This window comes from Butyrivibrio proteoclasticus P6B7 (assembly GCF_000622085.1).
GTDB classification, from domain to species: Bacteria; Bacillota; Clostridia; order Lachnospirales; family Lachnospiraceae; genus Butyrivibrio; species Butyrivibrio proteoclasticus_A.
On sequence record NZ_JHWL01000019.1, the window covers coordinates 1 to 84,874 of the forward strand.

Below are 84,874 nucleotides of genomic sequence, written 5' to 3' on the forward strand. Positions count from 1 at the left end.
ATGTCCACAGGCAACCGTTCCGTGAGGTATGACGAAGAGTTCAAACGTACTCTTGTTAACCTCTATCAAAATGGTGGAAAGACTCAAGCTGCTCTCTGTAAGGAATACGGAGTCTCTCCTACCAGCCTTACCCGCTGGATTAAGCAATACTCTACCGTTGAAACTGACGATGGCGAAATTCTTACTGCCAAGCAGGTCAAAGACCTGCAAAAACGCAATGCTCAGCTTGAGGAGGAACTCCTCATACTAAAAAAAGCGATTGCCATATTCACGCCACACTCAAACAACGACTAGAGGTAGTTCATAAACTAAGATTTCAGCATGACATCAAGGTTCTTTGCAAGGTCCTCGGCGTTAACAGAAGCACTTACTACAAGCATTATTCTTCTGAACCCGCCGACAGAACAAAGGAGAATCAAGAGATTGCCAAGCTTATTCTCCATATCTATTCTGATTACCATAAACGCCTTGGTGCTTACAAAATTACTTATGTCCTTAAGCGTGATTATGGCATAAACATCAGTGTCGGACGGGTGTACCGCCTGATGAGAACCCTTCAGCTTCCCAGAATGTCTACTGACAAGCCGTTCCATAACTATCGTCACAAGGACATTGGATCTTGCACCAACCATCTTCATCAGGAGTTCAATCAAAAAGCCCCTAACATCGTATGGGTCAGTGATTTCACCTACATAAAGGTAGCCGGAAAATGGTATTACCTTTGCATTGTCATGGATCTATTTTCTCGCAAGATCATCGCCTGGAACATATCCGGCAAGCCGGACGTTGATCTGGTAATGGATGCGTTCAAAAAGGCTTACAATAAGCGTGAACAGCCTCAGGGGCTTATGTTTCACTCTGATCGTGGAACCCAATATACTGCATTCTCTTTCAGAAAGCTATTGGATTCTTTAAATGTTGTGCAGTCATTCTCTAAAAAGGGTTATCCCTTCGATAATGCCTGCTGCGAATGTTTCTTCAAATATCTCAAGAAAGAAGAAACAAACAGAAAAACCTATCACTCTTTAGAAGAGCTTAGGTTATCTATATTCGATTATATTGAAGGCTATTACAACTCCAGAAGGCCACATGGCTCTCTGGCGATGTTGACACCCAATCAAAAAGAGGAACTCTTCTGGAATCAGGTCTAACACCTGGTTCTGGAAGTTATTTTTCATAAATCGTGTCTACTTACTTGACTATAGTGCAGTTTTATTTCTATCCCTAGTTACTATTTCTTGTTCCCTCGAGTTATTGGAATATAGATAATACTGTCCGTTATACTTTGCTATCATCATTTATACGAGTTTATTTACATCCTGTCTTTTATTGATTTACTATTAGATTTCTGGTGTATCAGGAAAATCTTTGACCTCGATTCCGAAAAGATCGCATACTTTGTTTTCGTTAGGGATAAGTGCATAATACTGTTGGTCATTATCTAAATCAAAAGTAATGACTTTCATATCACCATCCTCTTTCCAATAATTCTTCATATGCTCTCTAAAATCCCCAAAGTCTTCTTTCCAATCTAATTGCAAAATATAACCTTTATCAACCAATTCAAAAACAATAAGCATTCCAAGAATATCATTTTGTTTCTTCTCAACTATATAATCTTCTAGTTCAAACCACACCTGATCAAGCTCGTACTTAGTCCAGAAATCCTTGTCGCTCAATTTTGTATAATCACTTGCAATCTCATTTACATATTTATAAAAGCAAGGTGGTATTATGCTCTTTGCATCAATAATTAACTCTTCTTGTGCTTCATATGACACATCTTTCTTTTTTATGAAAAGACGCTCTTGCTCACATACTTTTATTGTTGTAGGTTTAAAGTGCGCTAGATCATATGGATAGTGAGGTGATTCTCTTAATTTGCTATCGTCTATATCAAAAAGTTTTGCAACGGCTGCTGCTTCATAAGCCCATATACCTCTATAACCTTTTTGAGAAATATTCTTGGGCCACCCTAAATCCGAATGGCCTCTTAGCCACTTATTATTAATATAGCTACTTAATAGAGTACTGGTATCTTCTTTCTTATCATAAGCAGAGTCAATTATCTCCACCATATATTTGTATGGATTTTCTTTAGCATATCCATCTGATTGAAATGATCTTTTCACTCCATATAAATTCAAAAGTGCATCAAGAAGAATATCATTAATCTCCTCATCATCCATCTTTTTTGCAAGTTTAATTAATGAGTCCCTTTCTTTCTGAAGCAGCACTCCATAAGAAATCAAATAAAGCAAATTGATATATCCAATTTCCTCGACATTAGTATCCAAAATATAATTCATCATTTCATCATAGAGTCCATCAAATTCTTCCATATTCATCCCATATGAATACTGAGCATGCATAAGTTCCCTAATGTCTTTAACTATACTTAGTTTTGTAGAATAAATTATATCTGAATTTTGCCTTGGATAACGTTGAATTCCGTTATCTTCATCATTGATCAAATCCCTGATTTTTGCTTTACTTTCCTCGATAAACTCAGGATTATATTTTAAAATGATTTCTAGTCTTTTTTTATCGCATCTATCGTCTCTCATAAAACCACTAATTACATCCACAAGCTTTTTTACAATATCATTAAATCAAAAGAAGGTATGGCACCTCTGTCCACCTCAATTCAGGCATTTCATCTGATGGTAAAATAAAAAAACTTAGCGTCGATTCAGTTCAAAAACATCACAGTCTTTATCCGTCAAATAATCCTCAAAAGCATCACTACCATTCTTTTTCAAATACTCAGCTTCATCTTGCGTAATGAAAAAAGCAAGCATAAAGCGACATTCCCCATTTTGGGCGAATTCATCCGGAAAGCAAAATGGATAGGTAAAATATATCGCTGTTTTCCCATATTTTTCTGAAAACTGCCTATCAATATTAGCCACGCCTTCTATAAAACTACCCTCTGATATCTGTATATTATTCTGGATTGCGTAGAATAATGCATTAGCTAATACCTTTGTCGAAGTCTCGTACTCCGCATCAACAGCCATTACTACCTCACACTGTTTGCTCAAATACTTAGACAGTCCAAAAGATGCAACAGTCTTGCACCCAGCAAAGACTTTGTCATAAATCAGCATTTGCAGGGTGTGATTCTCATCTCCAAATACTTTTACATCTTTATAATCTCTAAAAAATTGTTCATAGTGGCTTAGTATTTTTTCTGCATTATTTTCCATTTGCATAATCTCCTGCTATTCCTTCATATTGACGTCCTTCATTGCATGGTGGACACTGTACTCTAACATCTTCATTATAAATATCCAATACTTCTTTTCTAGAATATACATAACCAGATGCTTTCATTTTTTGCTTTCGTTCTTCCCAAGTTGTAGGATAGTGATCCAAATCATACCCTACCCTTGTTCTTGGTCCGTTCTTTGTTTGAACAGTTATTGTATCAGGTATTATTTCACCACATGTAGGGCAAATCATGTTTCCATCAGCATCTCGAGGAGCATTTGCTACTGCATTTTCTCTAGTAGCTTTTCTAAATGACCCTCTCTTGTATAATGCATCATCATCATAACCATTTGTACTATTAACGCTCTGAGAATTATTATCTACGTTATTTGTTTCATGTATATTTTGAGGTCTATCATTAGGCGCATCCTGCATATCCTGCAAATACTGTTCATACTCAGGGCATGTATCATACTGATCCGCGAACATGTTATCATAAAGATCTTCGTGATAATCAATATCTTGATTTCGGTTATTTTCCTTTGGTGGTTGCTGTTCATTGACGCTATCTTTTGGAGTATTATTTCCTCCACCACCACCATTACCCTTAAGACAAATATTACTCAACTTATCAGAAGCCCATTTCATTCCAACAAATGAGAAATATGCCGTAGCAGCGCCTTTGATGGTATCTTTTACAACCTGAAGCGGATCTATCTTTCCAGTCGTAGTGTACTGATTATAGCACGAATATGCAGCTCCACTAAAGCCTCCAGTAAGCGTAGCAATAGCCTTTGTACCACTTGCTTTAGTCACCATGCCAAGCGCATTCCTAATTCCTTCAGCTCCTGTTCCCGCCTTGGCAAGATTAGCTCCAGACTTAAGAACTCCTGCACCAGCCGAAATAAATCCAGTAACACCACCAATAGCCGTATCAAAGGCCAGGGACTTCCAGTCAAAGCCCTGCTCACGCTTTTGCTTATCAGTCAGTGCTGTTAATCCCTGAGTAACAACATTACCTGCTGCCGCAGAAATAGCACCAGCCGCAGTTGCAGTTATCAAAGCGCCTCCTACAGCTCCTACGCCCATAGCACCAAGTACCACTGGCGCAGCCGCAGTAACAGCCGCAGCAACAGCAACAGTTGCAGCAGTAGCTGCCACTCCTACAATGATCTTCGTAGCAACAGGATGCTCTTCACCAAACTTAAGGGCAGCATCACTTACAGCCGTAGCCGCATTACTAACTGTGTCCTTTACTGCAGAAGCAGCTCCGGATATGGCATTTCCAATATCACTAAGACTTGGCCATGCACCATTAAGATCCACGAACCTTGCAGGATCGTTAAAGCAGTACTGATAATGGTTTAAGGATCCTGGGAACTCAATAATTCCCTTTACCTTATCCTCAGAAGTAAACCTGCCATTTGCAGGATCGTAACGTCTTGCCTGAGCATAGTACTGGTCTCCATCATCCAGATATCCTGTAAATGCAAAAGGCGTAATTATGTTGCCATCCTTAGTACAACCATTTCTAGCGGCATTTCTTCCCTGCTTATCAAATGGTCTTCCAGTAAATGGATCAATCTTTTTACCAAATGGATCAAAGGCTGATGGACTAAAGGCGGCGCCATCAGTTCCAGTCATAGCCATTACACTACCAAGCTCATCCATCTGATAGTAGTAGTTCTCAGCGCCATTATTCATGGACACTACATTTCCATCATAGACAAAAGAGCTGGCTCTTCCATTTATGGTCTGTCTAAGAATGTTGTAATGATCTCTTGTTATATCAGTTAAATACTCAATCTGCTCAAGCCCAGAGTTCTGCCCAATACGCTGTCCAGCAAAGTTGTAGCTGTAGTCAGTTCTTTGCTGCGCACCATCTGATACGTCAGTAATACTCTTTAGATAATTCCTTGAATCATAATCATACTTTCTGACATTAGATAGCTCTTTTTCAAAGATCAGATTACCTCTGTTGTCGTATTCATAGCCTACCTGAGCATTAGAATCACGTTTCTCCACAAGTCTGTCGAGAATATCGTACTTGTATGCTGTCTCTGTCTTTTCAAGTGGACTAAACTCCCTGATCCTGTTTCCAAAGCTGTCATACTGGTACTCATTTATCTTTTGACCATTTCTTGATACATCGCAAAGTCTTCCAAGAGCATCATAGTTATAGTCGTAGATACCGCTGACATTATCAAGGCCGCGTCTATCCCTTGTGATCTGGGTTCTGTTACCTTTAGCATTGTAGCTATATACATACTTATCAAGAATTCCGTCCTTATCAGCACTAATGAGGCTCTTAAGAAGTCCATTCTGATGATAGTCGTAGGCGGTACTTGTTCCATTAGGGAAGTCCTTCTTAATAAGGCGTCCCTGGGCATCAAAGTCATAGCTGATAGTCTCTGAATGTCCATCAGCTGCCACATTTGTAAGGCTTCTAAGATTACCAAGCTCATCCCTTGTATAAAGAGCTTTTGCCCCATCCGGATAGATAAGTGCAGCCCTCTGTGACATGGAGTCATACTCATAGCCCACAGTATCGCCCTTTGGATCTGTAACACCGATTATCCTTCCGAGGATATCGCTCTTAATCTGAGTAAGGCCAATGCTATCCTGAACTTCGCTAAGAACATTAAGGGCATCATACTTCATGCGGACTGTATTGCCGTCTGCATAGTCGATTCCTGTTATATTTCCATTGCCGTCTCTACGGTAGATTGTCTTATTGCCATCTCTGTCAGTATGAGCACAGATATTTCCATGAACATCATACTGATACTCATCCGCATTTCCCAGAGCATCAATTACGTTTATAAGCTGTCCGGAAAGATCATACTTATAGAGCGTAAGACGCTCTGCTTCCTGATCTGAATCAGTTTCTTTTACCCCTATCTTCTTAACAGATTCAAGGAGATCAAGATTATTGTATGTATATTCTGTTCTGCCACCAAGAGCATCAACGACCGCGCTAAGCTGGCCAGTCCTTGTGTACTCATAGGTTGTGGTGCTTCCGCAATCAGACTCCGAGGTGATTCGTCCGCAGCTATCAAAGCTATAAGTAATAACACGGCCACTATCAGATGTAACCTTTGTTATCTGACCCTTAGCATCTCTTTCATAGCTGTAGTACTCACCATCTTCTCTCTTTTCTCTGCAAACTCTACCAAGCTTGTCATGTTCATAGGCCCTAAGAGTAATAACCTGTCCATCTGAAGACTCTTTTGTCACACCCTTAAGCTGCCCATTTACATAGTTGTTCCTTGTAATTGCACCAGCAGGATCCTTCACTGCCACAAGGTTTCCAAGCTTATCATATTCATAGGCTGTTATATTACCAGCCTCATCGATAGCCCTTGATATACGTGAAAGGGCATCATATTCCTGAGTATAAACACCACCGTTTGGAGCTATTCTCTTTATAAGATTGCCATTTTTGTCGTATTCAAAGCAGGTTGTATTGCCATTACCATCAGTCTCTGAAAGAACTCTGCCGTGGGCATCGTAGGTGTACTTCCTTGTTACAGTGCCTTCTTCCGCTTCAGGATTATTTCCATCTGACAATTCACTAAAGATATCTGTTCTAAGAATATTTCCATTATTGTCGTAGGTGTATCTTGTCCTTCTGCCTACAGGATCTGTAATAAGAGTCTTTCTTCCAAGCTTATCGTAGTCGTATTTTATCTCTCCCTTGTTAGGAAGTACGATTTTTTCCTCTTCCCATGAGGTATTGTAATAAACTAAAGTCTCTCTTTCTTCCTCATCGATAACCTTCTCTGGCTTTCCAATGACATTATATATCCAGCTCTTTTTACTTCCATCAGGATTAACAAGGTCAGTAAGATTACCTGCCTTGTCATAGATATACTTTGTAAGATTGCCAAGAGGGTCTGTAACAGACTTGATATTGTCTGAGGCATCGTAGGTATAAGCAGTTCTATTACCATCTGCGTCTATAGTTGCAACGCATCTTCCAAGGTCATCATACTCATACTTAATCTCAACTCCCGCCATATTGGTGACAGTCTTGATGTTACCCTTGGCATCATGAGTAAAGGTAAGCCTTGTGCCATCTGCGTTTCTGATAGCAATAAGCTGACCATCTTCATAATCGTATTTAGTCCTGTTGCCAAGAGGGTCAGTTACGCAGTACAGATTACCGTCAATGCCATATCTGTACTTGTAAGAATTACCTTCAGAATCCTTTCTGGAAGTTATTCTGCCCTCAGAATCATAGGTATAGGTCTCTCTAAGGCCGTTTGAACCGATAATGCCTGTAAGTCGGCCAAAGTTGTCATAGGTAAATCTGGTAGTATTACCGTTTTTATCCGTTACTGAGGTCTTTAAGTTTCTCTCGTTGTAGGTGTACTTCTCCTCGATACCCTCTTCAACGTAGTAAGTTCTTATATGTCTTCCCAGTTCATCTGTATAGTAACGGACTTTGCAGCCGTTCTGCTGAGTAACCTCAGTATAGTGCTCATCCTCATTGTAGCTATAAAGGATCTCACCTCCATCGGGGAATTCCTGATGTGTCACTCTGTCTTTTTCATCGTATTCATTAACAAGCGTCCTTACACCGCCTGGTGCTATCACACTACCAATAACGCCAGCCTCAGTATAGTCATAGCAGCGAGATGAACCATCTGGAGAAGTAACCTTGATCAGATGACTCTCTTTTTCTGCAAGTTCAGTTCCATCCTCTGAAGGCTCTTCTTTTCTCACCACATCTGTAGTTTCATACTCGAATGTCACTTCTCTTCCGGCATGATCGACGATGCTTCTAAGATTTCCATCCTCGTTATAAAAGAAAGACAGAGAATCTCCATTCTCAGCTTTGGCAAATCTTGGAACTGCCACTTCTTTAGACAGCTCTTTCACCTGGATGACATCATAAATAACTTCATACTTAATGCCGTTGTTGTCGCCCACTGCCACAAGGAGGCCGCTTTCATCAAAGCGTCTGAACCTGCCATCTTCTGTGACTATTTCATACTTGTTGTTCTTGTGCTTTAGAACTCCAGGCTCTCCGTGGATTTCAAGATATACTTCCTCATAATCTGCATCATCACTAGCCTGGTTCTCATCCATTCCATCAAATGTCAGAGAATGATTGAGTTCGTTTTGCTCCTTTCCAGCGATATCTTTGGTCGTCTGACTATTTCTTTTTACATAGATAGCTTCTCTTCCATCTGGGAAAAGAGCTTTGATACGATCGTCAGATATGAAAAGGCGCTCATCAAAGTTAGAGGTCCAGCCTCTTCCAAGGCATGTTGTTCTGCTTGAAAGCGCATTATAAAAACGCTTAAAGGAAAGATCACTCTTTCCAGAAAGCACTAAGTCTTTGTGTTCTTCAACGTAGTTACCGTTATTGGCTATAACAGGGTCCGCTATAGCTAAAAGACATGTAGGCAAGAATCCAAGGAAATAAGTAGCCAGAGAAACAAGTAGTTCCTGATATTCTGTAAGGGCATCACCAGTCAGAACATCCTTAACATTGGTCCATTTAATGTTGTTCTTGGTCTCATCGTATCTGGTGATATCAAAGTCGCCGTTTCCGATACCATTAACAATCTGGTTGAGATTGGAAACAATCGTATCAAGGGTAGCCTGAAATGCGCTGCCTTCAATGTCATTGTCGTGGTTTTCCAGGAAGGTATTGAAGTTTTCAAGGAATTTAGGCACAAAACCCTCTGTCTTATCTTCAGAGGTGAAATCGTCAAAATTGGTCTTAAGAGTCTCAGGATCTGGATCGGTATAGGTCTTTTTCTTAATGACGTCGCAGCCTTCTGCTATGCTGGTAACTTCGTCATGAATAGATGTTACAGCGTCTGCCACGGTTCTGAAATCAGTATTGTACTGAGCAAAATCAGTTATAACTGTATTAAGCTTAGCAGTCTTAATGATGGCAGTATCGTCCTCAGAAAGAGATTCGATAAAGTCGTCAAGAAGGCTGACCTCACTCTCACAACCTCCGCCCTGCATCATGGCCTGAAGCCTTGTAATGCAGCTTACGGTATCGTAAACGAGCTGAATCTGCCACTCTTCTGTAAAACTCTTAGAACTATCTGCCTCATCACCGGTATGATTGTCATCGTTGACAAACGCCAGCAGGGCATCAATTAAATCCTGTGATTTTTCCTGAAATGGATTATAGATATTTTCAAAGCACTCATTGAAATATTCTCTGGTCTTGGGCTGGTTCCATTCAGCCCCTTCACTAGTATTCCCCATATTCCCAACATCCTTTTTTATTATGTCTTTCCTGATAGCTGTTCTTTAACCTGTACTATCTGGTTATAACCTGGTGGTGCTAACTGACTATATAGTCATCACTTTGTGCCATAAACCGTGGCCCCATCCTCGGTTTTGGCCTCATCCACCTCTATATAATCATCCCTTACTTTTCTCATGGTCTTGATAACAAGATCAGTCTCTTTTTGAAAGAGTCTTAGCATATCCTCTACGTCATGATCAGCCTGCTGATAATCCGGAACCACTTCGTTGTTAAGGCAAAGTGCATCAGGCTCTACATATCCTGACTCTGTTGAAATAATGCCTTCCTTCTGAGTCTCGATATTGTCTACTACCTGGTTGTAGTAATCAACATCCATTTTGATGTCGCCATAGGCACTGCCACTTGAACTACTGCTGTTTGAATTGTTACCATTGCTTCTTCCTGGTGAGCCGCCTCCATCAGCCTGCATAGTTGTTACATAATATTTTTTACTATAAAAAACCATAGGTACTCCTCCTGGTGTTTGTACTATTAGCTTACGGCCTGTGCATTAACTGACAGAGATCCGCCACCGCCTCCTCCACCGCTTCCGCTGGATTCGGGCTCTTCCTCTGGCGCATTCTCCAGATCAATATAGAGCTGCTCAAGCTCCTCATTTAATTTGGAAATCTTCTCTTCCACATCCTTGATAGCTTCGCTAATCTCAGAAGAAAGAGTATCTATTTCCCCATCATAGGTTCCAAGATTAGATGAAATAGTACTTCTCTTATCCTCTGCCTCGTTGTAATTAAGGCCTGCCCAATCATCGCCTGCTTCTCCTCCAAGAGGGTATGGCTCGGAAATTGGATCATATACACTTTCATGGAGAGTATTCTTGTTATCAGAAAGATTGGATTGTAGGGTTTCAAGCTGTTCCTTGATTCCCTCATACTTTTCGATATCTGCTAATACCGCGTCAATTTTAGCCTGTACTTCCTTTTTAGTCATGATGCACCTTCTGAAATTTTAGATTTTTGGATAATTTAACCCACCCTAAAGAAAATATTAAAAAGATTGTAACACACGTAGCAGAATAATCAATACAAAAAGCGGAGATTTTCCGCATATTTATCGAAAAATCTCCACTTCAATTCTGGTTGTTTTTGGTTTGGTCAATTCTATTATTTAGAGAAAAGCAATATATTCATTTTGGCCATTTTGAAATTGAGTTTGATATCAAAGTACAGCCAATAAATCTGCAACCACTTCCTCCATGGAATGGTTCTTTTCATCAATCACGATGTCGGCGTACTTCTCGTAGAGGACGCTTCTCTCATTGTAGAGAGACACAAGAGTCTGGCCTTCTCTCATAACAACGCCTCTTTGCTTAACGTTCTTGAGACGCTTTGTAAGAACATCCATGCTGACCTTGAGGTACACGACACGGCCGATGTTCTTGTAGTGCTCCATGGCTTCTCTTCCATAGACTACGCTTCCGCCAGTGGCAATGACGGTTTTCTGAGCTTCGATTCCAGTGTTTATCCTGTTCTCGATATCGATAAAACCATCAACACCCTCGGTTTCAATAATCTCTGATAGTTTTCTATTCTCTTTTTCCTGAATGACTATGTCAGCGTCAAGGAAGTTGTAGCCAAGGATCTTGGCCAGGATAACTCCTATTGTGCTCTTTCCGGATGTAGGCATCCCTACTAGTATAATGTTATCTTTTTTCATAAAAAGCTGTCTCCGTCTTAAATGTCGTATTCGATAAAGGTGCTCATCTCAGCTGAATTGCCGCCTACAAGTGAGTAGTAGTAAACCTCTTCACTTGCATCATATTCGCTGTAGCCATAGAAAAAGATATTGGTACTACCCATATCTGTTCTGTTGCCTTCAGAGTCGTAGAACACAGCGCTTGTGAAGTTCACTACAACATAGTGCTGGAACTGGTCATTGGACTTCTTGTTAGCTTCAACCACCTTCTTCTGCTCTTCCATAGTAAGGCCATACTCAGGAAGCTCATTAACTACATAGCTCATGGCGTCTTCATCATAAAGAAGATCGTAATCCACAAGGTAGTAGCCACCGTCAGATAAAACAAGCATAGCTGTTCCGTCTGGATCGAAATACCAGTATGAATCGTAATTCACGTCGGTGCTGCTGTTCATTGTATACCAGACTGAGTAGTCAAGACGTACATAGGTATACTCACCTTCAGTAACATATTCTTCAATGTCGCGCTTGCCGGCGTTACTTGAGTTTTTGTCTTTATCTTTATCCTTGTCTTTGTCGTCTTCTTCGTCTTTGTCCTTATCGTCCTTGTCCTTATCTTTGTCTTTATCTTTGTCCTTGCTGTCCTTATCCTTGTCGTCCTTGTCGTCTTTATCTTTGTCTTCGTCGTCCTTGTCTTCTTTGTCCTTATCGTCCTTGTCCTTATCGTCGTCCTTATCTTTGTCCTTGCTGTCTTTATCCTTGTCGTCAGCTACCTTGACGTCATCCTTGGTGGAATCTCCCTTTGGCCAGAATGCAAAGATACCAACTACTGCAAGTACAACGGCAAGGCCTATAGCCACAAGTGCGATGATAAGTCCATTTCCAGACTTCTTTTGCTGTGGGTAGCCCTGTGGATACATACCAGGGTTCATGCCGTTACCGTAGTTATTCATCTGTGGGCCATTCATCTGTGGACCGCGGAACTGATTCTGTGGGCCGTTCATTGGGCGCCCCTGGAACTGGTTGTTTGGCCGGTTGTTCATTGGGCGGTTGTTGAATTGGTTATTTGGCTGGCCCTGGAACTGGCCATTCATCTGGTTGCTGCCGAATTGGTTGTTTGGACGACCGTTGAATTGGTTGTTCATGTTATTGCTGCCAAACTGGTTGTTCATTGGCTGTCCATTTATATGATTTCCATTAAACTGATTGTTTGGCTGGTTATTCATCTGATTTCCGCCGAACTGGTTGTTTGATGACTGGTTGTCACCGTGATTAGCGCTGGGACTTCTGAACTGATTTTCATTTCCAAACATGTTGTTATCCATTTTATCTCTCCTCTATTTTAAATTAGATGTATTTCCTTCTTTATGTCCAATAACTTGATTATGGCTAAATCTTCTGTACTGGATGCTAGTTTTTCATATGCTTCTTGAATTAGCTCTTTTAACAATTACTTCTGAATAAACACTACTACAACTTCATCAGGATAATCAGGGTCGTAGAGGTAGTAGATTACAGCATCCTCCTTGTCATCGTACACGCTATATCCAAAGAAGAAATAATCATGAGAGCTTGTATCAAGTTCCTCTTTTCTGCCATCTGAATAGTTGATAACAATATCAAGGCAATCAATAACGACGTAATGAAGAAATCCATCTTCTTCCTCTTTTGCTTTCTTTTCCAGGGATCTTTGCTTATGCTTGGATAGACCTGAATTAGAGCAATACTCCTCAACATAATTCATGGCATCAGTATCATAAAGCATTTTGTATTCTAAAGTCGAAATGTCATCGCCCTCTTTAAGCTTTGCTGTGCCGTCATCCTCGAAAGAAAAGCTGCACTTTTTATCTATTTCGCCCTCGTAATAGTAGTACCATTTCTCATCTATATAGACATAGGTATAGTCGCCGTCTTTTTCAAATCTCTCGCCATACTCACCATACTCGTCATCTGCATCTTCTGAGTCTTCGTCTGAATCTTCGTCGCTGTCCTTGTCCTTATCTGAGTCTTTATCGCTATCTTTATTCTCAGAATCATTGTCGTCTCTGTTATCTTCAGAAGCCACCTTGCTGTCTGAATCGGTGGATGAAGAAGATCCAAAGATAAAGTACGAGAACACTCCGATAAGAGCAAGTACAAGCACTACTGCAACTGATATTCCAGCGATTAGTAAGCCTTTGCCTGACTTCTGTGGACCGCCTTGCTGGCCTGGCATACCTGGATAGCCTGGCTGTCCTGGATATCCGGGCTGACCTGACTGCTGAAAGCGTGGTTGTCCTTGCTGCCCCAGATAGCTTGGCTGGCCTGGTTGCTGATAGCCATGCTGGTTGTATGGCTGATTTCTTTGCTGATTATATTGTTGGTTGAATTGGTTGTTTTGATCGTTGTATGACTGAGAATAGGGCTGATGCATACCAGAATTAAATTGGTTGCCGTACTGCTGGCCATTTGGCCTGCCCATTCCTGAATTAAATTGATTGTTGTATTGATGATTGTTCTGAGGTGATCCCTGCCCCCACATATTATTGTTATCCATATATCTTGCATAATCCAATCACAAGTTAGTCTGATTGGATTTCCCCTTCCCACTAGTGCATTCTTAGTAGTTTAGCCTTGGAAAATCACTGATAAATCCAAGCCCCACTATCTCAAAATTATATTGCACTTGGGCGCTTTATTCAACTAAATTCATATTGTCTGGGCATGCTATGAGAAAGAAGAAATCGTCTTGTTTCCAATGCAATTTACCGTAAAATACAGAAATATAGGACTAGGCATGAATTTTTCTGTACACGCTCAAATTCCATATCGCTGAAAACACAGAAATAGCGAGCTAACTATAGATTTTCTGTACACCTTCAAATTCCTAACCAGCGGAAATACAGAAAATAAGCTAGCATCCTTCAATTTTCTGTACACGTTACCCACTGACCATTTCTACAAATTAGCAAAAACACAGAAAACAAGTCGTTACACAAGCTTTTTCTGTGTTTTGGCCCGTTTCAAAAATAAGCTCATACAGAAAAAAAGAAGATACCTGCTCTATTTCTGTATTTCTAGCTCACTTCAAATAAGCACTGTACAGAAAAACAAGAGCACCCTACCTATTTTCTGTATTTCCCCCACTTCTTTATCAGACAACGCTCAGTACTATACAGAAAATTAACAGTATCATCTCCTTTTTCTGTATTTCCAGCATATTTCAATGAAACATCACACCATTCCGTCTCTCCCCAATACATCTCTAACTATTCAGTCTCAACACTCCATCTCCCCAATTCTTATCTCACCCCCAAGCTAACTTTCAGCACCAGATTCCTCTTGCCTCCAGCCCTCTCCCTGCCATACAATGGAAGCAACATTAAAGGCAGCAACACCCCACACAAACCAAGGAGAGATGACTATGAACGAGAACATTCTTAAGCGCAACGACTTACTGGCACAGAAAGTTATAAAAGGGCTTGAATCCCGCAACATGACCGGCTACTACGCAGAGAGCAAGGAGGAAGCCCTTAAGATAGCACTTGAGCTTATCCCAGAGGGAAGCTCAGTATCCATGGGCGGCGCCATGAGTGCTCATGAGATTGGACTTGTAGATGCTGTAAAGAAGGGCAACTACAACTTCATAGACCGCGACGTAGCAGAAGATAAGCGAGCTGCAATGCTTGCAGGCTATGATGCTGATGTATTCCTTTCAAGTGCCAATGCCATGACTGATGATGGCGTACTTGTTAACATAGACGGTAACTCTAACAGAGTATCTGCAATTGCTCAGGGTCCTAAAAAGGTAGTCTTCATCGTAGGCATGAACAAGGTATGTTCAGACGTAGACCACGCATTAAAAAGAGCAAGAAATGTGGCTGCCCCAATAAACGCACAGCGTTTTGGGCTCAACACTCCCTGCTCCAAGACTGGTTCCTGCATGAACTGCAAGTCACCAGATACTATTTGCTGTCAGTTCCTGATCACACGCTTCTCACGCCACAAGGACAGAATTCATGTAATCCTTGTAAATGACAACCTGGGCTTCTAATTACAAGTATCCATGGCCGCCAGCGCATTTCATGCGCTGGTGGCCATTTTCATTTCTTTAACAAACGCACCCACATGCTTAGGCGCATCCTTACCATACTTCTCAATCACTCTAACTATGGCAGATCCAACGATTGCTCCATCAGAAACACTTGCCATCTTTGCAGCCTGCTCAGGCGTTGAGATTCCAAAGCCCACAGCACAAGGTACATCAGTGTTTTCTCTGATCTTAGCCACCATGCTTCCTATATCTCCGCTGATTGTATCTCTTGTTCCAGTAACTCCAAGGCTTGATACGATGTAGATAAAGCCCTTTGCCTTCTTGGCAATCATGGCAATTCTTCCCTCAGAAGTAGGTGCAATCATGGAAATGAAGTCAACGCCTCGCTCAAGGGCTGATCCTTCAAACTCATCCTTTTCTTCGAAAGGCACATCAGGAAGGATAACTCCATCAATTCCCACTTCCTTGCATCTGTCAAAGAACTTATCCATTCCGTAGGAGAACACTACGTTTGCATAGGTCATAAACACCATAGGAACCTTAACAGTCTCGCGCAGCTCCTTAACCATCTCAAAGATGTCATCAGTAGTAATACCATTTGAAAGAGCTCTGATATTAGCTCCCTGAATCACTGGTCCCTCAGCTGTAGGGTCTGAGAATGGAATTCCAAGCTCGATAAGATCTGCACCATTGTCCTCCAGCTCATGAACTATCTTCTTGGTGGTCTCAAGGTCTGGATCCCCACAAGTTATAAATGGAATAAACGCCTTCTTATTCTTAAAAGCCTCTGCTATCTTACTCATGGATATCCTCCCCTCTGTAACGCGCAATTGCTGCGCAGTCCTTATCTCCTCTTCCTGAAATAGTGATTACAATGATATCGTCCTTACTCATTGTAGGTGCCAGCTTTCTTGCATAAGCAACAGCGTGAGCACTCTCGATTGCAGGAATGATACCCTCTGTTCTTGAAAGATATTCGAAAGCCTCAACAGCCTCAACGTCTGTAACAGGCACGTACTCTGCTCTTCCAATATCATGAAGATGAGCATGCTCAGGTCCGATTCCAGGATAATCCAGGCCTGCAGATATTGAGTAAACAGGCGCGATCTGACCGTACTTATCCTGACAGAAATAAGACTTCATTCCGTGGAAGATACCAAGCTTTCCAGTATTTACTGTAGCTGCAGTCTCAAAGGTATCAATTCCTCTGCCTGCTGCCTCGCATCCAATCAGTCTTACATCCTTATCCTCAATGAAGTTATAGAAACTTCCCATTGCGTTACTTCCACCGCCAACGCAAGCAATAACTGCACTTGGAAGTCTTCCCTCCTTCTCAAGTATCTGACTCTTAATTTCCTTACTAATAACAGACTGGAAATCTCTTACAATTGTTGGGAATGGATGTGGTCCCATAACAGAACCAAGGCAGTAGTGAGTATCGTCAATTCTCTTAGTCCACTCTCTCATGCACTCAGAAACAGCATCCTTAAGAGTTGCAGTTCCAGTAGTAACAGGCACAACCTCAGCTCCAAGAAGTCTCATTCTATACACGTTAAGAGCCTGTCTCTTAGTGTCCTCTTCTCCCATGAACACAACACATTCCATTCCAAGAAGGGCAGCTGCTGTAGCTGTAGCAACGCCGTGCTGACCTGCACCTGTCTCAGCAATGAGCCTTGTCTTACCCATCTTCTTAGCAAGAAGCGCCTGTCCAAGCACGTTGTTGATCTTGTGGGAGCCTGTGTGATTAAGATCCTCTCTCTTAAGATAGATCTTGGCGCCGCCCAGGTCCTTACTCATCTTCTCCGCATAGTAGAGCATGCTAGGTCTTCCAGCATAATCGTTAAAAAGATCTGTCAGCTCACTGTTAAACTCTGGATCATTCTTGTAATGATTGTATGCCTTCTCAAGCTCAAGCACTGCATTCATCAAAGTCTCAGGAATGTACTGTCCTCCATGGATGCCAAATCTTCCATTTCCGCAGTCACCAGGGTTCATAATAGCTTCTACATTTCTTCCACAATCCCCTGATTTTACAGCATCCTCTGAACTCTCTACTTTATTTGCACACTTGCCATCCGGCTCCACCACTGCCTTAGGCATCTTTATCTTCACTTCTCTTGCATTCTCAACAAATAATTCCATCTTCTTCACATCCTTCTTACTATCCGTCTCAATTCCGCTACTTACGTCAACTCCAAAGGGTTTCACAGCTTCTATGGCGCATCCAACATTGTCGGGGTCAAGGCCTCCTGCCAGGAAGAACGGCTTATTAAAGCCCTTTATCAGGTTCCAGTCAAAAGAAATCCCACTGCCCTTTCCAGTATCAAACATGATCATGTCTGCCTTGCTGCCCTTAGCAGCTTCAACACTATTCTGATCCGTCACCTTAAAAGCCTTGATAACTGGAATCCTGTCAGCCTGTAGCCTTCCAATATAGTCATTGTCCTCATGTCCATGTAGCTGAGCCACATCGATGACTCCTTCATTGAACAGCTCTCTGACCTTAGCCTCATCCTCATCCACAAAGACGCCTACAGACTTGATGTCCTTATTTAGTAGTCCCTTCAAATGCCTTGCCTGCTCCCTTGTGACGTTTCTAATGCTCTTATCATAAAAGACAAATCCTATATAATCCGGCTTTAATTCATTAGCCTTCTTGATGTCCTCATCTCTGGACAGTCCGCACAACTTGATAACTGCCATATTTCCTCCTGTCACATCCCCTTAAGTTCCATAAGCTTAGCCCTCTTATCCTCTGCCCTCATAAGGGTTTCTCCGATAAGAACCGCATTAACTCCGGCACTTCTAAGCTTATCTATGTCCTCTGCACTGCTGATGCCGCTTTCAGAAACAAAGGTGATATTCTCCGGCACCAGATCTCTGAGGGATGCACTGTTTCCTGTATCTACGCTAAAATCCTTAAGATTCCTGTTGTTAACCCCGATGAGTCTTGCGCCTGCCTTAATAGCCATCAGCACCTCATCCCTGTCGTGGGCCTCCACCAGCGCGCTGATTCCAAGCTCATCGCAGATGCCGATATATCTTTTTACATGTTCTGCTGAAAGAATGCTGCAGATTAGAAGCACCGCCTTAGCCCCCAGGACCTTGGCCTCGTAGATCATATACTCATCCACTGTGAAATCCTTGCGGATACAGGGAATGCTCACCGCCTCCGCAATCTCCCTAAGGTAATCGCTGCTTCCCAGGAACCACTTAGGCTCTGTAAGAACTGAGATGCAGTCAGCACCTGCCTTCTCATAGTCCCTTGCAATCCCCAGATAATCAAACTCTTCAGCAATCACGCCCTTTGAAGGGGAGGCCTTTTTGCATTCGCAGATAAAAGAAATTTCTTTTTTCCGAAGGGCCTTCTCAAACTCGAAGTCACCCTTTGGAAGGGCCAGGGCCTTGGCCTTCATCTCCTCAAGAGAAACCTGCATCTTGGCCTCTGCCACCCTTTCTCTTGCATGATCTGCTAAAAGAGCTAAGATATTATCCTTAGACATCATGCCACCTCTACAGCGCCTTCGTTGCTGACTTTGATGATCTCTTCAAGTGTTTCATAAGCTCTGCCTGAAGCAATAGCCTCCTTGGCAACTTCGATTCCCTCTGCAATGCTGGAAGCCTTGCCTCCGATGTAGAGGGAAGCGCCTGCATTTAAAAGAACTGCATCTGTCTTAGGTCCCTGTGCGCCCTTAAGGATCTGTCTTGTGATCTCTGCGTTCTCTTCTGGAGCACCGCCCTTAAGGTCGTCCTTGGTGCAGGTCTTAAAGCCGAAATCCTCAGGCTTGATCATATATGTTTTGTACCATCCGTCCTTGATCTCGCAGATCTTGGTTGGTGCGCTCATTGAGATTTCATCAAGCTTGTCCATTCCGTAGACAACCATGCCTCTCTTAACGCCAAGATTTATAAGAACCTGAGCCAGAGGCTCAACAAGATATTCATCGTAAACTCCAAGAAGCTGCATGCTTGGTGATGCTGGGTTTGTAAGAGGTCCAAGAATGTTGAACACTGTTCTGAAGCCAAGCTCACGTCTGATAGCGCCCACATACTTCATTGATGTGTGATACTTCTGAGCAAAGAAGAAGCACATTCCAGCCTTCTCAAGAAGCTCTACGCACTTCTCAGGATCCTGCTCGATGTTAACGCCAAGAGCTTCGAGGCAGTCAGCTGTTCCGCAAAGTGATGAAGCAGCTCTGTTACCGTGCTTAGCAACCTTCATGCCACAGGAAGCAGCCACAATTGCTGATGTTGTAGAAATGTTAAAGCTGCCTGCGTTGTCTCCGCCTGTTCCAACAATTTCAAAAACGTCCATATTTGTTTCTACCTTAGTTGCGTGATCTCTCATAGCTGCTGCGCAACCAGCGATCTCATCTGTAGTCTCAGCCTTTGCACTCTTTGTAGAAAGAGCTGACAAAAATGCGGCGTTCTGTGTTGGTGTGCTCTCACCGCTCATAATCTCATTCATTACTGCATAGGCCTCATCATATGTAAGGTCTCCCTTGTTAACGATTTTTACGATTGCTTCTTTGATCATTGTTTTGCCTCCTTTTGATGCTCTATCAAAGCTCTTTTACCTAACAAAAAAGTCCTTGATAGAAAACTTTATAGTTTCTATCAAGGACGAATATTTATAATCCGCGGTGCCACCTTGAATTCATAGACTGAATCTATGCGCTTTATGGATACCATCATATCCACGGCAACTAACGTATGCCCTACGTCGTAGAATACTCTGCTGCTTAGCATTTGACTACGCCCTCTGTGGTCCATTTGACAACTTGTTTCTCACCCATTCTCAGCTACCTGGGCTCTCTGTAAAGGCATCATTGCCGTTATCTCCACTTCATCGGTTTAAAGTGATTAAGTATTTAATTGTTTATTACTTTACTCTCTTGTTCCGGATACGTCAAGAGATTTTTTTATTATTATTCCGATACCTGCCGACAACAAATATGATCAACGTGATTTGATTCAGTTTATTATCAGCGAGTCTTGATCTTGAAGACTACTGGAAGGTCGCTTCTGAAGTCAGTAGTGATGTGAAGACCATCATCCTTACGTTCAAAGCTTGCCGGAACGTTGCCATCAAGAACTGTAACTTCATCGATGATTCCTGAGAATCCGCTGGAGTTAGCTGCGTCCTTCTCAAAGCCAAGGCTCTTGATCACATACTTGCCATCATCTGCTGCCTTTAAGGCAATTGCGTAGATGTTACCATGAGCAACTGTGAATCTGAAGTCCTCTGGTGTGTATGGAATCTTCTCTCTATCTGTGAACTGACCGCCCTTGGTGATGGTTGGTCCCTCCTGAGAGAACTTGTAAACCTTGCTTTCGTAGATAGCTTCGCCGTTTGCTGCGAGCCAGTCACCTACACCAAGAAGAGTCTTCTTATCCTCCTCAGAGATTGTTCCATCTGGCTTAGGGCCTACGTTTAACAGAAGGTTACCATTCTTGGATACGCAGTCAACAAGGTTGCAGATGATCTCCTCAGCGTCCTTGTAGTCGTTGTCTTCGATATAGCACCAGCTTCTTCTTCCGATGGCTGTATCTGTCTGCCAGATATATGGCTGTGCTGTTGCAAGAGCTCCTCTTTCTACATCAGGAACTGCGCAGCCAAAGGCAAAGGCATCGTGCTTGTAGTTGATAACGCCTACCTTGCCGATCTTTTCCATCTCGTTGTAGTAATATGCAGCCAGCTTCTGAAGGTATGGCTTCATGCAGGCTTCCTGGATCCACCAGTCAAAGTACAGGATCTCAGGGTGGTAGTTATCAATGATCTCTTTACATCTTGCAAACCAGTCGTCCATGAACTCCTTGGTTGGAGCAGGCTCTGCAAAAAGATCATAGTGATTCTCAGGCTCCTTCATAGCAGGCCAGTAAAGGCTGTTCTCATCGATAGAGTCATTGATATCGCTCTCAAACTCTCTTCCCTTGCTCATAAAGAACCAGTGCTCAATTCTGTGGGATGAGGCGCCAATACGCATGCCTCTTTCCTCAACGCTCTTCTTAAGAAGGCCAAGATAGTCCATCTTAGGACCCATGTCATAGGCATTCCACTTGGAGATGCTGCTCTTATACATAGCAAAGCCGTCGTGGTGCTCTGCCACAGGTACTACATACCTTGCTCCAGCTCTTTTGAAAAGATCTGCCCACTCATCGGCATTGAATTTCTCTGCCTTGAACATAGGAATGAAATCCTTGTATCCAAAGTCCTTGTGAGGACCATAGGTCTTAATGTGATGCTCGTATTCTCTGCTATCCTTAACGTACATGTTGCGAGAATACCACTCACTTCCAAAGGATGGCACGCTATATACTCCAAAGTGGATGAAGATGCCGAATCTTGCATCGCTATACCACTGTGGCACTCTGTAATTTGATAATGATTCCCAATCTGCTGTGTAGGTCATGTTTCCCTCCGTATTATCTCTCTAAATACAAGTAGTATAACAATTGGAAAAAGAAAAAACACTGTGATTCTTGTCCTGATTCCCCTAAAAAGTGCTACTTTTTGTTTTATCTTCTTTGTCGGGATAAAGAGCTTTACTTTTTTCAGTTTTTCAAATATACTCTAGATGAAAAGAAACGAGTTTGTTACCGTACAGCTATTGCTCAAGCGGGGTGCTTGTTTCTTTTTTTGTATTAACCATGTCATACAAATATAGCTTTCCATCTGATGCATGTCTTATTAGCATCTCTATTCTATAGACATTATATCCAATCAATTCGTTTTTCTCGTCATAAAGAGGTAACGCAAACCTCGTCGTAAATCTATACCAACCATACTTAGCATCATATCCATGCTTAGATTTATAATTATCTTGCCACCTTTTGTTCGTAGCATTCTCTATTAAGAATGGTATAACAGTAGTCGCATTAGCCTTGGCTTTTGCATTACCACCTCTTGTTCTTTTTGTATCTTCAGAACCTTTTAGTTCTTCAGGAAAGTCCGATCCAATATAAATAACATCAGATGTTTCGAGTACTTCATAGCTTTGCCCTATGTATTTTTTTAAATATCCCTGGACATTTTGCCAATCAATTCCTCTTCTCCCTTTAAATATAATGTCATTAACAATGACAATACTTTGCCCTTCGGGGTCTTTAATAATACTTACTTCCTGCATACAATATGCCTCCTTCAAATTATTTCTGTCCATTCATTGAAATTGGCATCTGCAAGAACTGCTCTGCCTTTCCAGATTGGATTAGAACTGCAAAAGATTTTTCGCAGCTTAGCTATGGTAACATACCCATCCATAAAAAACAAGAAGTGAGAAGCTTATTACGCTTCTCACTTCTAACGCTTACTTCTAAATTTCCAGCTTACTCTCAATTCCGTAGAAGTCCACGGTTCTTTCTTCACCGTTCTTAAGCCTAATGGTTACTGGGCCGTAGCCGCCGCACTTCTCGGGGTCGGTGTAGATTACTTCCTTTATTGGGAAGAGCTCATCCTCTGTGAAGTCGGACAGGTCCTCCTTGGTTATAACCTGAGAAATCAGGAAGTATGGCTCGTAGCCATATTGCTTCATTCTGGTGGTCTTACCATAGACAACAATTGAATTCTTGCTATCAGGGTTGGTGTCAGTGCTCTTTACAAGTTTTATCTCATCCCAGCCATCCATGATGGTCAGGGCAAGCTGCTTTTCTTTGCCAGTGTGGTCGTGGCCCTTGAGGATTATAGCCTTGTAGCTGTCCTTCTCCTTGGTGATGACCTCTGTTCCGTTATCAGGGAATCCAAAGGCTCCAAGTGTAAGCTCCACTGGGCGTCTAAAGAGTCTGATCTTGTCTGCACGAATCATTCCGTAGGAAACAGGAAAGTCAGCCAGATCTATTGCGGTTCTCCAGTGGGTCTCTGTCTGGGTCTCGTACTCAAAGAACTGTCTCCTATAGAGAACGCCATTCTTTTCTCCATGCCAGAGAGTCACGTTAGGAGTAAGGGCTAGCTCTTTTACCAGGGTCTTATTAGCTGAATCTGTTGATCCCTTGTCATCTTCTGCGCTTCCTTCTCTCATATACGTCAGCACATACTGCTGTGACTCAACCACATCCTGGGCACAGTTATCCACATCAGATGCAGAATTGGGCCTTGATTCCCACGGGAACTTGGTGTTATACACAAGCTTTCCATAGTTCCAGATGCCGTGAAGGTCTGTCTTATCCTTGACCATCTTGCCGCTACGAAGCTCGGTTATGCCGTTTGCCTCGTGATTAGCAAAGCAGAGCGCTGGTCCATCAAGGGTTGTAACCTTAGTCTCGCCCTTTGCAAGCTTCTCCCAGGTTCCGTTGTTTTCCTTAGCGGTCCAGAATGGGTGATCCGCTGGCAGATGCAGGCATAAAAGAGCTTTCGCAAGCCACATAGGTGACTCTGCGCAGGAATATCCCTGAACCAGAGGCACGAAGGGGCCGTAGAAGCCAAGGGTAGGCACGCCGTTCCAGAGGAAGTCATCTCTTTTAAGGAACTGCAAAAGGGAGCCTGAGCAGATGCGCCTTGCTCTGCCTGGGTCAGCCATAGAATTCCTCATCATGAGATTTCCGTCAAAAGAGCTGGTGGCTGCATTTCTATAGATTCCAGATCTGCCCCACATGTTGGTGAAGCCGTCGCGGTCGAACATGTCAGGGTAGGTCTCCATGAGCTTATTGGAGTTTTCCTCAAATTTGCCCGCAATGTAGGGCTCGTTGTCATAGCCATACCAGTTGTTCCAGATGGCGGTGTACATGTTAAAAGCCCAGCAGGAGTAGTAATCAAAGCTCTGACCATCTCTGTACCAGCCATCTCCAACGTAGTAGTGGAGGATGTTCTGGGCGTGGTCACGCATGATGTCTTTATCTATCTCATAGCCGTTCATATGAAGAAAGGCCATATCAAGCATGTTGAAAAGGCGCCAGTTCTGTGGAACCGTGTTGGAATGGGCAAAGTCAGATAAAAAAGCTGCTATCCTGTCCTTTTCTTCCTTGGTATAGGTGTCCCAGATCTGCTCCTTGCAAAGGTACAGGCAGATAACAAGGGCCGCAGTCTCAACAGTCTGCTGGTAGCAGGCGCAAGGGTTGTCGGATTTATCCAGAGCCCTCATGTCAGAATAATTAAGGACATAGTTAGGCGCATCCGGAGTAACTGCCTCAAGAACCTGTCTCTTGTAATAGTCGCGAACGTTAATGCCGTTTAGCACAAGGTCTGGCTTAATGGCAAGAAGTGGCGCAGATATGAAAAAAGATCTGCAAAGGCCCTCAAAGACCTCGGCTTTCTTACGCCATTCTGGTGCATCCTTAGATGGGTAAGTTACTTCTGTTTCATATCTTGGCATAACCACAGGGTCTGCTATGTCTTTGATGTTGCCAAATATTCCAGACAGCAGATACTCTGCGGCCTCGATCCAGCTCTCCCTTGTAAGACCTGTGTATGGGCTAAGTTCGTAATCTGTGTGTGTTGGAGAAAATACCATCGCTTTATCCTCGCAAGTATTTTGTATTTGGGGGAGTCATTGGGGACGGTTCTAGTTGACTCCTTTTTCAAAAAAAGGAGTCAACTAGAACCGTCCCCAATGACTCCTCAGAAAATAGTAAGCACTCTTCCATCCAGCTTCATCAGCGCTTCGATGTAGTAGTAGTCGCCGTAGATAATGGCAAACTCATGCTTCTCATCGTGGTAAGCTGCAGTGCACTTCTCAAGGATGTTGTCCTTATCAAGGCTGTAGTCACATCTCTTTTCATCCAGAGTCTTAAGAAGGTTAACTGCCATAGCCATGTACTTATCTGCCTTCTCCTGCTCTTTTCCAATACTCTCAAGAGCCTGGGCCAGTTCGATAAGTCCGCTGGCGATAATGGCTGATGCTGTGGAATCCTCTAATGTCACGTTCTCTGGCTGCCTGAAGTCCACTGGTATAAGGTAAGTGTCCTTGATCTCAGAAAGCACGTAATCAGCCACCTTCATGGAGGTTTCAAGGTATCTCTCATTCCCTGTGTACTTGTAGCTAAGAGCAAAGCCGTAAAGCGCCCAGCTCTGGCCTCTTGTCCAGGATGAACCTTCGCCAAAGCCCTGTCCGCCGTAGTCTCTAAGGTACTCTCCTGTAGCAGGGTCAAATCCAATAATATGCTTAACTGAGCCATCTTCTCTAATGAAGTTCTTCATGGCAGTATCAGCGTGGGCTACAGCAATTGCCTTGAATCTTGGGTCTCCCAGCTCTTTGGATGCCCAGTATAAAAGAGGCAGATTCATCATGCAGTCGATGATAGCCCAGCCTGTGGTATCTCTGTCATCGCCCCAGTCGTTCCAAGCTCTGATGAAATTGCCATTCATGTTGAATCTTCCAGCCAGATTGGCAGCGGCAAGAAGGCCTCTGTTGCGGGACTCCTTGTCACCAGTCAGCTTATAATTGATAACTGCTGTAGGCAGCCATCTAAAGCCTGCGTCATGATCCATTCCGTTATAGTCCATGAACGCAGCATCCATCTTCTCTTCCACGGCAATTGCTTCGCTCTTAAACTTCTCATTTCCTGAAAGTCTGTAGAGCTGCCATAATTCGCCGCCCCAAAATCCGTTGGTCCACCAGCAGATATCTTTTTTACCAGAACGGTCGTCGAATCTGCCGTTCTCATCTGTGGTATAAGGGATCTTACCAAGGTTACGGTCTACAACCTTCTCCATCTTGGCCTGCACTCTGTTAAGGGCCCTTACATACCAGTTCTCATCTCTTCTTTCCAGTTCCATTTCCTATACTCCCCGATTATGATAAATGCTTTTCCACACTATATCTCTTTTTCTGACTTCTTATCCACTGAAAATTCCAGTGAATTGCGCATTTCAGTGGATATCATCCACGAATTCTCTTGATATACATTCTGATTGATGTTGCTATCTCTTCATGTCCGCTCCACTCAGTGCTATCTGTCAGATCGCAGTACTTAAGGGCCTCATCGTAGTTACCTTCATAGCACTCAATCTGTGCGTAATCAAGGAACTTCTCAAGGCAGCCTGACTTAGCACAGTAAGCGCACATGTTGTCGCCTTCCATCTTGGAAACGTAATATCTGGCCTTATCCACATCTCCCATGAAAAGATAACACTCAGACAGTTCAGACAACTCAAGCCTGTTGTTATATCTCTGTCCATCCTCCACTGCTTCCTCAAGGGTAACGTGGTGCTGCCTACAGTAGGCATTGGCTGCAGAACAAAGGTCAAGGGCCTTCTTTGCATACGCGGCTGCTCCTTCATGGTCCCCAGCGTAAAAGCTAAGTCTCGCGAAATCCTTGGCGATGTATCTGGCTTCACAGGTTCCGAGAGCTCTTTTCATAAGCCACTCATCATTGCAGGCATCGTAGATTGCCTTCTGATCAGTGGTTGTAGCATATCCGTAGCTCAAAAGGCTTCTCATAAACTCGCCCAGCTTCTTAACATCTTTTACCCTGTTCTTGGTAATGTAGCTGATCTTATCAAGAGACTGTCTAAGGACAGACTGTGTCTCGTCTTCCGTAAGTATTCCAGGCACGTAGATTGCAAAGCTTAGAATCCACATGATCTTGTCGTGGTCCTTGGTAAGGTTCACTGACTTAACGCCTTCCTTAATGGCTGTTAGCTCCAAGTCTCCGCCCACAAGCTTAAACAAAACCTCTCTTGCAGAATGAATATCTCCAAGCTTAGCGTAGCACTGGATTGCGCAGGCATACAAGGCATCAAGAATATCGCTATAGGCCTTCTTGTCACCGTTCTGCATTTCAAGAAGTTGTCCCTCTCTCGTAAGAAGAACTTCAAGAGCTCTCTCGTACTCTAAGGTTACGTTACAGCACTTCATCATGCAAGGCCAGAAGGCAGGTGGGAACTGCATGTTGCCATTACTAAATGCAAAGTTCTCGCCCTGGAGCGTCATCTCAAAAGCTTCCCTAGCCATGTCATCATTGATTTCCTCAGCTGATGGGCACTTTCTGCAGGTCAGATATGAATAGTACAGGTTGAAAAGAACTCTCACCTTAGCTTCATTAAGCTCAGTGAAAGCCCAGTTCATGTCGTTTCTATCGATCATGTCCTTAAGTTCTGTAAAAAGAGCTATGGCGAATCTGGCATTTCCGTATCTGCAGTTAGCTACGCCTTCGCTGTAAAGAACGTCGTAAAGGCCGTTCTTGTCATCATCAAATTTATCTTTAAATCTGGCACAGTGCTTTTCCATAATCTTGAAAACTTCTATGCCGTTGTAACCATCTTCGTTAACAAGGTCGTAGCACCAGTCAATGATCTGCCTTGTCATGAAGGCATCCATGTACTCTTCATCCACGTTTACGATCAGGTCTGCAGTCCTTACTGCATCAATCATACGGTCCTTCTTGGCGTAGAATTCACTGATGTTTGCAAGGATAAAAGCATAATCTTGAAGAGCAAAAACCTCATCCTTGCGCTCTTCGTAGATTTTGATAGCCTCATTAAATCGTAGGCTACGTCTTGCTGCATCAAGGAAAATATCCCACTCACCCATGTCCATTTCCTTGAGAGAAGATAGCTCTTTTACCACACGGTCAGATACATCTGACAACAGCTTAATGGCATTTCTTGTCTCATAAACAAAGGCCATGAGCCTGTAATAGTAATAGGCATTCTTGTAATCCTTGTGCTTCTCGCAAACAAGACCTCTAAGTTCATAAACTCTGTATTCAAGGCAGAAGTAGCGGATCTGGTGTCTCTCATCAGGAACCTCTTCTCTGTAGAGGTCAAAAAGCTCTTCCTCCTGCTCCTTGTTAAGCTTTCCAGCAAGGAAATCTCTTCTCTTAGCCCAGAAAACAAGCCATGGATGAACCATGCCAGAATTAGCTATGGCACCGTAAGCAGCTTCCGGGTCTTCAATATTGGATTCTGGGTGCATAAGCTCTTTTATGGTGTTAATAAACAGGTCAACCACGCCGTTTTCGTCGTAGGCTGGTGTGCCGATCAGAAGTGTATAATCGAAATCTGTGTACTCGTCAAAGGCCTTGGCTGCAGCAAAGTTCAGGAAGCCATCAGGACAGTACTTGGCAAGCTCGTCCTTGTGCTCTCTAAGGCCAAAGAGCTCGTCTATTACTGCGTAGACTTCGTTTGGCATCATGTAGTGAACGGGGATGTATTTAAAAAAGATCTCTCTTACTTCTTCAAAATTCTCCTCTGTGATCAGTGTTGGATCAGCAAATAATTCCCGCCAGCAATCGGGGTTGATCCTATCTCTGTAAGTCTTGTAAAGCTGGTCTAATTTTGTTGCAAATGTAGCGGTGTTACTCATGTTTCTTGTGTCTTTCCTTCTTGTAATTTATTGTGGCTGTGCGGATAATTCCGAGAGCCGGATGTATGGCTGTGCGGACGACTGTGAAGGTGTCCATCAGCGCTTCACTTGATATCAAGCCTAATATCGTCAGACTTATTCAGTGTCAGCAATATCCTATAAACTGGATGTTTCCAGGCAATGGCGAGGCGTTCATCCTCAATCGGGTATTCTTGGATTTGAGCTTTGGTGACGCCGGTAACAGTGATGGTGCCTAGAGTTCCGACATTTACTACCACTTCAGCAGATTCGTTGCTACTTACTGCGGATTCATTCACCAGATTGGCACTATTATCGCTGACTATCTCTGGCTTCTCATAGGTCATGAGGCTCAAGAATGCGTCTGCGTCGCCGTCGTAGTGATCTCTTACCACAACGCCCTGGCCCTTAATGAGGCTGACTTCTCGGATGTAGCTGAGGATGCGGAAATCATCGTAGGCGCCGGCGATATCCATCTTAAGAGATGAGATTTCTTTTCCGTCATTAGTTGATCCATCCAGTGAATCACTGCCACCAGCACTTTCCACTCCCGTTCCAGTTCCCTCTGTGCTTTGCTTCACTCCGTTCCTACACAGGATGCATGTCACGTCCTTGGCTCCGTACTGGGCTCCGTCCTTCTCCATGATGAGAGCTGCGTTCTGGCCCCTATCGATGAAGGTTGGCAGATTGTGGAACTGGGACTGCATGGTCCAGATGTCATAACGCCTGTCGGAGAAGGTCTTGGCGGTATAAGTTCCTACGCCCAGGTCGATGATGAAGGGCTTTCCGTCTTTATAGATGGTAAAAGAGCCCACATCATTGTGATTGTGACTATCTCCGTTGTTACCTGCCTTGGTGGCCAGCACGAATCTGCTATCCCGGGCCACCATAAGTCCGATGCTATCAAGGAACACGTCCTCTGCGCCGGCTGAAACAGGCTTATATTCTTCAATCTCCTTCATGGCAAAGGCCTGAAGAGCACGATAAAAGAGATTGATCTCATCATCTATTGCGCGCCCCTCAGAGAGGTCTGCCATCACATCCTTGGCTGCCAGTGACATAAGGGCAGAGTCTCCCACATACTTACCAAAGAGAAACTCCCTAGCGGTGCGCCTTCCGGGAAGGGCACTGCAGTCTGCAAAGTTAATATAGTAATCTCCACAGGCGTGAACCTTAGAGATGTAGGTTGCTATGTTTTTGATAAGCTGCTCACTGTATATCTTATCGAATCCCAAAGAACTAGCAAGATCAATTCTACTGTCTAAACAGTTTGCACTATCACTTTCATTTCTAGCGTCACTGAGCTCTGACAGATCATTCACCACACCATCCTCAATAGCCCCACTCATAACTTCCAGGCATCCAAAGAGGCAAAGCCCTGCATGGGAGTAGTACTGCGCACCCTCACTGCAGGCGCCGTCGTCGCCGTAGTCCTTAAGGAAGTAGTCGCAGGAAGCAGCAGCCTTCTGCAAATATTCTAATCTCTTTTCCTCAGAAAAATAGCTCTTTTCTCTGGTAAAGGCGCACAGAAGCACGTTCTGTACGCACCACACGGTCCAGTTGCACATAGGCTCATCGCCATTTCCCATCCACCAGAAATGCTGGGTCTCGTAAGGGGTAAAGATCCTCTCTCGTAGCCTATCGTTGACATAGCCTGAAATGTATGGGCTGATCTCGCTAAACACCGGCCTTAGCAGGTATTCAACAAAGGCCACAAAGGCTCCGCTCTCCGCATCAAAAAGATCTATGATGGGCCTTGTCACATCGGGCATTGGCTCCTGCTCTTTGTCCCTTTCATAGCTTGTGTGGGGAGGCAGGCACCAGGTGGTCTCCTCCAGAATGAGGTACAGGCCATCCAGGATATCCTCCACAAATCTGCCCTTATTCTCCACGCACTCAGCCATCACCAGTTTTCCCAGCTTGCGCCTACGGGGGAAGTACTTGTCCTCAAACTTAACCCGGTTTCCGTTTTTCTTAAATTCTCTAAAGTCAGAAATAAGAAGAGCAGTCCAGGGTTCCTCCTTAGCACGCTCTCCTTGTTCTATCAGTAGCTTCTTATAATCATCTGGAATTGCCTCCCAGGCCTTTCTATCGGAAATGTCTGGGATCCGGGTGTATAGCCCGCTGCCAGATGCTGTCTGCACGTATCTTTTAACAATATCTGCACTCTTATTCATAGATAACAAGCTCCATCACTCTTCAGCTTCTGTTCCGTAGACCTCGATCTGTGTCAGGGCTGGGAATGGACTTGGATCATCAGCCTTGATCAGTTCTCCAAGCTTAAGCCACCTGATTCCGCGCTTCTCGATGTGGAAAACATGGGGCTCTTCCACCTTCTTCTCCATTTCCACTATTTCTTTTGACCCATCAGAAAATGTGAAGGTGCCCTTGATCCACCAGTTATCGTGGGGAAAATCCGCTCTTGTATAAAGAACTATCTGGTCGATATCCACTTCCCTGCCAAAGTCCAGGGTAAACTCAGCATCATCCTGTCTGTTGATGCCCCAGGATTCGTAGGGCCACTCTCCATGGGAAAGGGTGGCTATATTGCCGTCTATTGCGTTTCTTGCAGCAAACACAGCTTCTCCTCTGGTCTCCACGTTGGCTGAGGCATGTGGATAAACGCCGGTACCTTCGTGCTGATCAAAGGGGTTAAGAGCCAGATTCCTGTAGCCCTCCACTTCAAAGGAAAAGGCCTTTCTTATGGACACAACATGTCTGTTTCCAAAGAATGCCAGCGGATTGTAGCTGGTCTTTTTCTCATAAAAAGGAACAGGAAACTCAACCGTATCCTGTTCGATAAGCACAAGGGCCGGATCAATGGCTGCGTCAACCTTGACCACATAGAATTCTCCAGGTGTAATGCCGGAAAACTCTATAACATCGCCCTTTCTATATTCTCCATCCCAGGCAAGAACTACGGAATTCTCTCCCTCGTTCTGAGCCTTAGGCACATGATCCCAATCGTTAAATACTGTTATTTTCATACCTTGTCCCCGAATCGGTGTCGCACTGCTCTAACTCTGCGCTAACGAACACCTGTAATCTCAATTCCCGCAAAGTCTCTTATCTTGTGGATAAAAAGACATTCTCTCTGATAGCCGCTTCATCATCCGGATAAAGATCAAGATAATTGGCCATCATAGATGATGCTGTAGCGAAATCGCCCATGTACTCATAGGCTGTGATCTCATTGAGCATAAGAGCCTGATTAAGCTCCTTATCATCAACGGCAATTCCCAGTTCAAAAGAAGAAATGGCGCCGTTATAGTCTCCCTGCTTGATCTGGCACATACCGAGCTGGTTGTAAACTCTGGCACTGGCCGGATTCTCACTTAAATAGGTCTTGTAAACGCTGACAGCGTAGTTGTAATCGCCCTGCTTCTCGCCTGTCATACCCAGCATCAGAACCACTGGCTCTTTTTCCTGATCTCTCTCATTCCTGGCAGCCTCAAGATAGCTCTGGGCCTCAGCGTTATTCCCCAGGTAAAAAGAAATCTGACCCTTCTCAAAGTTGGTCATATGACTGCTACCCTGATCCATTGCAGTCTGCAGGATCGATGTAGCCTCTTCCTCATAGCCGTACTCAGCCAGAGACTTGTAAATCATGATGATCATGGTGTAATCCCTTGAATTAAGGGCTATTGCTTTAGAAAAATCTGATTTGGCGCTGTCGTGATTGTCTGATGCCAATTCGCAGACGCCTCGTAAATAGAAGGCCTGGCTGTCCTTACCCTTAAGGCTCAGGATGGCATCGTAGACTTCCTTAGCCTTCTCGTACTCGCCCAGGTTGTAGTAGGCCTCTGCCAGGTAATAGTTGGTGTCAAAGTCCATGTCGTCAACTATTCCCTCATCAGCAGCAAGAGAAGCCAGAAGCTCCGTTACAGCCTTCTGACTCTCGCCACTTCTAAGATATGCAATTCCGCGGCCTCTATGAATAAGACATGGGTCCTCGCCGTTCTTCTCAGCCTCATCGAAGCTTGAAAGAGCGTTTGTGTACTCATGACTTTCAATATATGCAAATCCTGAATCTATGTTGTGTCTTCCTGAAAGGCTCCCACACCCCACAAGAAGCGCGGCCATAGCCACGATCAAAGCCGTTTGTCTTAATTTCATACCGTACTGTATCCCCCAACCAGTGATCAGCCAAGGTAAGCAATTACCTCAACTTCGCAAAGAACATTTCTTGGAAGCTGCTTAACAGCTACACAACTCCTTGCTGGCTTTCCTGTAAAATACTTCTCATATACTGCGTTAAATGCAGCAAAGTCGCTCATCTCAGCAAGGAAACATGTTGTCTTAACAACGTGCTCATAGTCTGTTCCTGCTGCCTTAAGGATTTCTCCAATATTTCTGCAAACTCTGTCTGCCTGATCTGTAATAGTTGTAGCGTCAATCTCTCCATCCTCAGGATTGATTGGAATCTGTCCTGATGCATAGAGGAAATCTCCTGCCTTAATTGCCTGTGAATAAGGTCCGATAGCTGCTGGTGCCTTGTCTGTTGAAATGTACTCCATAATGATGCCTCCTTAAATGTGATATATGGCTCAAAAAACTGCCGTTACGTAGAATCCCCTGTCGTTCTCCTCGACCTTCGTAACAACACCTTCTCTTTCTAGCATTCTCTCCCTGAATGGGTAATTACCTGACATTGCAAGGGAAGGATCAATTGTATAGTAGTAATTACTTGGAAGTACACCCTCGGTCACAGTGACCTTGTCTCCCTCGTGAAGAAGTCCCGGGCGCTCCATCTTAAAAACCATCTCTCTAGACATTTTACCACCGCCTCAAGTTAATATGTAGTATTTACTTTACGATCGCATGCTGCAGTAGGAACTGATACCATCTATCATAGGATGCTGCCTTAAGATGAACACCATCAAAGGAAAGATCCGCGAGAAGATTGCCATTCTCGTCATCTACCGCCTCATTCATATCGATGTAGAATATAGTCTTGTTATCAGCCAGCTGAGAAAGCGCCTCATTACGGCTATTAATGTTGGCGTTGTTGAAGTGCTTATCATTCTCACTCTTATTCTCAGTAACATGCATGATTCCCTGAATATAGATGATGGCATCTGGCTGAAGCTCTCTGATTCTGTCAATGACAGCCATGTAATCTTCAGCGTAGCTCTCTGGTGTGCCACCGCCTATCTCGTTAAGTCCAAGCATGATATAAATCTTGGCATACTGCTTCTCAGAAAGGGCCTGCTCAACGCTTATCTTACCTTCATCAGTCTTGATAAAAGGCTCAGTAAGCGATTTGTATAAAGTAAGAGAAACCTTGGCATAGAAGGTTGCCCTTTCATCAAGCTCCTGGCAGTACTCAGAAAGTCCAACGGTTCTGGAATCTCCTATAAACAGTGCATCACAAAAGTAATCAGGATCAACCTCAGTAAACTCATAGGTTCTATCTGCATCATTGCCTGATACATCGTTACCTGAGATATCATTGCCGGATATGTCATTACCTGAAATGTCATTACCTGACACGCTTAGCTCTTCATTTGTTGTACTGTCAAAAGAACTGTCTACTGAAGCCTCAGCAACAGCACCAATTTCCTGCATATCTACAGGAGGGACCTGACTCCAGGGATATAATCCATCTCTGGCTCCCTTAAATACAAGAGAGAAATAAGGCGCAGTTCCAGGATCAAAGCCTTCTCTGGCATCTGCATAAACAGTTGTATCAAGACTATGCGCTAAAACCGATAATATAATTGTTGTAACAGCTGTGCCCACCAGCAGCGGACACGATCTTAACCACTTCATTACTAATACTCTTTCTATAAATCAACCCACATCAAAAACTAAAATACATAAACGGATTTCCTGCTGCGTTGGAAAGGCTGTAAACACTTACCCAAAACAGAATGAACAGGAAAATCTTGGATAAAGGATGCTTTCTATGGGCATCCCAGAACTTATACACAGCAGGGATCATAAGAATAAAACCAACTGCCAGTAAGTACCAATATATGCTTACATTCTTCATGAAGTCTCCCTGATTAACAGAGGTTCCCTCACCAAAGAACGGAAACAGTCTCTTGAAATACGTTATCAAAAGATTGAAATCAGATATAGCAAAAATCACCCAGGTAAGTGGAATGATCACAAGAACATTGATTTTACCGATGACCTTGCCAAGAAACTTAGGAAGCTTAGCAAATACCAGGTATTTCTCAATAACAATCACAAGGAACAAAATCATGCCCCAAAGAATGAAATTGGCTGTGGTTCCATGCCAGATTCCTGTGATGATCCATACTACAAACAAATTAAGGATAGTCCTAAAGGTACCCTTTCTGCTGCCTCCAAGAGGAATGTACACATAATCTCTAAACCATGAGCCTAAGGTTGCATGCCATCTTCTGTAGAATTCAGAAATACTAAAGGATCCGTAAGGATGATCAAAGTTAACAATAAATGGGAACCCGATCATAACGCCTATTCCTGCTGCCATGAGTGAATAGCCCCAGAAATCAAAGAAAAGTTCCATTGTGTAAGCATAGGCTCCAAGCCAAGCAAGCATGGTGGAAATACTCTCATATCCGATGGTTCCTACTTCCTTCCAGAGCATAGCCAGGTGGTCAGCAATAAGGACCTTCATTCCAAGGCCCACTGCAAAGTAGGAAAAACCATCCTCAAGCCTTTCAAGGGTCTTGATAAAAGGAGACTTCTCTTCCTTATCATCTAAGGAAAGCATCTCTACGCCCTCAAGTTCTTCCTGAAGAAGTTCATTCTTTTCATAATCTGAATAACGCATGATAGGGCCAGATACAACCTGAGGGAACATGCAGAAGTATGCCGCTGTGTCCCTGAATGTAGGTTTTTCTTTTATCTGACCATTGTAAAGATCTGCCTGGAAAGCAATCATCTTAAAGGTAAAAAAGCTGATTCCTATAGGCATAAGACTACTGTCAACCACGTGTCCTAAGAACTTAAACTCCGCCAGCATAAGCGCGTCAATGGCCACAATAAAGAAAAGAAGGCCCTTTTTATGCAGCGTCATGGTTCCTGCAAACAGGTAGTTGACTACTACGGCTCCCACGAGAACCGGAAGCATCCTAAGATCACCAACGCCGTAAAAAACCAGACTTCCAATAAGCAAAGTCCAAGTCCTGTACTTCACTGGTGTTACATAGAATGCAATTAGAAAAACAGGTAAAAACCTGAATATAAACACTAAATCCGAAAAATTAATCATTTCAAAAAAACTATTCCTTAATTGCCAGAATTATTGATCTCCGCCAATTTAACCTGAGCAGCCTGTGCGCTCTGTGTATTAGGAAAATCAGTAATTACTGCATCGTAAATCTCTTTTGCCTTGTCAAGATCACCACTACTGTAGTAAGAATTACCCAGATAATACAAGGTGTTAACGTTATTATTATCATACTGATAAGCCTTATTCAGGTTGGTGATAGCAACTTCATAATTCTCAGCCTTATAAGCTTCATAGCCTGTGTTGTAATAGCTTGTAGCCAGCTGAGGTCCTACATTAGACATAAGTGTATTGTAAAGATCTGTAAATTCTGGTGAAACATCATCACTAATTGCTGTAAGGTCAAGATTCTCAAGAGCCTTAGCCATTCCCTCTATATCTGAAGGAGTTGCCATGTAGATGTTAACTGCCTCCATAAGTGAATTCATGGCAGCTGATGTACTATCTACGCCCTCATAATCTGTAACCTGGCTCTGAAGAGCCTCAATCTGAGCCTGAAGACCTGAGATCTTCTGCTCGTAATCGCCGATCTGGGCTGATTTGGAATCAGACTCCTCACTGATCTGAGAAATCTTCTCCTGATTATTGCTGGTAATGCTCTGAATCCTTTGAGGTAAGATAAGGAAACAGGAAGCAGCGATTCCCAGCACGATACCAAGAACAATACCCCAGATAGAGCTTGTCCTTGTAAGAACTGACTTCTTGACTGGCTGAATGATCATCTCATTGCCACTGTTATATCTGATAATATCGTCGCTGTCTGAAGAAGCGATATCAGAAACAAGCTTACCGCTCTCTCCAGGAAGAAGCATGCTGTCTGCCTCCTTGAGATAGCGCTTAGCCATAACATTACCTGTATCAAGTTTAAGGACCTTCTGAGCCTCAATCTTGGCTCTGTCCCAGTTACCATTCTTAAGGTATAAAAGAGCAAGCAAAAGATGCGCTTTAATAAATCCTGAATTTAATGAAAGCACCTTCTTAAGCTGAATCACTGCCAGATCAAGGGAATCCTGCTGGCAATAATTGTATGCAATATTGAACTTCTTGATTGTCTGGTTGATATTCTCCAGCTGAGCAGGACTATTCCTGACCATATCCATATAATCGTCAGCAATATTCTTATCTGCCTGGAGATTCTTACTGATAACCCACTCAGAAAGAGCAGGAACAACATCACCAATCTCGAAATATACAAGACCCAAAAGGTTCCTTGCATCTATATTGTTCTTATTAAGTTTAAGGCTCTGTCTAAGTGAATTAACAGCGCCTGTCAAATCTCTTACTCCAGCCTTCTCAAGCCCCTCATTGTAGAATCTGTTAGAAAGAGCAACTAATTTCTTATAGGTCTTAACTGAAGCCCCACAAGAAGGACAAGTATCAGCTTTGGTAAGATCCGCACCACAGATGTAACACTTCATCTTACTTTGTCCTCTTACTATTATCAGCTTCGTGACCGGCATCCTTAAGGATTCTTACAAGGACATCAGACATATCATCGAGATCCTGTCCGTAAATGATGTCCTCGGCATCCTCTATCTCAAGACTAGGCTTAAACTTCTTAAGTTCTTCCTCAAAGTTAATCATACCCTACCTCGTTATACTATTCCTTTAATCTCCCCCGCCAGGTATAAAGAACCTGCTGCAAATACCAAATCTCCTGATTTCCTGACTGTAATAATATCTGTTATAGCGTCCCTGACATTACTGTAGTACTTAATAGGAAGACCGATTATATTCTCCTCTTCCTTGGCATCCTCAAAGGCTCCCTTAAGATCTGAAACTGTGACAGATCTCTCAGTTCCAAGAACTGCCACAAAGATCTGATCAAACTCTTTGCTCTTAAGGATCATTGATACAATGTCTCTGTACTGCTTGTCTCCGACTATTCCAAATAGCAGGATCTTTTTGCCATCGGCAGAAATGCCATGAACACTGTCAAGAAATGCATCTATTCCATCTACGTTGTGGGCTCCATCCACGTAAATGCCTGGTCTGACTTCTTCCATTCGGCCATCCCATTTAGCACTTATAAGTCCATCCCTGATATCAAGCTCCGTGATCTCTGCGCCGTTATCCCTAAGGATTTCTGCGGCTGTAACAGCGATTGAAGCATTTTCAGTCTGATATTTGGCTTCTGTAGATAATTTCAGACTAACATATTTATCATATAAGGAATTATACGAAAAAGCAATGTATTTGTTCCCCGTATCATCCCTTTCAACGTTGACATCCTCGATATTCTTGGGCTCTACGATGATTGCTCTGGAATCCTTTTCAAGGGCCGTTTTTTTGATGACCTCAGTGCTTTCAGCTCTTTTGTCAAAAAAGATCACTGGAACTCCGCTCTTGATGATGCCTGCCTTTTCAGAGGCTATCTCTTTTACGGTATCTCCCAGATACTGCATGTGGTCAAGACCGATCTCTGTAATAATAGAAACAATAGGTTTCTCCACTGAGTTAGTGGCATCAAGCCTTCCACCAAGGCCTGTCTCCAGAATCAGGTAATCCACAGGATATACATCATAGAGAATCATAGCCATGAAAAAGAGAAACTCAAAATATGTAGGGAAATAGCCGTCCTTGTCATATTCCTGGATTCTTCTTAAGGTCTCCACAAAAACCTCAGAGAAAAGTCCATCTGAAATAAATCTTCCATCTACGCAAAATCTCTCTGAAATCTTTACAAGATGTGGGGATGTAAACATCCCCACGTTGTATCCGGCTTTCATAAGAATTGATGAAAGATAACTACACACTGAGCCTTTTCCATTTGTTCCAGCCACATGAATGATCTTCATGTTCTCGTCAGGATTGCCGAGATATTCAAGGAAATCCTTAGTATCTTGTATTGAGTGCTTATCAGTAAAGCTTGGAATCGCGTTAAGAAGCTCCTCACATTCGCTAAGACTGGCAATATCGCCCTCATCAGCTCGCTTTATGATATCCTCAACTCTATTTAAGTAGTCTATACTCACAGCCAACAAAACCTTCCTTATGTAGATTTCCCCTCATCTAACTGTTTCCGACCAAAGGTTATCAGTGTGAAAGCTGTGCAAGTCTTTCTGTGATCTGGTCGTAGGTCTGCTGATATTTCTGCTGTTTCTCTTTTTCCTCAGCGATCTTCTCAGCTGGAGCCTTAGAAAGGAACTTCTCATTGCTGAGCATGTTCTGTGATCTCTTAAGCTCGCCTTCAAGCTTCTTCTGCTCCTTGGTAAGACGCTCGATCTCAGCAGCGATATCAACAAGATCTGAGAAAGGAATGTAAACTGTAGCATCAGCAAGTACTACAGATACTGCATCATCAGCGATTCCTGTCTTATCCTTCTGGCAGAATGACTCAGAAGCGTAAGCAAGAGACTCGAAGAAGAGCTTACCTGTCTTGAAGATATCAAGAGCCTCGTCCTTGTCGCTTACTACGTAAACTGCAGCCTTTCTTGAAGGAGCAACGTTCATCTGTGTACGAACGTTACGGATTCCACGAACTGCTTCCTTGATAGTCTCGATAGCCTTCTCATCAGAAGCAAAGTTCCACTCCTCCTTGAATACTGGCCACTCGGAGATCATGATTGACTCTTCCTCATCCTGCATTGTGCAGAAGATCTCTTCTGTAATGAATGGCATATAAGGATGAAGGAGCTTAAGTGCGTTAATAAGTACTGTCTGAAGAGTCCAAAGAGCTGCCTCGTGGGAAGCCTTGTCGTCTGAGTTGTAGAGACGAGGCTTAACCATCTCGATGTACCAGTCACAGAACTCATCCCAGATGAAGTCATAAACCTTCTGAACTGCGATACCAAGCTCGTACTTGTCCATATTCTCAGTAACATCTTTAATAGTGTTGTTAAGTTTAGAAAGGATCCACTTATCAACTGGCTCAAGACCGGATGGCTCTTCCTGGTGGATAGCACTCTTAGCATCCTCAGCCATGTTCATCATGATAAATCTTGAAGCGTTCCAAACCTTATTAGCAAAGTTACGGCTGTTCTCTACTCTCTCGTTGTAGAAACGCATATCGTTACCAGGTGCATTACCTGTAATAAGTGTAAGTCTAAGGGCATCAGCGCCGTAGTTCTCGATGATATCAAGAGGATCGATACCATTTCCAAGGGACTTACTCATCTTACGCCCCTGAGAATCTCTTACAAGACCATGGAAAAGAACTGTGTGGAATGGATATGTTCCCATGTTCTCATAGCTTGAGAAGATCATTCTGATTACCCAGAAGAAGATGATGTCATAGCCTGTTACAAGTACATCTGTAGGGAAGAAGTACTTAAGTTCCTTAGTGTCGTGTGGCCAGCCAAGGGTCTCAAATGGCCAAAGAGCTGATGAGAACCATGTATCAAGGGTATCAGGATCCTGTGTAAAGTGAGTCTCACCACACTTAGGGCAAACTGTAGGAGCAGTCTTAGATACAACAACCTCTCCGCACTTGTCGCAGTAGTAAGCTGGGATTCTGTGTCCCCACCAGAGCTGTCTTGAAATACACCAGTCTCTGATGTTATCTGTCCAGTTAAAGTATGTCTTTTCCATACGAGGTGGAATAAGCTTGATCTCGCCTTCCTTAACTGCTTTAACAGCTGGCTTAATGAGCTCATCCATCTTAACGAACCACTGTGCCTTGATCATAGGCTCAACAGTTGTGTGACATCTGTCATGAGTGCCAACGTTGTGAGAATAATCCTCGATTTCAACAAGAAGACCCATCTCGTCAAGCTCTTTTACAATGGCATCTCTTGCAGCGTAGCGGTCCATTCCCTCGAACTTGCCACCATTAGCGTTGATAGTAGCATCGTCGTTAAGGATGTTGATTTCCTCAAGACCATGTCTCTTACCAACCTCGAAGTCGTTAGGGTCGTGGCCAGGAGTGATCTTAACTACACCTGTACCAAATTCCATATCTACGTATGAATCCTCAACGATAGGAAGCTCTCTGTTAACAATAGGTAAAAGAACTTTCTTACCCTTGAAGGACTTGTATCTGTCGTCATCTGGGTTAACAGCAACTGCTGTATCACCAAGCATTGTCTCAGGACGTGTTGTAGCAAACTCGATGAATTCTGTATCAGAAACTGTGCCATCCTCGTTGATGATAGGATACTTGATGTGCCAAAGATGGCCAGCCTGCTCCTCGTACTCAACCTCTGCATCAGAAATAGATGTCTTACATACAGGGCACCAGTTTACGATACGGCTTCCCTTGTAGATGTAGCCTTTCTCGTGCATCTTGCAGAAGACCTCTGTAACAGCCTCGTTACAGCCTTCATCCATTGTGAAACGCTCTCTATCCCAGTCGCAGGAAGAGCCGAGCTTTTTAAGCTGCTGAATGATAGTTCCGCCGTACTCTCTCTTCCACTCCCAGGCTCTCTCAAGGAATTTCTCTCTTCCGAGATCTCTTTTGTCGATTCCTTCTGCCTTGAGGGCATCGATGATCTTAACCTCTGTAGCGATTGAAGCGTGGTCAGTTCCTGGCTGCCAAAGTGCGTTGTAGCCCTGCATTCTCTTGTAACGAATGAGGATATCCTGCATTGTGTTATCAAGGGCATGTCCCATGTGGAGCTTACCAGTGATGTTTGGCGGTGGAATAACGATAGTAAATGGTTTCTTGGTCTCGTCTACTTCTGCGTGGAAGTACTTGTTTTCTTCCCACTTTGAATAAAGACGACCTTCAATACCCTTAGGATCATAGGTCTTTGCAAGTTCTTTCTTCATAATTCTCTCCTTCTTCTGATTTGTGGCTAACAGGACAGTTCCCTGCCTGATCAATAGTTGTAATTGCTAAAAACAAATAAAAAAGTCCTTAGCAATCTTGATAGACTGCTAAGGACGTTATAAACGTGGTACCACCTTAGTTCGTAGGGAAATCACTTTCTCTACCTCAACAAGCATCTTGATCTTGGCTATCGCCTCGATAAATGCTCTATCCGATAACGCAGATAACGCGGGGACACTTATGGGCGAGCCCTTTCTTGGTGTCCGGTTCGAAAGCTACCTTCCATATCATCTGTATCAACACCTCTCAGCGTACGCATTAGAGCGTAGGTGCATTCTCTTTAAACACAGAGAAGATATGTACTCCTCTTTCTCATAACCTTTGAAATATAAAATCTATGACAACAATAATATAAGTAAAGATTCAAATTGTCAACCGATGAGGGTTCCCAGATTTGGAGATTAAACTGGAATTTTATGCGCAGCAGTTTAGATTGATTTTCCCAAAGCAGCCAGTGCAGAATCCGAATTGCTTCCCGTTCTAAGGCTTGTTTCAATTATCAGAACCTTCTTTGCCATATATCCTCCTATTCAACACTGAGTGTGATCGTAACATCACCGTTGCTCAGTAGTTCTTTTAATTCATTTTCAGGCAAGTTAATCCTTCCGAGCCTTGTATACGCCCAGGAATTAGAGCCGTAAAAGACTACCAGCTGATTTCCGGAATATAAAACAATATCTCCAGCTGTTGTAGTTGTCTGTTTATCATCTCTCGTGATATTCTTTCCGACAGGTCCCACCTGCTCAAAGCCGCCGTACATCGACATTGATATTGTCAGTCCTGATGCAGCAAGACCCTTAAGCTCCTCCACGGAAGCATTTTCTTCCCAGGCAACATCTACACTTTTATCTCCAATCTTCATCAGCATGGTTTTCGTGTCATTCACCTCCGTTTCATTTTGATAGCTATAGGCATCAGCTGTACCACACGCCGGTGCTCCCGACATAAGAAATACAAAAACAAACAGTATAAATGCTATTCTTATCTTCATACATATTTCCTTACAAACTCTTCGATATGGTTAAATGGGATCACATCGAGATTATCATACAAATCAGTATGAACAGCATCCGGAATGATCATGAGTTCCTTATTATCCGTATACTTGCTGTCCTTTATCATATTTGCATAGGCATCCTTCGAGAAATAGCAGGAATGCGCCTTCTCTCCATGAATGATGAGCACTGCGCTTCTGATCTCATTTGAATACTTAAGGATAGGCTGATTCATAAACGACTCACATCCGATCACATTCCATCCTTCATTGGAGTTAAGGGATCTTTCATGATATGCCCTGCCCTTATAGTATTCGCTGTAATCTTTCACAAAGAACGGAACATCCTCCGGCACAGGAAGTGGCAGGCATCCTCCTGCACGTTTATAGGAACCGTTCTTTAAATCTTCCAGGCGCTGAAGAGCCATTGTCTTCCTGTTCTCATATCGAGCTTCTTCTGAGTCTTCCGAATCAAAATATCCGTTTGCATTTACTCTGGTCATATCATACATTGTTGAAACCACGGTAACTTTAATGCGTGGGTCTAATGCAGCAGTGTTAAGAGCCATTCCGCCCCAGCCGCAGATTCCAATGATACCGATGTGCTCCGAATCCACTTTTTCATTCAGGCTCAGGAAATCAACCGCCGCCATAAAATCCTCAGTATTAATATCAGGAGATGCCATGTATCTCGGCTCGCCGCCACTCTCTCCGGTATATGAAGGATCAAAGGCAATCGTCAAAAATCCCCTCTCTGCCATAGTCTGTGCATAAAGCCCGGAGCACTGCTCTTTTACTGCTCCAAATGGTCCTGATACCGCAAGTGCAGGAAGTTTTCCTTCCGCATCCTTTGGTTCATACATATCTGCAGCAAGTGTTATGCCATAGCGGTTTATGAAGGTCACTTTACTGTGAAGGACCTTATCGCTCTTCTCAAATGTCTTATCCCACTGGGTTGTCAGGTTTAATTTTTCAGTATTCATCATCTCTTTTTTCTCCCTATTCAAGTTGTTAACTGTTCTTTTCAAGTCTGTGTATCATCAGATCCATGCAGTCCACTTTTCTCTGGCTCTCATGCATTTCATCCATTAGCGTGCACCGGCACTTTCTAAGAAATCCCAGCAGTTCTTCATTCTGACCCACCTTTTTATATTTCCCTGCCTGTATGCACTTTTCATCTTCAATGCCAAGATGCCTGAGGCATTCAACAATATCTTCTGTACCCATCTCTTTATTCCCTGTTTGTGTTGTGTTTTCATCTTACATTCTCACTATAATCCATGTACAATCTCTTTGCTAATGGTTATAATGAATATCATGATATTCATTATGGGCATATCACTTTATTTAAGGGGATTCTTATGGAAATAAGGAATTTAAGATATTTTCTTGCCGTCGCAAGAGAAGAGAACATGTCACGAGCCGCAGAATTACTCCATGTCACACAGCCTACTCTTTCCAAGGCATTAAAGAGTCTTGAGGAAGAACTTGGAAAAAAACTATTCACAAGGCATAGTTTTTCCATCAAACTCACAGATGAAGGAATGCTACTGCGTGACCGTGCTGAGGATCTTGTTTTAATGGCAGATAAGATTGAGCAGGAATTTGTCTCCTTGGATGATATCACAGGTGGAGACATATACTTTGGTCTGGCGGAATCCTATCAGATCTGTCATCTTGCCCGAGAGATTAAAAAGCTAAAAGACAGATATCCTTCCTTCACCTACCACATCACCAGCGGTGATACTGAGCAGGTAACAGAAAAGCTTGATAAGGGGTTACTGGATTTTGGCGTAATCTGCGAAGCACCTAACAAAGATAAATATGACTATGTCACATTCCCTGATACTGACCGCTGGGGTGCTATTATCTTAAAGAGTCATCCCCTGGCAAAGAAAAAGAGCATAAAAGTAGCCGACCTTATAGGACAGCCACTCTTCTGCTCTGAACAAAGCTGGAATATCGAGATCCCGGAATGGGCCGGGGAGAATTTTTCCAAGCTCCACCTGGAAGGTTCCTTCCGTCTTTCTTATAATGCATCAATGTTTGCCAAGGAAGGCCTGGGTATACTTCTGACCTTTGAGCATCTGATAGACTGCTCCGAAGAAAGCGACCTTGTATTCCGTCCACTTTCTCCCAAACAGGAAACAAAGCTATATCTTATCTGGAACAAGTACCAGACCTTCACACCTATTGCAGAAAAATTCCTGGCACAGGTAAGGGAGTCGTTTTAAACTGAAATTTAAAGCCTCTTCTCTGGAAAAAGAGCTGTATACTGCAACACATCATTCAATAATACAAAGCTCCAAATAGTCATCCACATCAATCTCTATGATTTCTTCTGGAACAATTTCTTTGTAGCATACCCACTGAGTTCCCATAGAATGAACGAATTGCTCCTTGTCCAAGACATAGAGGTAGCCTTTTTTGCCGTAATTGGGATGGCACTTCTTAAATACCATCTTGTCACCATATTCAGGCATCATGACTCTTTGTGCGTCATCACTTTCCTCTACGCATCCAAGTGAAAAACATATGGCCATGTTCCTATTACTTGTGGCATAAACGGCGAACTGACACCCTTCTTTAAATCCTGTGTCCACGGCCTGATTAGGAACCAGCCTATCAAGTTTATAGGGACTTCCGTGATATAAGTACTCTTTAGCCATTTCCCCCTGCTCCTACGCATATATTCTACACATTTGACATTTCAACATATATTTAATAACATTTCGTAGTGTGTTTTCAAGCATTTATATTTGGAAGGAAAAGGGTATGAATACAAAAGTAAAGAAGTTAAGACATTTAGCAGAGATGTGGCTTACATTCTGCTTCGGGGGATGGGTTTATGAGTCAATCTGGGTCAGCATGGTTGAACAGGTGAAAGGCTTTGTGAACAGAGGCTTTTTGTTTGGACCATGGATCCCAATTTATGGATTTGGAATGTTTATCATCATTCCTATTATAAAAAAGCTTAAACTTAAGACATGGTTTCCTGTATTCTGCTTAGGCGCTGTGCTTGCCACAAGTGCTGAGCTCATCGGAAGCTATGTATGTGATATTCTCATTGGAAAGCCATTATGGAGCTATGAGACATACTTCGCTAATTTCCAGGGAAGGATCGCTTTTAAGCCAGCCTGCACCTTTGGCCTTCTGACAATCCTTGGTTACTTCGTGGCTATGCCATGGCTTGATAAGATCAATGAGAAATATGAGAACACTGCCCACAATGTGATCACTTTTGGTCTGTTTGCACTCTTTGCAGTTGACGTGATTGCAAGATTTCTCCTCGGCAGCAACATGTAATGGTATGGAATAAAAAGAAAAGATGCTTCAAGCTCGCTTGAAAGCATCTTTTTTATTAGTTATCACACTGACTTATTACAATTTCATATCATCAATCAACGCCGTTAAAACGTATATGTTGCCACGTAGTCCACACCATCTGGAGTATTGATTCCTGGATCTTCTACAGAAAGCTTTGGCGCTCTCATTTCGCTGAGCATCTGACTTTCAAAGTGATAAAGAGCTATTCCAAGATCAATTTTCTGAAGGTCGTAGTCTGGAGTTAAAAATCCTTTATCATGTTTTTCATAGAAATGGGCTTTCTTTCCATCTATTACTATTCTCCAAGGCTGCTTGTTCACAGCTGATGGAGCTATGCGTACTGCCTCAAGGTCGTCGTATAGGCCATTCTCCTTGGCAAACCTCTCAGTAAGCGGCTTAGAAAAGTCTCCTTCAAAGAAAAGCTCTTCAAAGCTCATTCTTGTGTCAGCCTTAACTCCCTTTCGCATAAGTGTCTCTTTTACAGACATTCTCTTTGCAGGGGCTCCAAGAGGGCTAACACATGGCATCACTTCATTCTCTGCAAGACCAGAAGCCTTCTCAAACTTCTCTCTTGGCATTGTTCCGCCGATCCATACATTCCCAAGACCCAGCTCCTGTGCCTTCATAAGGAGCTTCTCAAAGCTATAGCCATAGCCTTCTTCTGCGTGGCTTTCTTTCCCCACAATCGCGCTGACATAGATCTTTTCACCTGTAAGAACAGGGCTGGAAAGCTTATGCTCTTTAGCATCGAGAAACACAAATCTAACCTTCACTCCATAGGGATTAGTTATAGTCTCAGCAAATTCCTTAAGCTGATCCAGAATAGCCTTTTCTGGCATATTGTCATCAAAGCTTCTTACGCTTCTTCTTTGTCTAGCCAATTCCAAAAAACCAGTCATTACCTTTCACCTCACTTATTCATTAGTCTCAAAAAGTTGTTGAAAGGATTATAACATATTTTGTGTTTTTGGCAATTATATTGTATGCAATTTTGTATATGAATTTAAAAGGCCCATATCAATTTCGGTCTGACTCACACGCCAAAGCGGTACTCTTTCTCTTCCTTCTCATTTGGAACCAGGCCAAATTCCTTGATTACAAGATCCGCCACCTCATCTGGCTCAAGATTCGTGTTATCAATCTTTAAATGATTTTCAAACCAGGACTCACCCTCATCTGTGTTAAGTTTGTACCTCTCCACATCCTTTAAGAGGTTAGCCTTGCTCCATTCGACATCTTTCTTTGATGCCTTTCTCTCCATGCGGTGAGGAGTCTCATTTCTTAAAAGTCTTGTTTCAAGAGTGGCACTTAGTTCTACGAAATAGAAGTGTCCGCCATCTTTTTCAAAAAGAGCTCTCAATGACTCCAGATAGTCACGCTCTTCCTGCATATCAAAGGCACAAACATAAGTAAATAGCAGATCCACATTGTGCTTCACTGCCAGCTCAAATGCCTTTTCTCTAAAATAGCTATTGAATTCCCTTTGCGCAGGAGTATCAAAGCCAAAGATCTTATCTGACATCTCAATGCTGTCATGATTCATCATCATATTGTACTTAAGCTTATCTCTAAGACTCTCAGCCACAGTCATTTTACCCACTGCCTGAGGTCCACACACTACAATCAGGTTTGCCATTTAGTCTCCTCCACAAATTATAAGAACAGAACCATGTTTATCTCATCAATATATGTGCCATCCTTGAGCTTGTACGCCCTGAGAATCCTGCCCGTTTCCTGGAAGCCCATCTTCTAATAAAGAGCTATTCCTTTTTTGTTGTCTGCATATACGCCAAGTTCTATCTGCTCAAATCCTAGCTCTTTTGCCTTATCAATTGCCTTAGTCATAAGAATTGTTCCAAGACCACAGCCACAATACGCCTGTTCAAGAGCAATTGCAAAATCGCACCTGTGCTTAAGCTTAATGTGGTTTCTATGTCGTGAAATAGAGCAATTACCTACCGCCTTATCTCCATCGAATACCGTAAACCACGCTGAGGCCTCAGCTTCAAGGCTATCATTGATTATCCTCTTTTCTCTTTCAATATCTGGGCTTATTTCTTCAGGATATCTGACAAGAAAATGTGTCTCCTCCGCCGTTTTCACTATGTAATCCAGCATAGTCTGGGCATCCTTCTCCTCAGCAGATCTAAGGGTAAGCTCTCTCCCATCCTTAAGCGTTATCGTTTCTTCTTTAATTCTCATTATGCCTCTCCTTTGATGTAATTTGGATGCCCCAAGCCACTGGGGGACGGTTCTAATTGGCTCTGGAGTCAATTAGAACCGTCCCCATTGACTTATGCGTGGGTTATTGATTGGAACATGTATGCATCGTTGGCGGTGTCTTCGAAGAATTTACCCCGCACGAAGAAATGTGTGTCCTCTTCAATTAGCTCTTTTACATCGAATCCCTCTGTACTTCTAGGGGTAAAGTTTAAAAGAACTGTCTTAATCTCTTTTCCAAATGATGAGATTATCTGGTCCAGATTCCCATTACCGATGATGGCATGGAGGATAAGGGTGTTATCCTCTATCTCTGCAATGGCGTAGCTATCGCATTCTGGAATGTAGAAGGTATTCTCCTGCATGAACTGTGACAGGTAGAACATGTATAGGCCAGTATTGGAGACCATGTAGACTTTGCTGTTCTGCTCTTTTTCATTAAGAAGCTTTACCATTTTGTCCCAGTCACTTTTATCAGCCATTGGAACCAGTGTAGCAGTCTGGTCCCTTGTAATATCCACAGATTTACTGTACTGATACTCTTTACTCTCTACAAATCCAAACCTTGGGTAAAAGTCCACCACAGAGTCGTTGGCGTATAGGTACATTCCATCAACCTTGCCCTCATAGTCACTGATCACTCTTTCCATCAGTGCTCTGGAATAACCCTTTCCACGGTAATCAGGATCTGTCATTACTGTGCCTATCTGGATCAGGCGTACAATCCTGCCATCGTAGTTCATGTTGCAGGCATTTACTGACACATTGGCTACAACCTCACCATCCTCAATGACTGAATATGGGATGTAGTTATCCTTCCAAAAACCATTCTGGTACCAGTTCTCAAAGTTAAGGCCAAAGGACTTTTCCGCAAGCCTGTTGAAGGATGCTCTAAGGGCCTCGTTATCTCGATAGTTATATTCAATTCTCATATCGTATTCCTCTAGTACTACGTACTAATTATGTCATCAACGATTATCTTTATTAGTTAACAAGTTAAGATAACAATCGTTTTCATTAATTCACCCATACATACTTACTTTACAGCCAGTATATGTCCCTGAAGTTCCAGTTCTTTTCCAGAATCTGTGGTCAATTTCTCTACCTCAAGATCTGTAATCTCATAATCCTTAGCAAACTTATTAAGAAGCTTGTTACTGCCAGCATTACGTACGTCTGCCTCGTAAAAGAACTGTCTAATACCATGGTTCTTTATCGCATAGTCAAGGGTCTGGCTAAGAGCATCAAATGCATAACCCTTGCCCCATTCTGATTTCTTGATCCAAACGCCAACTTCTGGACAGTCAGTCTTTATTGCATGAACTTCAGTACTTCCAAGGAATTCACCATCCTCAGATAGAATGCTAAAAAGAAGCATTTCTCCGCTTTCTACCTCATCCATGAATTCTCCCAGCAGCTCTTTTTCCTCTTCTAAGCTCTCACATGGATCTGGCCACTGGAACTTTGTAATCTCTTCGTTGAATTCTCTATAGTAGTCATCAAGATAGTCCATCTTGAAGGGTTCGATGTGTATTATAGTCAAATATTCTTTTACCTTTCACATATTTTTCAGCCATAAATCACGCATCATAGCTGCAGTTAGTAGTGTTTTTCCAATCAACCGTTATTTATTATATCCACCACTCAGGAGTCAATTCTCCCAGCGTCACAATTCTGCCGTTTTCATAGTCCATCATGATCTCAACATCCTGATATTTTCCTGGCATTAGCTGAGTCATCATCTCTCGGCAGGCGCCGCATGGAGCTCCTGTCTTTCCATCTGGCATAATTGCAAGGACTCTTTTTATTTCATGCTCGCCATTGGTGATCATGTTGAAAATGGCATTTCTCTCAGCGCATACGCCAAGTGTGCAGCTGGTATCTACGCAAACTCCCTTGTAGATATTGCCTGATGCTGATTCTATCGCAGCTGCAACGCCGCCAGCGTAGATCCTATCTGAGATTTCCCTAGGATTCTGCACTGACTTTGCAGCATTAAATAATTCTTCCCATATCTTATCCATTATATCATCTCCTAATTACGCAAACTGTGCCATGTACAGGTCATAGTATGCACCGCGCTTTGCAATGAGCTGATCGTGGCTGCCAGTCTCCTGGATACCGCCGCCGTTAATAACGAAGATGCGGTCTGCATTCTTAATTGTTGATAAGCGGTGCGCAATAACAAAGCTTGTACGGCCCTTTAAAAGCGCCTGGATGCCCTTCTGAACCAGCATCTCTGTGTGAGTATCTATGCTACTTGTGGCCTCATCAAGGATAAGGATCTTGGGCATAGAAATCATGGTACGGGCAAAGGCGATAAGCTGTCTCTGACCGATGGACAGGCCTGCGCCGCGCTCTTTAAGTTCTGTATCGTAGCCCTTTTCAAGCTCCATGATAAAGTCGTGGGCGTTAACTGCCTTAGCTGCAGCGATCATCTCCTCTTCTGTGGCGTCAAGCTTACCATACATGATGTTCTCGCGAACTGTACCCTGGAAGATGAAGTTATCCTGGGTCATGACGCCCATCTGACTTCTAAGGCTATTGATGGTAACGTCTGTAAGGTCGTTGTCATCAACATATATCTTACCCTTCTGGATGTCATAAAATCTGCTGATAAGGTTAACAATTGTGGACTTGCCGGCGCCGGTTGGACCAACAAGGGCAATTGTCTCGCCAGGTCTTGCTTCAAAGCTGACGTTATCAAGAACCTTAGTCTCTGCCTCAGTTCCCTCGTCATAGGTAAAGCCAACATTCTCAAAGCGCACCTTTCCGCGGATAGGAGGTAGCTCTTTTGCCCCGTCCTTATCAACGATGGTGGCCTCGGTGTCCAGAATATCAAAGACACGCTCTGCTGCGGTCATATTGGTAACAAGCTGGTTGTAGTAGTTGGAAAGACCCATGATTGGACTCCAGAACATACCACAGTAGCTTGCAAAGGCTGTAAGAAGGCCCACTGACGCATCTGTGTAGCCAAGGAATCTTACAGCTACAAGATAAAGAGCCATGCTGCTTATTGCCCAGCTCATGTCAATTGAAGGTCCAAAAAGATCTACTGCTCTGCAGGCCTTGATATAGGCATCGCGGTGGGCATTAGCCAGTTCTCTAAAGGTCTTCTTGGTCTCGCTCTCAGCATTAAAGCTCTGTACAACTGAGATTCCAGCGATATCCTCATGGATATAAGCTGTAAGGTTAGAGGACTTCTTACGAACATCCTCCCAGCGCTTGTGGCCTACGCTTCTGATCCAGAAAACGCTGACAAAGAGGATTGGCAGTGATACAAAGGTTCCAAGAGCAAGCTTCCAGTCCTTTACAAGCATGATCACCACAACTCCCGCAACTGTGATGAAGTTAGGGATCAGGTTTGTGATGGTGTTGGCCATTACATCCTTCATGGAGTTAACGTCTCCAATGATGCGGGCCAGGACCTTACCAGTTGGTCTTGAATCAAAAAATGAAAAAGACAATGTCTGGATGTGCTCATAAAGCTCCTGGCGCACATCTAAGAGAACCTTGTTAGCCACCTTGTTCATCAGATACATTCTGATCTTTACGAAAACAATGTAGACAATTCCAAGAACCACGATGATGCCTGCAGCTGACAGCAGTCCGTTGACATTTCTGTTGGCCACATGCTCATCAATTGCATATTCGATGAGGAGTGGGCTCACAAGGCTGATTCCAACTGCGATTCCCAGTGAAATTAAAACTGGAATTATCTCATAAATATGTGGTTTTAAATATCTAATAAGACGGACAAATATCTTTTTCCTGTCCGTGTGCTTTAGTGTCTCATCTTCACGAAATGAGTTAGTTGCCATTACGCACTCACCTCCATTTCTTCCAGAGCTCCGTATTGCGCAATGTATGTATCGTAGTAGAGCCCCTTCTTTCTAAGCAGCTGCTCGTGGGTTCCACGCTCAGCTATACGACCATCCTTAAGATAGATGATCTCATCTGCGTTTCTAACTGCAGAAATTCTGTGAGCAACAATAATTCTGGTTGTGCTCTTGATCTCATCCAGAGTCTTCTGGATCTCTGCCTCTGTCTCCATATCAAGGGCTGAAGTTGAATCGTCAAGAACCAGTATTGGTGCATCCTTTGAGATGGCACGGGCGATACTGATACGCTGCTTCTGTCCTCCTGAAAGGCCTACGCCTCTCTCACCAATAACTGTCTTGTACTGCTCATCAAGCTTTTCGATAAACTCGCTGGCCTTGGCCTTCTTAGCAGCATCAACAATAGTATCCATGGTCATTTCTTCCCTGCGACCCATGCGGATATTCTCCTCAATGGTGTCAGAGAAAAGAAATACATCCTGCATAACTACTGATGTGGCACCTCGTACCTGGTCAAGGTCCATCTCCTTAAGCTCATTGCCATCAAGCCTGATGGTGCCCTCTGTAGGGTCATAGAAACGCTGTAAAAGGTTAACTATGGTTGACTTTCCAGAGCCTGTCTGGCCCATAATTCCAAGGGTCTTGCCCTTTTGAAGGCTAAAGCTTATATCTGACAGTATCTCTTTATCTCCAAGAGTAAGTGACACGTGGTCAAACTCAACCTCTCCCTTAACCTCTTCAACATGCTTTGGTTCTGGGCAGACGGATAATGTAGAATGCTCTTCATAGATCTTTTTAACCTTCTTCATTGATGCGAAGGCGCTGGAGATCTCGTTGGTGATCCATCCAAGCTCCTCCATAGGCCATGTGCAGTTCCTTGCGTAGATTATGTAGGCCGCAAGATCGCCCAGGTCCATGTGTCCGTTAATTACGGAGATTCCGCCAAGAACTGCGCAGGCTACGGGAAGAAGTGTTCCAGCCAGCTGAAATACTGGATAGAAGCGAATCAAAACCTTAGCCTCCTGCATGTTCAGGTCATGGTATTTCTTATTGTGTTCAAAGAACTTCTTAATCTCATAATCTTCCCTGGCAAATGCCTTAACTGTGCGCACTCCAGCCAGATTCTCTTCCGCGATCGTTGTAAGAAGAGCGTTCTCCTCACTTATGTCGTCGTAGACTTTGTCCAGCTTCTTCTCCATGATGATGGCTGTGGCTCCGCAGATTGCCATAAATGTAAGAGGTAAAAGAGTAAGAACCGCATTTATCCTAAACATGAAATACAGGATAAGTACTGCGTTGATCACTACCTCCATGCCCATCATGGCCGCCATTCCAACAAGCTGATAGATCTTGTCGATATCATCCTTAACTCTGGCCATCAGCTCTCCTGTGCTGGCATCGTCAAAATAGTCAAGAGAAAGTCCCTGAATATGGTCAAAGAGATCCTTTCTCATCTCAGTTCCGATGGTTATACAATTCTTGTCGAATGTATATTCACGGAAGTATCCAAAAACACTTCTGCCTACGCCGATTACAATAATGATTCCAAGCAGAAATGGGAACAGATCATAATTCTGGCCGACTAAAACGTCATTTACAATTTTCTTAGTTACTTTAGGGAACATCATGTCAAGGGCAATCGCTATCAACATGAACGTTACTGCCATGGTGTATGATGCCCAGTGCTTTCGCACATAACTTCCTAGTGTCTTCATTTATCCCTCCCTGTGGTGCAAATGCAATTAAGCCATAGAGCCAATTGCACATTTTCGTTTCCTTTATGTCTCATTCCTCGGGTTCTGTGAACTTTGAAAACGGGCCCAGTTTCCAAAACAGCATAAAAAAACCCTAGGCAAATCATCCAGACTTACCTAGGGCATGCGTATCACAATGTCATTCTATTTAGATGCGGCAAATAGCCTTATCCACGCAGAATATCCCGAGGTAAAGTCATAGCATAATTATGTAGTACTCTGATTTTTGCCACATTAATCATTACATTTACCTCGCTTTCATTAAAATTTATCAGCCGTAGCACTGCTGACCTTTTGATAATTGCACATCAAAATTACATTGTCAACACAATTTTTGAAATTTTAATACATTTTTCTAAAAACTCGTGATCATGACGCCTTCATTTCAATCTTCTTATCCGCGCCACTAGTGATATCCGGGTTAACAATGTTCATCTTATCTGCCACCTTCACCAGGAATTTAAACAGCTCTTTGTGCCTTTTAAGGAGCGTAAGGACATTCTTATCCACGCCCTTAAGCCTTAATACCAGAATTGTGAGCCATGGGAAAAGACCTATGAGCTTAACCAGGAAGCTGTGATTGGTTATAAAGTCAACAACGCCCACAACATCGGTGTCTATATTGTTCTGACTAAGGATCTCTTTAAGGGATTCCACCATCTTAGGGTACTTCATCTTGTAGCGAAGGATGAAAGCCAAAAGATCTGAAGCGCTTTCTGAATATCTCTTGTCTGAGAAGGTACTGAATATGGCATCCTGATTATTTCTGATGGCGCCAATTATGATGTTACCTACCATTTTAGCCACATCCTCTTTTTCCTGGGCGGGAATAGAACGGATGAAGCTGTTGAACATCTTATCAAGGTCCGCCATCTTAGGATCCTGGCCCTGAGCCTTCCAAAGGAACGCATCATCGTACTCATCAAAGAAAAGAATAGCATTTGGGCAGTGGTTCTCACCAAAACCAAGTCTTCCATAGTTGGTACCAAGGTAGAACTGCTTAGTGCCCACTTCGTTGAGAAGCAGGTTCACATAATCGCTCTCAGCACAAATTGTGTGGATACGATCCTGGCGACGTCTGATGATATCTGCATACTTGTCGATAAACTCATCTGAAAAGCCCTGTCCGTCAAAAGAGATACAGTTATCCACTGTGTTATCCATGAGAGTTATATAAACAGCCTTGTTACCACCCTTGGAATGTCCGGTAACAGTGATCACATCGCAGTCTGTAAGATCAAGGGACTGATACCAGTTAAGGGCGTTCTGCTGAAAGGCAGTTGGGATCATATAAAGGCCTTCAACGTTATCAACCCATTCCGCGTCGCTTTCAGTACCCCTGAAGGCTACAATGGCTTCGTTCCCCTCGGGATCATATAAAAGCGCACTCTTTCCGCCGCCGGCACTGGTGCTTTCAAAGTGCACCGACTCAATGATTATGTCCCTCAGGTGCTGATTCTTGCCTGCAGCCTTAAGGATCTGCTTACATTCAAAGCCAGTCATGCCAGCAAAATACTCGTTTGAATCGTCAATTTCCGAAGCATTATCAAGAACGCTGTCTATATAGTCGCCAATTGTCTTGGTCTCGTTGACCTCTGAAAGGAAGGTACCCTTTGGACCTCCCAGGTTATCCAGATAGAGAAGATTATTGATAAAAACGATTTCCTCGATAGAAAGACCTGTATTCATGCAGTTATCCTCCCATCTATAGAAACATTCTCTGAATAGAGCCTTCCCCTTATTGGATCAGCGTCAGCTCTTTTCAAAATAACCACGTATACGTCGCCAACGATATCCTTGGCCTTTAAAACATCACAAAGCCTTGTGATACGCTCGCTATAAAGGCTCTTTGCAAGGACTTTGTCGCTTCTGTCGGGAATGATCCTGGTAAGCTGTGAACCATCCAAAAAGACCTTAAAGTCGTTACCAGCAGGAACTACACCAGTCAGCACGTCTGTAACAGTGATGCTGTCTTTGTATTCCATGCCAAGGAACTCTGAGAAGTCCGCACGGACATCGATTACAGGAAAGCCTGCGCTCTTAACCAGCTCAAGAACTGACTCCTGGATCTTGGAACGCACTATCTCTCCGTAGTAGTTGTCTTTGATAACAGTACGGGAAGAGGTAACTACTCCGCTTTCGCTTAAGCTGCTATTCTCTATGGCAATAGCAATATAACTAGGCCCATCCTCCTCAGAAAAATACCACTCGTTGTAGTCACGAAGCGTACCTGTCTTGGGCTCGCATCCGCTAATTATGAAGTTGTGAGTTGGATATTTGTTTTTAAGATAATGTCCCACAGCTCGCATCTCTGTGAGAATAGCGCTATCCTGATCATCCAAAGCGCCTGTTTCGATGGAATCCGAATTAAAAGAAATCCCCTTTAGAACACTTTTTTCGTTGTCTGTTAATGTCATAGTCGCCTCCCCCAATTACGCATCCGCGTTTCTAGCTTTTTATTAACTATGCATTCTTTTATTTCCCCACCATTCAATATTATCATAAAATCATTTGCGCTAGTAACAAAATTGCGGATAAAGGCACTGAATGCAACACCTTTATCAGCAAATCCCATAACCACGCGGTTTGTACCGTTTAACTTGACACACTTGTCATTTATTTCAATAGTTTACATAACATCATTTACCTTATCGGTCAATTGGTCATTTTCGATCACTTTTGTGTATAAAATAGCAATGGTTTTTAAATGCCCTATTTATGCGGTTTTCCGAAAACTCGTTTTTAACATATCCCCAGTTTCCACAGAGTTATCCACATGACACCACTGTCAATTATTCATATCTTTTCCATCAGTTTTCTGTAAAAGTGATAAGTTGTTCGTACAATTGATACAATTACACCTATTATTTAGTTGACATATTTTTGTAATATTTATTTTTATGTAAACCATGTGGTTAGTTTTTTATGATTGTCACCCTAATAGCCACATTAATTCACCTTAACCTTCAGACCAGAACTGGTTTAGATGGTTTTTGACTGAATCGGTCGAAATAGTCTTATATCCCTTCCACTCTCTTGGGAAAAGAGCTCTATAACTACTCTGCATGAATCTATCATCCAAAAGAACAGCCACGCCCTTGTCATCCTCTGTCCTGATAACACGGCCTGCTGCCTGAAGTACCTTGTTCATGCCTGGGAATCTGTAGGCATAATCAAAACCGTCAACGCCCTTGTTTTCGAAGAAATCTCTGATAATCTCCCTTTCATTGCAGACCATAGGAATACCAGGGCCCACCACCACAACGCCAATAAGGCTATCGTATTTAAGGTCAATTCCCTCACTGAAGATTCCACCCATAACGCAGAAGCCAAGGACATTCTTATCCTCTACCACGTCGATATCCATGTGGATAACTTCAGAAAGATCCAGGTCATTTCCAGCTGAGAATCTGTCAAGAAAGGCCTCTCTGGCACTCTCAGTCATGCCCTCGTGCTGAACCAGGATCTCAGTATTCTCGCTTTCAAGGAATTCCTCCTCATAGATCTCAAGTACATCCTCAAGGAACTGATGAGAAGGGAAGAAAATCAGGTAGTTGCCACTTCTAGCAAGGACTGTATCCCTGATATACTGGGCAATCCTGTAATACTGCTCGTAGCCTCTGTTCTGATAACGGGTGGTAACATCCTTTCCAATAAACACTCCCAGCCTTTCAGGATTGAAGACAGACTTGGCATAAATCTCGAAGTCCTCATCTGTTCCCCCAAGGAGCTTTTTGTAATACTGGATAGGCAGTAGTGTTGCGGAAAAGAGAATTGAAGATCTGCCTCTGGCCATGCACTCCGCCAGGTTGGTAGATGGATCAATACACGCAAGTCTAAGCAGGAATGACCCATCATAGGCAAATTCACTGTAGATCACGTAGTGGTCATCCACCTTTTCATAAATAGTTAGGAATCTGGACACATCAAAATAAAACTGCAGAATCTCTTCTCTGCAAGGTCCCTCCTGATGGTCCTCTAAATACTCACTCATAATGGCAGATAGCCTTGTTAACGGATTTATGAACTTATCTATGGTGTTATTTACAGTGCAGCCTTCGCAATCTCTTTTTAGCTCCAAAAGAGCCTTGTTGCACTTATCCAAATGCCCTGCGATCCTTGGATGGAACTCCTTGATCTGGTTCTTAAGCTCAAGAAAGCTCTCTTTTCTAAGAACAGCGCTATACATATCCCTTCCTCTGTCAAGAAGGTTATGGGCCTCATCCACCAGGAAACAGTAGTCATTCCTTATTCCGTCACCAAAAAAGCGCCTAAGATACACAAAGGGATCAAAGACGTAGTTGTAGTCACAGATCACACCATCTGCCCAAAGGCTCATATCCAGCGACATCTCAAAGGGACAGACCTGGTGCTTGGTTGCATATTCTATAATGGTATCTCTTTTAAAAGAATCTTCATGAGTCAGAAGATCATAGATGGCATCGTTGATCCTGTCATAGTGGCCCTTAGCGTAGGGACAGGCCTCAGGATTACATTTCCTCTTATCCTCATCAATAAAGCAGATCTTATCACGGGCTGTGATGGTTACAGTCTTGAACTTGAGCCCCTGACTATCTCTTAAGGTGTCATAGGCCTCCTCTGCCACGGTTCTTGTGATGGTCTTGGCAGTAAGATAAAAGATTCTGGATATCTTGCCCTCGCCAACAGCCTTAACTGCAGGAAATACGGTGCTTATAGTCTTGCCGGTTCCAGTAGGAGCCTCTAAAAAGAGCTTTTTCTGGTGGACTATGGTTCTGTAAACGCCAGCTGCCAGCTCTTTTTGCCCATCTCTATAGGGAAATGGGAACTGGACCTGCTTGATGGAATCAGTCTTAACAATGCTCCAGTCATACTCAAACCTTGCCCACTTCATGTACTTCTCAGTAAGCTCCTGGAACCAGGCGCTGATTTCCTCATAGGAATAGGTGTAATCGAAGTATCTCATCTCCTCGGTATCGATGTTGCAATAACTCATGCGAACGTCAATCTCGGGATAATGGGCTTCCTGAAGATACATAAAGGCGTAGGCCTTAGCCTGAGCCAGGTGGACCGCCACAGGCTCCTTCATCTTGGCCAGGTCGCGATATGTTCCCTTAATCTCGTCAATCATAGGCGCATAGCGCTCAGATGGTAAAAGAGATCCCTGTGAATAGATACCATCCTGGGTTCCGAAGTACTTATCCCTTATGCCATCTGCTCTTCCTTCGATCACGATGTCGAAATCGCCGGCATTATGGGTGTACTTAAGCTGTACCTCGGCGTGGTAGTCAGGCCCCATGCTCTTTTGAATCATCCTGTGGATCCTGCCGCCCTCAAGCATAGCATCTGGAGAAGACTGATGTATTCTATTATCTATATCGCCACCCCTTAGTATGAATTCCACTAAGGATCTGACTGAAATCTTTATCTCCATAACAAAAAACTCCCCATGGCACATTGTATACCATGAGGAGTCTTTGTACTACAAGATTCAACAATTATTTTATTTTAGTGGGTAGAACAAGCTATTTAATGAAAAAATTATACTGCAACTGCGAGTTCGCTTAAGTAATTCTCAAATTCCTGATTGAATCCGTTGTACTCAACTGTAAGAGGCTGAGTAAGGTCAAGTCCAAATACACCAAGGATAGACTTAGCATCAACAACGTATCTGTTATAGTAAATATCTACATCAAAGTCACACTTTGTTGCCTCGCTGACGAAGTCCTTAACTTGAGATGGACTGAGCATGATGTGTTTCTGAATCATGTTACTGATCAACATAATGTCACTTCCTTTCTCGTCAATCGACTTTAAACGATATTACACGTAATTTGTGTTCATTTTGTGAATTATTTGCGAACAATTACACATAAAAATAATTTTAACTAAAACGTTTTCGCTCAATCCCGCTTCTGCTCTGGTTTTCAGCCTATGAAATACTTTTTCACTAAATATCATTTTTTCATCCCGGAGCTTAATTTTAGACAACTTTTTTCTTGCAATATGAAGAAAAAAGTAATTTAATGGAATGTGAATACTTATAAACAGAAAGTGAATACGATTATGGAAAACCTTAAAATTCCCAAGAACTACAAATCCGCCCTGGATCTTCACGACACCCAGGTCGGTATTAAGACAGTTAAGGACTTCTTTCAGGGCATGTTATCCACACGCCTTAATCTCCAGAGAGTAACAGCTCCTTTGTTTGTTACTCCAGAGTCAGGACTTAACGACAATCTTAACGGTGTAGAGCGCCCTGTTTCCTTTGATATTCTCAATGAGAATGAGCGCCCAGCTGAGATTGTGCACTCTCTTGCTAAATGGAAGAGATATGCTCTTAAGAAGTACGGTTTCAACGTATACGAAGGTCTTTACACAGATATGAACGCTGTCAGAAGAGATGAGATCCCTGACAACATCCATTCAATCTTCGTAGACCAGTGGGACTGGGAAAAGGTTATCAATAAAGAAGATAGAAATCTCGACTATCTAAAGGCCACAGTTAAGGACGTTTACAAGGTTCTTCGCAAGACTGAGAAGTTTATGTCTATCCAGTACGATTATATCGAGGAAATCCTTCCGGATGAGATTTTCTTCATCACTACTCAGGAGCTTGAGGACATGTTCCCAGACAATACTCCTAAGGAGCGTGAGTACTACATCGCCAAGGCTAAGGGCGCTGTATGTATCATGCAGATCGGTGATGAGCTTGCATCAGGTGACAAGCACGACGGAAGAGCTCCAGACTATGATGATTGGGCCCTCAATGCCGATATTATCGTGTACTACCCTGTTCTTGATATCGCTCTTGAGCTTTCAAGTATGGGTATCCGTGTAGACGAGGATTCTCTTGCATCTCAGCTTAAGAAGGCTGGCTGCGAAGACAGAGCACAGCTCCCATTCCAGAAGGCGATCCTTGACAAAGAGCTTCCATACACAATTGGAGGCGGTATTGGTCAGTCTCGTATCTGCATGTTCTTCTTAAGAAAGGCTCACATTGGAGAGGTTCAGTGCTCCATCTGGCCAGAAGAAATGGTAGAAGAGGCAACCAAGAACGGAATTTGGTTACTGTAATTTGATTAGATTCGGGAAGCTATTTTTTAGCTTCCCTTTTTCTTTGTAGCAGGTCAGGTACAGTCCCCTTTTCCACATAGGCCAGGTATTCACATCAACACACATCTAAGGGAGGCTTACATGAAAAACACATATTATGAAAATTCACAGGAAGAATACAGCGCAAAGGCTGTTTTAGTAGGTTTAAATACAGATAACGATACAGATGCATTTGAAAGGTCAATGGCGGAGTTAAAAGAGCTTACAAAGGCTCTGGACATTGCTGTGGTAAATACACTTACCCAGGCTCTCCCCTCCCCTGACAGAAGCACCTATATTGGCTCTGGTAAGGTAGAGGAAGTTAAGGCTGCCGTTGAGATGTTTGACGCAGACGTGGTTATCTTTGAGGACACCCTGTCTCCTATGCAGGTCAGGAACCTGGAGAAGGCTCTTGATACTGAGGTTATGGACAGAACAGGCCTCATCTTACAGATCTTTGCTAAAAGAGCTAAGACAAGAGAATCAAGGCTACAGGTTGAGTATGCTCAGCTTCAGTACATGCTTCCAAGACTTGTGGGAATGGGTACATCTCTTTCCCGTCAGGGCGGCGGCAGCGGCAGACTTTCCAACAAGGGTGCCGGTGAAAAGAAGCTGGAACTTGACAGAAGACGCATTGAACACCGCATGGCTGAGCTAAGAAGAGAGCTTGAAGGTGTTGAGAAGGAGCGAAATACCCAAAGGAGCAAAAGGCTTAATTCCAAGCTCCACAGTATCTCCCTTGTGGGTTATACCAACGCAGGTAAATCCACCATCCTCAACAGCCTCATTAAACTTTATGGCTCAGATTCTTTAGAGGAAAAGACGGTTCTTGAGAAGAATATGCTCTTTGCCACACTGGATACCAGTGTCAGGAAGATAGCACCTCCCTCTCATAAGCCATTTCTTTTAACAGATACCGTAGGATTTATCAGCAATCTCCCCCACGGTCTTGTAAAGGCCTTCCGCTCTACTCTTGAGGAGGCCAAGTACGCAGATCTCCTACTTCAGGTCATCGACTTCTCTGATCCTGAATACAGGCATCACATGGAGGTTACCAAGGAGACTCTGGCTGAGATTGGTGCCGGAGACGTGCCTGTAATCTATGTATTTAACAAGTCCGACATGGTTCAGAAGGAACAAGAGGAGAACAACCAGCTTGTAATGGAGGTTCCCCGCAGCATGGATGACCGCATCTATGTATGCGCCAAGGATAAGGACAGTCTTGATGCCCTCATCGAGCTTATGGAAAAGAAATTGTCAGAGAATGATACTCTCTGCAAGATGCTACTTCCCTACAGCGAAGGATCTCTTTTAAATCTGTTAAATGAGAGCTGCAAGATTGAGAACACTGAATATCTTCCTGAGGGAGTTGAGCTTAAGATATATCTTAATGCCAAGTTCTACTCCACGTATCAGGACTATGTAACTGAAGTTATTCATTGACAAATAGTGCTCTATGGAGTTAAATAATTAAAGAATTAAACAATAATGCTAGGGGAGCCCAGCTGAGAGTGTACGCAACTTTGCGTCTAACCCTTATTACCTGATCCGGTTAATGCCGGCGTAGGAAAGCACATTTTCGTTATGTTCTGCGTGGATAGTAGATTCTACCTGTTCACCATAGGCGTAGCGAACACGCGACTAAGACTATCCTCCCCTTGGCATACAAGAGGGAGGCTTTTTTATGGATTTATTTTTAGAAAAAGTGGTATACGACGGGGAAACCACTTATAGCCTGACAACAGCAGGTAATACCGCCATTGTGATCATCATGGTGCTTGCACTTCTCATGGCAAGCTTTTTTACCAACAAGGACAACAAATCAAAGCTCAGTGTTAAGCAGCTTACATATTCAGCGCTCTGCATCGCTCTTGCCTTTATTCTGTCAAATATTAAGCTCTTGAAGGCTCCTATGGGCGGTTCAGTAACTCCACTTAGCATGTTCATCATTACATACATCGGATACCTCTATGGCCCACGAGTAGGCATCAGCTCAGCTCTTGGCTATGGTTTCCTTCAGCTCATTGTGGATCCATACATCATTAGCGTTCCACAGCTTCTTTGCGACTACATTTTAGCCTTTGGTGCTCTCGGAATCGCAGGCTTCTTCTACAACAAGAAACATGGCATGGTAAAGGGCTATCTTGCCGGCATCCTTGGCAGATACTTCTTCTCAGTATTATCCGGCGTCATCTTCTTTGGAAGCTACGCCCCTGAAGGCCAGTCACCCCTTGTATATTCACTGCTCTACAACATTTCCTACATCGGAATCGAAGCAGTCATCACACTGGTCATCGTCCTCGTTCCATCAACAACCACTGTCCTTAAGCAGATAAAAGTTCAGGCCAACGAATCCAGCTCCAAAAAAGCCGTAAACGCAGCCTGACCATCACCCTTTAAGATATATAAGCCAGGCTCCATCCCAGAGCGGACGCCAGCCAATTCTGTTTTGCGATGGTTCGAGCACTGATATTTATGGCATTCCAAAAGCGGTTCTTAATCCTGCGAATTAAAACTCGGTTTGGCTCCTGGATTTTGCGGCAGGGTGTTTTAATACTCGTGAGTGTGAGCAAAAAGTGCCCATTTTCTAATGCTCCAAAGCAGACTTTAAGGCGCATGCGAACGATTGTCTGAAGCAGGGCGTTAATGATTATATTACATGGCAAGCCCGCCCAAGCGGGCATTGTGGCAAAAGAAAAATGAGAATTTTCAAACTCTCTGAGCTTGGAAATTCTCATTTATTTTTTGCCTATGGAGCATAGCTCCAATTGCCATGTAATATAATCCGCCCTGCAAGTTTATCGTGCAGCATGCGTAATAAATAAAAGTCTGCGGAGCATCTGAGAAAATGCGCACCTTTTTGGTAGGCGAACGAGATTAAAATCACCTGCCGTAAAATCCAGGAGACAAACCTCAAACATGTTAATTCGCAAGCAGGATTAAGAACCACTTTTGGAATGCCATAAATTAGCAGCACTCTCTTACATCGCAAAACAGAATTGGCTGGCGTCCGCTCTGGGATGGAGCCTGTTCCTTTAGATTCCGCCGGTGATGGTCTACGGCGCTAGTTTAATCTCTTTTCCAAGGGTAAAGGAGTAGATGTATACTTCCTTTACCTTTTTTTGTGTAGCGGATTCAAGAGCCTTTTTGTAGTAGTCCAGCTGGACTTTGTAGCGGTCTATGAGTTCCTTGTCCTCTTTGACTTTGTCGGTCTTGTAGTCCATGAGGACGATATCATCCCCTTCAAGGAACCAGGCGTCGATGATGCCCTGAACCAGCACCATCTCATCCTCTGGGAACTTCTCGTTAAGATCCCTGGCAGATACTCCCATCATGAAAGGCTTCTCTCTCATGAGATTTCCAGTTAAAAGAGCTTGTCCCATACGCTTTCCAAGGTCTGTGGACAGGAAGGTAATAATATCCTTGGCGTAGATTGAGTCGTAGTATTCCTCTGGAATAACCTTCTCGTCTGCCTTTTCCTTGATCCAGTCGCGGACCTGGGTCACGGTCACATTTGGATTTCCGTAGATCTTTTCATCCAAAAGCTCCATGACTCTGTGGTATGCGGTACCTCTCTCAGGGCCAGAAAGTCTGCCAGATGGCTCGTAGTCTGGCTTTTCCCTATCACCTGCAAAATCCACTATTTCTGCGGTAAAATGCTCTCCCTCTTCCTCAAGGGCCTGTTTTTTAAGCTCCGAAACGGTGGTCTTGGTAAAGAGTCCCTGGAGATTATCATAAGGGTATTTAGCGCTGAACTTTTCCTTGAGCCTTTCCTTAAGCTCTGGATCAACTCTGCCATCTATGTGGTCCGTAAGGTCAGCCCTGCGCAACTGCCCGGCTGTAGCCTTCTTAAGCTCCATAGTCAGGATCTTGTTATCGTCATAAAAGTCAAAATCAAAGGCTGGAACAGTCTCTGCCCTATCCTTGTATTTCTCGTAATCTGTGCCGTCTATAGATAGCTCTTTTACCAGCTTGCCAAAATTTGGGTGGCGCATAAGAGATGGCAGTAAAAGATCTAAATATGAGTGGGCACCTGACCTTATGGAGTAAGGAAGCACGGTATTAGCGGCAATAAGGGCTATCTCCTTAAGGGCCTTGTCAACAGTGGTGGCCACGTCCTTAAAGCAGGCGGTAAGGTAGAGCTTCTCCTTGGCTCTTGTAAGGGCAACGTAGAGGACTCTCAGCTCCTCTCCCAGGCAGTCCATCACCATCTTGTCTGCGATGATCAGGCGCTTCAGGGTGTCATACTTAACGCGAAGCTTACTGTCTATGCACCTTACACCTATTCCAAGGTCCATATCTGTAATAAGGTCGCCCTGGGTGTCCATCTTGTTAAAGCCTTTGGAAAGACCTGCCACGAAAACCACAGGGAACTCAAGTCCTTTACTCTTATGGATACTCATAATGCGGACAACATCGGCGTTTTCATCAATGGTGCCAGCTTCTCCCTGGTCCACCTGAATGAATTTTACATGCTCGATATATCTTACAAAGTGGAAAAGGCCTTTGAAACTGGACTTTTCAAAGGACAGAGCCTTGTTAAGAAGAAGGTCAAGGTTTGCCTTTCTCTGCTCTCCTCCTGGCATAGCGGCAACATAGGCATCAAAGCCTGTCTCCTGTATCACATACTGGATAATGCCGTGAACTGAGGTGTAGGTGGACATCTGTCGCAGGTTATCCACAAAGGCTACGAATTTATCTCTTTTATCCACCAGGTCTTCGTCTAAATCCACCTTCTTAAGGCAGGCGTAGAAGGGCTCAACCTTAAGGATAGATTCATCCTGATTGATGGCGATCCTGATCCTAGCCAGCTCTTCGTCGTCAAAGCCTCCGATGAAGGAGTGCATAATGGCAACCAGAGGAATGTCCTGCATAGGGTTATCAATGATGCTAAGAAGGTTAACTATGAAATCCACCTCAAAAGCCTCATAATAGCCCGATTTGGACTCTATATAGGCAGGAATGCCCTGTTTACCCAGAATCTTCTTAAACACGTCATCCCAGCCTGTATTTGCCCTTAAAAGGATAACTATATCTTTGTACTTAAGGTCTGGGTTCTTATGGCGAAGCTCAGCGATCTTGCCGGCTATAACAAGGGCTTCTTTCTCCTTGGCTGTGTAATCAGATAGTTCCTCACTATCACCCTCAGCCTCCACAAGGAGAAGTTCCGGTGACATGTCAAAGGCAGGCTCCTCATAGGTTGCGCCCGTAACAAGCCTTGCATCCTCATCGTAGGCTACGCTTCCTAAGTCAGTATCCATAATCTTCTCGAAGATGTAGTTGGTGCCCTCAAGGACCTCCTTCCTACTTCTAAAGTTCATATGAAGGTCGATTCGCCTATCCTTGGAATCAGGGTCCTTATTAAAGCTCACCAGCTTATCCATGAAGATCTCCGGGCGGGCCAGACGGAACTTGTAAATACTCTGCTTAACGTCGCCTACCATGAACCTTTCTGAACGCTCCACGTCCTCGCCGGAAATAGCCTTCAAAATAAGCTCCTGCACGTTATTACTGTCCTGATACTCATCTATTAATACTTCTTTAAAGAAATCCCTATATTCAAGGGCCACACTGGATGGAGTGCACTTTTCCATGATTTCCTGGCTAGAAAGCCCCTGACATTCCTCTTCTGAAGGGTGATTTACCAGTATGTTAAGTGCATAGTGCTCCATATCAGAAAAGTCGATGAGTCTCATCTCCTTTTTCTTGTCTTCGAAAGCTCTTTTAAACTTGATAGTAAGATTACAAAGCTCCTTAACAGCCCTGTCGCAAAGGACCATCTGATCAATGATCACATCACTTGGAAGGGCATAGTAGGTCTCAATGAGGTCCTTGATTTCATCCTTAACTGTGGTCCTTAAATTCTTGGCATACTCCCTCTTGGAAGGGTTAACGCTGTCGTCCTTCTTGGTGGGCAGCCTGTCAAAAGAAATACTTCTTATCCTGTCAAAGAGCTGGTCGTAGGAATTAAGGGATAAAAGAGCTTCAATCATATCCTTTTCCTTTTCGATCAGGTCTCCATACATGTATGGTCCATCTGGCTCACAGCAGATTTTCTCTGCGTTCTCCAGCTTATTAAAGCAATCCTTAAGTTTCCTTATGGTGTCACTTACACAGGCCTTCACCCAGTAAAGCTGTTCAAAATCAGCGCCTTCCAGACTATAGTCTCTGGATCTTTCATTAATCCAGTCCTCAGGCCAGGGCATACTCATAGAGAATCTAAAGAGCTGATAGATGTACTCCGCTACCTTCTTGTCGTTGCTGCCTGTGCCAAAGTACTCCATGGTATAAAGGAAATCGTCATTCTCTCCGGTTTTGGCCTTTTCGTACTCTGCTTCCAAAAGCTCGTTCATGACATCTTCCTGAAGGAGTCTGAACTCACCTTCGTCTCCAACCCTAAAGGACGGGTCCAGACCGATTGAATTAAAATTGTTCTTAATAATGTACTGACAGAAGGAATCTATGGTGGTTATCTGGGCATTGTGGACCAGAGTCTCCTGTTTCTGCAGGTGTTTGTTGTCAGGGTCCTCTAAAAGCTTATCCTGTATAGCTAAAGTGATCTTCTCCTTCATCTGTGAAGCCGCGGCCTTAGTGAAGGTCACCACAAGAAGATGGTCAATATCCACATTCTCACTGATCATCTGGATTATTCTCTCTACAAGGACCGCTGTCTTACCGGAGCCAGCAGCTGCAGATACAAGTATATTCTGTTTACGCGAGTCAATTACTGACTGCTGTTCTTTAGTGAATTTAACCGCCATTTCTTATGATCTCCATTGCATCCTGATCTGAAATATCAAGCTTTCTCTTGTTAAAGCCCGGAATCTTCTCATCATATCCACATATTGATCTGTACTGACAATAGGTACATGAGCCGTGAGTTCCCATTTCATAAGGGTTTACAGCTATATCACCATCAAGGATCCTATTGCCAAATTCCTTGATCTTCTTATGTACATAGGCTGAAATCTTGTCGTAGTCTGACCTTGACGCTGTCTGAGATCTGCTACTTAAGGTTCCATCCTTCTTAAGCTCTACCGGAATTACGTCGGACTTAGCTGTTAAGCCCTCATCCAGCATCTGGATAATAGCCTGATCTTCGTTAACCAGACCGGTCATTCGTAGCTCCTGTTTGATCATTTCATTGATCTCTTCTGGATGAAGGTCTCCCTTTCCAGCAACCACAGGGTCATCCACGTGGTAATACAAAATTGCAGCGGGAACCACATTCTTATTTCCGGATAATTTCTTTTCCGTGGCTATGGCAACATCCATATACATAACCAACTGAAGCTGAAGTCCATAATAGAGAGAAGCCACATTAAATCTATGTTTGCCGGACTTAAAGTCTATTACTTTGACGTACACATTATCATCATCTTTGTATAGATCAATTCGGTCAATTCTGCCCCTTAATTTCATACTGCGTGTTATTTTATCCTTTTCATCGGCAGAAAGATCTATGTTGATCTCATCAAGATTTCCAGCTTCAGAAAAGTCCATTTCCAAATATTCCGGGTTAAAGCGTCCCTTGGAAACCTGGTATTTAAGGGTTTCTACGGTCCTTGAAAGGATTCTCCTGATGCGTTCAACCATGAACTGATTGCGGGCACTACTCCTTAAAATGGTATCTCCATACCCATCCACCACGCTTGTTAAAATCTGATTTAACATTTCGTCAGATTGCTGCTGTGGCAAGGTTCTCCAGTCAATCTTCCTCTTTATGATCTCTGAAGTATATCTTTCCAAAACTTCATGGAATACATTTCCAAGATCCGATACGTCAAAGTCATAATCAGATCTTTCCTCCAGGTTAAGTCCGTAGCTTATAAAGTGTGCATAGCAGCAGGAAGCAAACCTCTCAAGACGACTTACAGAGTTTTCAAGGATTACGCCGTACAGAGCCTCCGCAACTCCCTTGGCTATTGGCTTATCGGTATAATGCTTGAAAGCCGCATCAGTCAAAGCATCAAGAAGTTCATCCCCCTTCTCTTCCTGTAAAACCTTATAAAGAGTCATGAAGGATGTGGTGTCTTCTTCCGGAAGGGTTCCTTCTGTGTATTTACGCAGCATTACTGCCAGATTGTCGCAGCTATCAAGAACCCTGACGTTCTGACTTAAGAAATCCCCATCCTCTGGTCTTTCCACCTTAAGGTCCTTGAACATCATTAGAAGTTTAGGAATCAGATAGGCTGGTCTTAAACTCTTTCCCTCCTGATCAAGCTCTGAGCATGACAGGTAAAGCCTGTTGGTAGGCTTTGTCAGGTTCATATAAAGATAGAGTCTCTGAATATACATCTGCTGTCTAGGAGTTGGCGCCAATTCTACTCCTGTATCAAGGTCTAAGAGGAACTGCCTGTCGATGTCCGACAAAATGCCGCCACTACCTGCATTTGAAGGTATTGCTCCGTCATTAACACCGATAAAGAACAGGTTCTTGATCTCCTTAAGCCTTGTTCTCTCAATGTCACCAACGATAATCCTGTCCACATCCTGAGGAATCGTGCCCACTTCGATCTCGCCAAAGCCGGCATTTAGAATATCCCTGAACTCTGTGATATCAATCTTGTCATCTCCAATAAGATCCATCATCTGCTGCAAAAGGCCCATGATCTTGCCGTAGATCTGGCCATATTCTCTACTTCTCTTAAGGTCTCCCCTATCCTCAAAGTACTTCTGATAGGAAAGGAGCTTATTCTCTGAATCGTTGTCCTCTATAACCTTCATAAGGGCTGTAGCAATCTCTTTTACCGTTCCCTCTTTAACATCAAATAAGGGCGCAAGATTAGCGCTTATGACACTTCTCATGTTCTCAAGCTTCGCCATAAGGGCTATCTCGTACTCCGCCAGATTATCAGCATTCTTCCTTGGTTTAAAATGCCTTGGCATGCGCCTTGAGAATCTGTCCTCCCACTGGTTCTTGCCGCTTATTCCAAGGGCTCTGACGTAGTTCTCAAGATAATCCACATCCTCCCTGTCAAAGGAAGTCATGCCGCTTCGCATATAGTGGAACACATCCTCGTACTTGTAGTTAGTAATAACGATATTGATGGCACTTGTGATGAACTCCACAAAGGGATTCAGCACCAGCTTGGTGTTCTGGTCGATGTAGACCGGTATATCGAATTTCTCTGCTTCTTTTTCCACAATATCACTGTAGCTGTCCAATGAACCGCACACTATGGCAATGTCCCTAAAGGCGCATTCTCCAGAGTTTATCAGCTCTGATATCTTGATAAAGGTCTGTCTTACCTCCTCAAGCGGGGTCTGGGATGTGTAGAGGGCGATGTTAAGGTCATCCCCTTCATAGCTCTTTTTGTTATATCTAAAGAGGTTCTCCTCAAGAAAGGCCAGGGACTTATTGCCCTCTAGTCTCTTTACCGGAGTCTCCTTTATGAATATGTCGCTTCTCTCCTTGGCAAAAGAGCTCCTCCATACTTCAAAGTCAGGCAGGGAGCCCACTTTCCCGTATATATCGCTTTCTAAATTGTACTGCAGCTTTTCAAGGTCTCTGACTGTTTTCTTGGTGAGCATGAACAGCTCCTGATCCTCCACTGGGCCCTCTGGGTCCTCCTCTGGAGAAATGGTCAGAGAAACCACCACCTCTTTGCAAAGGGCAAGGAGATTTTCAATTACTCTGTACTGGATAGGGGTAAAGCCAGTGAAACCGTCAAATACAATGATACTGTCCTTGATAAGCCCTGATTTAGGAAGGACTTTACAAAGAACGTCCAGCTTTTCCTCTGTTGTTATGAATTTGCCGTCGATATATTTAAGAAATTCACTGTAGAGAAGTCTAAGATCCTTGATTTTGGAGTTAAGTGCCCCCTTTTCATAGCTCTTTTCCTCAAGGGCAGCCAGCTCCTCATCTCCAATTCCGTACTGCATGAATTCAGAAATTGTGGACTTAACTTCGTCGATATAGCCTGGTTTATGCATATTGGAGCCGATTATAGGAAGTCTGTCTCCGAGGATATCGGAAACACGCCTTAAGACAAGACTTTTGCCCACGTCATCAAGCACAGAAAAAGAGCCAAGGCCTGTTTCGTCAAAGATTCTGTGACAAAGCCTGCCAAAGCTCAATACATCAATGTTCATTATGGCATGAGAAGGGTGCATTCTTACTACATCCTTCTGGGTCTGCATGGTAAACTGGTCTGGAACTATGATATAAAAATCACGTCCAGGCTCTTCTATACTTCTTTTTATAATTTCCTGGTACAAAAGTGTACTCTTTCCTGCACCAGATGCCCCAAAACAAAACCTTAACATTCCAAATCCGCCCCATTATCATGATTTTCCGTAGATAATGTCGTTACTGATCTCGTCGGCATATCTACAAAGGGAAATATACTTCCATCTGTCATTATAATAGAAAGGCAGAATCATGTACATCTGAAGTCGGCCACCGTCCCCAGGAATTCCTGAGTGGAAATAGTCAACCACGTAATCTCTTTTTATCTTGGCAATCCTGTCTCTGACTGTTGGAATACGGTAGAATTCCCTGAATCTCTCCTTATCTTCCGGATGTATATACATGTTGGAGTAGATCTCTACCGCCTTTACGGCATCACTTTCAAGGTCAGCCACCGCCAGCTGATCAGAGTTAAGGAAGATATTTTCAACTGTGCCATCCTCGTCATAGAGATCGACGCGGAAATACTGATTAAACACATGAGCCATGGCAACATTGATGTTATCAGAAGCTCTGGCTTCTCCATGGAGAGTGACATTTCTTGAAACAAGAGCGTAGGCTGCCCTATCTCCCATTCTATCAATAAAGCGAACCTTGGTGTTTATCACACTGCCACTTGTAATAATATCCGTTTCAGCTCTTTTATCATAGGACTTCTCTGCCTTATCCATGACCTCACGAAGCTTGATAACTTCCGGAATCTCGTTGTTGGAATTTCTCTTATTTGCCTCGTCAACGCCTGTGATTCCAAGGGAGCTCATAAAGTTCACGTAAGCATTATTAGCATAGAGGAAAGTCATTGCCTCCGGTGTTGTTTCGATAATAGCTATAGGAAGGTTATTAAGCACCTCCATCTTCTTCTCTCTAAGAGGTACACTTCCAAGGACATTAATCTCACCTATCCGATCGTAATACTGGTTATACTTAAAGTCTTCACATACATCAAATGAGTAATCGCCTTCAAGGGTAAAGTGATCTGTTGGCTTAGGTTTTCCAAACAGATATCCCTGAAGTCTTTCACAGCCGATTCTTCTAAGGAAATCATACTGTTCCTGGGTTTCTACACCCTCTGCCAATGTGTGCATGCCCAGTTCCTTGGCCATATTTACTATGGTTGAGAGAATGACCTTAGCTCTTTTATTGGTCTCGAAGTCCCTCAGGAAGTTCATGTCGATCTTGAGCATATCAAAGTTATAGGTCTTAAGGTTGTTAAAAGAGCTATAGCCTGCCCCGAAATCGTCCATCCAAACCTGGTATCCTGCTTCTCTAAAGCGGGTAATATGGTCACTAATATATTGTTCTCCTGATGCAACGGCACTTTCAGTTATTTCGATATTGAGAAGATTAGCTGGAATCTCATACTTTTCCCTTATCTTATCTATCTCTGATAAGATGTCACAGAGCTCAAAATCAAGTCTTGAAAGATTTACAGAAATAGGCTCCACTGCCATCTTAAAGGACATATCAATTCGGATATCCTGACAAACCTGATCAATGATATAAAGATCAAGCTTGTGAATAAGGTGAACATCTTCCAGCACCTCTACAAAAATAGCAGGTGATATCATTCCATGCTTAGGATCTATCCATCTTGCAAGAGCCTCGTATCCACAGACTTTTCCTGTAAGTGCCCTAACTTCTCTCTGATAATAAACCTTGAAGTATTTCTGTTTAAAGGCTTCTTCAAATTCATCTATAACGTACTGTCTAAGCTCATTCTCTTTGTTAAGCTCTTCGCTGTAGTAGTTAATGTCCTTATCGTAAACATGGATGATCACGTCACAGGCGATCTTGGCTCTGTCCACCATAACAACGGCGTCCTCTTCATTGCCATCAGCCTTGTAGACACCAGCTTTAAGGCGCATTTTAAGACCCTTATCGTATTTGATAAGGCTCCTCTTAAGCTGGTCAAACTTAACCTGTATTTCATCTTCTTTGATAGTGTTGGAAAGAATTATGAACTGATCTCCGCCTGCTCTTGCCGCAAGCTCATCAGAAAAGATTGCTTTTATCTCTAAGGCCAGGCTCTTTAAGAACTCATTACCGCCAGAAAAGCCGAAGTTCTGGTTAAAGAGTTTGAAATTCATGACATTCAAATAAACAACCACAGTGTCCTTGGTTGCTGCAAACCGGCCGTGTCCCTGAAGATGGGATAACAAACCTGTAAGACTTTGTAATCCTGTAAGTTCATCTAGCTGGTCTTTTTCTTCAATTGTAAAAAAAGCGCCATTTTCCGTGAACAATAATATGCACCCACATTAAATTTACAGTTGTACATACATTATAACATGTAATGCCGATAAACCACGTGGATGCATATTGTTTAATAGAAATTTTATTTGTCGTATTTTAATTAGTGATGGAAAAGTCTAAGTCCTGTAAATGCCATTACCATGTCATGGCTGTTAGCTGCCTCAATAACGTTGTCGTCACGAACTGATCCACCTGGCTGAGCCACATACTTAACGCCGCTCTTATAAGCTCTTTCAATATTATCGCCAAATGGGAAGAACGCGTCTGAGCCAAGGGCTACATCTGTGTTCTTATCAAGCCATGCTCTCTTTTCAGCCTCAGTGAACACCGCTGGCTTCTCCTTAAAGATGTGCTCCCACTTGCCATCAGCAAGAACGTCCATGTAATCAGCACCGATGTAAAGGTCAATAGCGTTGTCTCTGTCTGGTCTCTTGATGCTGTCAAGGAATGGAAGGTTAAGAACCTGTGGAGCCTGTCTAAGGAACCAGTTATCAGCCTTAGAACCAGCAAGTCTTGTGCAGTGGATACGAGACTGCTGACCAGCGCCGATACCGATTGCCTGTCCGCCCTTTACATAGCAAACTGAGTTGGACTGTGTGTACTTAAGAGTGATAAGAGCAATGATAAGATCGATCTTAGCTGACTCAGGAAGCTCTTTGTTATCTGTAACAATGTTAGTAAGCATCTTGTCATCAATTTCAATAAAGTTGTGACCCTGCTCGAAGGTTACGCCAAATACCTGCTTCTTTTCAATTGCTTCTGGAACATAATTCTCATCGATCTTGATTACTGCGTAGTTACCGCCCTTCTTAGCCTTAAGGATCTCAAGGGCCTCATCTGTATAGCCAGGAGCAATGATACCATCAGAAACTTCTCTTTTTACAAGTCTTGCTGTGCACTCGTCGCAAACATCAGAAAGAGAAATGAAATCACCAAAGGAAGACATTCTGTCTGCGCCACGAGCTCTTGCATAGGCATTAGCAAGAGGTGTGAGCTCACCAAGATCCTCTACCCAATAGATCTTTTTCTCAATATCTGTAAGTGGTGTTCCTACAGCTGCGCCTGCTGGTGATACGTGTTTAAAGGAAGTAGCAGCTGGAAGTCCTGTTGCCTTCTTAAGCTCTGATACAAGCTGCCATCCGTTAAGGGCATCAAGTAAGTTGATATATCCAGGTCTTCCATTTAATACTTCGATTGGAAGGTCTGCGCCATTTTCCATGTATACTCTGGATGGCTTCTGATTAGGGTTACATCCATATTTAAGTTCTATCTCGTTCATACCTTTTCTCCTTTTAATATCACGTGATATCTTATTATCACCGTCTATAGCTACTATTTCCAACAATTAATTCATACCTGGGTCGTCTTACTGGTTCTTGTTAACAATTCTTGCCTCGTACTTACCAGTCTCAATCTCGATAAATCTTGTGAAAAGAGATACCTTATTATCCTCATTAAGTGCGTTCCATACGTTGTTTGTGAAAGTATCGATATCCCCAGCGATATTCACAAGTGTAGGCTCTCCTTCGTAGCTAGGAAGAGGATTAGCATCCTTCATATATGTGTGGATAAAGTAACCCTCGCCACTCTTTGGATTCTCGTAAGAATAAGTAAATCTCTGGCATGATGATGGATCGCCATTATTACTCTTTAAGATAGACATAGCAAAATCAAATTTGCCATTCTGAACATTCATGATACCTGAAATTCTAGGTGTGTAGTTAGGAGCATCCGGCTCAAACTCTCTTGTTCTAAGAGCCTGCTCAAAGGTCTGCCCCTCTTTCATAAGGTCGTAGATAGTGTCTGTCTGATCGCCGTTTGTAACGATTGTAGAATTACCAAGAACGCGAACTGGAGCGTAGATGATAAGGCTTGGATCCTCAAGTTTAGCTGGATCAAAGGCCTGTGTGCGGATGCCTTCGCCATCCTCTACGAATACTCTGTTTCTTGAGTTCTCGCTTCTGCCCATGATAAAGTAAGCAGTTACTGCATACTTGCCATCTTCTGAAACACCGATAACAATGCCTCGTCCTGGATAAGTGGTCTTAGAGATTTCTTTGGTCAATTCGATCATAAATCCTCCTAGAAAAAAATTTACCGCCTGAGCATTCCACTAAAAGCGGTTGCCCAGGCGGTCGACATTCAATATTATTATCCGTACTCCCATGTGGTTACCCACTTATCCGCCAGTCATACAGACACCTATAACATACACTGTTTTACTTAAATTATCAAGTCCTGATTTTGTAGGAACGATACAGTTTACATTTTGGGGGAATCCAGCTCTGGCTCTTCTTCCTCAAATCAAACCAATAAAAATCCATATCAGAAGAACAGAACTGCAATTCCCACGATCAGTAAAAGAAGCGCTGTTGCTCCAACAATGAGAAATGTTACAGATGCAAGTCTGCAAAACAGGGTCGCATTAGGGTGATTACCTTTCTCTGCAAGCTTATTACCTGCAAAGATAAGTGAAATTCCGCCTCCTACTCCGGCCAATGTGGCAACAATAAGTATTCCTGCAAGCACTGCTAACGCGATTAAAAAAGCAAATAATAAAAACATTAGAATAATTACACTAAGTCCACCCATATCAAAACTCTCCTCTCAAAACTCCAAATAACGTTTCTATCTATTATACAACTGAGCTCCTTATAATGTTGCACTAATATTTTCCCTCTATTTTTGTTATGTCATTTCCACAAGGACAGCTGTTTCTTCATGTAGTTTTCCACATCCAGACCATAAGCCTCCTGAAGCTCTTTATTTCCAAGGCTGCTTGCCCTATCTCCATTGGCAATAATCTGGCCATCCTTCATAACAATAAATTCATCGCAGACACTAAGTGCCATATTTATATCGTGAAATACACCAATAAGCGTATTCTTTACTACTCTTCCATCCTCTAAAGTGGTGCTTTCCTTACTCCATTCCATCAGATACTCCATGAGCTCTGCCTGATACTTAAGATCCAGATGGTTAGTAGGCTCATCCAAAAGAAGTATCGGGGTCTGCTGAGCCATGGTTCTAGCCAGGAACACACGCTGTCTCTGGCCTCCTGACAGCTCATCAATCTGCTTATCTCTTATATCAGTAAGACCATTTCTTACAAGACACTTCTCCACAACCTCTCTGTCTTTGGCATCTGGAATACCAAAGATATTGTCAGTGTAAAGATATCTGCCCAGCATTACAGTCTCTTCCACAGTATAAGAAAAATAGATAGAAGAAAGCTGTGTCATTATAGCCACCATTCTAGACAGCTCTTTTCTCTTATAGGAGGAAACCTCCCTTTCATCAAGAGAAAGACTTCCATCATAGGAAAGCATTCCGCCGATAGCCCTTAACAAAGTAGTCTTACCAGAGCCATTAGCTCCAAGAATAGCCACTTTACTGCCTTCTGCAATATCAAACGATATTCTATTTAATACTGGATTGACACTCGGTTTTTTGCCATATCCACAAACAAGATCTTTACTTTTTAGTATCATGAAAATATACCCATAAAAAGAATGGAGCTCCCACCAGAGCTGTCACAGCACCTACTGGAATCTCTCTAGGTGCAAGGATTGTTCTTGAGATCATATCTGCAAGGGCCATAAATGCGCCCCCAAGGATCATAGACATTGGAAGTACGTATCTGTGCCTTGATCCGAATATGCGCCTTACAATATGAGGAACAGTCAGGTCTACAAAACCAATAATGCCTGAAAAGCACACAGCTGCTCCTGTCAGGAAGGACGCGATTATAAGCAGTCTTATCTTAGACTTCCTTGTATCTACACCAATACTCATGGCCTGCTCATCGCCGAAGGTCATAATATCCAGTTCTCTGTGCAAGAACATCAAAAGAACTATGCCGATCAGCACACATACAGCCACGATAAAGCTGTGTATCCATCTCCTTCCGGAAAAGGATCCCATCTGCCAGAATACAAGCCTTTGAACATGCTCACTGGCAAGGGAAGTGATGATCGTCAGCATAGCATTAACAAACAGAGAAAAGACCATACCAAAGAGGATAATGGTGTGATTCTGCATGTTGTGATCAATCCTTGAGGATACACCGATAACAAAAAGAACTGTCAAAAATCCCGCAGCGAATCCCACTACAGGAAGAGTAAAAATGCCAAGGACTGTGCTGGAAACTCCCATAACGATTACAATAGCAGCTCCTAAAGAAGCACCGGCAGAAACACCCATTGTATATGATGAAGCCAATGGATTCTGCAAAATAGACTGCATTACAACACCGCTTAATGAAAGGGCAGCACCTACAAAAAAAGCCGTAAAAGTCCTTGGCATCCTAATCTCCCATAAGATTGATACCAAGGACTTATCTATTGTTTCTGGAATGACAGTTCCAGTTATTTTGTGAAAGACTATTGAAAGTCCTTCTTTAACTGGAACTGATACACTTCCAAGACTCATGCATAATAGAACAATAACAAATGATATTGCACAACCTATTATGATTTTATAACTCTGAGTACTTTTATTCACGCTGCGTTATCTTCCTCTGCGTCATCTGCTTCAAAAGGATCAACCACGTCACTGTAATAATCAGGATAAATGTCTTTTGCCATCTCTATCATAGCACTAACTACGTGATGGTTAGGACGGTTAATTGCATCTCCATCAAGCTGGAATACTGCGCCATCCTTAATTGCTGCTACGTTCTCCCAGCCGCTCATTGTAAGAAGTACATTTACAACGTCTGGTGTATATGTGTCAGATGTAAGGATAACCTGAGGATCCATAGCAACAGCAGCCTCTTCTGTAAGAGCTGGCCACTGCTCTGTTGAATCACCAGCTACGTTTGTAGCACCGATTGTCTCAATCATCTCGTTGATGTATGTATTAGCACCGCAAGAATAGATTGTAGGATAATCTGCTGTTGGTGTTGAGATCTCATAAAGAACTGTCTTCTTCTCTTCCTCTGGAATAGTAGAAGCAATAGCTACGATCTCATCAATAGTAGCCTTCATCTCGTTAGAAATGGCACTGGCCTCATCCTCTTTACCAACTACAGCACCGATGAACTCGATATCTGCAATGATATCAGCTAAGCTTGCACTACTTGGAATATCGCAGACACAAACACCAGCCTCTTTAACTGAAGCAAACACATCCTCACCATGGCTTGCACTCATACCTGTTGTAAATACAACATCAGCGCCAAGTGCAATGATCTGCTCCTGATCTGGAGCCATCATATCGAACTGTGGGATATCTGCTGTAAGATACTCGCTGTAGCTAGCATATGAATATGTATCGCAAGCTACGATCTTGTCACCAAGTCCGAGATCAACAAGGATCTGGGTTGTTGATGGTGCCATTGAAATAATGTTTTCAACTGTTTCTGGGAGAGTAATAGGATTACCACTGCGATCTGTAGAAAGATCTGTCTCTGCCTCCTGTGATGCCTCTTCAGTAGATGCGTCAGATGTTGCATCAACCTCAGATGAAGCCTCTGTAGCAGGCTCAGTGGTTGTTTCTGTCTGGTTCTGGGTACCACAACCTACAACCAAACTAGAGATCATAGCAACAGCCATGACCATGGATAAAAACTTCTTTTTCATAATGTTCCTCACTTTCTTTGACTCGAAGAAATAATGTGGTTTGTAAATTACCTGGGCAGGTATCTGGCTGGGAAAAGATAGCTCTTTTCCATCACAGTAGCGGCACTGCTGAAGATTCTCACTTCATTCCCTTTTAATTGGCTCCGAAAACATCCCTGTCTCTGGTCACACCCGGGCAAAGCAACTCTACCATTATATATGTTTTCTGTCAAATCCGCGAGTTCGCATAATTGTTAAATAAATTAATTAAATACAGCAAAAAACCACATCAACGCTGAGGGTCTTACTACTTAAACATAAGTTGGCATCTTACGTTCCTTGGCTTCGTAATCTCATTGATATGGTTTAATGCTTTGGCGAAATATATTAATTGTTTTTCACGACTAACTAGAGGAGTATCATCGTGAAATAAGGGGGGCAAATTCATTAACTTAATAACTCATTTGCTGTACTTATTATACACACAATTCAAATAAATTGCAAGTTTCTTAAAATATTTGTAATATTATCTCACATTTTTCGAAATTTCATATAGCAATTGTAAATTTATTCGACAACAAATATCCGAAAGAAATAAGCAAAAATCAGTAAGTGCACGCCTGCGTACTGTGTTAGAATAGGCTCTAGTGACAATAAACCATCACAAAAGGAGATGTATGAAATGAGAGATTTTAAGGGATACATGCATGGTATCAATCTGGGTGGCTGGCTTTCCCAGTGCAATCACACTAAGGAAAGATACGATACTTTTATAGTAGAAAAAGATATTGAAGTAATTAAGAGCTGGGGTGCTGACCACATCAGAGTTCCAGTGGACTACGATCTTGTAGAGACTCAGGAAGGCGAATACAAGGAGGAAGGCTTTGGTTATATCCAGAAGGCCATTGACTGGTCCCGTAAGAACGGCCTTAACATGGTTCTTGACCTTCACAAGACCTTTGGCTACAGTTTTGACAGCGGCGAGAATGAATCAGGCTTTTTTGACAACGAAGCTTATCAGGAGCGCTTCTATAAGCTCTGGGAACAGTTCGCACAGCGCTTTGGTAAATATGAAGACACCGTTGCCTTCGAGCTTCTCAATGAGGTTACCAAGAAGGAATACTGCAAAACCTGGAATGCCATTTCCAAGAAGTGCATTCAGCGTGTAAGAAAGTACGCTCCTACTATCAAGATCTTAGTTGGTGGCTACTACAACAACAGTATCGAGGCCTTAAAAGATCTTGAGGCTCCTTACGATGACAACGTGGTCTACAACTTCCACTGCTACGAACCACTTATCTTCACACATCAGGGCGCTCACTGGATAAAAGAGATGGATACAAGCTTCAGAATGCCATTCGACTGCACCTATGGCGAATACATCAAATACAACGATGAGCAGCTTGATCACACCACAGGCGATATGGCAGGCTTTGATCCTTCCAAGAAGATCGGAATCGAATATTTCGAGCAGTACGTAGAAGAGGCTGTAAGAGTTGCCAACGAGCGTGATGTAGCCCTCTACTGCGGAGAATACGGCGTTATCAACTTAGCTTCTGCAGAAGATTCCCTTAAGTGGTATCAGGCTATCTGCAAATGCTTCGACAAATTCGGTATCGGCAGAGCTGCCTGGAGCTACAAGGAAATGGACTTCGGTCTTTCTGATGACCACATGAAGGCTGTTCTTCCTGAAATTACCAAGATTTTCTAATTTACACCAAGGTTCTCATAATATATAATAAAAGCGTCATCGGAAACGTTTCCGGTGACGCTAAATTTTTAAATTCATGGAGGTTTCCAATGCCTAGCTGGTTAAAAGATGCTGTTTTTTATGAGATATATCCCCAGAGCTTCAAGGATACCAATGAAGACGGAATAGGTGATATCAACGGAATCATTGAAAAACTTGATTATATCAAGGATCTTGGCTGTAATGCCCTCTGGATCAATCCTTGCTACGACTCTCCTTTTAAGGATGCAGGCTACGATGTGAGAGATTACAAAAAGGTTGCACCAAGATACGGTTCCAATCAGGACCTTTACAGACTCTTTGGAGAAGCCCACAACAGAGGAATCAAGGTACTTCTTGATCTGGTTCCTGGTCATACTTCTGAGGAACACAAATGGTTCCAGGAAAGTAAAAAAGCTGAAAAGAATGAGTATTCCAACAGATATGTCTGGACTAACGGCGCATTCCAGGGCATTGGCGGGCACCCTTATATAGGTGGAGAGGCCGACAGAGACGGCTGCTATATGCTTAACTTCTTCAAGTGCCAGCCAGCTCTTAACTACGGTTTTCTTAACAGAACCGAGGATTGGCAGCTTCCACCAGACCATCCTGACTGTATCGCCACAAGAGAAGCCCTTAAGGACATTATGCGCTTCTGGCTTGACCACGGCTGCGATGGCTTTAGAGTAGATATGGCAGATTCTCTGGTAAAAGAGGATGATGAGAACAAATCAGCAACTGGCGCTGTTTGGAAGAACATCAGAGAAATGATGGATAAGGACTATCCGGAAGCAGCCCTGGTTTCTGAATGGAGTAACCCATATCAGTCTCTTAAAAGCGGCTTCCACTGTGACTTTTATCTTGACCATCACGGAAACGGCTACAACACTCTTATAAGAGATAATGAAACTCCAGGTGGTGACCACAGTTTCCTTAAAAAAGACGGTCACGGCGATATCTTCAGATTCCTGGATGACTATCTTCCTAAATATGACAACACCAAGGACGATGGATATATTAGCTTTTTTACCTGCAATCATGACACGCCAAGAGCTCGCAGAACCCTGGGCTACGATGAACTTAAAATAGCATATGCTATGTTTTTAACTCTTCCAGGTGTTCCATTCATTTATTATGGGGATGAAATTGGAATGAGATATCTTGAGATTCCTACCAAAGAAGGTGGCTTTGCAAGAACAGGATCAAGAACTCCAATGCAGTGGGATCACAGCAAGAACATGGGATTTTCAGAGGCTCCAGAGGATATCCTCTATCTTCCTCTTGATCCAGCAGCCGATGCTCCAACTGTAGATGATCAGGCTTCTGACGAGAATTCACTTTATAACGAAGTTAAGCGCCTTATCGCCCTTCGTCACCAGTATACTGACCTTCAGGCCGATGGATCTTTTGAAGTAATATTTGCCGAAAAGGAGGCCTTTCCATTTGTTTATAAGCGCGGCTCTTTAATAGTTGCCATCAACCCTTCAGACCAGGAAGCCCGCGTAAGTCTCCCAGAAAGTGCTTCAGCCCTTTTCCAGATCGGAGATATCTCTCTCAATGGAAAAGAGCTGACAATGAAGCCGCAGAGCTTTGTAGTCTGCAAATAATTCAACCAGCCTTCTTAACCTCTTTAGCACGTACCATTGGGAGGATATCGGCTTTATTAAGTGCTGGACGAATAGCATTATAAAGAACTATAGCGATCACTGAATTGATCACTGCATTTATTACTGTTGCATAGGTTGTAATTGCCACGAGAGAATCGATGGCTTTTGCAGCCTTTTCTGCATCAGGAATAAGAATTGTAAACCATACATATTTAAGAGATGGCTCAAATACACAGTTAAAGGCCAGTGCTCCCACCGTTGCTATAGCAGACCATTTGGCAATCTTAGCCTTATCATGGCTCTGTGAGATCTTACCAATCTTATGAGCAATAAGCCCAACCACAAGGCCCATCACCAGCTTACAGATAAATGTCCTGGGGGCAGATGCTGCAAATCCTGTGAGAATATCTGCAAGTGTAAGTCCAACAGCTCCGGCAAGTCCGCCGTATACACCACCAAGTAATAATGCACCAAGAACAACAAATGCGTTGCCTATATGTACCTTAGTTCCATTTGCGTTAATAGCAGGGAAAATGGCATATCCTACATAGCAAAGGGCCGCCATAAGGCCTGCATAAGAAATATTCAAGATCTGATTCTTTTTCATTGTGAGTCTCCTCCCGTGGGAATTATGTATATTGACTTAAACATTGAAGTTAATATATCATCAAACTGGTGACATTAAAAATATCAGTTTTGGAATATTTTATATGACCAGATTGAAATAAGGGGATAATCAATGGAAAAGACAAAGCGATATCTTTCAATATATGAACAAGTCCGGGAGGACATCATATCAGGCAGATACACCGTAGGTAGTAAGCTCCCTTCAAAGCGTGTCATGGCTGAAAGCATGGGCGTTAGCGTCATTACCGTTGAACACGCCTATGAGCTCCTCATGGAGGAAGGCTATATAACCACCAGGGAAAAGAGTGGGTACTTTGTCATATTCGATGATAAGGATATCTATACGCCTGCTGTAACTATGCCGATTGTGCGTGTTAAAAGTGAAAAGAAAAACAATTCACAGAAGATTGACTTCTCCTATTCTATCTACGCCAAGACAGTCCGCCGTGTCCTTAGTGAATACGATTCCTACATCATGGAAAAATCTGATAAAAAAGGCCTGTTGCAGCTTCGTACTGCCCTTTGTGAATATCTTGGAAGGAGCCGCAGAATATCCGTTACTCCAAAGCAGATCATCGTTGGTGCAGGAGCAGAGTACCTTTACGGACTGATAGTTCAGACCTTTGGTCGTGAAATAACATATGGTATTGAAACGCCCTCCTACCCCAAAATCACCAAGGTTTACGCTTCAGGTGGAGCTAAACTTGAATCTCTTCCACTTACCAACGATGGAATTGACAGTAAAGACCTTTGGGCTGGCCACATGAATGTCCTTCACATTACCCCATACCGAAGCTTTCCATCTGGCGTTACAGCCTCTGCTTCCAAAAAAAGAGAGTATCTTAAATGGAGCAAGAAGACAGACGGTTATATCATTGAAGACGACTTCGAATCAGAATTCACTCCAAGTAGAAAACCCGAAGAAACGCTTTTTTCTATCGATACTGAAGGAAGAGTCATTTATGTTAATACTTTTACCAGGACAATTGGTAGCTTCATTCGATGCGCTTACATGGTACTTCCCACTAATCTTCTCCCACTATTTGAGGAAAAGATTGGTTTTTATGAGTGTCCCGTTCCAACCCTTGATCAGCTCGTCCTTTCCGAGCTCATAAACAGTGGTGACTTTGAACGCCACATTAACAGGGTTAGGCGACATAACCGAAAAGATAAATCATAAAAGAATGATATAGCATAAACTTCTTAAGATTTCCTTAAGATGCTTTACTTCCATCTTTCCTAATGTTAATATATGTCCCATCTGCTCCACTCGGAGCAATCGCTAATACAAGCCTGTAAACGGCCACATTTCATGTACTAGCGATAATTCCAGTTTCCTGCGCAGGATATATATTATTTAGGAAAGGAATAAAATGAATACATCTAAAACAAAAGTCCTTACTGAGGAGGCAATCAAGAACAGTCCTCTTAATGACAACATTAAGCAATTACTATTATCTATAAAACGTGGCGAAAAGCTTATTCCACTTACTAGTGACATCATGTCCAAAAACGTTCTTTCTCCAGATTTACATCCGGAGCGATTTGACTTTCTAGTTCAGCGTGTCATGAAAAATGCTAATCTCATCGCAGATAAATCATGCACCAATGAAATCCCACTTGAAAACTACGAATCCAAAAAATTGATTACCGATATCAGCGCATGGTTGGCAGATTCCGAACTTGCCACCATAGAAATGCAGGCTCTTGCTCAAGAATTCATTTTCAAAAGAGCAGATCTTTTAACTTCCAGAATGCTGATGCTCCAATATTCTGCTAAGAATGGTCAAAAAGGGACCGTTAACTTTGATAATGTACCCGGAGTAGTATTGGTAGTACTGATGAAGGAAAGCCCTAATATCTTCAAAAGCCATGATAGCAGTCGCTACATTCACAGAGTCACTAATGCAAAAAGTGATACAGGAATGACATTTCCATTACTTAGACAGATAGCCTTTGTACAGTTGGATAGTAGAGTAAATAAAGATTCGGAAAAATAAGAAAAGGGAAAGCATCATCTTCATGATAAGATTAGATTTGCGAGAAAATAATCTAAGAGAAGGTGGTGCTTTCCATGTACAACAGTATACTACAGTTTATTCAGAAAGATATTAGAGAGATTGAATTAATTGTAAAAGAGCTCCTTGATGGGGAAAGAGATACAGCAGATCTGTCACAGGAGGTGCACAAACGGGTACTGAACCTTGGATGTAGTCTCGTAAGTGAGATATATGAACAGATAGATGAGGAGATATTTGGGA

At 43.1% G+C, this 84,874-nt stretch carries 66 protein-coding genes, 1 pseudogene, 3 riboswitches and 1 other annotated feature; of the genes and pseudogenes, 12 read left to right on the plus strand and 55 right to left on the minus strand.

Translation table 11 applies throughout. From position 1 onward, the window contains the following. Window positions 1-1,151 (plus strand): IS3 family transposase gene (locus T541_RS21145; protein ID WP_155839511.1). Its coding sequence is split into 2 segments (ribosomal slippage): window positions 1-259 and window positions 259-1,151, totalling 1,152 coding nucleotides; the frame shifts between segments, so codons are not numbered across the junction. A gap of 189 nt (window positions 1,152-1,340) precedes the next feature. Here the strand turns inward: T541_RS21145 and T541_RS0111745 are convergent. The 8 genes from T541_RS0111745 to T541_RS20760 all read right to left on the minus strand — a co-directional run bounded on the left by T541_RS0111745 (window position 1,341) and on the right by T541_RS20760 (window position 13,682). Next, complete coding sequence (locus T541_RS0111745; RefSeq protein ID WP_026652917.1) at window positions 1,341-2,567, minus strand: PoNe immunity protein domain-containing protein; 1,227 nt, start codon at window positions 2,565-2,567, stop codon at window positions 1,341-1,343. A gap of 114 nt (window positions 2,568-2,681) precedes the next feature. Beyond that, window positions 2,682-3,209 (minus strand): suppressor of fused domain protein, encoded by a 528-nt coding sequence (locus T541_RS0111750; protein ID WP_026652918.1) that lies wholly within the window; start codon window positions 3,207-3,209, stop codon window positions 2,682-2,684. Next, on the minus strand, window positions 3,199-9,450 hold the full coding sequence (locus T541_RS0111755; RefSeq protein ID WP_026652919.1) for a DUF6531 domain-containing protein: 6,252 nt from the start codon (window positions 9,448-9,450) through the stop codon (window positions 3,199-3,201). The genes T541_RS0111750 and T541_RS0111755 overlap by 11 nt, the downstream gene beginning before the upstream one ends. Window positions 9,451-9,548: 98 nt before the next feature. Beyond that, window positions 9,549-9,959, minus strand: coding sequence for a hypothetical protein (locus T541_RS0111760; protein WP_026652920.1), 411 nt, complete (start codon window positions 9,957-9,959; stop codon window positions 9,549-9,551). 26 nt (window positions 9,960-9,985) lie between these two features. Beyond that, window positions 9,986-10,441, minus strand: coding sequence for a hypothetical protein (locus T541_RS0111765; protein WP_026652921.1), 456 nt, complete (start codon window positions 10,439-10,441; stop codon window positions 9,986-9,988). Window positions 10,442-10,669: 228 nt separating this feature from the next. Then, window positions 10,670-11,167: a shikimate kinase gene (locus tag T541_RS0111770; RefSeq protein WP_026652922.1), complete on the minus strand. Its 498-nt coding sequence runs from the start codon at window positions 11,165-11,167 to the stop codon at window positions 10,670-10,672. A 17-nt stretch (window positions 11,168-11,184) separates the two neighbouring features. After that, window positions 11,185-12,471, minus strand: coding sequence for a hypothetical protein (locus T541_RS20755; RefSeq protein WP_051538222.1), 1,287 nt, complete (start codon window positions 12,469-12,471; stop codon window positions 11,185-11,187). A gap of 125 nt (window positions 12,472-12,596) precedes the next feature. After that, window positions 12,597-13,682 (minus strand): collagen-like triple helix repeat-containing protein, encoded by a 1,086-nt coding sequence (locus T541_RS20760; RefSeq protein ID WP_155839512.1) that lies wholly within the window; start codon window positions 13,680-13,682, stop codon window positions 12,597-12,599. Between the two features lie 867 nt (window positions 13,683-14,549). Between T541_RS20760 and T541_RS0111790 the strand changes: the two genes are divergently transcribed. Continuing rightward, the gene (locus tag T541_RS0111790; RefSeq protein WP_026652924.1) at window positions 14,550-15,179 is read left to right on the plus strand and encodes a lactate utilization protein; all 630 of its coding nucleotides are present in this window, start codon (window positions 14,550-14,552) and stop codon (window positions 15,177-15,179) included. A 29-nt stretch (window positions 15,180-15,208) separates the two neighbouring features. On the opposite strand, the gene trpA is transcribed toward T541_RS0111790, so the two are convergent. From trpA to T541_RS0111910, 24 genes and pseudogenes are all read right to left on the minus strand, one after another. Next, window positions 15,209-15,982: a tryptophan synthase subunit alpha gene (trpA, locus tag T541_RS0111795; RefSeq protein ID WP_026652925.1), complete on the minus strand. Its 774-nt coding sequence runs from the start codon at window positions 15,980-15,982 to the stop codon at window positions 15,209-15,211. After that, window positions 15,975-17,174 (minus strand): tryptophan synthase subunit beta, encoded by a 1,200-nt coding sequence (gene trpB, locus T541_RS22135; protein ID WP_034467004.1) that lies wholly within the window; start codon window positions 17,172-17,174, stop codon window positions 15,975-15,977. The genes trpA and trpB overlap by 8 nt, the downstream gene beginning before the upstream one ends. Before the next feature lie 138 nt (window positions 17,175-17,312). Further along, window positions 17,313-17,882, minus strand: a pseudogene (locus T541_RS22140) (phosphoribosylanthranilate isomerase); the annotation flags it as partial. An 11-nt stretch (window positions 17,883-17,893) separates the two neighbouring features. Continuing rightward, entirely contained in the window at window positions 17,894-18,685 is a 792-nt protein-coding gene (gene trpC, locus T541_RS0111805; protein WP_051538223.1) for an indole-3-glycerol phosphate synthase TrpC, read from the minus strand. Then, window positions 18,682-19,716, minus strand: a complete 1,035-nt coding sequence (trpD, locus tag T541_RS0111810; RefSeq protein WP_026652928.1) for an anthranilate phosphoribosyltransferase — start codon at window positions 19,714-19,716, stop codon at window positions 18,682-18,684. Before trpD ends, trpC begins: the two co-directional genes overlap by 4 nt. A 79-nt stretch (window positions 19,717-19,795) precedes the next feature. Next, window positions 19,796-20,038 (minus strand) — a binding site (T-box leader). 126 nt (window positions 20,039-20,164) lie between these two features. Next, complete coding sequence (locus T541_RS19485) at window positions 20,165-21,592, minus strand: alpha-L-fucosidase (protein WP_051538224.1); 1,428 nt, start codon at window positions 21,590-21,592, stop codon at window positions 20,165-20,167. A 195-nt stretch (window positions 21,593-21,787) separates the two neighbouring features. Beyond that, window positions 21,788-22,309, minus strand: coding sequence for a hypothetical protein (locus T541_RS0111820; protein ID WP_026652929.1), 522 nt, complete (start codon window positions 22,307-22,309; stop codon window positions 21,788-21,790). A 186-nt stretch (window positions 22,310-22,495) separates the two neighbouring features. Continuing rightward, window positions 22,496-24,625, minus strand: a complete 2,130-nt coding sequence (locus T541_RS0111825) for a DUF2264 domain-containing protein (RefSeq protein WP_026652930.1) — start codon at window positions 24,623-24,625, stop codon at window positions 22,496-22,498. A 107-nt stretch (window positions 24,626-24,732) separates the two neighbouring features. After that, window positions 24,733-25,890 (minus strand): glycoside hydrolase family 88 protein, encoded by a 1,158-nt coding sequence (locus tag T541_RS0111830; protein ID WP_026652931.1) that lies wholly within the window; start codon window positions 25,888-25,890, stop codon window positions 24,733-24,735. 103 nt (window positions 25,891-25,993) lie between these two features. After that, window positions 25,994-28,420, minus strand: a complete 2,427-nt coding sequence (locus tag T541_RS0111835) for a hypothetical protein (protein WP_026652932.1) — start codon at window positions 28,418-28,420, stop codon at window positions 25,994-25,996. A 104-nt stretch (window positions 28,421-28,524) separates the two neighbouring features. Continuing rightward, window positions 28,525-30,615 carry a heparinase II/III domain-containing protein gene (locus T541_RS19490; protein ID WP_051538225.1) on the minus strand — a complete coding sequence of 697 codons (2,091 nt, stop codon included), beginning with the start codon at window positions 30,613-30,615 and terminating at the stop codon, window positions 28,525-28,527. A 15-nt stretch (window positions 30,616-30,630) separates the two neighbouring features. Next, window positions 30,631-31,425, minus strand: a complete 795-nt coding sequence (locus T541_RS0111845) for a DUF7402 domain-containing protein (RefSeq protein WP_026652933.1) — start codon at window positions 31,423-31,425, stop codon at window positions 30,631-30,633. 79 nt (window positions 31,426-31,504) lie between these two features. Then, entirely contained in the window at window positions 31,505-32,554 is a 1,050-nt protein-coding gene (locus T541_RS0111850) for a tetratricopeptide repeat protein (RefSeq protein ID WP_081779955.1), read from the minus strand. Between the two features lie 26 nt (window positions 32,555-32,580). Continuing rightward, complete coding sequence (locus T541_RS0111855; protein ID WP_026652935.1) at window positions 32,581-32,955, minus strand: RidA family protein; 375 nt, start codon at window positions 32,953-32,955, stop codon at window positions 32,581-32,583. 30 nt (window positions 32,956-32,985) lie between these two features. Further along, window positions 32,986-33,213: a hypothetical protein gene (locus tag T541_RS0111860; protein ID WP_026652936.1), complete on the minus strand. Its 228-nt coding sequence runs from the start codon at window positions 33,211-33,213 to the stop codon at window positions 32,986-32,988. Window positions 33,214-33,244: 31 nt separating this feature from the next. Beyond that, window positions 33,245-34,210 carry a GDSL-type esterase/lipase family protein gene (locus T541_RS0111865; protein ID WP_026652937.1) on the minus strand — a complete coding sequence of 322 codons (966 nt, stop codon included), beginning with the start codon at window positions 34,208-34,210 and terminating at the stop codon, window positions 33,245-33,247. Window positions 34,211-34,241: 31 nt separating this feature from the next. Further along, the gene (locus T541_RS0111870) at window positions 34,242-35,549 is read right to left on the minus strand and encodes an MBOAT family O-acyltransferase (RefSeq protein ID WP_242840778.1); all 1,308 of its coding nucleotides are present in this window, start codon (window positions 35,547-35,549) and stop codon (window positions 34,242-34,244) included. 113 nt (window positions 35,550-35,662) lie between these two features. After that, a complete protein-coding gene (locus tag T541_RS0111875) occupies window positions 35,663-37,081 on the minus strand; it encodes a tetratricopeptide repeat protein (protein ID WP_026652939.1) in 1,419 nt (472 codons plus the stop codon). A 1-nt stretch (window position 37,082) separates the two neighbouring features. Continuing rightward, window positions 37,083-37,247, minus strand: coding sequence for a hypothetical protein (locus T541_RS21660; RefSeq protein ID WP_034466981.1), 165 nt, complete (start codon window positions 37,245-37,247; stop codon window positions 37,083-37,085). An 11-nt stretch (window positions 37,248-37,258) separates the two neighbouring features. Further along, complete coding sequence (locus T541_RS0111885) at window positions 37,259-38,638, minus strand: bifunctional folylpolyglutamate synthase/dihydrofolate synthase (RefSeq protein WP_242840780.1); 1,380 nt, start codon at window positions 38,636-38,638, stop codon at window positions 37,259-37,261. Window positions 38,639-38,699: 61 nt separating this feature from the next. Next, a complete protein-coding gene (locus T541_RS0111890) occupies window positions 38,700-41,372 on the minus strand; it encodes a valine--tRNA ligase (protein WP_026652941.1) in 2,673 nt (890 codons plus the stop codon). Window positions 41,373-41,959: 587 nt separating this feature from the next. Continuing rightward, window positions 41,960-42,424, minus strand: a complete 465-nt coding sequence (locus T541_RS0111900; protein ID WP_242840779.1) for a cyclophilin-like fold protein — start codon at window positions 42,422-42,424, stop codon at window positions 41,960-41,962. Further along, window positions 42,421-43,413, minus strand: coding sequence for an alpha/beta hydrolase (locus T541_RS0111905; protein WP_026652943.1), 993 nt, complete (start codon window positions 43,411-43,413; stop codon window positions 42,421-42,423). Before T541_RS0111905 ends, T541_RS0111900 begins: the two co-directional genes overlap by 4 nt. 25 nt (window positions 43,414-43,438) lie before the next feature. Next, on the minus strand, window positions 43,439-43,654 hold the full coding sequence (locus T541_RS0111910) for a hypothetical protein (RefSeq protein ID WP_026652944.1): 216 nt from the start codon (window positions 43,652-43,654) through the stop codon (window positions 43,439-43,441). Between the two features lie 134 nt (window positions 43,655-43,788). Here T541_RS0111910 and T541_RS0111915 point away from each other — a divergent pair, with 134 nt between their 5' ends. Continuing rightward, window positions 43,789-44,661 carry a LysR family transcriptional regulator gene (locus tag T541_RS0111915; protein WP_026652945.1) on the plus strand — a complete coding sequence of 291 codons (873 nt, stop codon included), beginning with the start codon at window positions 43,789-43,791 and terminating at the stop codon, window positions 44,659-44,661. 51 nt (window positions 44,662-44,712) lie between these two features. On the opposite strand, the gene T541_RS0111920 is transcribed toward T541_RS0111915, so the two are convergent. Next, window positions 44,713-45,096: a hypothetical protein gene (locus T541_RS0111920; RefSeq protein WP_026652946.1), complete on the minus strand. Its 384-nt coding sequence runs from the start codon at window positions 45,094-45,096 to the stop codon at window positions 44,713-44,715. Window positions 45,097-45,202: 106 nt separating this feature from the next. On the opposite strand from T541_RS0111920, the gene T541_RS19500 reads away from it, so the two are divergent. Next, the gene (locus tag T541_RS19500; RefSeq protein ID WP_051538227.1) at window positions 45,203-45,733 is read left to right on the plus strand and encodes a putative ABC transporter permease; all 531 of its coding nucleotides are present in this window, start codon (window positions 45,203-45,205) and stop codon (window positions 45,731-45,733) included. Between the two features lie 104 nt (window positions 45,734-45,837). Here T541_RS19500 and T541_RS0111930 read toward each other — a convergent pair whose 3' ends face one another. The 12 genes from T541_RS0111930 to T541_RS0111985 all read right to left on the minus strand — a co-directional run bounded on the left by T541_RS0111930 (window position 45,838) and on the right by T541_RS0111985 (window position 59,315). Beyond that, a complete protein-coding gene (locus tag T541_RS0111930) occupies window positions 45,838-46,653 on the minus strand; it encodes a nitroreductase family protein (protein WP_026652947.1) in 816 nt (271 codons plus the stop codon). A gap of 134 nt (window positions 46,654-46,787) precedes the next feature. Beyond that, window positions 46,788-47,390: an AAA family ATPase gene (locus T541_RS0111935; RefSeq protein ID WP_026652948.1), complete on the minus strand. Its 603-nt coding sequence runs from the start codon at window positions 47,388-47,390 to the stop codon at window positions 46,788-46,790. Between the two features lie 113 nt (window positions 47,391-47,503). Then, the gene (locus T541_RS19505; protein ID WP_051538228.1) at window positions 47,504-47,956 is read right to left on the minus strand and encodes a GNAT family N-acetyltransferase; all 453 of its coding nucleotides are present in this window, start codon (window positions 47,954-47,956) and stop codon (window positions 47,504-47,506) included. A 92-nt stretch (window positions 47,957-48,048) separates the two neighbouring features. After that, window positions 48,049-48,906, minus strand: coding sequence for a GNAT family N-acetyltransferase (locus T541_RS0111945; RefSeq protein WP_026652949.1), 858 nt, complete (start codon window positions 48,904-48,906; stop codon window positions 48,049-48,051). A 104-nt stretch (window positions 48,907-49,010) separates the two neighbouring features. Next, complete coding sequence (locus tag T541_RS19510; RefSeq protein WP_155839514.1) at window positions 49,011-49,517, minus strand: GNAT family N-acetyltransferase; 507 nt, start codon at window positions 49,515-49,517, stop codon at window positions 49,011-49,013. Between the two features lie 88 nt (window positions 49,518-49,605). After that, window positions 49,606-49,998, minus strand: coding sequence for a cytidine deaminase family protein (locus T541_RS0111955; RefSeq protein WP_026652950.1), 393 nt, complete (start codon window positions 49,996-49,998; stop codon window positions 49,606-49,608). A gap of 15 nt (window positions 49,999-50,013) precedes the next feature. Then, window positions 50,014-51,795: an ABC transporter ATP-binding protein gene (locus T541_RS0111960; protein ID WP_026652951.1), complete on the minus strand. Its 1,782-nt coding sequence runs from the start codon at window positions 51,793-51,795 to the stop codon at window positions 50,014-50,016. Next, window positions 51,795-53,528: an ABC transporter ATP-binding protein gene (locus T541_RS0111965; RefSeq protein WP_026652952.1), complete on the minus strand. Its 1,734-nt coding sequence runs from the start codon at window positions 53,526-53,528 to the stop codon at window positions 51,795-51,797. The genes T541_RS0111960 and T541_RS0111965 overlap by 1 nt, the downstream gene beginning before the upstream one ends. 408 nt (window positions 53,529-53,936) lie before the next feature. Continuing rightward, a complete protein-coding gene (locus tag T541_RS19515; protein WP_051538230.1) occupies window positions 53,937-55,256 on the minus strand; it encodes an Mbeg1-like protein in 1,320 nt (439 codons plus the stop codon). Further along, window positions 55,253-55,984, minus strand: a complete 732-nt coding sequence (locus T541_RS0111975; RefSeq protein WP_026652953.1) for a hypothetical protein — start codon at window positions 55,982-55,984, stop codon at window positions 55,253-55,255. The genes T541_RS19515 and T541_RS0111975 overlap by 4 nt, the downstream gene beginning before the upstream one ends. Window positions 55,985-56,526: 542 nt before the next feature. Then, the gene (locus tag T541_RS0111980; protein WP_026652954.1) at window positions 56,527-58,980 is read right to left on the minus strand and encodes an ATP-dependent DNA helicase; all 2,454 of its coding nucleotides are present in this window, start codon (window positions 58,978-58,980) and stop codon (window positions 56,527-56,529) included. Between the two features lie 107 nt (window positions 58,981-59,087). Then, complete coding sequence (locus T541_RS0111985; RefSeq protein WP_026652955.1) at window positions 59,088-59,315, minus strand: HPr family phosphocarrier protein; 228 nt, start codon at window positions 59,313-59,315, stop codon at window positions 59,088-59,090. A gap of 297 nt (window positions 59,316-59,612) precedes the next feature. Here T541_RS0111985 and asnA point away from each other — a divergent pair, with 297 nt between their 5' ends. The 3 genes from asnA to thiT all read left to right on the plus strand — a co-directional run bounded on the left by asnA (window position 59,613) and on the right by thiT (window position 63,027). Then, on the plus strand, window positions 59,613-60,623 hold the full coding sequence (gene asnA, locus T541_RS0111990; protein WP_026652956.1) for an aspartate--ammonia ligase: 1,011 nt from the start codon (window positions 59,613-59,615) through the stop codon (window positions 60,621-60,623). Between the two features lie 120 nt (window positions 60,624-60,743). Next, entirely contained in the window at window positions 60,744-62,084 is a 1,341-nt protein-coding gene (gene hflX, locus T541_RS0111995) for a GTPase HflX (RefSeq protein ID WP_026652957.1), read from the plus strand. Between the two features lie 40 nt (window positions 62,085-62,124). Next, window positions 62,125-62,228: riboswitch (TPP riboswitch) on the plus strand. A gap of 97 nt (window positions 62,229-62,325) precedes the next feature. Continuing rightward, a complete protein-coding gene (gene thiT, locus T541_RS0112000) occupies window positions 62,326-63,027 on the plus strand; it encodes an energy-coupled thiamine transporter ThiT (protein ID WP_034466986.1) in 702 nt (233 codons plus the stop codon). 670 nt (window positions 63,028-63,697) lie between these two features. On the opposite strand, the gene addA is transcribed toward thiT, so the two are convergent. From addA to T541_RS19525, 9 genes are all read right to left on the minus strand, one after another. Next, on the minus strand, window positions 63,698-67,402 hold the full coding sequence (gene addA / locus T541_RS0112010) for a helicase-exonuclease AddAB subunit AddA (RefSeq protein ID WP_026652960.1): 3,705 nt from the start codon (window positions 67,400-67,402) through the stop codon (window positions 63,698-63,700). Beyond that, window positions 67,392-70,913, minus strand: a complete 3,522-nt coding sequence (locus tag T541_RS19520) for a PD-(D/E)XK nuclease family protein (RefSeq protein WP_034466989.1) — start codon at window positions 70,911-70,913, stop codon at window positions 67,392-67,394. The genes addA and T541_RS19520 overlap by 11 nt, the downstream gene beginning before the upstream one ends. A gap of 18 nt (window positions 70,914-70,931) precedes the next feature. Then, window positions 70,932-73,079: a GGDEF domain-containing phosphodiesterase gene (locus T541_RS0112020; RefSeq protein WP_026652961.1), complete on the minus strand. Its 2,148-nt coding sequence runs from the start codon at window positions 73,077-73,079 to the stop codon at window positions 70,932-70,934. Window positions 73,080-73,189: 110 nt separating this feature from the next. Then, a complete protein-coding gene (locus T541_RS0112025; RefSeq protein WP_026652962.1) occupies window positions 73,190-74,368 on the minus strand; it encodes a phosphoribosylaminoimidazolecarboxamide formyltransferase in 1,179 nt (392 codons plus the stop codon). A gap of 87 nt (window positions 74,369-74,455) precedes the next feature. Beyond that, the gene (locus tag T541_RS0112030) at window positions 74,456-75,163 is read right to left on the minus strand and encodes an IMP cyclohydrolase (RefSeq protein ID WP_026652963.1); all 708 of its coding nucleotides are present in this window, start codon (window positions 75,161-75,163) and stop codon (window positions 74,456-74,458) included. A 44-nt stretch (window positions 75,164-75,207) separates the two neighbouring features. Continuing rightward, window positions 75,208-75,293: riboswitch (ZMP/ZTP riboswitch) on the minus strand. 121 nt (window positions 75,294-75,414) lie between these two features. Next, on the minus strand, window positions 75,415-75,681 hold the full coding sequence (locus T541_RS0112035; protein WP_026652964.1) for a hypothetical protein: 267 nt from the start codon (window positions 75,679-75,681) through the stop codon (window positions 75,415-75,417). Between the two features lie 101 nt (window positions 75,682-75,782). Then, entirely contained in the window at window positions 75,783-76,580 is a 798-nt protein-coding gene (locus T541_RS0112040) for an ABC transporter ATP-binding protein (RefSeq protein WP_051538231.1), read from the minus strand. Then, window positions 76,564-77,592: a FecCD family ABC transporter permease gene (locus T541_RS0112045; RefSeq protein WP_034466992.1), complete on the minus strand. Its 1,029-nt coding sequence runs from the start codon at window positions 77,590-77,592 to the stop codon at window positions 76,564-76,566. The genes T541_RS0112040 and T541_RS0112045 overlap by 17 nt, the downstream gene beginning before the upstream one ends. Further along, a complete protein-coding gene (locus T541_RS19525) occupies window positions 77,589-78,671 on the minus strand; it encodes an ABC transporter substrate-binding protein (RefSeq protein ID WP_051538232.1) in 1,083 nt (360 codons plus the stop codon). The genes T541_RS0112045 and T541_RS19525 overlap by 4 nt, the downstream gene beginning before the upstream one ends. 36 nt (window positions 78,672-78,707) lie before the next feature. Continuing rightward, window positions 78,708-78,861, minus strand: a riboswitch (cobalamin riboswitch). Between the two features lie 471 nt (window positions 78,862-79,332). Between T541_RS19525 and T541_RS0112055 the strand changes: the two genes are divergently transcribed. After that, window positions 79,333-80,361, plus strand: a complete 1,029-nt coding sequence (locus T541_RS0112055; RefSeq protein ID WP_026652967.1) for a glycoside hydrolase family 5 protein — start codon at window positions 79,333-79,335, stop codon at window positions 80,359-80,361. An 89-nt stretch (window positions 80,362-80,450) separates the two neighbouring features. After that, window positions 80,451-81,986: an alpha-amylase family glycosyl hydrolase gene (locus T541_RS0112060; RefSeq protein WP_026652968.1), complete on the plus strand. Its 1,536-nt coding sequence runs from the start codon at window positions 80,451-80,453 to the stop codon at window positions 81,984-81,986. A 1-nt stretch (window position 81,987) separates the two neighbouring features. On the opposite strand, the gene T541_RS0112065 is transcribed toward T541_RS0112060, so the two are convergent. Next, window positions 81,988-82,593: an ECF transporter S component gene (locus tag T541_RS0112065; protein ID WP_034466995.1), complete on the minus strand. Its 606-nt coding sequence runs from the start codon at window positions 82,591-82,593 to the stop codon at window positions 81,988-81,990. 132 nt (window positions 82,594-82,725) lie between these two features. Between T541_RS0112065 and T541_RS0112070 the strand changes: the two genes are divergently transcribed. From T541_RS0112070 to T541_RS0112080, 3 genes are all read left to right on the plus strand, one after another. Then, entirely contained in the window at window positions 82,726-83,793 is a 1,068-nt protein-coding gene (locus T541_RS0112070) for a PLP-dependent aminotransferase family protein (protein ID WP_026652970.1), read from the plus strand. 193 nt (window positions 83,794-83,986) lie between these two features. Continuing rightward, a complete protein-coding gene (locus tag T541_RS0112075) occupies window positions 83,987-84,613 on the plus strand; it encodes a PD-(D/E)XK nuclease family transposase (RefSeq protein WP_026652971.1) in 627 nt (208 codons plus the stop codon). Window positions 84,614-84,687: 74 nt separating this feature from the next. Beyond that, a partial coding sequence (locus tag T541_RS0112080) for a hypothetical protein (protein ID WP_026652972.1) occupies window positions 84,688-84,874 on the plus strand: 187 nt, incomplete at its 3' end.

Coding starts and splice junctions, on each gene's coding strand:
- T541_RS0111745 (WP_026652917.1), bottom strand. CDS start 2,567: ATGAGAGACGATAGATGCGATAAAAAAAGACTAGAAATCATTTTAAAA.
- T541_RS0111750 (WP_026652918.1), bottom strand. CDS start 3,209: ATGGAAAATAATGCAGAAAAAATACTAAGCCACTATGAACAATTTTTT.
- T541_RS0111755 (WP_026652919.1), bottom strand. CDS start 9,450: ATGGGGAATACTAGTGAAGGGGCTGAATGGAACCAGCCCAAGACCAGA.
- T541_RS0111760 (WP_026652920.1), bottom strand. CDS start 9,959: ATGGTTTTTTATAGTAAAAAATATTATGTAACAACTATGCAGGCTGAT.
- T541_RS0111765 (WP_026652921.1), bottom strand. CDS start 10,441: ATGACTAAAAAGGAAGTACAGGCTAAAATTGACGCGGTATTAGCAGAT.
- T541_RS0111770 (WP_026652922.1), bottom strand. CDS start 11,167: ATGAAAAAAGATAACATTATACTAGTAGGGATGCCTACATCCGGAAAG.
- T541_RS20755 (WP_051538222.1), bottom strand. CDS start 12,471: ATGGATAACAACATGTTTGGAAATGAAAATCAGTTCAGAAGTCCCAGC.
- T541_RS20760 (WP_155839512.1), bottom strand. CDS start 13,682: ATGGATAACAATAATATGTGGGGGCAGGGATCACCTCAGAACAATCAT.
- T541_RS0111790 (WP_026652924.1), top strand. CDS start 14,550: ATGAACGAGAACATTCTTAAGCGCAACGACTTACTGGCACAGAAAGTT.
- trpA (WP_026652925.1), bottom strand. CDS start 15,982: ATGAGTAAGATAGCAGAGGCTTTTAAGAATAAGAAGGCGTTTATTCCA.
- trpB (WP_034467004.1), bottom strand. CDS start 17,174: ATGAACCCTGGTGACTGCGGAAATGGAAGATTTGGCATCCATGGAGGA.
- trpC (WP_051538223.1), bottom strand. CDS start 18,685: ATGATGTCTAAGGATAATATCTTAGCTCTTTTAGCAGATCATGCAAGA.
- trpD (WP_026652928.1), bottom strand. CDS start 19,716: ATGATCAAAGAAGCAATCGTAAAAATCGTTAACAAGGGAGACCTTACA.
- T541_RS19485 (WP_051538224.1), bottom strand. CDS start 21,592: ATGACCTACACAGCAGATTGGGAATCATTATCAAATTACAGAGTGCCA.
- T541_RS0111820 (WP_026652929.1), bottom strand. CDS start 22,309: ATGCAGGAAGTAAGTATTATTAAAGACCCCGAAGGGCAAAGTATTGTC.
- T541_RS0111825 (WP_026652930.1), bottom strand. CDS start 24,625: ATGGTATTTTCTCCAACACACACAGATTACGAACTTAGCCCATACACA.
- T541_RS0111830 (WP_026652931.1), bottom strand. CDS start 25,890: ATGGAACTGGAAAGAAGAGATGAGAACTGGTATGTAAGGGCCCTTAAC.
- T541_RS0111835 (WP_026652932.1), bottom strand. CDS start 28,420: ATGAGTAACACCGCTACATTTGCAACAAAATTAGACCAGCTTTACAAG.
- T541_RS19490 (WP_051538225.1), bottom strand. CDS start 30,615: ATGAATAAGAGTGCAGATATTGTTAAAAGATACGTGCAGACAGCATCT.
- T541_RS0111845 (WP_026652933.1), bottom strand. CDS start 31,425: ATGAAAATAACAGTATTTAACGATTGGGATCATGTGCCTAAGGCTCAG.
- T541_RS0111850 (WP_081779955.1), bottom strand. CDS start 32,554: ATGAAATTAAGACAAACGGCTTTGATCGTGGCTATGGCCGCGCTTCTT.
- T541_RS0111855 (WP_026652935.1), bottom strand. CDS start 32,955: ATGGAGTACATTTCAACAGACAAGGCACCAGCAGCTATCGGACCTTAT.
- T541_RS0111860 (WP_026652936.1), bottom strand. CDS start 33,213: ATGTCTAGAGAGATGGTTTTTAAGATGGAGCGCCCGGGACTTCTTCAC.
- T541_RS0111865 (WP_026652937.1), bottom strand. CDS start 34,210: ATGAAGTGGTTAAGATCGTGTCCGCTGCTGGTGGGCACAGCTGTTACA.
- T541_RS0111875 (WP_026652939.1), bottom strand. CDS start 37,081: ATGAAGTGTTACATCTGTGGTGCGGATCTTACCAAAGCTGATACTTGT.
- T541_RS21660 (WP_034466981.1), bottom strand. CDS start 37,247: ATGATTAACTTTGAGGAAGAACTTAAGAAGTTTAAGCCTAGTCTTGAG.
- T541_RS0111890 (WP_026652941.1), bottom strand. CDS start 41,372: ATGAAGAAAGAACTTGCAAAGACCTATGATCCTAAGGGTATTGAAGGT.
- T541_RS0111900 (WP_242840779.1), bottom strand. CDS start 42,424: ATGAAGATAAGAATAGCATTTATACTGTTTGTTTTTGTATTTCTTATG.
- T541_RS0111905 (WP_026652943.1), bottom strand. CDS start 43,413: ATGATGAATACTGAAAAATTAAACCTGACAACCCAGTGGGATAAGACA.
- T541_RS0111910 (WP_026652944.1), bottom strand. CDS start 43,654: ATGGGTACAGAAGATATTGTTGAATGCCTCAGGCATCTTGGCATTGAA.
- T541_RS0111915 (WP_026652945.1), top strand. CDS start 43,789: ATGGAAATAAGGAATTTAAGATATTTTCTTGCCGTCGCAAGAGAAGAG.
- T541_RS0111920 (WP_026652946.1), bottom strand. CDS start 45,096: ATGGCTAAAGAGTACTTATATCACGGAAGTCCCTATAAACTTGATAGG.
- T541_RS19500 (WP_051538227.1), top strand. CDS start 45,203: ATGAATACAAAAGTAAAGAAGTTAAGACATTTAGCAGAGATGTGGCTT.
- T541_RS0111930 (WP_026652947.1), bottom strand. CDS start 46,653: ATGACTGGTTTTTTGGAATTGGCTAGACAAAGAAGAAGCGTAAGAAGC.
- T541_RS0111935 (WP_026652948.1), bottom strand. CDS start 47,390: ATGGCAAACCTGATTGTAGTGTGTGGACCTCAGGCAGTGGGTAAAATG.
- T541_RS19505 (WP_051538228.1), bottom strand. CDS start 47,956: ATGAGAATTAAAGAAGAAACGATAACGCTTAAGGATGGGAGAGAGCTT.
- T541_RS0111945 (WP_026652949.1), bottom strand. CDS start 48,906: ATGAGAATTGAATATAACTATCGAGATAACGAGGCCCTTAGAGCATCC.
- T541_RS0111955 (WP_026652950.1), bottom strand. CDS start 49,998: ATGGATAAGATATGGGAAGAATTATTTAATGCTGCAAAGTCAGTGCAG.
- T541_RS0111960 (WP_026652951.1), bottom strand. CDS start 51,795: ATGGCAACTAACTCATTTCGTGAAGATGAGACACTAAAGCACACGGAC.
- T541_RS0111965 (WP_026652952.1), bottom strand. CDS start 53,528: ATGAAGACACTAGGAAGTTATGTGCGAAAGCACTGGGCATCATACACC.
- T541_RS19515 (WP_051538230.1), bottom strand. CDS start 55,256: ATGAATACAGGTCTTTCTATCGAGGAAATCGTTTTTATCAATAATCTT.
- T541_RS0111975 (WP_026652953.1), bottom strand. CDS start 55,984: ATGACATTAACAGACAACGAAAAAAGTGTTCTAAAGGGGATTTCTTTT.
- T541_RS0111980 (WP_026652954.1), bottom strand. CDS start 58,980: ATGGAGATAAAGATTTCAGTCAGATCCTTAGTGGAATTCATACTAAGG.
- T541_RS0111985 (WP_026652955.1), bottom strand. CDS start 59,315: ATGATTCAGAAACACATCATGCTCAGTCCATCTCAAGTTAAGGACTTC.
- asnA (WP_026652956.1), top strand. CDS start 59,613: ATGGAAAACCTTAAAATTCCCAAGAACTACAAATCCGCCCTGGATCTT.
- hflX (WP_026652957.1), top strand. CDS start 60,744: ATGAAAAACACATATTATGAAAATTCACAGGAAGAATACAGCGCAAAG.
- thiT (WP_034466986.1), top strand. CDS start 62,326: ATGGATTTATTTTTAGAAAAAGTGGTATACGACGGGGAAACCACTTAT.
- addA (WP_026652960.1), bottom strand. CDS start 67,402: ATGGCGGTTAAATTCACTAAAGAACAGCAGTCAGTAATTGACTCGCGT.
- T541_RS19520 (WP_034466989.1), bottom strand. CDS start 70,913: ATGTTAAGGTTTTGTTTTGGGGCATCTGGTGCAGGAAAGAGTACACTT.
- T541_RS0112025 (WP_026652962.1), bottom strand. CDS start 74,368: ATGAACGAGATAGAACTTAAATATGGATGTAACCCTAATCAGAAGCCA.
- T541_RS0112030 (WP_026652963.1), bottom strand. CDS start 75,163: ATGATCGAATTGACCAAAGAAATCTCTAAGACCACTTATCCAGGACGA.
- T541_RS0112035 (WP_026652964.1), bottom strand. CDS start 75,681: ATGGGTGGACTTAGTGTAATTATTCTAATGTTTTTATTATTTGCTTTT.
- T541_RS0112040 (WP_051538231.1), bottom strand. CDS start 76,580: ATGATACTAAAAAGTAAAGATCTTGTTTGTGGATATGGCAAAAAACCG.
- T541_RS19525 (WP_051538232.1), bottom strand. CDS start 78,671: ATGAAAAAGAAGTTTTTATCCATGGTCATGGCTGTTGCTATGATCTCT.
- T541_RS0112055 (WP_026652967.1), top strand. CDS start 79,333: ATGAGAGATTTTAAGGGATACATGCATGGTATCAATCTGGGTGGCTGG.
- T541_RS0112060 (WP_026652968.1), top strand. CDS start 80,451: ATGCCTAGCTGGTTAAAAGATGCTGTTTTTTATGAGATATATCCCCAG.
- T541_RS0112065 (WP_034466995.1), bottom strand. CDS start 82,593: ATGAAAAAGAATCAGATCTTGAATATTTCTTATGCAGGCCTTATGGCG.
- T541_RS0112070 (WP_026652970.1), top strand. CDS start 82,726: ATGGAAAAGACAAAGCGATATCTTTCAATATATGAACAAGTCCGGGAG.
- T541_RS0112075 (WP_026652971.1), top strand. CDS start 83,987: ATGAATACATCTAAAACAAAAGTCCTTACTGAGGAGGCAATCAAGAAC.